The 110,730-nt window shown below is 72.8% G+C and carries 91 protein-coding genes, 1 tRNA gene and 3 pseudogenes; 45 read left to right on the top strand and 50 right to left on the bottom strand.

Going from position 1 to position 110,730, the window contains the following annotated elements:
- Positions 1–172 precede the first annotated feature (172 nt).
- From ACIA6C_RS01095 to ACIA6C_RS01065, 7 genes and pseudogenes are all read right to left on the bottom strand, one after another.
- The gene (locus ACIA6C_RS01095; protein ID WP_366082356.1) at positions 173–994 is read right to left on the bottom strand and encodes a CoA ester lyase; all 822 of its coding nucleotides are present in this window, start codon (positions 992–994) and stop codon (positions 173–175) included.
- Complete coding sequence (locus ACIA6C_RS01090; protein ID WP_366082355.1) at positions 991–2,190, bottom strand: CoA transferase; 1,200 nt, start codon at positions 2,188–2,190, stop codon at positions 991–993. Before ACIA6C_RS01090 ends, ACIA6C_RS01095 begins: the two co-directional genes overlap by 4 nt.
- Before the next feature lie 428 nt (positions 2,191–2,618).
- Entirely contained in the window at positions 2,619–3,578 is a 960-nt protein-coding gene (gene rbsK / locus ACIA6C_RS01085) for a ribokinase (RefSeq protein WP_399272028.1), read from the bottom strand.
- Positions 3,575–4,609: pseudogene (locus tag ACIA6C_RS01080) on the bottom strand (ADP-ribosylglycohydrolase family protein); the annotation flags it as partial. The gene rbsK and the pseudogene ACIA6C_RS01080, both read right to left, overlap by 4 nt.
- A gap of 1,085 nt (positions 4,610–5,694) precedes the next feature.
- The gene (locus ACIA6C_RS01075) at positions 5,695–6,849 is read right to left on the bottom strand and encodes an ADP-ribosylglycohydrolase family protein (RefSeq protein WP_399272026.1); all 1,155 of its coding nucleotides are present in this window, start codon (positions 6,847–6,849) and stop codon (positions 5,695–5,697) included.
- Positions 6,850–6,890: 41 nt separating this feature from the next.
- Positions 6,891–8,165 (bottom strand): annotated as a pseudogene (locus ACIA6C_RS01070) (ADP-ribosylglycohydrolase family protein); the annotation flags it as partial.
- Positions 8,166–8,737: 572 nt separating this feature from the next.
- Positions 8,738–9,724: an ADP-ribosylglycohydrolase family protein gene (locus tag ACIA6C_RS01065; RefSeq protein WP_366082351.1), complete on the bottom strand. Its 987-nt coding sequence runs from the start codon at positions 9,722–9,724 to the stop codon at positions 8,738–8,740.
- 360 nt (positions 9,725–10,084) lie between these two features.
- On the opposite strand from ACIA6C_RS01065, the gene ACIA6C_RS01060 reads away from it, so the two are divergent.
- The 3 genes from ACIA6C_RS01060 (at position 10,085) to ACIA6C_RS01050 (ending at position 17,206) form a co-directional block, all read left to right on the top strand.
- Positions 10,085–10,816: a VIT1/CCC1 transporter family protein gene (locus tag ACIA6C_RS01060; protein WP_366082350.1), complete on the top strand. Its 732-nt coding sequence runs from the start codon at positions 10,085–10,087 to the stop codon at positions 10,814–10,816.
- 380 nt (positions 10,817–11,196) lie between these two features.
- The gene (gltB, locus tag ACIA6C_RS01055; RefSeq protein ID WP_399274415.1) at positions 11,197–15,753 is read left to right on the top strand and encodes a glutamate synthase large subunit; all 4,557 of its coding nucleotides are present in this window, start codon (positions 11,197–11,199) and stop codon (positions 15,751–15,753) included.
- Entirely contained in the window at positions 15,746–17,206 is a 1,461-nt protein-coding gene (locus ACIA6C_RS01050; protein ID WP_361135953.1) for a glutamate synthase subunit beta, read from the top strand. The genes gltB and ACIA6C_RS01050 overlap by 8 nt, the downstream gene beginning before the upstream one ends.
- Before the next feature lie 114 nt (positions 17,207–17,320).
- Here the strand turns inward: ACIA6C_RS01050 and ACIA6C_RS01045 are convergent, their stop codons facing one another.
- The 4 genes from ACIA6C_RS01045 to ACIA6C_RS01030 are packed head-to-tail and all read right to left on the bottom strand — an operon-like array spanning position 17,321 to position 20,201.
- Positions 17,321–17,833: a hypothetical protein gene (locus tag ACIA6C_RS01045; RefSeq protein ID WP_399272023.1), complete on the bottom strand. Its 513-nt coding sequence runs from the start codon at positions 17,831–17,833 to the stop codon at positions 17,321–17,323.
- 2 nt (positions 17,834–17,835) lie between these two features.
- Entirely contained in the window at positions 17,836–18,345 is a 510-nt protein-coding gene (locus ACIA6C_RS01040) for a hypothetical protein (RefSeq protein WP_399272021.1), read from the bottom strand.
- A 35-nt stretch (positions 18,346–18,380) separates the two neighbouring features.
- Positions 18,381–19,724 (bottom strand): hypothetical protein, encoded by a 1,344-nt coding sequence (locus tag ACIA6C_RS01035; RefSeq protein WP_399272019.1) that lies wholly within the window; start codon positions 19,722–19,724, stop codon positions 18,381–18,383.
- Positions 19,725–19,733: 9 nt separating this feature from the next.
- A complete protein-coding gene (locus ACIA6C_RS01030; protein ID WP_399272017.1) occupies positions 19,734–20,201 on the bottom strand; it encodes a hypothetical protein in 468 nt (155 codons plus the stop codon).
- Between the two features lie 347 nt (positions 20,202–20,548).
- On the opposite strand from ACIA6C_RS01030, the gene ACIA6C_RS01025 reads away from it, so the two are divergent.
- Positions 20,549–21,844 (top strand): glycoside hydrolase domain-containing protein, encoded by a 1,296-nt coding sequence (locus tag ACIA6C_RS01025; RefSeq protein WP_399272015.1) that lies wholly within the window; start codon positions 20,549–20,551, stop codon positions 21,842–21,844.
- Between the two features lie 22 nt (positions 21,845–21,866).
- On the opposite strand, the gene ACIA6C_RS01020 is transcribed toward ACIA6C_RS01025, so the two are convergent.
- Together ACIA6C_RS01020 and ACIA6C_RS01015 are read right to left on the bottom strand one after the other, a co-directional pair.
- Positions 21,867–22,367: a pyridoxamine 5'-phosphate oxidase family protein gene (locus tag ACIA6C_RS01020; RefSeq protein WP_361135970.1), complete on the bottom strand. Its 501-nt coding sequence runs from the start codon at positions 22,365–22,367 to the stop codon at positions 21,867–21,869.
- 55 nt (positions 22,368–22,422) lie between these two features.
- Entirely contained in the window at positions 22,423–23,016 is a 594-nt protein-coding gene (locus tag ACIA6C_RS01015; protein WP_399272013.1) for a PadR family transcriptional regulator, read from the bottom strand.
- Between the two features lie 117 nt (positions 23,017–23,133).
- Between ACIA6C_RS01015 and ACIA6C_RS01010 the strand changes: the two genes are divergently transcribed.
- Genes ACIA6C_RS01010 through ACIA6C_RS01000 form a run of 3 tightly spaced genes read left to right on the top strand, consistent with a single transcriptional unit; the run spans position 23,134 to position 25,564 of the window.
- Complete coding sequence (locus ACIA6C_RS01010) at positions 23,134–23,862, top strand: SDR family NAD(P)-dependent oxidoreductase (RefSeq protein WP_399272011.1); 729 nt, start codon at positions 23,134–23,136, stop codon at positions 23,860–23,862.
- Complete coding sequence (locus ACIA6C_RS01005; protein ID WP_399272009.1) at positions 23,859–24,830, top strand: alpha/beta hydrolase; 972 nt, start codon at positions 23,859–23,861, stop codon at positions 24,828–24,830. The genes ACIA6C_RS01010 and ACIA6C_RS01005 overlap by 4 nt, the downstream gene beginning before the upstream one ends.
- Complete coding sequence (locus ACIA6C_RS01000) at positions 24,827–25,564, top strand: class I SAM-dependent methyltransferase (protein WP_399272007.1); 738 nt, start codon at positions 24,827–24,829, stop codon at positions 25,562–25,564. The genes ACIA6C_RS01005 and ACIA6C_RS01000 overlap by 4 nt, the downstream gene beginning before the upstream one ends.
- Here ACIA6C_RS01000 and ACIA6C_RS00995 read toward each other — a convergent pair.
- Together ACIA6C_RS00995 and ACIA6C_RS00990 are read right to left on the bottom strand one after the other, a co-directional pair.
- A complete protein-coding gene (locus ACIA6C_RS00995; protein ID WP_399272005.1) occupies positions 25,551–26,549 on the bottom strand; it encodes an acyl-CoA dehydrogenase family protein in 999 nt (332 codons plus the stop codon). The two genes, ACIA6C_RS01000 and ACIA6C_RS00995, sit on opposite strands and share 14 nt — an antisense overlap.
- Positions 26,549–27,694 (bottom strand): acyl-CoA dehydrogenase family protein, encoded by a 1,146-nt coding sequence (locus ACIA6C_RS00990; RefSeq protein ID WP_399272003.1) that lies wholly within the window; start codon positions 27,692–27,694, stop codon positions 26,549–26,551. The genes ACIA6C_RS00995 and ACIA6C_RS00990 overlap by 1 nt, the downstream gene beginning before the upstream one ends.
- A 55-nt stretch (positions 27,695–27,749) precedes the next feature.
- Between ACIA6C_RS00990 and ACIA6C_RS00985 the strand changes: the two genes are divergently transcribed.
- The 5 genes from ACIA6C_RS00985 (at position 27,750) to ACIA6C_RS00965 (ending at position 32,593) form a co-directional block, all read left to right on the top strand.
- Positions 27,750–28,613: an SDR family oxidoreductase gene (locus tag ACIA6C_RS00985; RefSeq protein WP_399272001.1), complete on the top strand. Its 864-nt coding sequence runs from the start codon at positions 27,750–27,752 to the stop codon at positions 28,611–28,613.
- A gap of 26 nt (positions 28,614–28,639) precedes the next feature.
- Complete coding sequence (locus tag ACIA6C_RS00980; protein ID WP_361135994.1) at positions 28,640–29,254, top strand: TetR/AcrR family transcriptional regulator; 615 nt, start codon at positions 28,640–28,642, stop codon at positions 29,252–29,254.
- A 20-nt stretch (positions 29,255–29,274) separates the two neighbouring features.
- Entirely contained in the window at positions 29,275–30,432 is a 1,158-nt protein-coding gene (locus ACIA6C_RS00975) for an acetyl-CoA C-acetyltransferase (RefSeq protein ID WP_399271998.1), read from the top strand.
- 197 nt (positions 30,433–30,629) lie between these two features.
- On the top strand, positions 30,630–30,833 hold the full coding sequence (locus ACIA6C_RS00970) for a cold-shock protein (protein WP_008743912.1): 204 nt from the start codon (positions 30,630–30,632) through the stop codon (positions 30,831–30,833).
- 101 nt (positions 30,834–30,934) lie between these two features.
- The gene (locus tag ACIA6C_RS00965; RefSeq protein WP_399271996.1) at positions 30,935–32,593 is read left to right on the top strand and encodes a DEAD/DEAH box helicase; all 1,659 of its coding nucleotides are present in this window, start codon (positions 30,935–30,937) and stop codon (positions 32,591–32,593) included.
- Positions 32,594–32,659: 66 nt separating this feature from the next.
- Here ACIA6C_RS00965 and ACIA6C_RS00960 read toward each other — a convergent pair whose 3' ends face one another.
- Genes ACIA6C_RS00960 through ACIA6C_RS00940 form a run of 5 tightly spaced genes read right to left on the bottom strand, consistent with a single transcriptional unit; the run spans position 32,660 to position 37,038 of the window.
- Positions 32,660–33,589, bottom strand: a complete 930-nt coding sequence (locus ACIA6C_RS00960; RefSeq protein WP_399271994.1) for a tyrosine-protein phosphatase — start codon at positions 33,587–33,589, stop codon at positions 32,660–32,662.
- Positions 33,590–33,637: 48 nt separating this feature from the next.
- Positions 33,638–34,705, bottom strand: coding sequence for an NAD(P)H-dependent flavin oxidoreductase (locus ACIA6C_RS00955; protein ID WP_399271992.1), 1,068 nt, complete (start codon positions 34,703–34,705; stop codon positions 33,638–33,640).
- Between the two features lie 4 nt (positions 34,706–34,709).
- Positions 34,710–35,441 carry a CoA-transferase gene (locus tag ACIA6C_RS00950; RefSeq protein ID WP_361136009.1) on the bottom strand — a complete coding sequence of 244 codons (732 nt, stop codon included), beginning with the start codon at positions 35,439–35,441 and terminating at the stop codon, positions 34,710–34,712.
- Positions 35,438–36,292, bottom strand: coding sequence for a CoA transferase subunit A (locus tag ACIA6C_RS00945; protein WP_399271990.1), 855 nt, complete (start codon positions 36,290–36,292; stop codon positions 35,438–35,440). The genes ACIA6C_RS00950 and ACIA6C_RS00945 overlap by 4 nt, the downstream gene beginning before the upstream one ends.
- A complete protein-coding gene (locus ACIA6C_RS00940) occupies positions 36,289–37,038 on the bottom strand; it encodes an enoyl-CoA hydratase family protein (RefSeq protein ID WP_399271988.1) in 750 nt (249 codons plus the stop codon). Before ACIA6C_RS00940 ends, ACIA6C_RS00945 begins: the two co-directional genes overlap by 4 nt.
- Positions 37,039–37,094: 56 nt before the next feature.
- Between ACIA6C_RS00940 and ACIA6C_RS00935 the strand changes: the two genes are divergently transcribed.
- Positions 37,095–37,859: an SDR family oxidoreductase gene (locus ACIA6C_RS00935; RefSeq protein WP_399271986.1), complete on the top strand. Its 765-nt coding sequence runs from the start codon at positions 37,095–37,097 to the stop codon at positions 37,857–37,859.
- 1 nt (position 37,860) lies between these two features.
- Positions 37,861–38,772, top strand: coding sequence for an SDR family oxidoreductase (locus ACIA6C_RS00930; RefSeq protein WP_399271984.1), 912 nt, complete (start codon positions 37,861–37,863; stop codon positions 38,770–38,772).
- 423 nt (positions 38,773–39,195) lie between these two features.
- On the opposite strand, the gene ACIA6C_RS00925 is transcribed toward ACIA6C_RS00930, so the two are convergent.
- Positions 39,196–40,086, bottom strand: a complete 891-nt coding sequence (locus tag ACIA6C_RS00925; RefSeq protein WP_399271982.1) for a hypothetical protein — start codon at positions 40,084–40,086, stop codon at positions 39,196–39,198.
- Positions 40,087–40,239: 153 nt separating this feature from the next.
- Here ACIA6C_RS00925 and ACIA6C_RS00920 point away from each other — a divergent pair, with 153 nt between their 5' ends.
- The 5 genes from ACIA6C_RS00920 (at position 40,240) to ACIA6C_RS00900 (ending at position 47,184) form a co-directional block, all read left to right on the top strand.
- The gene (locus tag ACIA6C_RS00920) at positions 40,240–41,022 is read left to right on the top strand and encodes a serine protease (RefSeq protein WP_399271980.1); all 783 of its coding nucleotides are present in this window, start codon (positions 40,240–40,242) and stop codon (positions 41,020–41,022) included.
- A gap of 265 nt (positions 41,023–41,287) precedes the next feature.
- Complete coding sequence (locus tag ACIA6C_RS00915) at positions 41,288–41,632, top strand: chorismate mutase (RefSeq protein WP_361136029.1); 345 nt, start codon at positions 41,288–41,290, stop codon at positions 41,630–41,632.
- A 32-nt stretch (positions 41,633–41,664) separates the two neighbouring features.
- Positions 41,665–44,178 carry an aminopeptidase N gene (gene pepN / locus ACIA6C_RS00910; RefSeq protein ID WP_399271977.1) on the top strand — a complete coding sequence of 838 codons (2,514 nt, stop codon included), beginning with the start codon at positions 41,665–41,667 and terminating at the stop codon, positions 44,176–44,178.
- 185 nt (positions 44,179–44,363) lie between these two features.
- Entirely contained in the window at positions 44,364–45,803 is a 1,440-nt protein-coding gene (locus tag ACIA6C_RS00905) for a pyridoxal phosphate-dependent decarboxylase family protein (RefSeq protein WP_399271975.1), read from the top strand.
- Positions 45,775–47,184, top strand: coding sequence for a lysine N(6)-hydroxylase/L-ornithine N(5)-oxygenase family protein (locus ACIA6C_RS00900; protein ID WP_399271973.1), 1,410 nt, complete (start codon positions 45,775–45,777; stop codon positions 47,182–47,184). The genes ACIA6C_RS00905 and ACIA6C_RS00900 overlap by 29 nt, the downstream gene beginning before the upstream one ends.
- A 21-nt stretch (positions 47,185–47,205) precedes the next feature.
- On the opposite strand, the gene ACIA6C_RS00895 is transcribed toward ACIA6C_RS00900, so the two are convergent.
- Positions 47,206–49,020: a bifunctional metallophosphatase/5'-nucleotidase gene (locus tag ACIA6C_RS00895; RefSeq protein WP_399271971.1), complete on the bottom strand. Its 1,815-nt coding sequence runs from the start codon at positions 49,018–49,020 to the stop codon at positions 47,206–47,208.
- Between the two features lie 129 nt (positions 49,021–49,149).
- Between ACIA6C_RS00895 and ACIA6C_RS00890 the strand changes: the two genes are divergently transcribed.
- The 3 genes from ACIA6C_RS00890 to ACIA6C_RS00880 all read left to right on the top strand — a co-directional run bounded on the left by ACIA6C_RS00890 (position 49,150) and on the right by ACIA6C_RS00880 (position 52,321).
- The gene (locus ACIA6C_RS00890; RefSeq protein WP_361136043.1) at positions 49,150–49,854 is read left to right on the top strand and encodes an SIMPL domain-containing protein; all 705 of its coding nucleotides are present in this window, start codon (positions 49,150–49,152) and stop codon (positions 49,852–49,854) included.
- A gap of 145 nt (positions 49,855–49,999) precedes the next feature.
- Positions 50,000–51,427, top strand: coding sequence for a pyruvate kinase (gene pyk, locus ACIA6C_RS00885; RefSeq protein ID WP_361136046.1), 1,428 nt, complete (start codon positions 50,000–50,002; stop codon positions 51,425–51,427).
- Between the two features lie 174 nt (positions 51,428–51,601).
- Positions 51,602–52,321 (top strand): hypothetical protein, encoded by a 720-nt coding sequence (locus ACIA6C_RS00880; RefSeq protein ID WP_399271968.1) that lies wholly within the window; start codon positions 51,602–51,604, stop codon positions 52,319–52,321.
- Between the two features lie 119 nt (positions 52,322–52,440).
- On the opposite strand, the gene ACIA6C_RS00875 is transcribed toward ACIA6C_RS00880, so the two are convergent.
- The 3 genes and pseudogenes from ACIA6C_RS00875 to ACIA6C_RS00865 form a co-directional block, all read right to left on the bottom strand.
- On the bottom strand, positions 52,441–52,866 hold the full coding sequence (locus tag ACIA6C_RS00875) for an ester cyclase (RefSeq protein WP_399271966.1): 426 nt from the start codon (positions 52,864–52,866) through the stop codon (positions 52,441–52,443).
- A 227-nt stretch (positions 52,867–53,093) separates the two neighbouring features.
- Positions 53,094–53,702 (bottom strand): annotated as a pseudogene (locus ACIA6C_RS00870) (transcriptional regulator).
- A 110-nt stretch (positions 53,703–53,812) separates the two neighbouring features.
- Positions 53,813–53,887 (bottom strand) — tRNA-Leu (locus tag ACIA6C_RS00865).
- 75 nt (positions 53,888–53,962) lie between these two features.
- Between ACIA6C_RS00865 and ACIA6C_RS00860 the strand changes: the two genes are divergently transcribed.
- On the top strand, positions 53,963–54,640 hold the full coding sequence (locus ACIA6C_RS00860; protein ID WP_366080362.1) for a response regulator: 678 nt from the start codon (positions 53,963–53,965) through the stop codon (positions 54,638–54,640).
- Positions 54,641–54,712: 72 nt separating this feature from the next.
- On the opposite strand, the gene ACIA6C_RS00855 is transcribed toward ACIA6C_RS00860, so the two are convergent.
- The 8 genes from ACIA6C_RS00855 to ACIA6C_RS00820 form a co-directional block, all read right to left on the bottom strand.
- A complete protein-coding gene (locus ACIA6C_RS00855) occupies positions 54,713–55,429 on the bottom strand; it encodes an ABC transporter ATP-binding protein (protein ID WP_399271964.1) in 717 nt (238 codons plus the stop codon).
- Entirely contained in the window at positions 55,426–56,412 is a 987-nt protein-coding gene (locus tag ACIA6C_RS00850; RefSeq protein WP_399271962.1) for an ABC transporter ATP-binding protein, read from the bottom strand. Before ACIA6C_RS00850 ends, ACIA6C_RS00855 begins: the two co-directional genes overlap by 4 nt.
- 4 nt (positions 56,413–56,416) lie before the next feature.
- Positions 56,417–58,147 (bottom strand): branched-chain amino acid ABC transporter permease, encoded by a 1,731-nt coding sequence (locus ACIA6C_RS00845; RefSeq protein WP_399271960.1) that lies wholly within the window; start codon positions 58,145–58,147, stop codon positions 56,417–56,419.
- Between the two features lie 5 nt (positions 58,148–58,152).
- Positions 58,153–59,085, bottom strand: coding sequence for a branched-chain amino acid ABC transporter permease (locus ACIA6C_RS00840; RefSeq protein ID WP_399271958.1), 933 nt, complete (start codon positions 59,083–59,085; stop codon positions 58,153–58,155).
- 109 nt (positions 59,086–59,194) lie between these two features.
- Positions 59,195–60,430 (bottom strand): branched-chain amino acid ABC transporter substrate-binding protein, encoded by a 1,236-nt coding sequence (locus ACIA6C_RS00835; RefSeq protein ID WP_399271956.1) that lies wholly within the window; start codon positions 60,428–60,430, stop codon positions 59,195–59,197.
- Between the two features lie 531 nt (positions 60,431–60,961).
- Positions 60,962–61,378 (bottom strand): hypothetical protein, encoded by a 417-nt coding sequence (locus ACIA6C_RS00830; RefSeq protein WP_399271954.1) that lies wholly within the window; start codon positions 61,376–61,378, stop codon positions 60,962–60,964.
- Between the two features lie 235 nt (positions 61,379–61,613).
- Positions 61,614–62,099 carry a PaaI family thioesterase gene (locus ACIA6C_RS00825; RefSeq protein WP_399271953.1) on the bottom strand — a complete coding sequence of 162 codons (486 nt, stop codon included), beginning with the start codon at positions 62,097–62,099 and terminating at the stop codon, positions 61,614–61,616.
- Positions 62,100–62,157: 58 nt separating this feature from the next.
- The gene (locus ACIA6C_RS00820) at positions 62,158–64,428 is read right to left on the bottom strand and encodes an FdhF/YdeP family oxidoreductase (protein ID WP_399271951.1); all 2,271 of its coding nucleotides are present in this window, start codon (positions 64,426–64,428) and stop codon (positions 62,158–62,160) included.
- A gap of 146 nt (positions 64,429–64,574) precedes the next feature.
- On the opposite strand from ACIA6C_RS00820, the gene polA reads away from it, so the two are divergent.
- On the top strand, positions 64,575–67,295 hold the full coding sequence (gene polA / locus ACIA6C_RS00815; protein ID WP_399271949.1) for a DNA polymerase I: 2,721 nt from the start codon (positions 64,575–64,577) through the stop codon (positions 67,293–67,295).
- A 33-nt stretch (positions 67,296–67,328) separates the two neighbouring features.
- Here polA and ACIA6C_RS00810 read toward each other — a convergent pair whose 3' ends face one another.
- Positions 67,329–68,291 carry a DUF4184 family protein gene (locus ACIA6C_RS00810; RefSeq protein WP_399271947.1) on the bottom strand — a complete coding sequence of 321 codons (963 nt, stop codon included), beginning with the start codon at positions 68,289–68,291 and terminating at the stop codon, positions 67,329–67,331.
- Between the two features lie 149 nt (positions 68,292–68,440).
- Here ACIA6C_RS00810 and ACIA6C_RS00805 point away from each other — a divergent pair, with 149 nt between their 5' ends.
- The 3 genes from ACIA6C_RS00805 (at position 68,441) to ACIA6C_RS00795 (ending at position 70,851) form a co-directional block, all read left to right on the top strand.
- Positions 68,441–69,649 carry a lytic transglycosylase domain-containing protein gene (locus ACIA6C_RS00805; protein ID WP_399271944.1) on the top strand — a complete coding sequence of 403 codons (1,209 nt, stop codon included), beginning with the start codon at positions 68,441–68,443 and terminating at the stop codon, positions 69,647–69,649.
- A gap of 76 nt (positions 69,650–69,725) precedes the next feature.
- Positions 69,726–69,866, top strand: coding sequence for an SPW_0924 family protein (locus tag ACIA6C_RS00800; protein WP_361136085.1), 141 nt, complete (start codon positions 69,726–69,728; stop codon positions 69,864–69,866).
- A gap of 13 nt (positions 69,867–69,879) precedes the next feature.
- Positions 69,880–70,851, top strand: a complete 972-nt coding sequence (locus tag ACIA6C_RS00795; protein WP_399271942.1) for a DUF3068 domain-containing protein — start codon at positions 69,880–69,882, stop codon at positions 70,849–70,851.
- On the opposite strand, the gene ACIA6C_RS00790 is transcribed toward ACIA6C_RS00795, so the two are convergent.
- On the bottom strand, positions 70,841–73,465 hold the full coding sequence (locus tag ACIA6C_RS00790) for an ATP-dependent RNA helicase (protein ID WP_399271940.1): 2,625 nt from the start codon (positions 73,463–73,465) through the stop codon (positions 70,841–70,843). The genes ACIA6C_RS00795 and ACIA6C_RS00790 overlap by 11 nt on opposite strands.
- Positions 73,466–73,469: 4 nt before the next feature.
- Entirely contained in the window at positions 73,470–74,342 is an 873-nt protein-coding gene (locus tag ACIA6C_RS00785) for a class I SAM-dependent methyltransferase (protein ID WP_399271938.1), read from the bottom strand.
- A 346-nt stretch (positions 74,343–74,688) separates the two neighbouring features.
- On the opposite strand from ACIA6C_RS00785, the gene rpsA reads away from it, so the two are divergent.
- The 4 genes from rpsA (at position 74,689) to ACIA6C_RS00765 (ending at position 78,615) form a co-directional block, all read left to right on the top strand.
- Positions 74,689–76,206, top strand: a complete 1,518-nt coding sequence (rpsA, locus tag ACIA6C_RS00780; RefSeq protein ID WP_361136097.1) for a 30S ribosomal protein S1 — start codon at positions 74,689–74,691, stop codon at positions 76,204–76,206.
- A 231-nt stretch (positions 76,207–76,437) separates the two neighbouring features.
- Positions 76,438–77,376, top strand: coding sequence for a PAC2 family protein (locus ACIA6C_RS00775; protein WP_190182027.1), 939 nt, complete (start codon positions 76,438–76,440; stop codon positions 77,374–77,376).
- A 97-nt stretch (positions 77,377–77,473) separates the two neighbouring features.
- Positions 77,474–78,082 (top strand): dephospho-CoA kinase, encoded by a 609-nt coding sequence (coaE, locus tag ACIA6C_RS00770; RefSeq protein WP_399271935.1) that lies wholly within the window; start codon positions 77,474–77,476, stop codon positions 78,080–78,082.
- 200 nt (positions 78,083–78,282) lie between these two features.
- Positions 78,283–78,615 (top strand): tetratricopeptide repeat protein, encoded by a 333-nt coding sequence (locus ACIA6C_RS00765; protein WP_329202110.1) that lies wholly within the window; start codon positions 78,283–78,285, stop codon positions 78,613–78,615.
- A 257-nt stretch (positions 78,616–78,872) separates the two neighbouring features.
- Here the strand turns inward: ACIA6C_RS00765 and ACIA6C_RS00760 are convergent, their stop codons facing one another.
- A complete protein-coding gene (locus ACIA6C_RS00760; RefSeq protein WP_399271933.1) occupies positions 78,873–79,133 on the bottom strand; it encodes a DUF6343 family protein in 261 nt (86 codons plus the stop codon).
- Positions 79,134–79,406: 273 nt separating this feature from the next.
- A complete protein-coding gene (locus ACIA6C_RS00755; RefSeq protein ID WP_399271931.1) occupies positions 79,407–80,015 on the bottom strand; it encodes a hypothetical protein in 609 nt (202 codons plus the stop codon).
- A gap of 391 nt (positions 80,016–80,406) precedes the next feature.
- On the opposite strand from ACIA6C_RS00755, the gene ACIA6C_RS00750 reads away from it, so the two are divergent.
- From ACIA6C_RS00750 to ACIA6C_RS00740, 3 genes are all read left to right on the top strand, one after another.
- Positions 80,407–83,319, top strand: a complete 2,913-nt coding sequence (locus tag ACIA6C_RS00750; protein ID WP_399274413.1) for a DEAD/DEAH box helicase — start codon at positions 80,407–80,409, stop codon at positions 83,317–83,319.
- The gene (locus ACIA6C_RS00745) at positions 83,316–84,521 is read left to right on the top strand and encodes an SWIM zinc finger family protein (protein WP_399271929.1); all 1,206 of its coding nucleotides are present in this window, start codon (positions 83,316–83,318) and stop codon (positions 84,519–84,521) included. Before ACIA6C_RS00750 ends, ACIA6C_RS00745 begins: the two co-directional genes overlap by 4 nt.
- 167 nt (positions 84,522–84,688) lie before the next feature.
- Positions 84,689–85,393 carry a chaplin gene (locus ACIA6C_RS00740; protein ID WP_399271927.1) on the top strand — a complete coding sequence of 235 codons (705 nt, stop codon included), beginning with the start codon at positions 84,689–84,691 and terminating at the stop codon, positions 85,391–85,393.
- A gap of 35 nt (positions 85,394–85,428) precedes the next feature.
- Here the strand turns inward: ACIA6C_RS00740 and ACIA6C_RS00735 are convergent, their stop codons facing one another.
- Positions 85,429–86,121, bottom strand: coding sequence for a DUF2293 domain-containing protein (locus ACIA6C_RS00735; RefSeq protein WP_399271925.1), 693 nt, complete (start codon positions 86,119–86,121; stop codon positions 85,429–85,431).
- Between the two features lie 138 nt (positions 86,122–86,259).
- Here ACIA6C_RS00735 and ACIA6C_RS00730 point away from each other — a divergent pair, with 138 nt between their 5' ends.
- Positions 86,260–86,646, top strand: coding sequence for a cupin domain-containing protein (locus ACIA6C_RS00730; protein WP_361136118.1), 387 nt, complete (start codon positions 86,260–86,262; stop codon positions 86,644–86,646).
- A 97-nt stretch (positions 86,647–86,743) separates the two neighbouring features.
- On the opposite strand, the gene ACIA6C_RS00725 is transcribed toward ACIA6C_RS00730, so the two are convergent.
- Positions 86,744–88,189: a WGR domain-containing protein gene (locus tag ACIA6C_RS00725; protein WP_399271923.1), complete on the bottom strand. Its 1,446-nt coding sequence runs from the start codon at positions 88,187–88,189 to the stop codon at positions 86,744–86,746.
- Positions 88,190–88,282: 93 nt separating this feature from the next.
- On the opposite strand from ACIA6C_RS00725, the gene ACIA6C_RS00720 reads away from it, so the two are divergent.
- Positions 88,283–88,975 (top strand): uridine kinase, encoded by a 693-nt coding sequence (locus ACIA6C_RS00720; protein WP_399271921.1) that lies wholly within the window; start codon positions 88,283–88,285, stop codon positions 88,973–88,975.
- 180 nt (positions 88,976–89,155) lie between these two features.
- Entirely contained in the window at positions 89,156–89,788 is a 633-nt protein-coding gene (locus ACIA6C_RS00715; protein ID WP_399271919.1) for a hypothetical protein, read from the top strand.
- 3 nt (positions 89,789–89,791) lie between these two features.
- On the opposite strand, the gene ACIA6C_RS00710 is transcribed toward ACIA6C_RS00715, so the two are convergent.
- Together ACIA6C_RS00710 and ACIA6C_RS00705 are read right to left on the bottom strand one after the other, a co-directional pair.
- Complete coding sequence (locus tag ACIA6C_RS00710) at positions 89,792–90,706, bottom strand: carbohydrate kinase family protein (RefSeq protein WP_399271917.1); 915 nt, start codon at positions 90,704–90,706, stop codon at positions 89,792–89,794.
- A complete protein-coding gene (locus tag ACIA6C_RS00705) occupies positions 90,703–91,644 on the bottom strand; it encodes a pseudouridine-5'-phosphate glycosidase (protein WP_399271915.1) in 942 nt (313 codons plus the stop codon). The genes ACIA6C_RS00710 and ACIA6C_RS00705 overlap by 4 nt, the downstream gene beginning before the upstream one ends.
- A 149-nt stretch (positions 91,645–91,793) precedes the next feature.
- Here ACIA6C_RS00705 and ACIA6C_RS00700 point away from each other — a divergent pair, with 149 nt between their 5' ends.
- Positions 91,794–92,171 (top strand): cupin domain-containing protein, encoded by a 378-nt coding sequence (locus ACIA6C_RS00700; protein ID WP_399271913.1) that lies wholly within the window; start codon positions 91,794–91,796, stop codon positions 92,169–92,171.
- Positions 92,172–92,192: 21 nt separating this feature from the next.
- Here the strand turns inward: ACIA6C_RS00700 and ACIA6C_RS00695 are convergent, their stop codons facing one another.
- The 3 genes from ACIA6C_RS00695 to ACIA6C_RS00685 all read right to left on the bottom strand — a co-directional run bounded on the left by ACIA6C_RS00695 (position 92,193) and on the right by ACIA6C_RS00685 (position 95,351).
- The gene (locus tag ACIA6C_RS00695; protein WP_399271911.1) at positions 92,193–93,506 is read right to left on the bottom strand and encodes an MFS transporter; all 1,314 of its coding nucleotides are present in this window, start codon (positions 93,504–93,506) and stop codon (positions 92,193–92,195) included.
- A 234-nt stretch (positions 93,507–93,740) separates the two neighbouring features.
- Positions 93,741–94,304, bottom strand: a complete 564-nt coding sequence (locus tag ACIA6C_RS00690) for a methylated-DNA--[protein]-cysteine S-methyltransferase (RefSeq protein WP_399271909.1) — start codon at positions 94,302–94,304, stop codon at positions 93,741–93,743.
- A 129-nt stretch (positions 94,305–94,433) separates the two neighbouring features.
- Positions 94,434–95,351 carry a glycerophosphodiester phosphodiesterase family protein gene (locus tag ACIA6C_RS00685; RefSeq protein ID WP_366081232.1) on the bottom strand — a complete coding sequence of 306 codons (918 nt, stop codon included), beginning with the start codon at positions 95,349–95,351 and terminating at the stop codon, positions 94,434–94,436.
- A gap of 303 nt (positions 95,352–95,654) precedes the next feature.
- Here ACIA6C_RS00685 and uvrB point away from each other — a divergent pair, with 303 nt between their 5' ends.
- The 4 genes from uvrB (at position 95,655) to ACIA6C_RS00665 (ending at position 101,680) form a co-directional block, all read left to right on the top strand.
- Positions 95,655–97,811 (top strand): excinuclease ABC subunit UvrB, encoded by a 2,157-nt coding sequence (gene uvrB, locus ACIA6C_RS00680; protein WP_399271907.1) that lies wholly within the window; start codon positions 95,655–95,657, stop codon positions 97,809–97,811.
- Positions 97,812–97,902: 91 nt separating this feature from the next.
- Positions 97,903–98,481 (top strand): TerD family protein, encoded by a 579-nt coding sequence (locus ACIA6C_RS00675; protein ID WP_361136150.1) that lies wholly within the window; start codon positions 97,903–97,905, stop codon positions 98,479–98,481.
- Positions 98,482–98,558: 77 nt separating this feature from the next.
- Complete coding sequence (locus tag ACIA6C_RS00670) at positions 98,559–100,412, top strand: TerD family protein (protein ID WP_399271904.1); 1,854 nt, start codon at positions 98,559–98,561, stop codon at positions 100,410–100,412.
- Positions 100,413–100,696: 284 nt separating this feature from the next.
- Positions 100,697–101,680, top strand: coding sequence for a TerC/Alx family metal homeostasis membrane protein (locus ACIA6C_RS00665; protein ID WP_399271902.1), 984 nt, complete (start codon positions 100,697–100,699; stop codon positions 101,678–101,680).
- A gap of 10 nt (positions 101,681–101,690) precedes the next feature.
- Here the strand turns inward: ACIA6C_RS00665 and ACIA6C_RS00660 are convergent, their stop codons facing one another.
- From ACIA6C_RS00660 to ACIA6C_RS00650, 3 genes are all read right to left on the bottom strand, one after another.
- Positions 101,691–103,007 carry an MFS transporter gene (locus ACIA6C_RS00660; protein WP_399274411.1) on the bottom strand — a complete coding sequence of 439 codons (1,317 nt, stop codon included), beginning with the start codon at positions 103,005–103,007 and terminating at the stop codon, positions 101,691–101,693.
- Positions 103,008–103,196: 189 nt separating this feature from the next.
- A complete protein-coding gene (locus tag ACIA6C_RS00655; RefSeq protein ID WP_366081237.1) occupies positions 103,197–103,853 on the bottom strand; it encodes an MBL fold metallo-hydrolase in 657 nt (218 codons plus the stop codon).
- Positions 103,854–103,862: 9 nt separating this feature from the next.
- Positions 103,863–104,555: a maleylpyruvate isomerase family mycothiol-dependent enzyme gene (locus ACIA6C_RS00650; protein ID WP_399271900.1), complete on the bottom strand. Its 693-nt coding sequence runs from the start codon at positions 104,553–104,555 to the stop codon at positions 103,863–103,865.
- Positions 104,556–104,741: 186 nt separating this feature from the next.
- Between ACIA6C_RS00650 and uvrA the strand changes: the two genes are divergently transcribed.
- Positions 104,742–107,711, top strand: coding sequence for an excinuclease ABC subunit UvrA (uvrA, locus tag ACIA6C_RS00645; protein WP_399271898.1), 2,970 nt, complete (start codon positions 104,742–104,744; stop codon positions 107,709–107,711).
- 116 nt (positions 107,712–107,827) lie between these two features.
- Here uvrA and ACIA6C_RS00640 read toward each other — a convergent pair whose 3' ends face one another.
- Entirely contained in the window at positions 107,828–108,478 is a 651-nt protein-coding gene (locus ACIA6C_RS00640) for an NAD(P)-dependent oxidoreductase (protein ID WP_399271896.1), read from the bottom strand.
- Positions 108,479–108,547: 69 nt separating this feature from the next.
- Between ACIA6C_RS00640 and ACIA6C_RS00635 the strand changes: the two genes are divergently transcribed.
- Entirely contained in the window at positions 108,548–109,153 is a 606-nt protein-coding gene (locus ACIA6C_RS00635) for a TetR/AcrR family transcriptional regulator (protein ID WP_399271894.1), read from the top strand.
- On the opposite strand, the gene ACIA6C_RS00630 is transcribed toward ACIA6C_RS00635, so the two are convergent.
- A complete protein-coding gene (locus ACIA6C_RS00630) occupies positions 109,143–110,114 on the bottom strand; it encodes a carbohydrate kinase (protein ID WP_399274409.1) in 972 nt (323 codons plus the stop codon). The genes ACIA6C_RS00635 and ACIA6C_RS00630 overlap by 11 nt on opposite strands.
- An 88-nt stretch (positions 110,115–110,202) precedes the next feature.
- Between ACIA6C_RS00630 and ACIA6C_RS00625 the strand changes: the two genes are divergently transcribed.
- Positions 110,203–110,634, top strand: coding sequence for a Rieske (2Fe-2S) protein (locus ACIA6C_RS00625; RefSeq protein ID WP_399271892.1), 432 nt, complete (start codon positions 110,203–110,205; stop codon positions 110,632–110,634).
- The last annotated feature ends 96 nt before the right edge of the window (positions 110,635–110,730 follow it).

Genomic DNA, 110,730 nt, shown 5'->3' with positions numbered 1-110,730 from the left:
CTCGACCCCCCCCCGCCGCGCCCCGCCGCCCCGCCGCGGGGGCGGGCTGGGGGTACGGCCCCGGGGCTCACTCCGCTGCGCCCGGGGCGGCCGGGGGGCCGGGGGGGCGCCCGCCGCGGGCGCGGCGCCCCCTTGACGTTGCGGGTTGCGGGTGGACGCCCGGACGGCGGGGTCAGGAGGGGACCGGGGAGTCGCGGCGGGCGAGGGCGACCACGCGTTCCGCGCCGGCCAGGACCGCCGGGTCGACGAAACGGCCGTCGGGCAGGGCCACCGCGCCCGGGGTGAGCCGGGCCGCCGCCATGATCTGCTCGGCGGCCGCGACCTCCTCCGGGCCGGGGAGGTAGGCCCGTTCGATCACGGGGAGCTGGCGGGGGTGGATCGCCGCCCGGCCCAGGAAACCCAGCGAACGGCCCCGGGCGCAGGAGACGGCCAGCGCCTCCAGGTCCCGGATGTCGGGGAACACCGACTGCGCGGGCGGGGCAAGACCTGCTGCCCGGGCCGCGACCACCACCCGTGAGCGCGGCCAGTCCAGGCCCGCCTCGGCGCTGACGCCCAGGTCGGCCCTGAGGTCCGCCTCGCCCAGGGCCAGCCCGCGAAGGGCGGGGTGGGCGCGCGCGATCTCGTAGGCCCGCTCCACGCCCAGCGCGGACTCCAGCAGGGCGTACAGAGCCACCCCGCCGGTGCGGGCGGCGACCGCGGAGATCTGCTCGGGGGCGCAGATCTTGGGCAGGCGCAGGCCGGCCAGGCCCGGCAGCCCGGTCAGCGCGGTGAGGTCGGCGCCCGCCCAGGGGGAGTCCAGGGCGTTGACCCGGACGTGCACGGGTACCGGTTGTCGCTCGGTGAGCAGTTCGGCGGTCGCGGCGCGGGCGTACTCCTTGCGGGAGAGCGAGACCGCGTCCTCCAGGTCCACGATGACGGCGTCGGCCCCCGAGTGCAGGGCCTTCCAGACCACTTCGGGCCGGTCACCGGGTGCGTACAGCCAGCTAAGGATCATAGGGCCCCTTCCTTGCGCAGAGCGGTGATCTCGGCCCCGGTCAGGCCGAGTTCGGTGAGGACGGCGTCGGTGTCGGCGCCGTGCGGACGGCCCGCCCAGCGGATCGCGCCGGGCGTGCGGGAAAGCCGGAAGAGGACGTTCTGCATGCGGAGCGGTCCGAGCTCCGGGTCGTCGACCTCGGTGAGGGTGCCGAGCGCCGCGTACTGCGGATCGGCCATCACGTCCCGTACGTCGTACACCGGGGCGACCGCGGCCTGCGCGTCCTCGAAGGCGGCGACCACCTCGTCGGCCTTGCGCCGGGCGATCCAGCCGCCGACCGCCTCGTCGAGCAGCGGCGCGTGCGCGGCCCGGCCGGCGGCGGTCGCGAACCACGGCTCGGCGACCAACTCGGGCCGCCCGACCAGGCGCAGGACGCGTTCCGCGACGGACTGCGCCGAGGTGGACACCGCCAGCCAGCGCCCGTCCGCGCTGCGGTAGGTGTTGCGGGGCGCGTTGTTGGTGGAGCGGTTGCCGGTGCGGGGCTGGACGTAGCCGAGCTGGTCGTACCAGAGCGGGTGCGGGCCGAGCACCGTGAGGATCGGCTCGATGATGGCCAGGTCCACCACCTGGCCCTGGCCGGTACGGTCGCGGCCCGCGAGAGCCGCCATCACGGCGTACGCGGTGGTCAGCGCGGCGATCGAGTCCGCCAGTCCGAACGGCGGCAGCGCCGGCGGCCCCTCCGGCTCCCCGGTGATCGCGGCGAAGCCGCTCATGGCCTCCGCGAGGGTGCCGAAGCCGGGGCGGCGGGCGTACGGGCCGTGCTGGCCGAACGCCGTCACGCGGGCCAGGACCAGGCGCGGGTTCGCGGCGGACAGCTCCGGCCAGCCGAGGCCCCACCTCTCCAGGGTGCCGGGGCGGAAGTTCTCGATGACCACGTCGGCGGTGGCGGCCAGCCGCAGCAGGGTGTCGCGGCCGCCCGGGGTGGACAGGTCGAGGGTCATCGTGCGCTTGTTCCGCCCCAGCAGCTTCCACCAGAGCCCGACGCCGTCCTTGGCGGGGCCGTGACCGCGGGAGGGGTCGGGCCGCACGGGGTGCTCGACCTTGACGACCTCGGCGCCGAAGTCACCGAGCAGGGTGGCGGCGAGGGGCCCGGCGAACAGGGTGGCCAGGTCGAGCACGCGCAGACCGGCGAGGGGCCCGCCGGGATGGAAGTCCACCGCGGCCGCCCCGCTCGCGCCGGGACTCGTGAGATCGGGGCCCGCGGCGGCGGGGTCCGTCGCGTGCGGGCCTGCGGCGTCGGGATCCGTTGCGTCCGGGCCTGTGGCGGTGGGGCGGGTCGTGTGCGGGCCTGCGGGGTCGGGGCCTGCGGGGTCGGGGCCTGCGGGGTCGGGGCCTGCGGGGTCGGGGCCCGCTGTGTCGGGGCCTTGGGCGTCGAGGCCCGTCGTGTCCGGGGCCGTCGTGGCCGGGCCTGTGGCGGTGGGGCCGGTCGTGTGCGGGCCTGCGGGGTCGGGATCCGTTGCGTCCGGGCCTGTGGCGGTGGGGCGGGTCGTGTGCGGGCCTGCGGGGTCGGGGCCCGCTGTGTCGGGGCCTTGGGCGCCGAGGCGCGTGTCCGGGGCCGTCGTGGCCGGGCCTGTGGCGGCGGGGCTCATGCGGGGGCTCCGGGGGCGGCCGCGGCCCGGGCTCCGGAGGGCTGCCCGGGTCCCGCACTCCGCCCGGCCAGGGCAAAGGCCTCGGTCTCGGCGCGCGTCGGCATCGAGTCCTGGGCGCCGGACCGTTGCACGGACAGCGCGGCCGCCGCGGACGCCCACCGCAGGGCCTCGGGCATCGGGCGCCCCTCGCCGAGGGCCACGGCGAGGGCCCCGACGAAGGTGTCCCCGGCGGCCGTGGTGTCCACCGCCCGGACGCGGGGCGCGGGCACGGTCAGCGGCTCGCGGTCCCTGGCCGCGTAGAGGACTCCGGCCGCCCCGAGGGTGATGACCACCTCGGGGACGTCCTGGAGCAGGGCTCCGGCCGCCGCGTGCGGGTCGGTGAGCCCGGTGAGGGCGGCGGCCTCGTGCTCGTTGGGCACCAACAGGTCGATGAGACCGAGCAGGTCGGGTGGCAGCGGCCGGGCCGGGGCCGGAGTGAGGACGGTCCGCACGCCGTGGGCCCGGGCGGCACGGGCTCCCGCGAGCACGGCCTCCAGCGGCAGTTCGAGCTGGAGGAGCAGGCAGTCGGCGGCGCCGATCCGCGAGTCGTCGCCCGCCTCCAGGCCGGTGACCAGGCCGTTGGCACCCGGGATGACGACGATGCTGTTCGCGCCCTCCCCGTCGACGGTGATGTGGGCGGTGCCGCTGGCGCCCTCGACGGTGCGCAGGGCGGCCGTCTCGACCCCGGCCTCCGCGAGCGCGGACCGCAGCCTTACGCCGAATTCGTCGGCCCCCACCGCCCCGATCATCACCACCTCGCCACCGCAGCGGGCCGCTGCCACCGCCTGATTGGCGCCCTTGCCGCCCGGAACCGTACGGAAGGCGGTGCCGGTGACGGTCTCGCCGAGGCGGGGGGCCTTGGGGACGTAGGCGACGAGGTCCATGTTCGTACTGCCGAGCACGGCGATGGCCGTCATGAGCGTGCTGCCTCCTGTGCGGTGAGGTGGGCGAGGGTGTCGAAGCCGATGCCGTCGAAGCCGGCGACGGTGGTGGCGAGGCGGTTTTTGAGGGGCGCGGCCCAGCGGTGCGGGACCTCGCCCGCGACGAGGGCGGCGAGGGAGCCCGCGGTGGCGCCGTTGGAGTCGGTGTCCCAGCCGCCGGACACGGCGCGGCAGACGGAGTGGGTGAAGTCGCCGTCGGCGTGGGTGAGGGCGGCCGCGACGAGGGCGGTGTTGGGGACGGCGTGTACCCAGTGGTAGTGGCCGTGGCGGGCGTGCAGCACGTCCACGACACGGTCGAAGTCGGTGTGCCGGGCCGCGGTGTCGATGGCGTGGCGGACAGCGCCGGCGAGCCGGGAGCGGGGCGGTACGACGGCCAGTCCGGCGCGGAGCGCGGTGTGGACGTCGGCCCGGCCGGTGGCGGCCTCGGCGATGGCGGCGGCGCCGAACAGGGCCGCGTAGACGCCGTTGGCGGCGTGGGTGAGGACGGCGTCCCGGTAGGCCTGCGCCGCGGCGGCGGCCGGATCCCCCGGGTTGGTCCAGCCGTGGACGTCGGCGCGGATGAGGGCGCCGATCCATTCGCGGAAGGGGTTGTGGTGGGTGGCGGTGGCGGGGGGTTCCAGACCCTGGAGCAGGTTGCGGTACGCGATGCGCTCGGCGGTGAAGGTGCGGCCGGCCGGGAGCTCGTCGAGCCAGAGGCGGCCGACGTCGGCGGTGGTGAAACCCTTGCCGTGGCGCTGGAGGAGGAGCAGGCCGAGGAGGGGGTAGTTGAGGTCGTCGTCCTCGGGGGTGCCGTCGATGTTCTCGGCGAGGGAGGTGGGGGCGGAGCGGCGGTTCCAGGGGTACGCGGCCAGCAGCGCGGCGGGGACGCCGCGGGCGGTGAACCAGTCGTCCAGGGGCCAGTTGCCCGCGGCGCGGGCGAGGCGGCGGATGCCGTCCAGCGGGAGCTTCTCCACGGGCTTGCCGAGCACGCACCCGACGGCCCGCCCCACCCAAGCGGCCTCCAGCCGCCGGACGAGCCCGGCCTCGACGTGGCTGTCCTCCGCCCCCGGGGCCGGATCGCGCGGGGCACCGGCGACTGCGGGCCGGGGCCGCGGCTGCGGCCCGGGGCGGGGGCCGGTGTACGAGTCGGGGTGCGGGTCCGGGTGGGGGTCGGGGTGCCGGTCGGGCCGGGGGGCCGGGTCGGCCAGCGGGTGCGGGTGGGGGTGGGCGTGCGGCGGCGCGTCGGGGTGCGGCGCCGGGCGGGGGTCGAGGTGCCGGTCGGGCCGGGGGGCCGGGTCGGCCAGCGGGTGCGAGTGGAGGTGGGCGTGCGGCGGCGCGTCGGGGTGCGGGTCCGGGTGGGGGTCGAGGTGCCGGTCGGGCCGGGGGGCCGGGTCGGCCAGCGGGTCCGGGTGGAGGCGGGCGTGCGGCGGCGCGTCGGGGTGCGGGTCCGGGCGGGGGTCGGGGTGCCGGTCGGGCCGGGGGGCCGGATCGGCCAGCGGGTCGGGGTGCGGATGGGGGTTGGCGTGCGGCTGCGGCCCGGAGCGCGGCTCGGGCTGCGGCGCCGGGTGGGCCTGCGGGTGCGGGTCGGGGTGTGGTTCCGGGTGGGCCTGCGGGCCGGGCTCCCGCGTCGGGTGGGCCTGCGGGTGCGGGTCGGGCCGGGGGGTCGGGGGTTTTCCCGGCAGCTGTGGGGCGGGCTTGGGGGCGGGTCGGCCACGGGGGCGGTCCGGCTGTGGGGCCCGGGGTCGTGCCGATCCGGGGGCCGGGTCGGCTGCGGGGGTGCGGGGCCAGGTGGCGGTGATGGCCCGCCAGGACTCCGGTTCGTCGGGGGCCGAGGGGGAGGGGAGCGCCGCGAGTTCGGTCAGGAGGCGGCCCGCCAGGGCGCGCAGCCCGGGGTCGGCGGGGGCCGGGGAGGCCCCGGCCCGGTCCGGGGCCGGGTGCCCGCCAGCCGCGAGCCAGACCCGCAGCAGCGGCTCCGCGTCCCGCCCGTCCTGCGCCGCCTGCCGCAGCTCGTGCCCGACCAGGTCCTCCGGCTGGACCCACGTCAGCCGTACGGATCCCGCCAGGGCGGCCCCGTGCTCGCCATCCCGTGCGGGCGCCTCCGGGGTAGGGGGTGTCATCGGAGGGCCGCGATCGCGGTGAACGCCGACTCGTGGGCGCGGCGGCGGGCCCGGTCCCGGGTGAAGACCTCGCGGGCCACCGCCGTCAGCGCCGCCGCCGGGGCGTGCAGGTCGAGCCGGCTCGCCTCCGCGACCTGCTTCGCCCACACCTCCGGTACGGCCGCGAGACCGTTCAGGGCACCCGACAGCGCCCCCGCCATCGTGGCCGTCGAGTCGCAGTCCCGCCCGTAGTTGACCGCTCCGAGGACCGAGTCCTCGTACGCCCCGTCCGCGATCAGCAGCATGCCGAGGGCGATCGGCAGCTCCTCGATCGAGTGCAGCCGTGACGGCCGCCGGGCGCCCAGCGACGGCCGGCGGTAGTCCGGCCCGACCGAGTCGTACGGCGCGACCGCCTCCCGTAGCGGAACCAGCGCCGACTCGATGTCCCGGCAGCCGCGCGCGACGTCCCGGACCGCCTCGATGGCCGCCCGGGTGCCGTCCTTGGCCAGGGACACGGCCGTGTCGACCACCGAGCCCGCCGTCGCCCCCGGCACGCAGGCCGCGGCCACCGCCGCCGCGAACACGCCCGCCGCCTCCCGCCCGTAGGAGGACTGGTGGGCCCCGGCCACGTCCAGCGCCTCCGCGTAAGCGCCCTCAGGATTACCCGCGTTGACGAGCCCGACGGGCGCCATGTACATCGCCGCCCCGCAGTTGACGATGTTGCCGTTGCCCGCCTCGCGCGGGTCCGCGTGCGCGTAGTGCAGCCGGGTCACGATCCACTTCTCCGCGAGGAAGATCCGCTGGAGGGGCAGGGCCTCGGCTTCGAGCTCCGGGATCCAGCGGGGGTTCGTCATCAGGTCCGGGACGAGGTGCTCGGCGATCGCGTAGGCGTCGAGGTGGTCGCGTACGGCCTCGTAGACCCGTACCAGGGCGTGGGTCATCAGGGTGTCGTCGGTGACGTGGCCGTCGCCCTTGTGGTACGGCGCGATGGGGCGGGCGGTGCGCCAGTCCTCGTACCAGGGGCCGACGACGCCGCGCACGCGGCCGCCGTGCCGCTCGACGATCCGGTCCGGGGACCAGCCCTCCACCGGGCCGCCGAGGGCGTCGCCGACGGCCGCGCCGACCAGGCAGCCGGCCGCGCGGTCGTCGAGGGTGAGGGGGGTGAACGTCATGTCCGAATCATCCCTTGGGGTGCGGGCGTTGCGCGGGCTTTGGGTGAGGTGAGTTCCGTACGGGCGAGCAGCGCGGCGAGTTCGACCAGGTCGGTGCCGGCGAGGCGGGGCAGGGCGCAGCCGGAGAGGGTGCGGCAGGCCTCGCGCCAGGCGGCGGGCAGGCAGTCGCCGCCGCCCAGCGCGCCGGTGAGGGCCCCGGCGAGCGCGGGGGCGGAGTCCGCGACGCGGGACAGGCAGGCGGCGGCGGGTACGGCCCGGGCGACGTCGCCGCGGGCGGCGGTGACCAGGGCGAGCGCGACGGGGACGGTTTCGGCGGCGGCGATCCCGTAGCTGTAGACGTGGTCGACGATCTGGTGCTCCAGGAGCGGGACGAGGGCGAAGGCGCCGCCGCCCTCGTCGGTCCGGGCGAGCTTGACGGCGTGGCGGGCGTTGCGGCCGATCTCGGTGGCTTCGGGGAGCTGCTCCAGGGCGGCGTCGACGGCGGCGTCGGTGTCCGCGCCGGCGAGGGCGGTGGCGATGGCGGCGGCCATGGCGCGGGCGCCGTGGACGCCGTCGCCGTCCTGGGTGTAGCGGGCGTCGAACTCGGCGAGGTCCGCCGCGGCCAGGGGGTCCCCGGGGTGGACGACGGCCAGGACGCAGGCGCGGACGCAGGCGGCGTCGTCGAAGTAGTGGGGGTTGTCGTGACCGGTGGCGGGCGGGCGCAGGCCGGCGGCGAGGTTGCCGAGGCCGGCGCGGACGGAGATGCGGGCGCGCAGGGGCAGGACGGCCGACTCGACTTCCGGGGCCCGCTCGGCCGCGGCCGCCACCTCGCTGGCCAGGGCGTTCCAGGCGAGGTCGATGGCGGCCCGCATCCGGCGCGAGCGGGAGAGGTCGCTGAGCAGGACCCCGGCGGCGGTGAGCACCGACTCGGCGGCGAAGGCGGCCCATTCGGCGTCGTCGGAAGGGCCGAGGCGCAGGGGCTCGGGGGGCTGGTTGAGGGCGATGGGGACGGGGAGGGTGGTGGTCGCGTTCTGCTCGGCGAAGGTGTCGAGCTCACGGGTGAGGCGGCGGGTCCACTCGGGCATCCGGCTGGCCCGGTGCCGAGCGGCGGGCCACCCGGCCGCGTCGCCAGCGGCGAGCCCGAGCAGCAACCCCTCGATCCGCCGGGGGCCGGCGGGGGAGCCGGCACCGTTCTGCGCGGGGGCGGCCGTCCGGGTGGCGGTACGGACCTCAGCGCGCGCGGGGCCGGCGGGGCCCTCCCCGCCCTCCCCGCCCGCGCCGGACCCCGCGGGCTGCGGCGCGGCCCCCCGCCCGAAGGCCGGCCCGCTCTGCCGCACCCACCCCCCGCCGACCACCTCCGCCGGCCCGGCGCACGACGCACCCGCCTGCTCCGGCCCGCGGCCTCCGGGCCGGTCGCCCGTCGGCGTGCGCAGGCGCCCGGACGCGCCCGCCACGGCGCACCACGCACCTGCCGGCTCCGGGACGTCGGGCCGGCCGCCCGTCCGGTCGCGGGCGGCGTCGGGCTGGTCCCCTGCTGGTCCGGGTTCGGTGTGCTGCTCGGCCGCCGGCTCCGGGGCGTCGGGCCGGTCGCCCGTCCGGGTGGGGGACGGGTCGGGCTGGTGTCCGGCCGGGCCTGGCGGGGTGTGCGGCTCGGGCGCAGGCTCCGGGGCAGGGGTTCCCGGCCGGTCACCCGTCGGGCTCGCGACGGGGCCGGGCTGCTGCCCGGCCGGGCCCGGTCCGGTGTGCCCCGCGCATGCCGGCTCCGGGCCGGTCTGTTCCGCGGCTGCCGCCGGTCCGGTGTGCCGCTCGGCCGCCGGCTCCGGGGCGTCGGGCTGGTCGGCCGTCAGGGGGCGCGTGGGGGCACGGTGGTTTACGGGCGGGGGCGGGGTGGGGTCGTAAGGGGGAGGGGTCATCGGGCGGGCTCGGATTCGGGGGTGAGGAGGTCCGCGATGTCCAGGACGTGGTAGCCGCGCATCGAGGGCAGGCAGCTGCCCCGGACCGGGCCGATCACCGACGACCAGGCGCCCGGGATCGCCGCGGCCCCCGACAGCGCCCCGGCCAGCGCCCCCGCCACCGCCGCGGTGGTGTCCGCGTCCCGCCCCATGTTCACCGCCGTGAGGACGGACTCGGCGAAGTCACCCCGCGCCGCCGCGAACGCCCCGAAGGCCAGGCCCACCGCCTCCGGAGCCAGGTCCGTCCAGGGGTAGCCGCCGATCACCACCGCCGACCGCACCGCCCGCTCGCCGCGCGGGGCCGCCGTCACCGCCCTGCGCAGTGACCGCGCCGTCCAGGAGTCCGAGGGGATCACCGACAGCGCCGCCGAGACCACCGACGCCGGGGAGCCGCCCGCCATCGCCGCCGCGACGCCGGCCGCGACCGCCTGGCCGCCGTAGATGCCCTCCCCGTCGTGGCTGACCGAGCCGTCGATCGCCACCAGCCGCGCGGCCTCCGCCGGCCGCCCCGCCGCGAACACCCCGAACGGCGCCGCCCGCATGGCCAGCCCGTCCGACCACGCGTGGCGGTGCTGCGCGGAGATGGGCGCCGCCAGGCCCCGGCGGAGGTTCTCCAGCGTGCCGCGTTCCGAGAAGCCCGCGCCGCGGAAGGGTCCGACGTCCAGGTCGGCGATCCAGTGGTGCCAGGCGCGTTCCACGTGGCTGACCGCGAGCGCCGACCCGTGGCGGGCCAGCAGCAGCCCGGAGAAGATCGCGTACTCCGTGTCGTCGGTGCCCGCCGGATCGTCGGAGACGAAGCCCTCGATCCGGCCCCACTTCGCCCGGATCTGCGACGGCTTCATGTTCTCCGCGGGGGCGCCCAGCGCGTCACCCACCGCCAGTCCCAGAAGCGCGCCCCTGGCCCGTTCGAGGAGGATCTGCGGATCGCATGCAATCAGCTCCATCGCGCGCCTCTCCACTTGATGGGACTCATCATGAGCCCTTGGGGGATTTGTGCCATGGGATGACGTTTGTCGCGAGCCGCGAAACACCCCCCGAAGGCCGCCGTCACCCGGTCGCCGACCCGCGAAACCCCAGGTAAGTACGGCCTTCCTTGCTGGCGGACGAAGGAAATCGTGCGTAGTTTCGAGGTGTTCAGGGGGAGTGGCCGTCTGCGCGTCGCCTTCGCGTACCCGCTCGCAAGCAGGGGCCCGGCCGAGTAGCGGAAGAGGCTCGGACGACTCCCGGAAGAGGCTCCGAAAAGGCTCGGAAAAGGCGTCGGAAAGACAGCTCGGCAAAGGCTCGAAAAAGGGGAGATACGGCGCATGTCCATCATCGACACCGAAGCACCACTGCACACCGCCCACCGCGACAACCACACCCACCGTGACGTCAACGGCGGATGGCTGCGACCGGCCGTTTTCGGTGCCATGGACGGGCTCGTCTCCAACCTCGCCCTCATGACCGGTGTGGCGGGCGGCGCGGTCGCCCCGCAGACCATCGTCATCACCGGCCTGGCCGGGCTGGCCGCCGGCGCCTTCTCGATGGCCGCCGGCGAGTACACCTCGGTCGCCTCGCAGCGCGAGCTCGTCCTCGCCGAACTCGACGTCGAACGCCAGCAGTTGCGCAAGCACCCGGTCGACGAGATGGAGGAGCTGGCGGAGCTGTACGTATCGCGGGGCGTCGAGCCCGCCCTCGCCCGTGAGGTCGCCATGCAGCTCTCCCGGGACCCGGAGCAGGCGCTGGAGATACACGCCCGCGAGGAGCTGGGCATCGACCCGGACGACCTGCCGTCGCCCCTGGTCGCCGCCGTCTCGTCCTTCGGCTCGTTCGCGCTGGGCGCGCTGCTGCCCGTACTTCCCTACCTGCTGGGCGCGACCGCCCTGTGGCCGGCCGTACTGCTGGCCCTGGTGGGCCTCTTCGCCTGCGGAGCGGTCGTCGCCCGGGTCACCGCGCGCTCCTGGTGGTTCAGCGGTGTGCGGCAGCTGGTCCTGGGCGGTGCGGCCGCCGGTGTGACGTACGTCCTGGGCACGTGGATCGGCGGCGCCCTAGGCTGACCGGCGCAGGAGTGAGACACTATGCAGAGCGCCGCATAAATTAATGATTACCCGGCGGTTTCGAGCACATCACCGCCGGGCATCACACCAGGGCTCCCCATGGCTGCCGCGGGGAGCTTCCGGGCAATGAAGCCCCACGCATCACCCTCCCGGCTCCGGGATCCCTTTTCTGCTTGCGTTTACGCCTCGCGCAGTGTCCGCATGCTGGAACGAGATATCCGCCACGCGGGATCACGGTCATCATGTAACCTGCACGAAATTTCGCAGAGGGCCAACGTCGTCCCTCGGCACGCACCTTTGCCACGACGACGACGGGAGAGCCGATGCGTTCCGCATCCACGCACTCCGCGACCGGGCCCAGCACCACCGCCTGGTCGCCCATGGACGGTCGCCCCGCCCCCCAGGGCATGTACGACCCGCGCAACGAGCACGACGCCTGCGGCGTCGGCTTTGTGGCCAACCTCAGCGGCGAGGCCGGCCACACGCTGGTCGAGCAGGCGCTGACCGTACTGCGGAACCTCGAACACCGCGGCGCCACCGGATCCGAGCCGGACTCGGGCGACGGCGCCGGAATCCTCTCCCAGGTCCCCGACGCGTTCCTGCGCGAGGTGGCCGGTTTCGACCTCCCCGAGCCCGGCGCCTACGCCGTCGGCATCGCCTTCCTCCCCGCCGACGGCTCCGCACAGGCCGTCGCCGTGGAGCAGATCGAGGCGATCGCCGCCGAGGAGAATTTGACGGTCCTCGGCTGGCGCGAGGTCCCGGTCACCCCCGACCTGCTCGGCAACGGCGCCCGCGCCACCATGCCGGCCTTCTCGCAGCTCTTCGTCAGCGGGAGCACTCCCTCAGCGGAGGCGCTCAGCGGCATCGAGCTCGACCGCAAGGCGTTCGTCCTGCGCAAGCGCGCCGAGCGCGAGGCCGGGGTCTACTTCCCCTCGCTCTCCGCCCGCACCATCGTCTACAAGGGCATGCTGACCACCGGCCAGCTGGAGCCCTTCTTCCCGGACCTCTCCGACCGCCGCTTCGCCTCGGCGCTCGCCCTGGTCCACTCCCGGTTCTCGACGAACACCTTCCCGTCCTGGCCACTCGCCCACCCGTACCGCTTCGTCGCGCACAACGGCGAGATCAACACGGTCAAGGGCAACCGGAACTGGATGAAGGCCCGCGAGTCCCAGCTGGCCTCCGACGTCTTCGGAGACGGCGCCCTGGACCGGATCTTCCCGATCTGTACGCCCGACGCCTCCGACTCCGCCTCTTTCGACGAGGTCCTGGAGCTGCTCCACCTCGGCGGCCGCTCCCTGCCGCACAGCGTGCTGATGATGATCCCGGAGGCGTGGGAGAACCACACCTCCATGGACCCGGCCCTGCGCGCCTTCTACCAGTACCACTCCACGATGATGGAGCCCTGGGACGGCCCGGCCTGCGTCACCTTCACCGACGGTACCCAGGTCGGCGCGGTCCTCGACCGCAACGGTCTGCGCCCCGGGCGCTACTGGGTCACCGACGAGGGCCTGGTCGTACTGTCCTCCGAGGTCGGCGTCCTCGACATCGACCCCTCGAAGGTGGTCCGCAAGGGCCGCCTCCAGCCCGGCAAGATGTTCCTCGTCGACACCGCCCAGCACCGCATCGTCGAAGACGACGAGATCAAGGCCGAGCTCGCCGCCGCCGCCCCGTACGGGGAGTGGCTGGAGACCGGTGAGATCGAGCTGACGGACCTGCCCGAGCGCGAGCACATCGTGCACACCCACGCCTCGGTCACCCGCCGCCAGCAGACCTTCGGCTACACCGAGGAAGAGCTGCGCGTCATCCTCGCGCCGATGGCCCGCACCGGCGGCGAGCCGCTCGGCTCCATGGGCACGGACTCCCCGATCGCGGCCCTGTCCGAGCGCCCCCGGCTGCTCTTCGACTACTTCACGCAGCTGTTCGCGCAGGTCACCAACCCGCCGCTGGACGCCATCCGCGAGGAGCTCGTCACCTCGCTGCTCTCCTCGCTGGGCCCGCAGGGCAACCTGCTGGAGCCGACCGCCGCGTCCTGCCGCAGCGTGACCCTGCCCTTCCCGGTGATCGACAACGACGAGCTGGCCAAGCTCATCCACGTCAACGCCGACGGCGACATGCCGGGCATGAAGGCCGCCACCCTCTCGGGCCTGTACCGGGTCTCCGGCGGCGGCGAGGCACTGGCCGCCCGCCTGGAGGAGATCCGCGGCGAGGTCGACGCCGCCATCGCCGGCGGCGCCCACCTCATCGTCCTCTCCGACCGGCACTCCGACGCCGAGCACGCACCGGTCCCGTCGCTGCTGCTCACCTCCGCGGTGCACCACCACCTCATCGCCACCAAGCAGCGCACCCAGGTGGGCCTGCTGGTCGAGGCCGGTGACGTCCGCGAGGTCCACCACGTCGCGCTCCTGATCGGCTACGGCGCGGCCGCCGTCAACCCGTACCTCGCCATGGAGTCCGTGGAGGACCTGCTGCGCGCCGGTACCTTCCTGTCCGGCCTGGAGCCGGAGCAGGCGATCAAGAACCTGATCTACGCGCTCGGCAAGGGCGTCTTGAAGGTCATGTCGAAGATGGGCATCTCCACCGTCGCCTCCTACCGCGGAGCCCAGGTCTTCGAGGCCGTCGGCCTGAACGAGGAGTTCGTCGGCACGTACTTCAACGGCACCGCCACCAAGATCGGCGGCGCCGGCCTCGACGTCATCGCCAAGGAGGTGGCCGCGCGCCACGCCAAGGCGTACCCGGCCACCGGCATCGCCGCCACGCACCGCGCGCTGGAGATCGGCGGTGAGTACCAGTGGCGCCGCGAGGGCGAACCGCACCTCTTCGACCCGGAGACGGTCTTCCGCCTCCAGCACGCCACCCGCAACCGCCGCTACGACATCTTCAAGCAGTACACCGATCGGGTGAACGAGCAGTCCGAGCGGCTGATGACGCTGCGCGGTCTGTTCGGCTTCAAGTCCGACCGGCCCTCGATCCCCGTCGAGGAGGTCGAGTCCGTCGCCGACATCGTCAAGCGCTTCTCCACGGGCGCGATGTCGTACGGCTCCATCTCCAAGGAGGCGCACGAGACCCTCGCCGTCGCCATGAACCAGTTGGGCGCCAAGTCCAACACCGGTGAGGGCGGCGAGGACCCGGACCGCCTGTACGACCCGGCGCGCCGCTCCTCCATCAAGCAGGTCGCCTCCGGCCGCTTCGGAGTCACCAGCGAGTACCTCGTCAACGCGGACGACATCCAGATCAAGATGGCGCAGGGCGCCAAGCCCGGCGAGGGCGGCCAGCTGCCCGGCCACAAGGTGTACCCGTGGGTCGCCAAGACCCGGCACTCCACCCCGGGCGTCGGTCTGATCTCCCCGCCGCCGCACCACGACATCTACTCCATCGAGGACCTGGCGCAGCTGATCCACGACCTCAAGAACGCCAACCCGGCCGCCCGCATCCACGTGAAGCTGGTCTCCGAGGTCGGCGTGGGCACGGTCGCGGCCGGCGTCTCCAAGGCCCACGCGGACGTCGTCCTCATCTCCGGCCACGACGGCGGTACGGGCGCCTCCCCGCTCACCTCGCTCAAGCACGCGGGCGGCCCCTGGGAGCTCGGTCTCGCCGAGACCCAGCAGACCCTGCTGCTCAACGGGCTGCGCGACCGCATCGTGGTCCAGACGGACGGCCAGCTCAAGACCGGACGCGACGTGATCATCGCCGCGCTGCTGGGCGCCGAGGAGTTCGGTTTCGCGACCGCCCCCCTCGTCGTCTCCGGCTGCGTCATGATGCGCGTCTGCCACCTGGACACCTGCCCCGTCGGCATCGCCACCCAGAACCCGGTCCTGCGCGACCGCTTCTCCGGCAAGCCGGAATTCGTCGTCAACTTCTTCGAGTTCATCGCGCAGGAGGTGCGCGAGCTCCTCGCCGAGCTCGGCTTCCGCTCGATCGAGGAGGCCGTCGGCCACGCCGAGCTGCTCGACACCAGCAAGGCCGTCACGCACTGGAAGGCGCAGGGTCTGGACCTGGAGCCGCTCTTCCACGTGCCCGAGCTGCCCGAGGGCGCGGTCCGCCACGCCGTGATCGAGCAGGACCACGGACTGGAGAAGGCCCTCGACAACGAGCTGATCGAGCTCGCGGCGGAGGCGCTGAACGCGCCGACCGCCGAAGAGGCGCAGCCGGTTCGCGCGCAGGTCGCCATCCGCAACATCAACCGGACCGTCGGCACCATGCTCGGCCACGAGGTCACCAAGAAGTTCGGTGGCGCGGGCCTGCCCGACGACACCATCGACCTGACCTTCACCGGCAGCGCCGGCCAGTCCTTCGGCGCCTTCCTGCCCAAGGGCATCACCCTCCGCCTGGAGGGCGACGCCAACGACTACGTCGGCAAGGGCCTGTCGGGCGGCCGGATCGTCGTCCGCCCCGACCGCGGCGCCGACCACCTCGCCGAGTACTCGACCATCGCCGGCAACACCATCGGCTACGGAGCCACCGGCGGCGAGATGTTCCTGCGCGGCCGCACCGGCGAGCGCTTCTGCGTCCGCAACTCCGGCGCCCTGGTGGTCTCGGAGGGCGTGGGCGACCACGGCTGCGAGTACATGACCGGCGGCACGGCCGTCGTCCTCGGCGGGACGGGCCGCAACTTCGCGGCCGGCATGTCGGGCGGCGTCGCGTACGTCGTCGACCTCGACCCGCGCAACGTCAACGCCGGCAACACCGAGGCCGTCGAGGCCCTCTCGGACGCCGACAAGCAGTGGCTGCACGATGTGGTGCGCCGCCACGAGGAGGAGACCGGCTCGACCGTGGCCGCGAAGCTCCTCGCCGACTGGTCCGTGAACGCGGACCGGTTCAGCAAGATCATCCCGACCACGTACAAGGCAGTGCTCGCCGCCAAGGACGCCGCTGAGCGGGCCGGACTCTCCGAGTCCGAGACCACTGAGAAGATGATGGAGGCGGCGACCAATGGCTGACCCGAAGGGCTTCCTCACCACCCCCCGCGAGACCGCCTGTACCCGTCCCGTCGCCGAACGCGTCAAGGACTGGAACGAGGTCTACGTCCCCGGCTCCCTGCTGCCGATCATCAGCAAGCAGGCCGGCCGCTGCATGGACTGCGGCATCCCGTTCTGCCACAACGGCTGCCCGCTCGGGAACCTGATCCCCGAGTGGAACGACTTCGCCTACCGCGAGGACTGGACGGCCGCCTCCGAGCGCCTGCACGCCACGAACAACTTCCCGGAGTTCACGGGACGGCTGTGCCCGGCGCCCTGCGAGTCGGCGTGCGTGCTCGGCATCAACCAGCCGGCCGTCACCATCAAGAACGTCGAAGTCTCGATCATCGACCAGGCGTGGGACAACGGCGACGTCACGCCGCAGGCCCCCGAGCGCCTCTCCGGCAAGACCGTCGCCGTCATCGGCTCCGGCCCGGCCGGTCTGGCCGCCGCCCAGCAGCTGACGCGGGCCGGCCACACCGTGGCGGTGTACGAGCGCGCGGACCGCATCGGCGGCCTGCTGCGCTACGGCATCCCCGAGTTCAAGATGGAGAAGGTGCACATCAACCGCCGCATCGAGCAGATGCGCGCGGAGGGCACCAAGTTCCGCACGGGCGTGGAGGTCGGCCGCGACATCGACGCCGCGAAGCTGCGCAAGCGCTACGACGCGGTCGTCATCGCGGCGGGGGCCACGGTCTCCCGCGACCTGCCGGTGCCGGGGCGCGAACTCAAGGGCATCCACTTCGCGATGGAGTACCTGCCGCTCGCCAACAAGGTGCAGGAGGGCGACTTCATGGCGCCCCCCATCACCGCCGAGGGCAAGCACGTCGTCGTCATCGGCGGCGGCGACACGGGCGCGGACTGCGTGGGTACCGCCCACCGCCAGGGTGCCCTGTCGGTCACCCAGCTGGAGATCATGCCGAAGCCGTCCGAGGACCGCCCCGCCGGGCAGCCCTGGCCGACGTTCCCCATGCTCTACAAGGTCACCTCGGCGCACGAGGAGGGCGGCGAGCGGATCTACTCCGTCTCCACCACCCACTTCGAGGGCGACGAGGACGGCAACGTCCAGGCGCTGCACCTGATCGAGGTGGAGTTCGTGGACGGCAAGCTGGTCCAGAAGGAGGGCACCGAGCGCGTCCTCCCGGCGCAGCTGGTCACCCTCGCGATGGGCTTCACGGGCACCGACCAGGCCAACGGTCTGGTGGACCAGTTCGGCCTGGAGCTGGACGCCCGGGGCAACATCGCCCGGGACGCCTCGTACGCGACCAACGTGGACGGCGTCTTCGTCGCCGGCGACGCGGGCCGCGGGCAGTCGCTGATCGTCTGGGCCATCGCGGAAGGCCGCTCCGCCGCCCGCGGCGTGGACCGCTTCCTGACCGGCGCCAGCACCCTCCCGTACCCGGTCAAGCCGACCGACCGCTCGCTGATGGTGTAGCGGAGACCGGCAGGACCCCTCGTACGGTCCGTACAACGGTGTGCGGCACTCGACACAGCGCCCGCCATGTCCCCGACCGGGATGGCGGGCGCTGTGGCGTGCGCGGGCGGCGGGTCAGAGCTTGAACAGGGCGCCGCGCCAGGTCCAGCCCGCGCCCAGGACCGCCTTCTGCAGGGGGGTCTTCATCTGCCGGGTGTCGAAGGAGAACTCCTCGACGATGCGGCGGCGGCCGTCGGGGCCCCGTTCGAACGTCCACTGCTTGGACACCGTCGTCACCTGCCCGCGGCCGTACTCGGCCGACTTGGCCAGCTTGGGCGTGTCCCCGATCCAGGTGATCTCCAGCTGTTCGTCCAGGGCCCGCACCTCGTGCTTCCCGGGGACCAGACGCATCTTCGTCTTGAGGGTCCGGTCCAGCCGGGTCTGCAGGAAGAAGGAGCGCCAGGCCGGCTCCAGGACCCGCCACTCCGCGACCAGGTCCGCCTTCTCCGCGGGCCGCGCGTTCCGTACGACGTACGGCTTGTCCGGGCCGTTGACCGCGAGCAGCGCCTCCCGGACCTCCGCGGCGGACAGCGGCGCCGCACTGCCGTCCGGGTGCAGGGTGCCGGTGAACCTGTCCAGCAGACCCATCCTCAGGCCTCCGCCCCGGCAGCCGGCCCGGGGTCCGGGCGTACCGTGCGCAGGAACGCCTGGAAGTCGGGGAGGACATCGTCGTGCTGGGCGGCGGTGGCGGTCAGGATCAGCCGGACCAGCGCCCGCTTGTGCGGGTCGGTGACGTCCGTGAGAACCATGTAGACCTGGGACTGGACGAGGTCGCGCCGCACGCCGGAGACGACCGCCGTCAGGTGCAGCCGCTGGGTCAGCCCCGGCGAGTCCGCGGAGCCGATCCCGCGGCGGGCGGCCACTGTCACGGACTCGGCGGCCCCGAGTACCTGCTGCACCGACGAGTCGGCGAGCTCCTCCAACGTCGTCTCGTCCCGAAGGAAGCCGCCGTCGATGGTGATGTTGGCGGTGAACCCTTCGTCCGGCTGCGGGTGCAGCGCGATGAAGGCCACCTCCGGAGCGCCGACCTCGTCCGGCGGCGCCGCCTGCCAGCCCTCCGGCAGGCTGAATTCGATCGGCACGGGCAGTGTGGTGGGCATCGGTGGCCTTCTTTCCGTGGAACGGGAAACGTACATCAGTCGAACCAGCCGCCGACGGTGTGCTTGACCGACCCGGCGGTGTCACCGATCGCGTCGGCGGCGTCGCCGAAGGCGTTGCTCACCTTGTGGGGGTCGACCGTGAACTCCCCGCCCACGGCGCCGCCGACTCCGAGGGCGATACCCACCTTGCCGCCGATGTGCCACTTGCCGTCGTCACCCTTGCCGAAGGTCGCCTTGGCCTCCGCGCCCGCGCCGTACCAGCCCTCGGCCGTACCGCCGGCTCCGAGGCCGGCGACCTCGCCGCCCCCCGCGACGCTGACCTTCCCGCCGGCGAACGCCTTCGCGCCGGCGTTCAGGCCCTCCTTGCCCACCCCGGCACTGACTCCGGCCTCGCCGCCGGCGAAGACCTCCGTCCGCCCGTAGGCGCCGAAGATGCCCTTCTCGGCCTTGCCCCCCACCAGTTCGCGGATGCCGACGGACGCCTCGGCCTTGCCGGAGAAGCCCTTGTTGGTGAACCCGTAGTTCGCGGTGCTCCTGGCTCCGCCGTAGACGTCGTAGACCCCGGACCAGTTGACCCCGCCCTTGGTCGAGGTGCCCTCCGCGTTCAGGTGGAAGAGGTCGGCGTACGCCTTGACCGAGCCCTCCTTGCCGTTCTTGACGCCGGAGACCTTGAAGCCCACGTCGGGTCCGGTCACCTTGAGGACGCCGTCGGGCTTCGTCTTGGCGTCGGCCTCCTCGGCCTTCTTCGTTTCCTGCGCGGCCTTCACGGCCTTCGTCAGATCGCCCTCGGCGCCCGCGTTGAACCCGGTGAGCGACATGTCGGCGCCCTTGCCCAGGGCGTCCTTGTTGCTGTCGACGACGGCGGCCTCAAGGGCCAGCTTGACGTTCTGGTCGAGCTCGGAGACGGCCTTGACCCGGTCGTCGATGTGCTGCTGCCACTTGGTGACGGCCGTGCCGATGGAGGCCGCGCCGTCGGGGTCGTGGTGGTAGGCGTTGCGCTCGGAGGGGGTGAGCTTGTCCCAGTCGAAGGCGACACGGCCCTGTTCGGAGACGCTCATGCCGGCGGCTATCGCATCGGCGCGGGCGCTCTCGACCTTCTTCTTGAGGTCGGTGAACTTCTCGTGCGCGTCCCGCAGCAGGCTCCCGATCGCCTTGGCCTGGATCTGCGCGGCCGAGTACTCGTAGCGGGTGCCCGCGAACCCCGACTGTGCGGTCCCGGCGCTGACACCGTTCCAGCTGTCGCCCATGGTGATCTTCTGTACGGAGTCGCCGTAGCGGGTCTCGACCTTGCCGAGCTCGCCCGCCATCTCCTCCCACTTGCTCGCGGCCGTCGTCAGCAGGCCCAGGTTCGTGGACATGACCTCGTGGTACTTCAGCACGGCAGCCCCCTACAGACCGTTCAGCTTCGACTGCGCCGCGAACTGGTTGCGGATCCCGGTGTCGTTGCCCACGAAGAGCCCCGACGCCCCGCGCAGCGCGCCCTTCTCCGCGTCCAGACGAGCCATCAGGTTCTTCACCTGCTGGTCCCAGGTGTCCGCCACCTTCTTGAGGGCCGAGGCGGTCTCCCACCCGTCGAAGCCCTTGTGGGCGGCGGTGGTGGCGGCGTCCGCGTGCACCGCGGCCTTCTTCGTGTTCGGCTGCAGCTCGGTCTCGATCGTGCCCGCCGCCGCCTTCTTGTCCGCCGGCGACGAGGCGAAGTCGGCGGGCCCCTTGCCCGGGGCGAACGGCCCGTACACGGGTGGGGACGACGGCCCCGGACCCGATGGTTCCGGCGGCACGTGGTTCAGCCTCATGCCCACCTGCTGGTCCGCGCCACTCGTGGCCGAACCCGACTCCTGATCGATGTCCCCTGCCATTTTTTGGCCTCCCCGTCGGCAAGAACCCGATCATATGCACGGTGCCTGTGTGTGCGAACAAGCCACCCGGGTATCCAACTCGCGCCAGCGCGGGGAAAAGTGGCGCCCCGGGGGTGGCGGGCTCGCCGACGCGGGTAGCTCGTGCGGGTGACCGCCGCCGGGGCCGGCGGCGGGCGCCGCCGGACTGCGGCGCGGGCGGGCCGCGCCGTACCGGGGGAGCGGCGGGGGACTCGCGCCCGACCGGGCCGAGCGCCGCGCGCCACCCGGCCCCGCTGTAGGCCGGACGGACCAACTGCGCCGGATGACGCTCCAGTTCAAGGATGCGGCTTCTGGTAACTGTGGGCCCCATGCCGTCCCGAATGATGCTGGCCACTCTGCTGGGTGCCGCCCTGCTCGCGCCCGCCCCGCCCGCCACCGCCGACGGGCGGACCGTCGAGTACCACGGGATGCGCCTCACCGTCCCCTCGGACTGGCGCGTCGTCGACCTCGATCGGAACCCCGACGCCTGCCTGCGCCTCGACCTCCCCACCCTCTACCTCGGGCACGCCGGCGGCCAGGGCGAGTGCACCGGCCGCGCCGTCCGCAGCCGCGCCGACACCCTGCACCTGGAACCCCTCGACGGCGCCCCCGAACGCGCCGACATCCCCACCCTGCGCACCGACGGGACCGGGCTGCCGCCGACCCCGCCCGGCGACAGCCGTGAGGTGCGCTACGCCCTGAGGTCCCCGGGGCTGATGGCCACCCTGTCGTACGGGAACAGCCCCGACGCCGTACGGGAACTCCTGGCCCGGGCCCGCACGATCACCCCCGCCACCGCGGGGCCCCCGGCGGCCGACACCGTCAGCCCCGCCGTGGCCACACGCCCCCTCACCGGCCAGCCGGCCTTCACGGGCACCGGCTTCGACGCCTGCACCGCCCCCACCCAGAGCGACATGGACACCTGGCGGGCCGACTCCCCCTTCCGCGCGGTCGGCATCTACATCGGCGGCCGCGCCCGGGCCTGCGCCCAGCCCCGGCTGACCTCGGGCTGGATCCGCCGCCAGGCCGAGGCGGGCTGGCACCTGATGCCGATCTGGGTCGGCCCGCAGCCCTGGAACAGCTCCAGCACCGGCCTGTCCACCGACCCCTCCGAAGCCACCGACGAGGGCGTCGAAGCCGCCGAGGGCGCGGTCGAGGCGGCGCGCTCGCTGGGCCTGGGCGCGAACACGGTGCTCTACAACGACCTGGAGCACTACACCGACCGCGACACCTGGGACGCCCCGGTCGTCGCCTACCTCACCGCCTGGACGGCGCGGCTGCACGCGCTGGGCTACCGCTCGGCGGCCTACGTGCACGCCGCGTCCGGGGTCCCGGCGCTGAGCGCCCACTATCGCCAGGCCCCGCAGGACATGCCGGACGTGCTGTGGGTGGCCCGCTGGAACCTCTCCGCCTCGGTCACGGACGCCGACATGGGCCTGCCCGCCGGGGGCGGCCAGTGGCCCGGCCGGCGCCGCGCCCACCAGTTCCGCGGCGGCCACGACGCCACGTACGGCGACGTCACCATCAACATCGACCGCAGCCGGCTCGACATCGACCCGGCTGCCTTCCCCCCGCTGCGGCGCGGCCGGGACCTGATCCCGTTCCTCACGAAGGGCGCCGCCTGAGAAGCCGGCGCCTGACGAGAAGTCACCCCTCGCGCGGCGGCTCGTCGTCGTTGCCGCGGCGCAGCGTGCGCACGGGGTGGCCCGGGGTCCAGGTGCGGATCACCAGGTCGTCGCCCTCAACGGTGATGTGGACGACCTCCGTCAGGTCGGCGTGGAAGAGGTGGAAGGGGTGGGGGGTCTGCGTCTCCTCCGCGTACCGGTGCAGCTCCGGCGGGTCCAGCAGCTCCAGCGCGCGCCCGGAGACCCGTACGTCCCCGCCGGGCATCGTCTCGTCCTCGCCCGGGTTGGAGTGCAGGGCGAAACGCGGGTCGCGCCGCAGGTCCATGGCCTTCATCGAGCCGGGCATCATGCCGAGCCACAACTCGCCGCCGCGGATGTCGACATTGAGCCCGCTCAGTCGCGGGGAGCCGTCCCGGCGCAGGGTGGCGAGGACGTGGTGGGGCCGCTGAGCGAAGCGGGCCCGCACGGCCTCGGCGAAGTCCGGATCCGCCTTCTCGAACGCTGCCCAGTTGTTCGTCGTCATACGTCCATCAAAGCGCGGCCCACAGGCGGACGCCGCTCAGGCGCACCGCCCTGTGTCAGGTGCCCGCGGGTCCGCGCTCCGCTGCGAGCGCCTCGATGTCGGCGAGCATCGCGGCGGCCAGGTCGCGCTCGCCGGCGTAGTACCGCTCGGCCCACTTGAGGGTGAGCGTCGGGTACGCCCAGGCCTCCTCGCCCCCGGCCGCCGCCGCGTCCGCTTCCGCGCGGCGGCGCATCTCCTCCGCGAACTCCTGGTGGCGCCGCAGCACTTCGCGCATCTGCGTCGGCTCCATCAGGTGGCCCAGCCACAGCCGCAGCATCGGCCCGTGCTTGAGCACCGGCGGGTCGACCGGCGCCTCGCGCGCCCATTCCCGTACGGCCGCCAGACCGGCTTCGGTGATCTCGTACACCCGCTTGTCGCGGGCGCCGCCGTCCTCCTGGCCGATCCGGCGCGAGGAGGCGTAACCGGCCTCCTCCAGGCGCCTCAGCTCGCTGTAGACCTGGCTGAAGGACGGGCTCCAGTAGAAGAAGCGCAACGAGCGGTCGGCCCACTTCTTCACGTCGTAACCGGAAAGCTCCTTGCCGAAGGAGAGCAGCCCGAGCACCGCCCATCCGGTCGCGGGCAGTGCGCGCTTGTTCGTCTCGTCTGGCACGCAGCGCAGTCTATGGCCGGTACGCGTCATGGCCTCTCCCCCCGTGTCACGACCCTTCCGCCCGCCGTGACATGACTGCTAGAAGTATGCCTATTAGAAACGAACGAGGGGGTTTCCGTGGTCACGCTGGACGGAAAGGTCGTCGTCATCACCGGCGCCGCACGCGGCCAGGGCGCGGCCGAGGCCCGTATGTGCGCGGAAGCCGGCGCCCGGGTCGTCGTCACCGACGTACGGCAGGACGAGGGCCACGAGGTCGCGAAGGCGCTCGGCGACCAAGGGCTGTACGTACGGCACGACGTCACCGACCCGGACGGCTGGGCGACGGTCGTGCACGAGGCGGTCACGGCCTACGGCACGGTCTCGGCGCTGGTCAACAACGCGGCGCTGTGGCGCACCGCCCACGTCGAGCAGCAGGGCCTCGCCGACTTCGAGGAACTGCTGCGGGTCAACCTGCTCGGCCCGTTCCTCGGCATCCAGGCGGTGGCGCCGCTGCTGCGCGCCGCGGGAGGCGGCTCGATCGTCAACGTCTCCTCCACCGCCGGGCTCGTGGGCATACCCGGCCACGCGGCGTACGGCTCCACCAAGTTCGCCCTGCGCGGCCTGACCCGGTCGGCGGCGCTGGACTTGGCCGGCGACGGGATACGCGTCAACTCCGTGCACCCCGGGGCCGTCGACACCCCGATGGTCGCCCGGGCCGTCGAGGGCCGGGACTGGTCGCACGTGCCGCTGGGTCGGATGGGGCGGGCGCAGGAGGTGGGGGAGCTCGTGCGCTTCCTCTGCTCGGACGCCTCGTCCTACGTGACCGGCGCCGAGTTCGCGGTGGACGGCGGGATGACGGCCGGATGACCGGCGACCCCCTATCCCCGGCGGCGCGGGCGCTGTGCGACGCGCTGACGGCGGGCTTCCCCGGCCCGGGAGACGCCGCGGCCCTGCGGGCGGCGGCCGCCGGGGGACGTACCCGCCCCGAAGGCTTGGCGGTTGCCCGCGTCCACGACACGGACGCCCGGGGTGTCCCCGTACGGATCTACGACCCCGAGCCGGGCGCGGCCGGGCGGCCGCTGGTCGTCTACTTCCACGGGGGCGGCTGGGTGATGTGCGGCCTCGACAGCCACGACCCCGTGTGCCGGGCGCTGGCGGCGGCCTCCGGCGCGGTGGTCGTCTCCGCCGACTACCGCCTGGCCCCCGAACACCCCTGGCCGGCGGCGGTGGACGACGCGCTGACGGTGCTGCTGTGGGCCCGCGCGCAGGCGGTGCACCTGGGCTGCGACCCGGGCCGGGTGACGGTGGCGGGCGACTCCAGCGGCGGCAACCTGGCGGCGGTGACCGCGCTGCGGGCCCCGGGAGCGGTTGCCGGACAACTGCTCGTCTATCCGCCGCTGGACGCCTCGATGCGCTCCGCATCCGTCGACCGCTACGCGCAGGGCTACTTCCACACCGCCGCGCACATGGCCTGGTACTGGGAGCAGTACAGAGGCGACCCGCACCACCCGCACGTCTCCCCGTCGGCGGCCGCCGACGTCTCGCGGCTGCCGCGCACCCTCATGGTCCTCGCGGACTGCGACGTCCTGCGCGACGAGGGCCTGGCCTACGCCCGCCGCCTCGCGGCGGCCGGCGTCGACTGCGCCGTCCACCTCTACCCGGGCGTCTTCCACGGCTTCCTGGGCCTGCCCCTGCCCGCCGCCTCCTCGGCCCTCAGGGCCGCCGCGGCCTGGCTCGCGCACCAGGGGGCGGCAGAGGGGAGCGGGAGCCGCGCTGACGGGGTGTCGGACCCCCGGGGCCGGTCCCGGAACGGGGGCGGGACAATGGGGGGATGACGACGAAACCCCGTACCCGGGCGCGGTCCTTCGACGGAGCCGCCTCGCTGTACGCCGCGCACCGGCCCGGGTACCCCGGTGAGCTGTTCGACGCCCTGGAGGAGCTCTGCGGGCGACCCCTGGCGGGGGCGACGGTGGCCGACGTCGGGGCCGGGACCGGGATCGCCTCGGGGGCGCTGGACGCGCGCGGAGCCGGCGTCGTCGCCGTCGAGCCCGGCGACGGGATGGCCGCGGAGTTCCGCCGCGCGCACCCCCGTATCCCGCTCGTGCGCGGTGACGGTGACCGGCTGCCCCTGGCCACCTCCGGGTTCGACCTGGTCACCTACGCGCAGGCCTGGCACTGGACCGACCCCGCGCGTTCCCTCCCCGAGGCCCGCCGCGTGCTGCGCCCCGGCGGAGCGCTCGCGCTGTGGTGGAACGACCTGGACTTCACCGTCCCCTGGATCGCCGAGCAGGACGCCCGGATCGCGGCCTTCCTCGACGCCTCCCCGGGCGTCGCCCCCCGCGCGCTGCCGGCCGAGCCGGTCTTCACCACCCGCGAGGTCCGCTGGTCGCGGCGCGTCCCCCTGGACTCCCACCTCGCCAACCACGCCAGCCACTCCGTGTTCCTGATGCTGGGCGACGGCCGTACCCGGGAGTTCCTGGACGCCGAACGGCCGCGCCTGGAGGCGGTGTTCCCCGACGGCGTCGTCGAGGAGCGGTACGTCGTCACGCTCGCCGTCAGCGTCCTGTGAGCGGCGGCCGCGCCTCCAGCACCGCCGTGCGGCACTGCGACGGCGTGCCCCACGCGCCCCGCAACGGGCGCGCCTTGCGCAGCCACAGCGAGAGGTCGAGTTCCTCCGTGTAGCCGACCGCGCCGTGGACCTGGAGCGCGGTCATGGCCGCCGCGTACGCCGCCTCGCCCGCGGTGAGCTTCGCCGCCGCGACCTCGCCCCGCTCCAGCGACAGGGCCCCCGCCCACAGCAACGGCCGGGCGAACTCCAGGGCCAGGAGCGTGTCCGCCAGCCGGTGCTTGACCGCCTGGAAGCCGCCGATCGGCGTACCGAACTGCGTGCGCTGCTTCGCGTACTCCACCGTGCGGGCCAGCAGGGCCTCGCCGACGCCCAGGCACTGGGCCGCCGTCAGCAGGCGGGCCCAGTCCAGCGCGGCCGCCGCTGCCGCGACCACCCCGGGGCCGGCCGCCAGCGGCTCCTCCTCGGCGACGGCCGGCCGGAACAGGCGCCGCGCAGGATCCGTGGACGCCAGCGGTTCCCCGGGCGCCGTCGCCAGCCACAGCCCGCCCCCCTGCGACACCCGGAACCGGTACGCCGCCGCGTCCGCGTCCAGGGCGTAGGGGCCCGCGCCCGGCAGCGTCAGCGTGGCGAGCACCTCACCGGCCAGCAGCCCCGGCAGGAAACGTTTCGCCAGCGTCCCGTCACCCAGCCGGGACAGCAGCACCGCCACCGCCGCCGTCTCCACCGCCGGGCCCGGCATCCCCGACCGGCCCCACTCCACGAAGCCGAACGCCGTCTCCACCGGCAGCGGCCCCAGCCCGTGGTGTGCCTCGTCGGCGGCGAGCGCGAACAGCCCCGTGCCGGCGGCCTGGGCCCACACCCTCCGACCGGGCCCGTGATCGCCCGCGCCCCAGGCCCGTACCGCGGCCGGCACGTCCGCCGCCCCGAACAGGGCGCGCAGCGTACGGGCGAAATCGCGCTGCTCGTCGGTCGGCAGGAAGCGCATCAGCGGCGGCCCTTCGGGAGGCCGAGCAGCCGCTCGGCGATGATGTCGCGCTGGATCTCGTTCGTGCCCGCGTAGATCGGCCCGGCCAGGGAGAACACCCACGGCTCGGCCCACGCGCCGTCCGCCAGCTCCGCGTCGGGGCCCAGCAGGTCCAGCGCGGTCTCGTGGACCGCGATGTCGTACTGGGACCAGAACACCTTGTTCAGGCTGGACTCGGCGCCGATCGACTCGCCCGCCGCGAACCGGGCGGCGTTCGCCCAGGTGAACAGCTCGTACGCGCGCGCCCCGACCACCGCGTCCGCGACCCGGTCCCGCACCGCCGTGTCGCCGGGATCGCCGGCGGTCTCCCACAGCGACACCAGCCGGTCGGCCGCCGCCAGGAAGCGGCCCGGGGAGCGCAGGGTGAGCCCGCGTTCGTTGCCGGTCGTGGACATCGCGATCCGCCAGCCCTGTCCCGGCTCGCCGATCACGTCCTCGTCCGGGACGAACACCCGGTCGAGGAAGAGCTCCGCGAAGGCCGGCTTGCCATCGAGCCGGCCGATGGGCCGCACCGTCACCCCGGGCGCCCGCAGGTCGAACATCAGGTACGTCAGGCCCTGGTGCGGCTTGGCCGCGCCCGCCTCCGAACGGAAGATCCCGAACGCCCGGTCCGCGAACGCCGCCCGCGAGGACCAGGTCTTCTGCCCGGACAGCAGCCAGCCGCCCTCGGTGCGCTCGGCCCGCGAGGTCAGCGAGGCCAGGTCCGATCCCGCCTCCGGCTCCGACCACGCCTGCGCCCAGATCACCTCGCCGCTCGCCATCGGCGGCAGCACCCTGGCCCGCTGCTGCCGCGTCCCGTGGGCCAGGAGGGTGGGGGCGAGCAGGCTGACGCCGTTCTGGGAGACGCGTCCAGGGGCGCCCGCGGCCCAGTACTCCTCTTCGAACACCAGCCAGTGCTCCAGGTCCACCCCGCGGCCCCCGTACTCCTCGGGCCAGGACACCGCCGCCCAGCGGCCGGAGTGCAGCTCCGCCTCCCACGCGCGGTGCGCGGCGAAGCCCTCCGCCGTCTCCAGGGACGGCAGGGGTGAGGCGGGCACGTGCGCGGCGAGCCAGTCCCGGGCCTCGGACCGGAAGGCCCGGACCACGGCGGTGTGCGTCAGCTCCATCAGGCGTCGGCCTCCTCGCTTCCCTAACAAGTGTTAGGTAGGTTAACGTACGGGCATGAGCAGCGTCGAGGAGTCCGACCGCACACCCCGCGACCGCACACCGCAGGACCCCGCACCGCAGGACCCCGCACCGCAGGACCGCAGCCCCCGGTACACGCCCGGGCACGGACTGCTGGAAGGCCGCGCCGCCGTCATCACCGCGGCGGCCGGCGCCGGCATCGGCGGCGCCACCGCCCGCCGCTTCCTGGAGGAGGGCGCCCGCGTCGTCATCGGCGACGCGCACGCCCGCCGGCTCAAGGAGACCGAGACCGCCCTCGCCGCCGAATTCGGGGCGGACCGGGTCACCTCCCTGCCCTGCGACGTCACCGACGAGGATCAGGTGCGCTCCCTGTTCGCCCACGCCGAGCACGCCCACGGCGGCCTCGACATCGTCGTCAACAACGCCGGCCTCGGCGGCACGGCCGACCTCGTCGACATGAGCGACGAGCAGTGGAGCCGCGTCCAGGACGTCACCCTGAACGGCACCTTCCGCTGCACCCGCACCGCCCTGCGGTCCCTCAAGGCGGCCGGGAACGGCGGCGTCATCGTCAACAACGCCTCCGTCGTCGGCTGGCGCGCCCAGCGCGGCCAAGCCCACTACGCCGCCGCCAAGGCCGGGGTGATGGCCCTGACCCGCTGCGCCGCACTGGAGGCCGCGGAGTTCGGTGTACGGGTCAACGCGGTCGCCCCGAGCCTGGCCATGCACCCGCACCTGGTGAAGGTCGCCAGCGAGGAACTGCTCACGGAGCTCACCGCCCGCGAGGCGTTCGGCCGCTACGCCGAGCCCTGGGAGGTCGCCAACGTCATCGTCTTCCTGGCCAGCGGCTACTCCTCCTACATGACGGGCGAGACCGTCTCCGTCAGCAGCCAGCACGCCTAGACCACGCCTGGACCGACAATGGGCGCGTGCCAACGAACAAGAAGAAGACCCAGGTGACCGCATCGCCCGAGCGGCGCCGTGAACTCCTCGACACCGCCGCGGAGGTCTTCGCCGCGCAGGGCTACAACGCCACCACCGTCCGCAAGATCGCCGACGCCGCCGGGATGCTCGCCGGCAGCCTCTACTACCACTTCGATTCCAAGGAATCGATGGTGGACGAGATCCTCTCGGCGTTCCTGAACGAGCTGTGGCAGGGCTACGACACCGTCCTCGCCGCCGGCCTCGGGCCCCGGGAGACCATCGAGGCCCTCGTCACCGAATCCTTCCGCGAGATCGACCGGCACCGCGCCGCCGTCGCGATCTACCAGAAGGAGTCCCGCCACCTCTCGGCGCAGCCCCGCTTCCACTACCTGTCCGACTCCCAGCGCAAGTTCGAGGAGGCCTGGCTGGGCACGCTGGAGCGCGGGGTCGCCGACGGGGTCTTCCGCGCCGACCTGGACATCCGCCTGACCTACCGCTTCGTGCGCGACACGGTGTGGGTCGCGGCCTCCTGGTACCGGCCCGGCGGACAGCACAGCCCCGAGGAGATCGCCCGCCAGTACCTGTCGATGGTGCTGGACGGGATCGCCCTGCGAACCTGACCCGACCCCGAGGAGTCCCGATGCCCGAGGCCTACATAGTCGACGCGGTACGCACGCCCGTGGGGCGGCGCGGGGGAGGCCTGTCGGCCGTCCACCCCGCCGACCTCGGCGCGCACGTCCTGCGGGCCCTGATGGAACGGTCCGGGGTGGACCCGGCGGCGGTCGAGGACGTGGTCTTCGGCTGCCTCGACACGGTCGGCCCCCAGGCGGGCGACATCGCCCGGACGGCGTGGCTCGCGGCAGGCCTGCCCGAGGAGGTCCCCGGAGTCACCGTCGACCGGCAGTGCGGCTCCTCGCAGCAGGCGGTGCACTTCGCGGCCCAGGGAGTGCTCTCCGGAACCCAGGACCTGGTCGTCGCGGGCGGCACGCAGAACATGTCGATGATCCCGATCGCCTTCGCCTCCCGGCAGGCGGCGGAACCGCTCGGCCTCACCGAGGGCCCCTTCGCCGGCTCGGCGGGCTGGCGCGCGCGGTACGGGGACGCCCCGGTCAACCAGTTCCACGGCGCCGAGCTCATCGCCGCCGAATGGGGCATCTCACGCCGCGACATGGAGGAGTTCGCCCTCCGCTCCCACCAGCGGGCCGTGCGCGCCGCGGACGAGGGCCGCTTCGACCGGGAGATCGTCGCCTACGGCGACGTGAGCGCCGACGAGGGGCCGCGCCGCGACACCACCTCGGAGAAGATGGCGGCCCTCAGGCCCGTCGTGGAGGGCGGCACCATCACCGCGGCCGTCTCCTCCCAGGTCTCCGACGGCGCCGCCGCGATGCTGCTCGCCTCCGAGCGGGCGGTATCCGAACACGGGCTGCGCCCGCGGGCCCGCATCCACCACCTGTCGGCGCGGGGTGAGGACCCCATCCGCATGCTGTCCGCGCCGATCCCCGCGACCGCGTACGCGCTGGGGAAGACCGGGCTGTCACTGGACGACATCGACCTGGTGGAGATCAACGAGGCGTTCGCCCCCGTGGTCCTCGCCTGGCTCAAGGAGACGGGGGCCGACCCCGGCCGGGTCAACGTCAACGGGGGCGCCATCGCCCTCGGCCATCCGCTCGGGGCGACGGGCGTGCGGCTCATGACCACCCTCCTGCACGAGCTGGAGCGCACCGGCGGCCGCTACGGCCTCCAGACCATGTGCGAGGGCGGCGGCCAGGCCAACGTCACCGTCATCGAGCGCCTGTAGGGGCGCCCGGGACGCCGGGGACACGGCTCACATCATGGTGTTGACCGTCCCCGGCCCCCGTGTGCTAGCTTTGGACGCGTTGCAGTTGTGGTACCCATGAAACTTATGTGCGCCTGACGGGAATGCTCCGACAGGCGCTTTTGTTTTTTACCGGGATCTCCGGATGGGGCCCTTGCCGCCTATTCAGGAGATTCAAAATGGCACTTGGCACCGTGAAGTGGTTCAACTCGGAAAAGGGCTTCGGCTTCATCGAGCAGGACGGTGGCGGCCCGGACGTCTTCGCCCACTACTCGAACATCGCCACCCAGGGCTTCCGTGAGCTCACCGAGGGCCAGCGCGTGTCCTTCGACGTCACCCAGGGCCAGAAGGGCCCCCAGGCGGAGAACATCCTCCCCGCCTAATTTTCTCAGCATGCCGGGGTCCGCACCGCGAGGTGCGGGCCCCGGCTTGTCTGCTGTTTCGACCTTTGTTTTACCTGCCGGTTTCAGGAGGGCTTTCTCGCATGACCAGCTCCAGCTCCGCACGCCCCAGCCGCCGTCCCGCCCGGGGCCGAGGAGCGGCCCAGGGACGTCCGAAGGCTGGTGCGGGACGGCAGAAGTCCGCCCCCGCCGCCAGGCCCCAAGAATTCACCATGCCCGAACCGCTGACGCCGGCGCTGCCGCCGGTCGCCGCGTTCGAGGACATGGACATGCCTGAGGCGCTGCTGAAGACCCTCGCCGCCCAGGGCGTCACCGAACCCTTCCCGATCCAGGCCGCGACCCTGCCGAACTCCCTCGCCGGACGCGACCTGCTCGGCCGGGGCCGCACCGGCTCGGGCAAGACGCTGGCCTTCGGCCTGGCGCTGCTCGCCCGCACCGCCGGCCGCCGCGCGCAGCCCAAGGCGCCGCTCGCGCTGGTCCTCGTACCGACCCGTGAGCTGGCGCAGCAGGTCACCGACGCGCTGGCGCCGTACGCCACCGCCGTCAACCTGCGCATCGCCACCGTCGTCGGCGGCATGTCGATCAACCGGCAGTCCGGCGCCCTGCGGCGCGGCGCCGAGGTGCTCGTCGCCACCCCCGGCCGGCTCAAGGACCTCATCGAGCGGGGCGACGCGATCCTCGACGATGTCGCGATCACGGTCCTCGACGAGGCCGACCAGATGACCGACATGGGCTTCATGCCGCAGGTGACCGCGCTGCTCAAGCAGGTCCGCCCCGACGGCCAGACCATGCTGTTCTCCGCGACGCTGGACAAGAACATCGACAAGCTCGTCAAGATGTTCCTGACCGATCCGGTCGGCCACTCCGTCGACCCGTCGGCCGGCGCCGTCACCACGATGGAACACCACGTCCTGTACGTCATGGACGAAACCGACAAGAAGGCCGTGGCGACGCGCATAGCCGCCCGCGACGGCCGGGTGATCATGTTCGTGGACACCAAGCGGGGTGTCGACCGCATGGTCAAGAAGCTGCTGGCCGACGGCGTCCGCGCCTCCGGCCTGCACGGCGGCCGCTCCCAGCCGCAGCGCAACCGGACCCTGGACTGGTTCAAGACGGGCGAGGTCACCGCGCTCGTCGCCACCAACGTGGCCGCGCGCGGCATCCACATCGACGACCTGGACCTCGTCGTCAACGTGGACCCGCCCACCGACCACAAGGACTACCTGCACCGCGGCGGCCGTACCGCCCGCGCCGGTGAGTCCGGCAGCGTCGTCACCCTGGTCCTGCCCGACCAGAAGCGCGACATGACCCGCCTGATGTCGGACGCCGGGATCTCCCCGCGCACGGCGCAGATCAAGTCCTCCGACGAGGAACTGTCCCGCCTGACCGGCGCCAAGACGCCGTCCGGCGTCCCCGTGGTGCTGGAGGTGCCGCAGCCCGCGCAGCCCAAGGCGCGCTCCGGCTCGGGCCGCCGCTCGGGCGGGCCGCGCACGGGTTCCGCCGCGGGCGCCGCTGCGTCCGCCGGTGGCGGCCGCGGCCGCCGCTCCGGTGGGGCCGGAGCCGGGCAGGCCCCCGCCGCCGGTACGGGCCAGGCCCGCCGTGGCCAGGCGGCCGGTCAGGGCTCCGGCTCGGGCGAGCGCGGCCGGCGGACCGGTGGCGGCGGCGCCTCCGGCGGTGCGGCGGCGGCTTCGGCGCGCAGCCGCGTCGGTGGCGCGGGCCAGGGCCGGCGCCGGTCGGCCTGACCCGGGCGGAAGTACCCCGCTACGCCGGGCGGCGCGCAGTGTGCGCGCCGCCCGGCGTAGTCGTTCCTACGACCGGACCAGCCTCGCCTGCAGCTTCGCCAGGGTCCGCAGGTCCAGGCCGAGGCCGTCGGTGAGGTAGCCGTAGAAGCCGCCGTAGTCCGCCTCCATCCGGGCGGTCGCGGCGTCCAGGTAGTCCTGCCGGACCTCCTGGAGCGGGATCAGCAGGTCCGGGTCCTGCATCCGGCCCGACTGCTTGAGGGCCGCCCGCACCTGCGCGTCGTAGGCCGCCCGGAAGGTGTTCGAGGCCAGGTAGTCCTGCCCGGCGCCGGTCTCGGGGACGCCGAGCGCGCGCAGCAGCACGTAACTCACCCATCCCGTCCGGTCCTTGCCGGACGTGCAGTGGTACAGCAGCGGTCCGCTTCCGTCCGCGATCTCCCGCAGCGTCGTCGCGAACTGCGCCCGGTTCTCGGGGCTGGTCACGAAGGTGCGGTAGATGTCGCGCATGTAGGCCTCGGCGCGGCCGCCGCCGAGCATCCGCTCCTGTTCGGCGGGGTCGCCGCTGGAGATGGCGGTGAGCAGGGTCGCGTACAGGCCGAGGTCGCTCACCGGGCGCGAGGTGGGGGTGAGCCCCGCGGGCAGCCGGTCGGCGCCGTCGTACCGGACCTCCAGCGGGATGCGGAAGTCGACGGCCTTGGTGAGGCCGAGGCCGGAGACGGTGGTGAGGTCCGCGGCGGTGAGCTTGTTGAGCGCGTCGGAGCGGTAGACCAGCCCCTGGCGGACCCGGCCGCCGGTGTAGGTGCGGTAGCCGCCGAGGTCACGGAAGTCGACCGCGCCCTGGAGGGGTATCTGACGGATCGTTTCGGCCGCCGTCCGGTGCTGCGCGGCGCGGACGGGCACCTGCGGAGCGGCGGACGCGGTGGTGAGGGCGCACGCCGTGGTGACGGCGAGGGCGGCGGCGAGCACCGCCGTCACCCGGCGGATACGGACACGACTCATCTGGGCGGCTCCCTGAAGGAGGAGGAAGGCGGAGACCCTGGTGGGGGGTCACCCTGGAGGGGGCAGGGCTGCGGACGCGTGCAGTCGTACGAGTACGGCCTGTGCCTCGGCCATGACCCGGCCGACGAGTTCCGCGCAGGAGGGGAGGTCCTCGATCACCCCCGCGACCTGCCCGGACGCCATGACGCCGAGGTCCGTGCGGCCCTCGACCATGGACGCCTTGAGGAGCATCGGGGTGTTCGCGGCGAGCAGGACCTGGCTCCAGGACAGGTCCTTGCCGTGCTTCATCGCCAGCCCGTCCCGCAGCATCCGCGACCACGACAGCCCCGACAGCTTGCGGAATCCGGCCGCGTGCCGCACCGCCCGGGCCAGCGCCCGGGCGCGGCCGGCCCGCTCCAGCGCATCGACCAGCTCGCTGCGCAGCATCCGGTGCGGCAGCCCGTCGACGGCCGTGGTGACGGTGACGTCCTTGACGCTCGCCTTGAGGTACTCGGCCTTGACGGCGTCGGGGACGGTGGAATCGGAGGTGAGCAGGAAGCGGGTGCCCATCGCGATGCCCGCCGCCCCGTACGCGAGGGCCGCGACCAGGCCCCGGCCGTCGTGGAAGCCGCCCGCCGCGACCACCGGGACGTCCACGGCGTCGACCACCTGCGGCAGCAGCACGGTCGTGGCCACCTCGCCGGTGTGCCCGCCTCCCTCGCCGCCCTGCACGATCACCGCGTCCGCCCCCCACGCCGCGACCTTCTCCGCGTGCCGACGGGCCCCGACCGAGGGGATGACGACCACCCCCGCGTCCTTGAGCCGGACGATCAGCTCCCGGGACGGCGCGAGTGCGAAGGACGCGACCCGCACCCCCTCGTCGATGATCAGCCGCGCCCGCTCGGCGGCGTCACCGGCGTCCGCGCGCAGATTGACCCCGAACGGCGCGTCCGTACGGGACTTCACCTCGCGGACCGCCGCCCGCAGCTGCTCCAGCGTCATCGTCGCCGACGCCAGGATCCCCAGCGCGCCCGCGTTCGCCGCCGCCGACACCAGCCGGGGGCCGGCCACCCACCCCATCCCGGTCTGCACGATCGGGTACCGGACCCCGACCAGCGCGGTCAATGCCGTATCCATCGCCTCAGACCCGCACTTCCCGGTCGCGCAGGCCCGCGGGATCGATCACCTCGCGGATCAGGCGCAGCTCCTCGGCGCTCGGCTCCCGCGTGTACGGGACGTCGTCCGGCACCGCCAGCGCGAAACCGGTGGCGTCCCGGACCTGGTCGACGGTGACCCCGGGGTGGAGGGAGGCCAGGCGCATCGAGCGGTCGGGGGTCTGGAAGTCGAAGACGCCGAGATCGCTGACGACGCGGGGCAGACGGTGGAAACGCGTCACCCCGGCCGCCTCGGCCCGGTCGTGGCCGACGCCGCTGACCATGTCGACGCGCTCCACGAAGACCCGCGCCGAGTGCCGCGGGATCCAGTAGCTGACCGGATTGTTCAGGGTGTTGACGGGCGCGCCGCGCACCCCCAGGAGCTGGCGGGCGGGCCGCTCCCAGTCCCCGATGCAGGAGATGTTCTGGTTGCCGTACCGGTCGATCTGGCCGGCGCCCATCATCACGTGCCGCTTGCCGCCGGTGACCATGGCGAGGTGGCGGCGGTACGGGAGCCAGCCCTCGACCGTGCCGTCGAGGCCGACGAGCATCGCCTCGCCGTCGGTGAGGAGCAGGTCGGGGCTGAAGGTCCGCTTCGCGAGGCGCGCGCCGACGGAAGGCACGAGGCCCATGGGGCTGGCGAGGACCTCACCGTCACCGCGCCAGGCCTCGGCGCAGGCGATCACGCAGTACTCGGCGCGGGTCGGCTCACTGGTCACCGCTGCTGCTCCTCGTGCCAGGCCTGGACGGCCGACTGGTAGGCGGACTCGTCCGGCCCCGACAGGAAGCGGGCCGCGAACTCGGGCCAGGGGGTGGACGCGTACAGCTTCTGGAAGGGCTCGTCGCGGCCGTAGTCGGGTACGCAGGAGGTGAAGTGCGCCCCGCTCGGGGCCTCCACGACGCCGGTGACGCTGTGTCGGCTGACGAGCAGCGACTGCGGGGGCCCCGACTTCGCGAGGTCGGCGCTCTCCACGAGCCGCTCGCAGGAGACGTACGCCGCGTCGGCCGCCTCGCAGAACAGGTCGTCGAAGTACGGGTCGGGACCCAGGTACTGGGCGTTGCCCGAACGGTCGGCGCGGTCCAGGTGGACCAGGGCGGCGTCCATGCGCAGGGCGGGGACGGCGACGAACTCCTCGCCGTCGGCGTACGGGGAGGTGACGGTCCGCAGCTCGGGGTTGACGCGCATCACGTCGGAGCCGAGGCCGGCGCGCACGGGCAGGAACGGCAGCCGGTTCGCCGCGGCGTGCAGGCCCCACATGAACATCGCCTCGTCCAGCTCGGTCAGCGCGAACGCACCGCCCTCGCGGGCGGCCCGGAAGTGCGGCTCCAGCGGGATCGAGTCGAGCGTGGCGAAGGGGGCCACGAGCCGCCGGATCCGCCCGGCCGCGGCCAGCAGCCCGACGTCCGGGCCGCCGTACGAGACGACGGTGAGACCGGTGATCCCGGAGCGGAGCAGTGCCCGCACCAGCGCCATGGGCTTGCGCCGCGAGCCCCAGCCGCCGATGCCGATCGTCATCCCGCTGCGCAGCCGCCCCACCACGTCCTCGGGGGTCATCGACTTGTCGGTCATGCGTCCCGCTCCTTCCCGAAGGAGTCGCGGACCCGGTCGGCGACCCCGCTGAGATTGGCCTCGAAGGTGAACCCCTGCTCGAAGCGGTAGCTGCGCCGCACGTCGACGGGGTCGATGCCGTTGATGGCCGCCTTGGCCAGCCGGATCAAGTAGCCGTCCTTGCGGGCGATCTCCGCCGCCAGCTCCAGAGCGGCGCCGCGGACCTCCGCGCGCGGGACCACCTTCCACACCGAGCCGTGGGCGTGCAGTTCGGCCGCGGTCGCGGCGCGGGAGGTGTAGTACAGGGCCCGCATCAGGTGCTGGGGGACCAGGCGGGCCAGATGGGTGGCGGCGCCGAGCGCCCCCCGGTCCAGCTCGGGCAGGCCGAAAGTGGCGTCGTCGGAGGCGACGATCGCGTCCGCGTTCCCGGCCAGGCCGATCCCGCCGCCCAGGCAGAAGCCGTGCACGGCGGCCACCACCGGCACCTCGCACTCGTAGACGGCGGCGAAGGCCTCGTAGCAGCCGCGGTTCGCGCCGATGAGGGAGCCGTGGCCGCTGTCGCGCTGCATCTCCTTGATGTCGACGCCGGCGTTGAAGCCGCGGCCTTCGGCGGCGAGGACGACGCAGCGGACGGCGGGGTCGCGGCCGGCCGCGCGCAGGCCGTCGGCGAGCTCGTACCAGCCGCTCACGGGGAGGGCGTTGACCGGCGGGAAGTCGACGGTGACCAGTGCGATGCCCTTGTCGGGGCTGGAGGTGGAGACACCCATGGGCGGATCAGCTACCTTTCCACCAAACATTTGTTAGGTGAGGAAGGTAGCAGCCGATGGAGCTCAAGGGGAGGGTGGTCGTCGTCACCGGCGGAACCCGGGGCGTCGGCGCGGGCATCGCGCGTTCGTTCCTCGCGGCGGGCGCGCAGGTGGTCGTCTGCGCGCGCCGGCCACCGCGGCAGCCGGTCGGGGAGGACGGTCGGCAGGCCGTCTTCACCGCCGTCGACCTGCGCGAACCCGCCGCCGTCCAGGAGCTGTTCGAGGCGGTCGCCCAGCGGTACGGGCGCCTGGACTGCCTGGTCAACAACGCGGGCGGAACCCCGTACCGGCTGCTGGGGGAGGGGGAGGCGCAGCGCCACGCCCGGGTCGTCGAGCTGAACCTCCTCGGCCCCATGACGGCTTCGCTCACCGCCTACCCGTGGCTGCGCGAGTCCCGCGGGTCGGTCGTGATGATCGGCAGCGTCAGCGGTACCCGGCCCTCGCCGGGCACGGCCGCCTACGGGGCGGCGAAGGCGGGGCTGGAGAACCTGGCCCGCTCCATGGCCGTCGAATGGGCGCCCGAGGTACGGGTCAACTCGCTGGTCCCCGGCATGGTGCGGACCGAGCTCGCCCACCTGCACTACGGGGACGAGGCGGGCGTCCGGGCGGTCGCCGCGACCGTTCCGCTCGGGCGGCTGGCGGAACCCTCCGACATCGGGGCGGCGGCGGTGTTCCTGGCCTCCGACCGGGCGGCGTACGTGAGCGGGGCGAGCCTGCTGGTGCACGGAGGCGGGGAGCGGCCCGCCTTTCTCGACGCGGCAACTGTCAACAAGGAGGACTGAGATGGGGCTTGCCGAAGGACGCGTGGTCATCGTGACGGGCGCGGGCCGGGGGCTGGGCCGCGCCCACGCGCTGGCCTTCGCGCAGGAAGGGGCTCGGGTCGTCGTCAACGACCTCGGCGTGGGACTCGACGGGCTCCCCGGCCCCGACAGCCCGGCCGCCCGAGTGGCGGCGGAGATCGAGGCGGCGGGAGGACGGGCCGTCGCGCACGGCGGGGACATCGCCACGGGCGAGGGCGCGGCGTCCCTGGTCGAGTGCGCACTCGAGGCGTTCGGCCGCCTGGACACGCTGGTCAACAACGCCGGGTTCCTGCGCGACCGGATGCTGGTGAACCTGGACGAGGACGACTGGGACGCGGTGGTCCGGGTCCACCTGAAAGGCCACTTCCTGCCGCTCAAGCACGCGGCGGCGCACTGGCGGGCCGAGGCGAAGGCGGGACGGGCGGTCGCGGCGCGGGTGGTCAACACCTCCTCGGGCGCGGGGCTGCTGGGCTCGGTCGGCCAGGGGAACTACAGCGCCGCCAAGGCGGGGATCCTGGCGCTGACCCTGGTCGCGGCGGCGGAGATGGGCCGCTACGGGGTCCAGGTCAACGCGATCGCGCCGGCCGCGCGGACCCGGATGACGGAACGGACCTTCGCCGATGCCATGGCGGCGCCCGGCGAGGGCGGCTTCGACGCGATGGCCCCGGAGAACGTGTCGCCGCTGGTGGTGTGGCTGGGCTCGGGAGCCTCGGAGGGGGTGACGGGGCGCGTCTTCGAGGCGGAGGGCGGCCGGATCACCGTGATGGAGGGCTGGCGGCCCGGCCCGACGGCCGAGCGCGCCGCGCGCTGGACCCCGGCGGAGGCGGGCGAGGCGGCGGCGAAGCTCCTGGCGCGGTCCCGGGCGCCGGGCGCGGTCTACGGGGCGGGGCAGTAGCGGCCCCGGGAGTCGGGGCCGCCGGGTGCTCCCGGTGGGCGGACCGGCCGGCAGGGGGCCGGCGCGTCAGGGCGGGGGATTCGGGGCCGGGGATGCGGGGGCCGGGAGCGCCGGCTCCCCGGGCCTCTCGCAGGGCCGGGGCGGCTCCCCGGGCCTCTCGCGGGGCCGGGGCGGTGGACGCGCCCCGGGCCCGGCCCCCTGGCGAGGGGTCGGGTCCGGAGGCTTCGCGCGTGCGTTGCGGTATGACTACCCGCTCCGCACGCGCGCTGAACCATCCCGGGCCCGACTTCCCGTCCGCGACGCTGTGATGACGTCGATTCACCTGTACGAGACCCCCCCCGCACCTTCGCGGCCGGCTGGTGCGGTTCGAGGCCGCATCCTCCCTCCTGACGGCCCGGCCCGGCCGTACCGGCCCTCGCCCGCTCAGGTGTCGACATCGAGCTCCGTGCGGCACAGTCCGCACCGCGCGGTGAGCCGGCCGCGCCCGGCCGGGAGCCGGAGCCGCTGGGCACAGACCGGGCAGGGGAAGTCGACCCGCAGGGCGCCGCCCCGGCCCTCGAAGCGGTAGGCGGCCCCCGGCGCGGCCCCCCCGGTCCGGCGACGGTGGGCGTAACGGCGGCGCTCCGCCCAGGGAGCGGCCGCCAGCGGGGGCAGGCGGTGGTCCCGGTCGGCGAGCGCGCGGCCGCGCACGTAGGCCTCGTAGGCCTGGGGACTGGTGAACCAGGTGGACAGGTCCTCGCCGAGCAGGCGGCCGCGCTTGGCGAGGACATAGCCGAACTCCTCGGGGGTGAGGTAGCCGAGCTTCTGGTGGGTGAGGGCGTCCTCGCGGTAGGCGTCGAGCAGCAGCCAGCCCGCCCCGAGGTAGGCGGCCGCGGTGTCGGTGAGGATCTCGTTCTCGGCGGTGGTGGGGAAGGCCAGGTCCAGGCGGTGCAGCAGGACGTGGGCGGCCTCGTGGGCGAGGGCGGCCGCCAGGTCGCGGCGATGGGTGCGAAAGCGCTCGTTCACCTCGACGAAGTACTCGGGTCCGGCCGTCAGCTCGACGGAGGCCGCCTCCGTCATCGCCCGGAAGGCGACCACCATCCGGGCGTCGGGCAGCCGAAGGGCGCGCACCACGGCGGAGGCCACGCGGTGCGCCCCGAGGTAGAGGTCTTCGTCGTCGGCGAAGGCCGCCTCGGCGGGGGCGAGGCTCGCCCCGTACGCGAGGATCCCCTCGTAGGAGAGGCGCCGGAACAGCGCCGTGATCGCCTTGCGCACCGTATCCAGATGGGGGAATCCGTGCGCGACGGGGCTGTTGTGCCTGCCGTTCTGCGTCATGGCGCCCTCCTGGCCGCAATCACGGCAGCACCTCGCGGACGTTGTCCGAAAACGCCTTCTTGTTGCCCGGGCGTCGGCGTTGTGTCATGACGGGGTGTCATGAACGCGTCATCACCCGTGACGCGTACGGCCCAACCCCCCACGAAAGGCAGTGTGTCGACTGTGTCCACCCTTGCCACCCTCCTCAAGCGCGCCCTGGCCGTCGGCGCCGTCGCCCTCGCGGCCGTCAGCCTCCAGCCTGGCTCCGCCACCGCCTCACCGGCCCCCGTCGTCGGTGGAACGCGGGCCGCACAGGGCGAGTTCCCGTTCATGGTCCGCCTCTCCATGGGCTGCGGCGGCGCCCTCTACACCCGGCAGATCGTCCTCACCGCGGCCCACTGCGTGAACGGCTCCGGCAACAACACCTCCATCACCGCCACCGCCGGGGTCGTCGACCTCAACAGCTCCAGCGCCATCAAGGTCAAGTCCACCAAGGTCCTCCAGGCCCCCGGCTACAACGGCTCCGGCAAGGACTGGGCGCTCATCAAGCTCGCCAAGCTCATCGACCTGCCCACCCTCAAGATCGCCGACACGAAGGCCTACGACAACGGCACCTTCACCATCGCCGGCTGGGGCGCGGCCCGCGAAGGCGGCGGCCAGCAGCGGTACCTGCTCAAGGCCACCGTCCCCTTCGTCTCCGACGCCGCCTGCCAGAGCGCGTACGGCAGCGACCTCGTGCCCGGCGACGAGATCTGCGCCGGCTACGACCAGGGCGGCGTCGACACCTGCCAGGGCGACTCCGGCGGCCCGATGTTCCGCCGCGACGACACCAACGCATGGATCCAGGTCGGCATAGTCAGCTGGGGCGAGGGCTGCGCCCGGCCCGGCTACCCCGGCGTCTACTCGGAGGTCTCCACCTTCGCCGCCGACATCAGGGCCGCGGCCGCCGGCCTCTGACCACCCCCGCCCCGGCCTCCACGGCCCCCGGGCCCGGAAGGCTGGGGCGACCCGCCCGCACCGTGACCGACCGCCCCCCCATGCCGTGACCGCCCGCGCCGCAACCGCCCGCCGTACCGTCGCCGCCGACACGGGCACCCGGTCACCGCCCGTACCCGGACCGTCACGACGCCCGGCCCGCCGCTGCCCGGCCGCCCCTCCCGGGTCGTCTCACTGTCCGGCCGACCAGGCCGCAGGCCTTCCGCGCCACGTATTCTCGGGGACCATGAACACCAGCTACCCCGACGAGCCCGACGTCACCGCCGGCGCGGCGACCGGCGAGGACGTCACCGCCGAACTGGCCCGCCTCAGGGACAGCATCGACAACATCGACGCGGCCGTGGTCCACATGCTCGCCGAGCGCTTCAAGTGCACCCAGCAGGTCGGCCACCTCAAGGCCCGCCACCAGCTGCCCCCCGCGGACCCGAGCCGCGAGGCCCGCCAGATCGCCCGCCTGCGCCAGCTCGCCGAGAACGCGAAACTCGACCCGGCCTTCGCGGAGAAACTCCTCAACTTCATCATCGCCGAGGTCATCCGCCACCACGAGACGATCGCTGCGGGCGAAGAGTAGACCCCTGGGGCCCGGCCGCCGCATCCGGCAGCATGGGCCCCATGTCCTCCGCACTGACGCGCGACGAAGCGCAGCTCCGAGCCCAGCTCCTCGACGTCCACCACTACGCCGTCACCCTCGACCTCACCACCGGCGACGAGACCTTCGACTCCGCGACCGTCATCCGGTTCAGCGCCCGCACCCCCGGTGACACGTTCCTGGAACTGAAACCGGAGGAACTGCGCTCCGTCGAGCTCGACGGCCGGCCCCTCGACCCCGCCGCCCTCGACGGCAGCCGCCTCCCGCTGACCGGCCTCGCCGAAGGCCCCCACGAACTGCGCGTCGAGGCCCGCATGCGCTACTCCCGCACCGGCGAGGGCCTGCACCGCTTCACCGACCCCGAGGACGGGGAGACGTACGTCTACACCCAGATGTTCATGGACGACGTCCAGCGCGTCTTCCCGGCCTTCGACCAGCCCGACCTCAAGGCCGTCTTCGAGTTCACCGTCACCGCGCCCTCCCACTGGTACGTCCTCGCCAACGGCGTCACCACCCGCACCGGCGACCGCGACCGCGACGGCGCCGGCATCTGGACCTCCGCCCCCACCCCCGTCATCTCCACCTACCTCGCCGCCGTCGCCGCCGGTCCCTGGCACAGCGTCCGCACCGACCATGCCGGACTGCCCTTCGCCATCCACTGCCGGCGCTCCCTGGCCCCCCACCTCGACGCGGACGCCGAGGAGATCCTCTCCGTCACCAAGGACTGCTTCGACCGCTACCACGAGAAGTTCGCCGAACCGTACCCCTTCGACTCCTACGACCAGGCCTTCGTCCCCGAATTCAACGCGGGCGCCATGGAGAACCCCGGCCTCGTCACCTTCCGCGACGAATTCATCTTCCGCTCCGCCGTCACCGACACCGAACGCCAGCGCCGCGCCATGGTCATCGCGCACGAGATGGCCCACATGTGGTTCGGCGACCTCGTCACCCTGCGCTGGTGGGACGACATCTGGCTGAACGAGTCCTTCGCCGAGTACATGGGCTACCAGACCCTCGTCGAAGCCACCCGCTTCACCGGCACCTGGACCGAGTTCGGCATGGAACGCAAGCCCTGGGGCTACGACGCCGACCAGCGGCCCTCCACCCACCCCGTCGCCCCCGACGCCGTCCCCGACACCGCCTCCGCCCTTCTCAACTTCGACGGCATCTCCTACGCCAAGGGCGCCTCCGCACTGCGCCAGCTCGTCGCCTGGCTCGGCGAGAAGGACTTCCTCGCCGGCATCAACACCCACTTCACCCGCCACAAGTTCGCCAACGCCTCCCTCGCAGACTTCGTCGACTCCCTCGCCGCCCACACCGAACGCGACGTCCACGCCTGGGCCGACGTGTGGCTGCGCACCACCGGCGTCGACACCCTCAGCCCCCGCATCGAGGAGAACGCCTCCGGCTGGACCCTCACCGTCGACCACCACGGCAGCCGCCCCCACCACATCGGCGTCGGCCTCTACGACCGCGTACCGGGCCGCCGCGCACTCGAACCGCGCGAGCGCCTCCACATCGACGTCCCCACCGACGAGGTCCTCTCCGTCAGCGGCCCCCGCCCCGCCCTGCTCCTCCTCAACGACGGCGACCTCGGCTACGCCAAGATCCGCCTCGACGCCACCTCCGTCGAAACGGCCCTGCGCGGCCTGTCCGCCCTCCCCGACCCGCTCACCCGCGCCGTCGTGTGGAACTCCCTGCGCGACATGGTCCGCGACGGCGAACTCGAACCGGCCGCATACCTGGAGACCGCCCGCGCACACCTGCCCGACGAGCAGGACCTCGCCGTCGTCCAGGGCGTACTCGCCTTCGCCCGCACCCACATCGCCGCCCGCTACGTCGCCCCCGCGCAACGCCCCGCCGCCCTCGCCACCATCACCGACACCGCCCGCGCCCTGCTGCGCCGCACCGAGGACGGCTCCGACCCCGGCCTGCGCCTGGCCGCCGTACGCGTCCACATCGACAGCGCCACCCAGCCCGACACCCTCGCCGGCTGGCTCGCCGACGGCACCGTGCCCGGCGGACCCGAACTCGACCCCGAACTGCGCTGGCGCATCCTGGCCCGGCTCGCCGTGCTCGGCGCCATCGGCGAGGGCGACATCGCCGCCGCCCTCTCCGCCGACCCCACCGCAACCGGCGAGGAAGGCGCCGCCCGCTGCCGCGCCGCACTGCCGTACCCCGAAGCCAAGGAAGCCGCCTGGAACCGGCTCTTCCACGACGACACCCTGTCCAACTACCTGTTCAGCGCCACCGCCCAGGGCTTCTGGCAGCCCGAACAGGCCGACCTCGTCCAGGACTACGTCCCGCGCTACTACCCCGCGGCGATGGCCGTCGCCGCCCGCCGCGGACCGGCCATCGGCGACGCCGCCGGCCGCTGGGCCTTCCCCGCCCACGCCGTCGACGAGGACAACCTGCGCGCCGGGCGCGCCTGCCTGGAAGACCCCGAACTCATCCCCCTGCTGCGGCGCAGGCTCGTCGACCAGCTCGACGACCTCGCCCGCGCCCTGCGCGTACGCACCGCGGGCTGACGCACCACCGCCACCGCCGCCGCCACCGCCCCGCGCGGCAGGGCCGCCGGTCGAACACCCGGCCGTACACCCCACCCGTGCGGGGCAATCCGACGCACCCCGGCGGTTACCCCATTCGGGGCTGATCGTTGTGCTGGGCGGGGACGAGGCTGTCCCCGCCCAGCCACGGTTCGAAGGACAACCCGATGACCAGCCCGCCCGGCACCCCGCCGCCCCCGCCCCCGCTCGCCGGCGGTCCCGGCGGCGCCGACGCCCTGCGGCCCCTCCTCGACACCGTCCTCGACGCCCTGCGCACCGGAGCAGAAGAACGCGGCGGACCCCTGCCCGCCGGCGGCCCCGCCGCCGTCACCGCCCGCGTCCGAGCCGCACTCGGCGACGTACTGCCCGCCCACGGCACCGGCGACCACGAAGCCCTGCGCACCCTCGTCCACACCCTCACCGCCGGCGCCGCGGACCCCGCCGACCCCCTGTGCGCCGCGCACCTGCACTGCCCGCCGCTGGCCGTCGCCGCAGCCGCCGACCTCGCCGCGAGCGCCCTCAACCCCTCCCTCGACTCCTGGGACCAGGCCCCCGCCGCCTCCGCCGTCGAAGCGCTCCTCACCCGCACCCTCGCCACCGAGTTCTACGACACCCCCCACGCCGACGCCCTCGTCACCACCGGCGGCACCGAAGCCAACCAGCTCGCCCTCCTCCTGGCCCGCGAACGCCACGGACCCCGCCTCACCGTCCTGCACGGAACCAACGCCCACCACTCCGTCCCCCGCTCCGCATGGCTCCTCGGCCTGCCCCCCGCCATCGCCCTGCCCACCCCCACCGGGACGCTCGACCCCGACCGCGTCGCCGAGGCCCTCCACCGCACCACCGGGCCCGTCCTCGTCGCCGCCACCGCCGGCACCACCGACGCCGGCCTCATCGACCCCCTCGGCCCCCTCGCCGACCTCTGCCACCAGCACGGCGCCGACCTCCACATCGACGCCGCCTACGGGGGCCTCCTCGCCCTCAGCCCCCGACACCGCGCCAAGGTCGAAGGCCTCTCCCGCGCCCACTCCCTCACCCTCGACCTGCACAAACTCGGCTGGCAACCCGTCGCCGCAGGACTCCTCGCCGTCCCCGACACCGCCCTGCTGGCCCCCCTCGCCCACCAGGCCGACTACCTCAACGCCACCGACGACACCGAAGCCGGCCTGCCCGACCTCCTCGGCCGCTCCCTGCGCACCACCCGCCGCCCCGACGCCCTCAAGATCGCCACCACCCTGCGCTCACTCGGCCGCGACGGACTCGCCCACCTCATCGACCTCACCTGCGCCGCAGCCCACCGGCTCGCCGAACTCCTCGACGCCCACCCCGGCTTCGAACTCCACGCGCACCCCACCATCAGCACGGTCCTCTTCCGCCCCACCCCCACGGACGACGACCAGCTCGCGGCGCTACGCCGCACCCTCCTCCTCGACGGCAGCGCCGTACTCGGCCGCGCCACCGCCGACGGCCGCCTCTGGCTCAAAGCCACCCTCCTCAACCCCCACACCACGCAGCGGGACCTGCAAGCCCTCGTCACCCTCCTGGCCCCGACCACCTCCCGGAAGGCAGCACCCACCGATGACCGCGCAGCCCGAAGCACCCCATGACCTCGTAGGAATCGGCATCGGCCCCTTCAACCTCTCCCTCGCCGCCCTCGCCCAGGGCCTGCCCCGGCAGGGAACCGGCGAACTCGCCACCGCCTTCTACGACCAGCGCCGCGACTTCCGCTGGCACCCCGGACTCCTCATCGACGGAGCCACCCTTCAAGTCCCCTTCCTCGCCGACCTCGTCACCCTCGCCGACCCCACCAGCCCCTGGAGCTTCCTCAACTACCTCCGGCACAAGGAACGCATGTTCCCGTTCTACTTCGCCGAGCGGTTCCACATCCAACGCGCCGAATACGACGCCTACTGCCGCTGGGTAGCCGGCCGCCTCCCCGGCCTCCACTTCGGCCACCAGGTCGACGCCGTCCGCTGGAACCCCGAACGCGACCTCTTCGAAGTCGACTTCACCCAACTCGACGCCGACGGAGAAGCCGAGGCCCTCGGCCGCACCTACACCCGAAACCTCGCCCTCGGCATCGGCACCGCCCCCCACGTCCCCGAACCCCTGCGCCCCCTCGCCCAAGCCCCCACCGTCCCCGTCATCCACTCCTGCGACTACCTCGACAACCGCGAACGCATCCTCGGCGCCGAACACGTCACCGTCATCGGATCAGGCCAGTCCGGAGCCGAGGTCTTCCTCGACCTGCTCCGCGCCCGCCCCGCCGGCCGCGAACGCCTCACCTGGCTCGCCCGCACCCCGTCCTTCGCGCCCATGGAGTACTCCAAGCTCGGCCTGGAACACTTCACCCCCGACTACACCCGCTACTTCCACGCCCTGCCCGAACCCGTCCGCGACCGGCTCGTCCCCGCCCAATGGCAACTCCACAAGGGCATCGACGCCGACACCATCGCCGCCATCCACGAAGAGCTCTACCGCCGCACCCTCGACGGCGGCTGGCCCGACGCCGTCCTCACCCCCGGAGTCAGCGTCCGCACGGCCGGCCGCGTCGCCACCACCAAGGTCGAACTCCACCTCGAACACACCCAGCAGGGCACCCGCTCACGCATCACCACCGACGCCGTCGTCCTCGCCACCGGCTACCGCGAACGCCCCCTCACCAGCCTCCTCGCCGGCCTCGACCCGTACCTGCGCAAGGACTCCTCCGGCCGCCCCCGCATCGACGACCGCTACCGGATGCTCCTCGACCCCAGCATCACCGGCAGCGTCTACATCCAGAACGGCGAACGCCACACCCACGGCGTCGGAGCCCCCGACCTCGGCCTCGCGGCCTGGCGCAGCGCCGCCATCCTGAACACCCTCACCGGCAAAGAGGCCTACCCGCAGCCCGCCCGCACCGCCTTCACCACCTTCGGCCTCGAACAGCGGGAACACGCCCGTCCGCACCCCGCGAGCGAACTGCTCCCGCTGGTCGAGCACCCCTGACGGCGGCCGAGGCCACACCGGCTACGCGAAGACCGGCACCCCGGCCCGCGTCAGCCGCCAGTCCACCGACGCGAACTGCGCCGGGTCGATCGTCCCCTTCGCCTTCACCCACTGGATGATCGTGTTGCGTATCTCCTCCGAGTTCGACCACAGCTGCCCGGCCTGCGGGACGTGCGGGAAGTTCCCCCCGCCCGAGGCCCGGTAGTTGTTCACCGCGAACACGAACCGCGCCGCAGGATCCAGCGGCTTGCCCTGGAACGACAAGCCCGTGATCCGCGACCCCACCGGCTGCGCGATGTCGATGTCGTACGTCAGCCCGTACACCGCGTCGTAGTTGTAGTCCGGAACGTTCTCGGAGTTCGTCAGCTTCGCCGGATCCACCACATCACCCGGAGCGGTCCGCACGTAGTACCGCGCCGAGTACTCGAGGTAGTCCTTCACCTGCGCACCCGTCAGCAGCCGCGCCTCCAGCGTGTTCTCGAACGGGTACAGCCCCGCCGCGTCCTTGATCGTCACCTGGCCGGCCGGGATCGACGCCGTCCGCGAGAAACACGACGCCTGGGACAGCACCGGCAGCGCCGCCCACTGCGTACCCGCCAGCGCCGCCTTCACCGTCTCCGCCTGCACGTGGTTGATCAGATCGATGATCGGGACGTCCTTCACCGGACCCTCCGCCGAGGACATCGCCTGCACCGACGTACCGATCACCTGGTTCACGTACGCGACGACCTTGCGGTGCTCGTCCGACAACAACCGCGTGATCTTCGGATCCTCCACCGCCGTGTTCGAGTCCAGCACCTGCGCCCCGACCTTCGCCACCGACCAGCGGCCCCGCTCCCACACCAGCTCGAAGTCGAACAGCGTCAGCCGCTGCCCCCACTTCAACGGCTCGGACAGCACCACGTCCTTGCCGGTCGCCTTGTTCTTCACCCGGTACTCGGGGATCTCCGTGTGCGCGTGACCCACCAGGATCGCGTCGATCCCCGGCACCTGCTCCGCCACCAGCCCGGCCGCGTTCTCGATGTACGGCAGCTGGTCCCCGTAGCTCGACGTACCGCTCGAACCCGAGTGCGCCGCCACGATCACGACATCGGCGCCCATCGAACGCAGCCGCGGCACGAACTTCGCCGCCTGCTCCTCCAGCCCGGGGAACGTCATCTTCCCCTGCACGTTCGCCTTGTCCCAGATCGCGATACCCGGATTCGTCAGCCCCAGGACCGCCACCTTCACATCCCGCCCGTGCGGGGTCCGCAACCGGTGCATGCTGTACGGCGGGAACGCCGGCTGCAACGTCTTCGCGTCCAGCGCGTTCGCCCCCAGCAACGGGAAACGGCACTGCTCCTGGAACTTGCGCAGCACCGGAATGCCGTAGTTGAACTCGTGGTTGCCCAGCGCCGCCGCGTCGTACCCGATCGCGTTCATCGCCTGCGCCATCGGATGCACCGGGCCCCGGCGCGCGGTGATCGGATCCACCTTCGCGTAGTAGTACGCGAGCTGCGTGCCCTGGATCGTGTCACCCGCGTCGATCAGCAGCGTGTTGCGACGGCCCTTCTGCGCCCGCACCCGCTCCACCAGCGTGGAGATCTTCGCGAGACCGACGTCGTTGTGGGCCTTGTCGTCGAACTCCTTGTCGGTGAAGTAGTCCCAGTTGAAGACGTTCCCGTGCAGATCGGTCGTCCCCATCACCGTGAACGTGTACGTACGCGGCCCGGGCTCGTTCCCCGGCTGCTGCGAGCTCACCGCGGCCGCGGCCGGGGTGCCCGCGGCCCCCGCCAGCGCCACGGCCGCACCCGTCGCAGCCGAAGTACCCAGAAATGTCCTGCGGTCGAACGCCATGCCATCTCCCCTGTCTGAGGCGTATACAACGCGCGTAGATTCTGACCCACGGGTAACAAGGCACAACACCCCCACCAGGTTTCGATCCGATGACCACACCCGTACGGGCGACAGTGCGAGAGTGAAACCATGACTCAGGACGCCACGCACCAGCCCTACGGAACCCCCGAAGTCCCGCGCGTCGCGGTCCGCGGCGAAGCCCGACTCGAAGTCGACCCCGAAATCGCCCGTATCGGCATCACCGTCGGCGCCCGCGGCACCGACCGCCGCACCGCGCTCGAAGACCTCACCCGCCGCAACAACGCCGTACTCGACCTCATCAAGAGCTACGGCGACCCCGTCGAAAAACTCGAAACGGGCTCCTTCTCCATCACCCCCGAACTCACCCGCCACGGCCGCGCCGACCGCGTCCGCGCCTACCACGGCCGCGTCAACATCACCGCCGAACTCAGCGACTTCACCACCCTCGGCGAACTCACCACCCGCCTCGCCGACCTCGAGCTCACCCGCGTCGACGGCCCCTGGTGGGCCCTGCGCCCCACCTCACCCGCCCACGGCCAGGCCCGCCGCCAGGCCGTACTCGAAGCCGTCCAGCGCGCCCGCGAATACGCCGAAGCCCTCGGCGCACGACTCGCCGCCCTCGTCGAACTCGCCGACCTCGGCGCCGAAGACGCCACCCCCTACGGCCTCCCCCCGGGTGCCGGCATGCGCACCATGGCCTACGGCGCCGCCGCCGAAGACGCCGGCGCGCCCCCTCTCGACCTCGAACCCCAGCGCCAGACCGTCTACGCCCAGGTGAACGCCCGCTTCACCATGACCCCGCCCCAGCTCTGAAACCCGCCCCACCGGTGTTCCGGGGGTGCTCATCAGAGCACCCCCACGCACATTCAACAAATGTCAACAACCTTTTGCCCAAAGGTTGTTGAGTGGACACCCGGAACCAATTTCCTACTCTCTGGTAGGGGCATACGCTCGCCTCATGCGCCGAGCAAAAATCGTTTGTACCCTGGGACCCGCCACCGACTCATACGACCAGATCAAAGCCCTGGTCGAAGCCGGAATGGACATCGCCCGATTCAACCTCAGCCACGGCACCTACGCCGAACACGAGGAGCGCTACCAGCGGGTGCGCAAGGCCTCCGACGAGACCGGCCGCAGCGTCGGCATCCTCGCCGACCTTCAAGGCCCGAAGATCCGACTCGGCCGCTTCCACGAAGGACCCGTACTCCTTGAACGCGGTGACGAATTCACCATCACCGTCGAAGACCACGAAGGCGACCGCCACACCTGCGGCACCACCTACAAGGGCCTCGCCGCGGACGTCACCACCGGCGAACGCATCCTCGTCGACGACGGCCGCGTCACCCTCCAGGTCACCGGCGTCGACGGACCCCGCGTCCACACCCTCGTCATCGAAGGCGGCATGGTCTCCGACCACAAGGGACTCAACCTCCCCGGCGTCGCGGTCTCCGTCCCCGCCCTCTCCGGGAAGGACATCGACGACCTCCGCTGGGCCCTGCGCGCAGGTGCCGACATCATCGCCCTCTCCTTCGTCCGCAGCGGCCGCGACATCGAGGACGTCCACCGCATCATGGACGAAGAAGGCCGCCGGCTCCCCGTCATCGCGAAGATCGAAAAGCCGCAGGCGGTGGAGAACATCGACGACATCGTCGCCGCCTTCGACGGCATCATGGTCGCCCGCGGCGACCTCGGCGTCGAAATGCCACTCGAACAAGTCCCGATCGTCCAAAAGCGCGCCGTCAAACTCGCCAAGCGCAACGCCAAGCCGGTCATCGTCGCCACCCAAATGCTCGACTCGATGATCGAAAACTCCCGGCCCACCCGCGCCGAGGCCTCCGACGTCGCCAACGCCATCATCGACGGAACCGACGCCGTCATGCTCTCCGGCGAAACCAGCGTCGGCAAACACCCCGTCGAAACCGTACGCACCATGGCCCGCATCGTCGAAGCCGCCGAAGAGGACATCCTCGCCAAGGGCCTCCCCCCGCTCACCGAACGCAACAAACCCCGCACCCAAGGCGGTGCCGTCGCCCGCGCCGCCGCCGAAATGGGCGACTTCCTCGGCGCCAAATTCCTCGTCGCCTTCACCCAGAGCGGCGACACCGTCCGCCGCCTCTCCCGCTACCGCTCACCCATCCCCCTCCTCGCCTTCACCCCCGACCCCGCCACCCGCTCCCAGCTCAACCTCACCTGGGGCGTCGAGACCTTCCTCGGACCGCACGTCGACTCCACCGACGCCATGGTCGACCAGGTCGAAGAAGAACTCCTGCGGATCGGACGCTGCGTACCCGGCGACATCGTCGTCATCACCGCCGGCTCACCCCCCGGCGTCACCGGCTCCACCAACCTCGTCCGCGTCCACCACATCGGCGACGCCGTCCGCTGACCCCGACCCACCGCGTCGGGCCCGTCCCGCCCGACGCGGCCGCGCCCCCCTGCCCCCCTCGGACCGCGAGCGGCGCCGCGGTCCTACCGTCGCCGGCACGGCGATCAAGGACCACCTCTAGGACGAGGCACAGACGACTCCACCTACGCCACCACCAGCAACACCCTCCGCCGCATGATCGCCAACCTGGACGGCAACAGCGGCCTCCCCTGGCCACCCGCCGCCCCGAACCCCGCTGTCAGACCCGGTCGCTACCGTCACACCATGGGCTTCACCAGCGCATGGGCCATCACCACCCACACCGACGACACCATCGCCGAACTCGCCCCACGGCTACTGCCCGCCATGCGAGCCGACAGCATCCACCCCGAAACCCGACGCCGCTGGCGGCGATGGCAGCGAACCCCGCTCCCCGACCACCACACCTGGTACGCCCCAGCCGGCAGCCCACAGGACACCGCGGTCGACTCGTTCCGCGAACTCACCGCCCCCGGCCGCCACGTCGATGCCGTCTGTGACGGCACCACCGACCCGGCGTTCTATGTCGTCGACGACGTCTGGGAAGGGCAAGACCACGCGGACATCTTCATCTCGGTCCACTCCAAGCAGTACCCGGTCGCCTCCCTCTTCCACGCCATCGGCCCCGCCCGCGCGGCCCTGCTTCCCGGCTGGTGCGGAAACTTCCTCCTCACCTCCACCCAGACCCGCCAGTTCCTCCCCGACGTGGAACGTGCCCTGTCCTTCAGCCCGGCCGAGCGGGCCCTCGCCGACACCCAGGACTGGCTGGACTACGCGGACCGCGAGGAGTCCGTCCTCGACGGCCCGCTCCGCGTCTGGCGCACGGCCGCCCGGACCGGCCGCGGCCTGTGCGGCGTGGCGGTCCACCTCGGCTAGGCCCTCTCCGCGCCGGGCCGGAAGGCGGCCCCCATCAGGGCCAGGCCCGGCGCCGGGCGCTCGGCGACGCACCGCATCCGCCGCCGGGGGCGGATCCTCCAGCAACGCCCGGATCGGCCCTAGTCGGTCTGCGGCCACTCCCAGCCGAGCTGCAAGAAGAGGCCGAGCCGATCGCTCACGGCGCGGATCTCGGAGATCTTGCCGTCCCGCACGCAGAGGACCCAGATCGCCTCGTTCTCGAAAGACCGGCCGGTCGGCTCGGGCATGCGGGGGTGTGCGCCGCCATTGACACCGCGCTGGGTGAGGCGGGCAACGACCCTCTCGCCGGCGGAGATCACTTCCTCCACGCGGATGGTGAGCGGATCGAACGCGGCGAGTTGCTGACGCAGACCCTCGAAGGCCGCCCCCGGCGAGTCGGCCTCACCATGGATGATCTTGTTGTGGTCCACGACGTCGTGCGCCATGAACTGAGGCAGGTCTTCGAGCCGACGCTCGCTCACCGCCTCGAAGAACCCCCGGACCACTTTCTCGTTGTCGCCCACCACGCCGGCCTCCCCCTGTTGATCATGGACTGGTGGCCGAAATCCTACCGCCATGACACGCCCACTCGGATAGCGCCCAACTGGCTACGTCTGCACGCTGATTGGCGAAACAGCCGACGGTCCGCGACCGTCTGCGAGGGGGTCCCGAAGCCGCAATCTGAACGAGCCGGCCCCGGTCTCGGCTGGGGTGCCACTTGCGCCGCACGGCCGCTTCGCGGCGTACGACACGATCACCATGCCTGGTACTTGGGCCCGATGTGCGCGTCCATCAGGGCCACGGAGGCCCTGCGGGCGACCGAGACGTTGAAGGGGTCACTGCCCCGGGCCAGGACGGTGTACCGCACGCCGACCTGGGTGAGGGTGTCCGTGCAGAGCCGACGGATGTCGTCGGACTTGTTGGTGAAGAAGTACCGCGGGTACTCGTACCGCTTGCCGTTGCGCAGGGTCCAGTTGGTGACCCGGCATCCGTCGGAGTGGATCAGCCCCCGGACGAACTCCCAGGGGTGGGCGTCGACGATCTCCTGCTGCCAGCCTTTCAGGAGGATCCGCCGCTCGTGCTTCTTGCCGGGCCCGTGCTGGGGGAACAGGCACGGCCAGTGCCGCCCGTAGCTGGTGACGGACACGTGCCCTTGCCGTTGCAGGAGGTAGGTCCCTGTCGCCGGGGCGGACGGCCGCGATCGCCGACCGGCACTGCTCTATGAGGCCCGGCCACGCATCCGCACAGGCGATCCGGAGGTGGTACCCGCCCCGCGGGTGGGGGCTGCCTTGCTGACGGAATTCAGACTGCGTCCGTCGGCGAGCAAGGAGAGGGCCCGCTCCCTCGTCATCAAGTCGTACATGTGACCGACGCTGACGTGCGCGTCCGGCCCGTGGGGGGTACTTTTGCGGACTTCGCCGATACGAGTGAAGGTCACGCGATTCTCGCGTGACCTTCGAAAGAAAGGAAAAGTGCCCCGGGTCGGACTCGAACCGACACTGAATGGGTTTTGAATCCATCGCCTGCTGCCAATTGGGCTACCGGGGCCCGACGAATCGAAGGTTATCCCCGACCCGCTGCGCCACCACCTTACCGCAGCTCGGTAGGCTCATGGGAGCTGTAATGCCCCGCAACGAGGAGCCACCCGTGACCGCCGAGCACGAGTCGACGCCCACGCCCGACGCCGACCAGTCGCACGTTCCGCCGCTGACGACCCGCGTCGTCATCGCCGAGGACGAGGCGCTCATCCGTCTCGACCTGAAAGAGATGCTCGAAGAGGAGGGGTACTCCGTCGTCGGTGAGGCCGGGGACGGGGCCGCGGCCGTCGAGCTGGCCCGGGAGCACCGGCCCGACCTGGTGATCCTCGACGTGAAGATGCCGGTCCTCGACGGGATCTCCGCGGCCGAGAAGATCGCGGAGGAGTCCATCGCGCCGGTCCTGATGCTGACCGCCTTCTCGCAGCGCGACCTCGTGGAGCGGGCCCGCGACGCCGGGGCGATGGCGTACCTGGTGAAGCCGTTCAGCAAGAGCGACGTCGTCCCGGCCATCGAGATGGCCGTCTCCCGTTTCGCCGAGTTGAAGGCGCTGGAGAAGGAGGTCGCGGACCTTTCGCTGCGCCTGGAGACCCGCAAGCTGGTGGACCGGGCGAAGAGCATCCTGCAGACCCAGTACGGGCTGAGCGAGCCGGCCGCGTTCCGGTGGATCCAGAAGACGTCCATGGACCGTCGCATGTCCATGCAGCAGGTCGCCGAGGCGGTCATCGAGGACGCCGAGGAGAAGAAGCAGAACGCCGCCAAGTAGGGGCGTGGAACGCGCGTGAGGCCCGCCACCGGGTGACGGTGGCGGGCCTCACGGCGTTGTAAGGCGGAGGGGTCAGTCCTCGCCGAGGTAGGCCTTGCGGACGTCCTCGTTGTGCAGGAGTTCCTGGCCGGTGCCGGACAGCACGATCTTGCCGACCTCCATCACATGGGCCTGGTCGGCCAGTGAGAGGGCGGCCTGGGCGTTCTGCTCGACGAGCAGGATCGTGGTGCCTGTGGCCTTGAGTTCGACGATCGTGGCCATGATCTTCTGCATCATGAGCGGGGACAGGCCCATGGACGGCTCGTCCAGCATGAGCAGCTTGGGCTGGCACATGAGGGCGCGGCCCATGGCGAGCATTTGCTGTTCGCCGCCCGAGAGGGTGCCGGCGGCCTGCTTGCGGCGCTCTCCCAGGATGGGGAAGAGGTCGTAGGCGCGCTGGATGTCCTTTTCGATGCCCTCCTTGTCGGTGCGGAGGAACGCGCCGAGTTGAAGGTTTTCGGTGATCGTCAGCCGGGGGAAGATGTGGCGTCCCTCGGGGGAGTGGGCCAGCTTCATGGCGACGATCTTGTGGGCGGGGACGTTGGCGAGGGGCTTGCCGTCGAAGGTGATGTTTCCTGCGGCGGGCTTGAGCAGCCCAGAGAGGGTGCGCAGGGTGGTGGTCTTGCCGGCGCCGTTGGTGCCGACGAGGCAGACGATCTCACCTTCGTTGACTTCGAAGGAGATGCCCTTGACGGCTTCGATCTTGCCGTAGGCGACTTTGAGGTCTTCGACCTTGAGCAGCGCGGTCACTTGGCCTCTCCGTCCGTGCTGGTGGTGCTGGTGTCGGCGGGCGTGTCGGCGGTGGCTTCCGCGTCGGCCGCATCGGCGGTCGCTCCGTTGGCGGAGGCCGTGTGTGCTTCCTCGGCTTCCGCGTGGGCTTCGGCAGCCTCTACTTCGGCGGCTTCGGCTGCGCCGGGGTCGCCTTCGAAGGGTTCGCCGAGGTATGCGGCGATGACGCGCTCGTCTCCCTGCACTTCGGCTGCGGTGCCTTCGATGAGCTTTTCGCCTTGTACGAGGCAGGCGACGCGGTCGCAGAGGTTGAAGATGAAGCGCATGTCGTGCTCGATGACGAGGACGGCGATGCCCATGTCGCGGATGGCGAAGATGAGCTCTTCGGCGGCGCGGGTTTCCTGGGGGTTCATGCCGGCCGTGGGCTCGTCCAGGAGCAGGAGGCCGGGGTCGCTGGCGAGGGCGCGGGCGATTTCGAGCTTGCGCTGTTCGCCGTAGGGGAGGTTTTTCGCCAGGTGCTGGGCCTTGTGTTCGAGGCCGATGAATTCCAGGAGTTCCATGGCGCGGGCTTCACTGGCGGCTTCGGCCTTCTTGAAGCCGGGGCCGCGGACGAGGGCCGACCAGAGGCCTTCCTTCGTGCGGGTGTGGCGTCCGACGAGGACGTTCTCCATGACGGTCATGTTGGAGAAGAGTCGGATGTTCTGGAAGGTGCGGGCGATGCCGGCTTTGGTGACGAGGTGGGGCTTGGGCGGCAGGACGGTGCCCTTGTAGCTGACGGTGCCCTCGGTGGGGACGTACAGCCCGGTGAGGCAGTTGAAGAAGGTGGTTTTGCCTGCGCCGTTGGGGCCGATGAGGCCGACGATTTCACCCGCGTTGACTTTGAGGTCGACGGAGCGGACGGCGGTGAGGCCGCCGAAGCGCATGGTGACGCCGCTGGCTTCGAGGACGGTTTCGCCGGCCGGGGTGGCGGCGTCGGGGGTGGTGTTTTCGGTGGTGGTTGTCATGGTGTTACGCCCCCGCCTTGGCGGTGGCCAGGTCCGTGGGGGCCTGGTCAGCGGTGTCGTCGTGGTACTCGAGTTGCGCGCGCTTGTTGGCGATGAGGCCTTCGGGGCGGAAGCGCATGAGGATGATGAGGGCGATGCCGAAGCCGAGGAGCTGGTAGTCCTGGAGGAAGGACAGCTTGGCCGGGATCAGGAAGAGGAGAGAGGCGCCGAGGATGGGGCCTCGGATGGTTCCCATGCCGCCGAGGATGACGGCGGCGAGGAGGAACGCGCTGTTCGGGGGCACGGGGCCGGCGAACTGGTACATCTCGGGGACCACGGTGTGCTGGACGTGGGCCTGCACGGTGCCGGCGAGGCCGGCGAGGGTGGCGCCGAGGGCGAAGGCGATGAGCTTGACGCGGAAGCCGTTGATGCCCATGGCGGTGGCGGCGGTCTCGTCTTCGCGGATGGCGACCCAGGCGCGTCCGATGCGGCTGCTGCCTGCCCGGCTGAAGACGACGACCACGAGGACCATCACGAGCAGCATGAGCAGGTAGTAGTTGGCGTAGGCGCCGAGTTCGATGCCGAAGACGGTGTGGGCTTCGCCGAAGTTCCAGCCGAACAGTTCGAGGTCGGGGATGTTGGTGATGCCGTTCGGCCCGTTGGTGATCTTGGGGCCGGAGACGCCGTCGAGGTTGCCCATGGCTATGCGGAAGATTTCTCCGAAGCCGAGGGTGACGATGGCGAGGTAGTCGCCGCGCAGGCGGAGGGTGGGTGCTCCGATGATGACGCCGAACACCAGGGAGGCGAGGGCGCCGGTGAGGACGGCGGCCCAGAAGGGGAACTGGATGTGGAAGGCGGAGGAGGCGCTTCCGGAGACCAGGGCCGCGGTGTAGGCGCCGACGCCGAGGAAGGCGACGTAGCCGAGGTCGAGGAGGCCGGCGAGGCCGACGACGACGTTGAGGCCGAGGGCGACGGTCGCGAAGATCAGGATGTTGACCGCGATCAGCGTGTAGGTGTCGCCGCCCTGTTGGGTGAGGGGGAAGGCGATGGCGGCGACGAAGGCGGCGATGACGGTGATCTGCCGGTTGTTCGCTGTGATCGCGGAGAGTCGGGCGTTGAGGCCGGACTTGGTGAGGGCGAAGGCGGCGGAGGCGACGAGGATGAGGTACGCCGTGAAGAGCTGCGGTTCCTTGTCGTCGGTGCCGATGCCGAAAGTGATCACGTAGAGGCCGACGGCGAAGACGGCGACGATGATCAGGATCTCGGCCCAGGAAGGCAGCTTCCGGGCCGGGGCCGGCTTCCGTGTGTCGTCGGGGAGCTTGTACGCGGCGAGGGCCGGGACGAGGGTTGCGATGACGGCGACGTAGGCGCCGGGTTCCAGGTGGACGAGGCCGCCGAGGACCCACGCGATGGCGAGGACGGTGTAGAGCGCGGTCGCGAAGGTGCCGAGGGTGAGGATCGACAGGGCCTTGCGGGAACCGGCGGGGGTGAGCCAGCCGAGGCCCTTGACGCCGAGGGCGGAGAGGGCGTGCAGGGCGGTCAGGACGGCGCCGACAAGGGTGAGGATCTGGAGGGGGGCGGGATTGCCGTAGATCGTCAGGTCACCGGGGAACTGGGTGGTCCACGTCCAGGCGAGGAAGGTGGAGACGATCGCGACCAGGCTGCCGCCGATGATGGCGTAGAGCAGGGCGGTGCGGGAGGTTACGGCGGCGTTGCCGGCCGCGGTGGTGTCCAGGGTGGTGGCTTCGTTGGTCATGGTTCTCACGCCCGATCCGCGACGCGTTCGCCGAGCAGGCCTTGTGGCCGCACGAGGAGGACGACGATGAGGAGCACGAAGGCCCAGACGTTGGACCAGGCGCCACCGCCGAGCTGCTGCATGCCGGGGATGTGTTCGATGTAGGCGATGGAGAGGGCTTCGGCGAGGCCGAGGACGATGCCGCCGACCATGGCGCCGTAGATGTTGCCGATGCCGCCGAGGACGGCTGCGGTGAAGGCCTTGAGGCCGAGGATGAAGCCCATCTCGAAGTTGATCTGGCCCTTGTCGAGGCCGTAGGCGACGGCTGCGACGGCGGCGAACGCGGCACCGATGGCGAAGGCCATGACGATGATGCGGTCGGTGTTGATGCCCATCAGCTTGGCGGTGTCCGGGTCCTGGGCAGTGGCCTGCATGGCGCGGCCGCTGCGGCTCTTCTGGACGAAGACACCGAGGGCGAGCATGCAGAGCGGGGCGAGGATCAGGACGAACGCGTCGGAGCGCTGGATGGAGAGGTTCGAGGTGATCTTGAAGGCCGCGCCGGTGAACTCGGGGAAGCTGACGGCCTTCTTGGCGTCGGGGTAGAAGCCCCAGACGAGCTGCTGGAGGACGATGGACAGGCCGATCGCGGTGATGAGCGGGGCCAGTCGGGGTGCGTTGCGGAGGGGGCGGTACGCGAACCGCTCCGCGGCGGTGGCAACGGCTACGGAGGCGAGGGCGCCTCCGACGATCATGATCGGTATCGCCACCAGCAACGAGGTCCCGCTCGGGAGGGCGGTGTAGATGGTGACGGCACCGAAGCCGCCGATCATGAAGATCTCGCCGTGGGCGAAGTTGATGAGCTGGACGATGCCGTAGACCATGGTGTACCCGATGGCTATGAGGCCATAAAGGGCACCGAGGGCAAGGCCGTTGGCCAGCTGTTGCGGCAGTTCGTGCACCGCAGGGCCTCCGATGAGCGTGTCGGATATGACTCCGCGCGAGGGCGCTGTTTGCGCCCTCGCGCGGGCTGGTTCATTTGGTGTGGGTCAGGCGGTCGGAGCGCGGGTGTTACTGGTTGAAGGTGTCGCTCTTGACGTCGACCCACTTGCCGCCCTCGACCTTGTAGACCGTGAGCTGCTTGTTGGTGGTGTCGCCGTACTGGTCGAAGGCGACCTTGCCGGTCACGCCGTCGAAGGAGACCTTCGCGAGGGCGTCGACGACCTTGGCGCGGGCGTCGGTGGGCAGCTTGCCGCCGTTGGCGGCGACAACGGCCTTGACGGCCTGGATGACGGACCAGCCGGCGTCGTAGGAGTAGCCGCCGTAGGCCGCGTACGGGTCCTTGTAGCCGGCCGCCTTGTAGTCGGCGATGAAGGTCTTGGCCGTGTCCAGCTTCTCCACCGGGTAGCCGATGGAGGTGGAGAGGTCACCTTCGTTGGCTTCGCCGGAAGCGGTGATGAAGGCGGGGTCCTGGATGCCGTCGCCGCCCATGAGCGGGATGTTGGCTCCGGTCTTCTTGACCTGGTCGGCGAGCAGGCCGCCTTCGGGGTACTGGCCGCCGAAGTAGACGGAGTCGGCGCCGGAGCTCTTGACCTTGTCGGCGGTGGAGGAGAAGTCGGTCTCCTTCACGGTGACGTGGTCGGTGCCGACGACCTCGCCGCCGAGCTTCTTGAACTCGTCGGAGAAGATCGCGGCGAGACCGGCGCCGTAGGTCTGCTTGTCGTCGACGACGAAGACCTTCTTCTTGCCGGCGTCCTTGAAGAGGTACTGGGCGGCGAACTTGCCCTGGACCACGTCGGTGGCGGCGGTGCGGAAGTACGTCTTGAAGGGGCGCTTGAACTCGCCCTTGCCCCAGTTGTCGCCCTGGCTGAGCGAGGGGTTGGTGTTGGCGGGGGAGACCTGCGCCAGGTTGGCGGCGGCGAAGACGCCCTGCATGGACTGGGAGACGCCGGAGTTCAGGGGGCCGACGACGCCGATGACGTCCTTGTTGCCTACGAGCTTGGTGGCGTTGGCCTGGCCGGAGGCGGGAACTGCCTGGTCGTCGAGGGCTTCGACCTTGAATTCGATGCCGGGGACTTCGTTGTTCTTGTTGGCCGTCTTGGCCGCGAGGTCAACGGAGTTCTTGATTCCCTGGCCGAGTGCGGAGAGCGAGCCGGTGAGGGGCGCGTCCACGCCGATAACGACGACGGTCTTGGAGCCGTCGGCCTTGTCCCCGCCCTTCGCCTCGTCGCGCGATCCGCAAGCGGTGAGGGTCAGTGCTCCCGTGGTGATCACGGTGGTGAGGACGAGCAGAGAACGGTGTCGCACGATTCTTCCTTTCCCTGGCGCGGCCCCCTCAGATGAGGTGCCGTTGGGTCGCCGGGCCGCACTGGGATGTCCACGGCCGTGCTGGTCGCGCCCTGCGGCGCGGTGACTGGCCGTGACTCTAGGCGGGGGTGGCGAGCGCGGGGAGCGGAGAAAGGAGGATGTGACTGTCTTGTTATGCCAAGGCCAAGAATGTGTGGTGAGAGTGTGGACAGATCGGACGTTTAGTCACCTGCGAGAACGTCCGCATGCTGAGAATTGGCAGTGCATCTAAGGCGCTTGAGGGGCTCATGCTCCTGTCACCGGCGCTGTCGCGGTAAATGTCGCAGCGTGTGTCCGCAGGAATCCGCGCGGTGCCATTCCGGCAGGGAAAAAGGGGATTCTGTGGGGCGTGCGCATTACTGAAGGTAATTGCAGTTCTTGATCCACTTCGCTCCGGTCGATCTTCGGGGTCGGTGCGCACCGGACGTGACCTGCGGTTCCGTCTTCGGCACGACGGTGCCCGGAAGCCGGACAGCACGCACGGGATTCCGGTCACTCCGGGGAGCGGGTGCCCGCGCTCGGGGGTCGCCAGTTCTCGGAGCTCCACGTCGCCCCGTTCTGGGCCGCGCAGCGTTGCGCGACGACGCGGTCGGCGGCCTCAAGTGCCTTGTTCAGTCCGGCTGTTCGTTCTTCGGCCCGGCCGGCCGCGACGGCGTCCTCGTGGATCGCGTACTGCTCGTTGGACAAGCCCTTCTGCTCCCAGTCGAGTCCGGCCCACTTGCCGCCCTTGAGCGTCTCTTCGACCCAGTACGAGACCAGGCTCGCGCAGATCTGCGCAGGTGAGCTGGGGCTCGGGTCCGCTGGGGCGGGTGTGGGGCGGGGGGCGGAGGTGGTGCAACCGGAAAGGGTGAGAGTCCACAGGAGGGCGGCGGCGCAGTACCGGGCGGCTGTGCGTGGCGGGATGCCCATGGGAGGGACGGTAAGCGGTCACCTTCGGTGACACAACAGCCGCGGGCGCAACGGGGGCGGACTGGCGGATTCCGGGCGGCCGGCGGCGGTGGTGCGGGTGGCGTGGGTGGTGCGGGAGGGGACTGGGCGCGGTGCGGCGCGGGCCGGATACCGTCGGGCGGGAGTGCCGCGGGCCCGGGGCCGCCTTCGAGGAGGCGGGGCCCGGGCCCGAGGGCGGGTCATGACGGGGTCGGGGTCAGGAGCCGGTTCCCGCGGCCTCGCCGGCGGGGGCGGTGTCGCGCAGGAGGCAGGTGAGGCGGGCCGTGCAGACGCGCTTGTCCTGGTCGTCGGTGATGACGATCTCGAAGGTGGCGGTGGAGCGGCCCTTGTGTACGGGAGTGGCGACGCCGGTGACCAGGCCGGAGCGGGCGCCGCGGTGGTGGGTGCAGTTCAGGTCGACACCGACGGCGATCTTGTTGATGCCGCCGTGCATCATCGCGCCGACCGAGCCGAGGGTTTCCGCGAGGACGGCGGAGGCGCCGCCGTGCAGGAGTCCGTAGGGCTGGGTGTTGCCCTTGACGGGCATGGTGCCCACCACGCGGTCGGCCGAGGCCTCCAGGATGCGGATGTCCATGCGCTCGCCGAGGTCGCCCGCCGAGAACAGGGCGGGCAGGTCGACGCCCAGGGCCGCGTACTCGTCGAGGACCTCCTGCGGGAACTTCACTGCGTGCTGCTCGCCCATGGGCCGGCTCCGTTCGTGTGTCAACGTTCGTTAACCATCTTGTCCTGGGGTCGTTCTATCAGGCCGGTTCGAAGCGCACGACGACGGACTTGCTCGCGGGGGTGTTGCTGGTGTCGGCGGTGGAGTCCAGCGGGACCAGCACGTTGGTCTCGGGGTAGTACGCGGCGGCGCAGCCGCGGGCCGTCGGGTAGTGCACCACGCGGAAGCCCGGGGCGCGCCGCTCCACGCCGTCGGCCCATTCGCCGACGAGGTCGGTGTAGGAGCCGTCGGCGAGCCCCAGCTCGGCCGCGTCATCGGGGTGGACCATGACGACGCGGCGGCCGCCGGTGATGCCGCGGTAGCGGTCGTCGAGGCCGTAGATGGTGGTGTTGTACTGGTCGTGGCTGCGCAGGGTCTGCAGCAGCAGCCGCCCCGCCGGGACCTCGGGGTACTCCACGGGCGCGGCGGTGAAGTTGGCCTTGCCGGTCTTGGTGGGGAAACGGCGCTCGTCGCGCGGCGCGTGGGGGAGGCGGAACCCGCCGGGGCGGGCGGCGCGGGCGTTGAAGTCCTCGAAGCCGGGGATGACGCGCGAGATCCGGTCGCGGATGGCGGCGTAGTCCTTCTCGAACTCCTCCCACGGGGTGCGCGAGGCCTCGCCGAGCACCGCGCGGGCCAGGCGGGCGACGATCGCGGGTTCGGAGAGCAGGTGGGGGGAGGCGGGGGCGAGGTTGCCGCGGGAGGCGTGGACCATGCCCATGGAGTCCTCGACCGTGACGAACTGCTTGCCGCTCGCCTGGACGTCCTTGTCGGTGCGGCCGAGGGTGGGCAGGATCAGGGCGCGCCTGCCGGTGACGGCATGGGAGCGGTTGAGTTTGGTGGAGACGTGGACGGTCAGGGCGGCGCGGCGGATCGCGGCTTCGGTGACCTCGGTGTCGGGGGTGGCGCCGACGAAGTTGCCGCCCATGGCGAAGAGCACCTTGGCCTTGCCGTCGCGCAGGGCCTCGATGGAGCGGACCACGTCGTAGCCGTGGTGGCGGGGCGAGGTGATGCCGAATTCCGCGTCGAGGGCGTCGAGGAAGGCGGGTGCGGGCCGTTCGAAGATGCCCATGGTGCGGTCGCCCTGGACGTTGGAGTGGCCGCGGACGGGGCAGACGCCCGCGCCGGGCCGGCCGATGTTGCCGCGCAGCAGCAGCAGGTTCACCACCTCGCGGATGGTGGCGACGGCGTGCTTGTGCTGGGTGAGGCCCATGGCCCAGCAGACGATGGTGCGCTCCGAGGCGAGGATCATGGCCAGGGCGCGTTCGATGTCGGGGCGGGTCAGGCCCGTGGCGGTGAGGGTCTCCTGCCAGTCGGCTTCCTTGGCGGCGGCCGCGAACTCCTCGTAGCCGTGGGTGTGCTCGCGGATGAAGGCTTCGTCGGTGGCGCCGCCGGCTTCGATGACGAGCTTGTTCAGGAGGCGGAAGAGGGCCTGGTCGCCGCCGATGCGGATCTGGAGGAACAGGTCGTTCAGCGCGGTGCCCTTGAGCATGCCCAGCGGGGTCTGGGGGTTCTTGAACCGCTCCATGCCGGCCTCGGGCAGCGGGTTCACCGAGATGATCTTCGCGCCGGAGGACTTGGCCTGTTCCAGGGCGGAGAGCATGCGCGGGTGGTTGGTGCCCGGGTTCTGCCCGGCGACGATGATCAGGTCGGCCTGGTGGAGGTCTTCGAGGGAGACGCTGCCCTTGCCGATGCCGATGGTCTCGTTCAGTGCGGAGCCCGAGGACTCGTGGCACATGTTGGAGCAGTCCGGCAGGTTGTTGGTGCCGAACTCGCGCGCGAAGAGCTGGAAGAGGAAGGCCGCCTCGTTGCTGGTGCGGCCGGAGGTGTAGAAGAGGGCTTCGTCGGGGGAGCCGAGCGCGTGCAGCTCCTGCGCGATGATCTCGAAGGCGCGCTGCCAGGGAACCGCCTCGTAGTGGTCGGACCCCTCCGCCAGGTACATCGGCTGGGTGATGCGGCCCTGCTGGCCGAGCCAGTAGCCGCTGCGGGCGGCGAGCTCGGACACCGGGTGCTCGGCGAAGAAGTCCGGGGTCACCCGGCGCAGCGTCGCCTCCTCGGCGACGGCCTTCGCGCCGTTCTCGCAGAACTCGGCGGTGTGGCGCTTGTCGCCCTCGGGCCAGGCGCAGCCGGGGCAGTCGAAGCCGTCCTTCTGGTTGACCTTGAGCAGGGTGCGGGCGGTGCGGGCCAGGCCCATCTGCTGCCCGGCGATCTTGAGGGTGTGCCCGATCGCGGGCAGGCCGGCCGCGGCGTGCTTGGGGGGCGCGACCTGCGGCGCGTCCTGTACGGGATCACCTGCGGGCGGCTTGGTGGCCATGTCGCTCCCCTTTGAGCAGTCGGGCATCGCGTCGGCGGGGCCGCGCGTATTCGCGTATCCATGCGATCCTGCCACGCCCCGCCGACATCCCGGACGGCGAGAGCTGCCGTCGGGGATTGTCACAGGGGACGCCTAGGATCGGAGGCGTGGCAGATTCAGCATCGAAGAAGACCGACCAGCCGACCGCAGCGGACCGCCCCCGCCTGATGCTCATGGACGGGCACTCCCTGGCGTACCGGGCGTTCTTCGCGCTGCCCGCGGAGAACTTCACGACCGCGACGGGCCAGCCGACCAACGCCATCTACGGCTTCGCGTCGATGCTGGCGAACACGCTGCGCGACGAGGCGCCCACGCACTTCGCGGTGGCGTTCGACGTGTCCCGCAAGACGTGGCGGGCGACGGAGTTCCCCGAGTACAAGGCGAACCGCTCCAAGACGCCCGACGAGTTCAAGGGGCAGGTCGAGCTGATCGGCGAGCTCCTGGACGCGATGAACGTGCCCCGGTTCGCGGTCGACGGCTTCGAGGCCGACGACGTGATCGCGACGCTGGCCACGCAGGCCGAGGCCGAGGGCTTCGAGGTGCTGATCGTCACGGGCGACCGGGACTCCTTCCAGCTCGTCTCCGAGCACACCACCGTGCTCTACCCGACCAAGGGCGTCTCCGAGCTGACCCGCTTCACCCCGGAGAAGGTCGAGGAGAAGTACGGGCTCACCCCGCAGCAGTACCCGGACTTCGCGGCGCTGCGCGGCGACCCGTCCGACAACCTGCCGGGCATCCCGGGCGTCGGCGAGAAGACCGCAGCCAAGTGGATCACCCAGTTCGGGTCGTTCAAGGAGCTGGTGGAGCGCGCCGAGGAGGTCAAGGGCAAGGCCGGGCAGAACTTCCGCGACCACCTGGAGTCGGTGAAGCTCAACCGCGTCCTGACGGAGATGGTCAAGGACGTCGAGCTGACCAAGGCCCCCGCGGACCTGGCGCGCGTCCCCTACGACCGCGCCGCGGTCACCGGGGTGCTGGACGTGCTGGAGATCCGCAACGCCTCGCTGCGCGAGCGGCTGCTGGCGATGGACCCGGGCGCCGCCGAGGCGCAGGCACCCGCCCCGGCCGCCGGGGTGGAGCTGGACGGGTCCGTGCTGGATGCGGGCGAGCTCGGCCCCTGGCTGGAGCGCCACGCCGGTGAGGCGCTCGGCGTGTCGACCGTCGACAGCTGGGGCCTGGGCCAGGGCAACATCAGCGAGATCGCGCTGGCGTCGGCCGGCGGGCCCGCCGCCTGGTTCGAGCCGGCCGAGCTGGACGAGGCGGACGAGCGTGCCTTCGCCGCCTGGGCCGCCGACCCTGCCCAGCCCAAGGTCGTGCACAACGCCAAGGGCCTGATGCGGGTCTTCCCCGAACACGGCTGGAGCCTCGCGGGCGTCACCATGGACACCGCGCTCGCCGCCTACCTGGTCAAGCCCGGCCGCCGCTCCTTCGCGCTGGACGCCCTGTCCAACGAGTACCTGCACCGGGAACTCGCCCCGGCCGCCGCCGACGGCCAGCTCGCCTTCGGCGCCGACGAGACCGCGGAGGCGGAGGCCCTGATGGCGCAGGCCCGCGCCGTCCTGGACCTGGGCGAGGCCTTCACCGGCAAGCTCGCCGAGGTGGGCGCCGCCCGGCTGCTCCACGACATGGAACTGCCGACCTCCGAACTGCTGGCCCGCATGGAACGCGCCGGCATCGCCGCCGACCGCGACCACCTCGAAGGCATGGAGCAGCAGTTCGCCGGGGCCGTGCAGCAGGCGGTGAAGGAAGCGCACGCGGCCGTCGGCCACGAATTCAACCTCGGCTCGCCCAAGCAGCTCCAGGAAGTGTTCTTCGGCGAGCTGGACCTGCCCAAGACGAAGAAGACCAAGACCGGCTACACCACCGACGCGGACGCCCTGGCCTGGCTCGCGACCCAGACCGACCACGAACTCCCGGTGATCATGCTCCGGCACCGGGAGCAGGCCAAGCTGCGCGTCACCGTCGAGGGCCTGGTCAAGTCGATCGCCGCCGACGGCCGCGTGCACACCAGTTTCAGCCAGACCGTCGCCGCGACCGGGCGCCTGTCCTCCACCGACCCGAACCTGCAGAACGTGCCGGTGCGGACCGACGAGGGCCGGGCCATCCGCCGGGGCTTCGTCGTCGGCGAGGGCTACGAGTCCCTGATGACCGCCGACTACAGCCAGATCGAGCTGCGCGTCATGGCCCACCTCTCCGAAGACGAGGGCCTGATCGAGGCGTTCCTGTCGGGCGAGGACCTCCACACCACCGTCGCCTCCCAGGTGTTCGCGGTGGAGCGCGACCGCGTCGACCCGGAGATGCGCCGCAAGATCAAGGCCATGTCGTACGGCCTGGCCTACGGGCTGTCCGCCTTCGGCCTCTCGCAGCAGCTCAACATCGAACCCGCCGAGGCGCGGGGCCTGATGGAGACGTTCTTCGAGCGGTTCGGCGGGGTCCGCGACTACCTCCAGCGCGTCGTGGAGGAAGCCCGCGCCACCGGCTACACCGAGACGGTTCTGGGCCGCCGCCGCTACCTGCCCGACCTCAACAGCGACAACCGGCTGCGCCGCGAGGCCGCCGAGCGGATGGCGCTCAACGCCCCCATCCAGGGCACCGCCGCCGACATCGTCAAGGTCGCGATGCTGCGCGTCGACCGGGCCCTCACCGAGGCCGGGCTCACCTCGCGCATGCTGCTCCAGGTCCACGACGAAATCGTGCTGGAGATCGCCCCCGGGGAGCGCAAGAAGGTGGAGGCGCTGGTGCGCCGCGAGATGGCCGCCGCCGTCGAACTGCGCGCCCCGCTCGACGTGTCCGTGGGCGTCGGCCCCGACTGGGAGTCCGCCGCGCACTGATCGCGGCCACCGCCGCCCCGGCGCCCGTCCCCGCTACGCGGTGGGGACGGGCGTCCGCGTCTCCTCCTCGCTTCCCCGGCCGTCTCCGGCCGGTGCGTCACTGCCCCGGCCGTCGCCGTCCCGCCCGTCGCCGTCCCGTCGGTCAATGTCCCGCTCGTCACTGTCCCGCCCGTCACCGCCCCGCCGCCCGCCGCCGCGGTGGCGCAGCCGCACCAGGGCCCCGTAGAGCAGCAGCGCCACCAGCAGGCCGCCGCCCGCGCCGAAACAGACGGTCGGGATGATGTCGAGGGGCGTACGGACGCGGTCGAAGAACGTGAAGTAGCGCAGCACTCGCATCGTGACCCCCACCCCGACGCACACCGCCAGCAGCCCGGCCGCGCACCACGCCTCCGCCCGCCCCAGCGACGGCACGGACCGCGGAGCGGGCACGACCGGCAGGCGGCGCAGGGCCGTCACCGTGAACCACAGCAGGACGCAGGCGGCCAGCGCCGAACTGCCGTACTGGAGGTAGGAGTAGAGGGGCAGGCCGAAGGCGAGCGGCTCGCCCAGCCGGGGCAGCGCGTCGGTCCCCCACCGGTCGAGGTGCGTGAAGCTGTCCCACACCACGTGCGTCAAGGAGCCGAGCACCGCCGAAAGGCAGAACCAGAGCGCGAGCGCGGCCGGCCGGCGGCTCGCGCGCCAGTCCTCACCCCGCAGCAAGGAGTACGCCCTGCCCCGCCAGGCCGCCGGCAGCAGGGCGATCAGAGGCTCGCGCACGAGCACCCAGCAGGCGGCCAGTGCGGCGGTCAGCGCGGCGTCGACCGTCACCACCCCGAGGAGGGAGTGGGTGAAGTCGCCGTAGCCCATCACGCCCTCCACCACCGCGTCCAGGAAGTAGAACGTGTCCGGGGCGAACGAACCCAGGACCAGCGCGGAGGCGACCAGCGGACCGCGGGCCCGCCCGGTCCGTCGTACGGCCGGGAGTACGGCCGCCGCATGGCTGAGGGTGAACGGCATGGTGCCCCTTCTCGTGCGCGGACGGTCCGGGACAGTATGCGGGACCTGCACAGGAGGTGGGGGAATGGTGAAGTCCCGCCTCCTGTACGTGCCTTGTGCAGGCAGTTGACGTAGGGTCACGCGGACGTCGACGGGGAGGAGTCGGGCTGATGCGGGGACGAATACCGGCCGGGTTCGGTCGGCTGCGCAGGGGCGGGGCCGCCGCATTGGTCTGCGCTCTGGTGGTGGCCGCGGTGACCGCCTCCCAGGGACCGGCCTCCGGCAGCGAGGAACGGCCGCCCGTCACCGCCGGGGAGGGCCCCGGCAGCTCCTCGGCCGCGGGCCAGGGCGGGGACTCCGCCTACTCCACCGAACTCCCGCCGCCCGCCGGGCCGCAGCAGCCCGAGGCGCAGCCGGCCGCCGGCGTCCCCGCACCGCCTGCGCCCACGGGGCAGGCCGGGGAGGTGCACACCGGGACGGTGGCCATGGGCGGGGCCGAGGGCGCGCGGGGGATCCCGGCGAGCGTGCTCGCGGCGTACCGGCGCGCCGAACGGAGGATCGCGGACACCGACCCCGGGTGCGGACTGCCCTGGCAGCTGCTCGCGGCGATCGGCAAGGTCGAATCGGGTCAGGCGGGGGGAGGCCGGGTGGACGCCGAAGGCACCACCCTGCGACCGATCCTCGGCCCCGTGCTCGACGGCAACGGCTTCGCGAGCATCAATGACACCGACGGGGGCGCGTACGACGGCGACGCACGCTACGACCGGGCCGTCGGGCCGATGCAGTTCATCCCCTCGACGTGGGCGGTGTGGGGCCAGGACGGCAACGGCGACGGCCGGCGGGACCCGAACAACGTGTACGACGCGGCGCTGGCCGCCGGGCGCTACCTGTGCGCGGGCAGCCGTGACCTGCGGGTGGGCGCCGACCTGGACCGTGCGGTGCTGTCGTACAACCAGTCAGGGGAGTACCTGAGGACGGTGCGGTCCTGGTTCGCGTACTACCTGGACGGGACGCGAGAGGTCCCGGACGAGGGCGGCACGGGCCCGGGGACGCCCGCGACGCCGGAACCCAAGCCGACGCCCACGCCCACCCCCACCCCGACGCCGACCCCCACCCCGACCCCCAGCCCGACTCCCACGCCGACCCCCACCCCGACCCCCAGCCCGACTCCCACGCCGACCCCCACCCCGACTCCCACGCCGACCCCCACCCCGACGCCGACCCCCACGCCCAGCCCGAAGCCCACCCCGACGCCGACCCCCACGCCCAGCCCGAAGCCCACCCCGACCCCGAAGACGTCCACCACCCCGAAGGCGTCCCCCACCCCCACCGCGAAGGCCGGCTCCACCCCCACCCCGAGCCGCTCCGAAAGCCCCTAGTCGAACGGTTCTCATCTCCGCCCGGCGTTGCTACGGTGCCCCCTCCCTGACACCCCATCAGATCCGGAGGCCCCGTATGCGCGCACTCCTCGCCGCCGCCATCGGGCTGGCCGCCGCGCTGGCCCTCGTCTTCGCCGTCACGGCGCTCGGGGTGCCCGAAGGCACGACCTCTCCCAAACCCCTGCTCACCACCGCGCCCCCCGCGCCCGGAAAGTAGAGGAGGGCCGGCCGTGCGACGCAGAGCGAGCCTCGTCCTGCTTGCCGTAGCCGTGTTCTGCGCAGCCCTCGCACCGCTGCTGCGCTGGTACGCGTACCCCCGACTCGCCAAGATCCCGCCGAACCAGTACCAGGAGATGGTCCTGGAGGCGAAGGACGCGACCCTGCTCGACTACACCGCCGGCATGCAGCCCGCGAAGGTCGACAAGGTCACGATCGTCCAGACCCTCAAGGGCAACGTCGAGGCGTCGAAGCAGATCGAGGCGAGCGCCGGCAAGGACGTCGTCGTCTGGGACACGCTCTCCTACATCATGGGCCCCGACGGCAAGATGGTCTCCCAGATCCCCGAGCGGTACGTCTTCGACGCCCACACCCAGGACCCGGTGCACGCCACCGGCGAGATGGTCGACGGGGACCCGGTCAGGCGCGAGGGCATCGAGTTCAAGTGGCCGTTCTTCACCGAGCCGCGCGACTACCTCTACTTTGACGCCCAGACGCGCAGCTCCTCACCCATCCACTACGTCGGCCCGCGCACGTTCAAGGGCATGGACGTCTACTACTTCGAGCAGACCGTCCCCTGGACGAAGGTCCCGCTGCCGAAGAAGATGCCGATCGAGGGCATCGACCCCAAGACGTTCGAGGAGAGCACCGGCACCAGCCTCTGGTACACGGTCAAGGCCATGTTCTGGGTGGACCCGGTGACCGGCGCGCCCGTCAACGCCGAGCAGCAGATCCGGCAGGAGATGCGCGGCGGGATCGCGGCCGGCGCCCCCGACGGCAGGCTGACCGTCTTCGCCGGGGACGTGAAGATCCGCCCGGACTACTCCGCGTACACCGTGGACCTGGTGCGGTCGAACCGCGTGAAGGTCCTCGCCCTGCACACCTACGCCCCCCTCGGGCTGGCGGTCGGCGCGCTCGCCTTCCTCGCGCTCGCCCTGTGGCTGGAGGCGCGCGGCCGGCGCCGCGACGCGGAACTCACCGCCTGAGCCGGGCGTTGGTGTGCCGGGTCGGCTCGGCGGTCGCGGGATCCTCCGGCCAGGGGTGCTTCGGGTAGCGGCCGCGCAGCTCGGCGCGGACGGCGCGGTAGCCGCCCTGCCAGAAGGAGGCGAGGTCGGCCGTGACGGCGGCGGGCCGCCCGGCCGGCGACAGGAGGTGGACGAGCACGGGAACCCCCGCGACCCGCGGGGTCTCGCCCAGCCCGAACAGCTCCTGGAGCTTCACGGCGAGCACGGGCTGCCCGTGCTCCGCGGTGTAGTCGAGGCGGATCCGCGAACCGCTGGGCACCTCCAGGCGCTCCGGGGCCAGTTCGTCGAGCCGGGCCGCCTCACCGGTGGCCCACGGCAGCAGCCGGTTCAGGGCCTGGCCCGCGTCGATCCGGCCCAGGTCGGCGCGGCGCCGGGCGCGCGACAGCTCCGGCTCCAGCCAGTCGTCGGCCCGCTCCAGCAGCGCCGCGTCGTCCGTCACGTCGGGCCACGCGCCGCCCAGCGTGTGGTGCAGGAAGCCCAGCCGGGCCCGTAGCGCCCGCGCGTCCTGGGACCAGCGCAGCAGGCCGACGCCCTCGGTGCGCAGCCCGTCGAGGAGGGCGTCCCGGACCAGAGCGGGGTCGGGGTCGCGCAGGGGCCGGGTGACCAGCTCGATCGCCCCGAGCCGCTGCGCCGCCCGGGCCACCACGTCGCCGTCCTCCCATCGGACCTCCTCCCCGGAGGTCAGCAGGTGTGCGGCGGCGGCCCGGGCCGTGTCCTCGTCGAGGACCGCGGCGAGGCGGACCCGTGCGGAAGCGGAGTGCGAGGACCGGTCGGCGACGGCCACCGCCAGCCAGGGCGCGCCGTGCAGCGGCGAGCCGTCCCCGACCTCGGCCGCCGTGCCGCCGGCCATGAGGAAGGCTCCGCCGCCCTTGGCCTTCGCCACCCGCTCCGGGAACGCGAGGGCGGCGACGAGCCCGGCGGCGGCGTGGTCGGGGAGGGGGCCGGGGCTCCGCCCCGGACCCGGAGCCCCGGACGCGCCGGGGTTCGAGGCGCGAGGGTCGCGGGGCGGAGCCCCGGAAGCGGTCCCGGGCGCCGTCCCGGTTTCGGGCAGGAGCGGGGCGGAAGGGCCCGCGGGGTCGCCCAGAGCGCGTTCCAGACGCCTGGCCTCCGTCCGCCAGCGGGGCGCGTAGCCGTCCGAGCCGTGGCGCGCGGCCCGCCAGGCGGCCGCCAGATCGTCCCCGTACTCCCGCGGAGGCTCCTCGCTCAGCAGGGCCACCAGCTGCGCGGCCCGCCGGGCGCCCAGCGCCGCCGCGCCGTCCAGCAGGGCCCGGGCCAGGCGCGGGTGCAGCCCCAGCCCGGCCATCCGCCGCCCGCGCGGGGTCGGCCGCCCGGCGCCGTCCACCGCGCCGACCGCCGCCAGGACCTCCCGCGCGGCGGCCATCGCCCCGGCGGGCGGCGGGTCCAGCAACGCCAGCCCGGACGCGTCGGGATCACCCCAGCAGGCGGCCTGGAGCGCGAACGCCGCCAGGTCCGCGATGCGGATCTCCGCCGACGGGTACGCCGTCAGCCGGGAGTCCTCCGCCTCCGACCAGCAGCGGTACACCGCCCCGGGCGCCTCGCGCCCGGCCCGCCCGGCCCGCTGACGGCCCGCCGCGCGGGACGCCCGTACGGTCACCAGCGCGCCCAGACCCCGCGCGTGGTCCATCCGGGGTTCGCGGGCCAGTCCCGAGTCCACGACCACCCGTACGCCCGGCACCGTCAGGCTCGACTCCGCGACCGCCGTCGCCAGGATCACCCGGCGGTGCGCCGCGGCCGTCAGTACCGCGTCCTGCACGGCGGCCGGCGCCCGGCCGTGGACCTGGAGCACCTGCGCGTCCACGCCGCCCAGCTGCCCGGCGACCCGGGCCATCTCACCGACGCCGGGCAGGAAGCAGAGCACGTCGCCGGAACGTTCCGCCAGCGCCCGCCGCACCACCGAGGCCACGTGCGCCAGCTGCGCCGGGTCCACCCGCATGCCCTGCGGCGGCCGCACCGGGCGGGCCGGAGGCGCCCACACCACTTCCACCGGGTACGAGACGCCCCGCGCCTGCACCACCGGCGCGTCGCCCAGCAGCCGCGCCCAGCCGGCCGCGTCGGTCGTCGCGGAGGCCGCCACCAGGCGCAGCTCCGGGCGCAGGGTCTCGCGGACGTCCAGGAGGAAGGCGGCGACGGTGTCCGCGTCGAGGTGCCGCTCGTGGCACTCGTCCAGGACCACCACGTCCACGCCGGCCAGCTCCTGGTCCCGCTGGAGCCGCTGGAGCAGCACGCCGGTGGTCACCACCTCCACCGCCGTGCGGGGGCCGGCCACCCGCTCCCCGCGCACCGTGAAGCTGACCGACTCGCCGACGGCTTCGCCCAGCAGCCACGCCATCCGCCGCGCCGCCGCCCGGGCGGCGATCCGCCGGGGCTCGGCCACCACGACCCGGCGCCGCTCACCGACCCCCAGCAGCCCCGCCAGCACCAGCGGCACCAGCGTGGTCTTGCCGGTCCCGGGCGGGGCGCACAGCACGGCGGCGCCGTGCGCGTCCAGCGCCGAGACGAGGGCGGGCACGGCCTCCCGCACGGGGAGGGCGTCGAGGTCGGCGGTGCGGATCAAGGGCTCAGTCCCTCTCGCACACGAAGATCGCGGTGCCGGGGATCAGGTTGCCGCGCAGCGGGGACCAGCCGCCCCATTCCTGGCTGTTCCAGGCGGGCCACTCCGGCTCGACCAGGTCCACCAGGCGGAACCCGCCCGCGACCACGTCCCGGACGCGGTCCCCGAGGGTGCGGTGGTGCTCGACGTACACGGCGCGGCCCTGCTCGTCCTGCTCGACGTACGGGGTCCGGTCGAAGTAGGAGGCGGCGACGGACAGCCCCTCCGGGCCCGGCTCGTCGGGGAACGCCCAGCGGATGGGGTGGGTGACGGAGAACACCCAGCGCCCGCCGGGGCGCAGCACGCGGTGGACCTCGCGCATGACGTTCACGGGGTCGGCGACGAAGGGGACGGCGCCGTAGGCGGAGCAGGCCAGGTCGAAGGAGGCGTCGCGGAAGGGCAGCCGGCCGGCGTCGGCCTCCACGAGCGGAACGTCATCGCCGATGCGCAGGGCGTGCTGGAGCTGGCGGTGCGAGAGGTCGAGGGCGACCGGACGGGCGCCCCTGGCGGCCAGCCAGCGCGAGCACTGGGCGGCGCCGGCGCCGATCTCCAGGACGTCCTTGCCGGCGAGGGAGGCGGCGGGGCCCAGGAGGGCCGCCTCCGCCTCGTCCAGGCCCTCGGGTCCCCAGACGAAGCGGTCGTCGCCGAGGAACGCGCCGTGCTCGCTCTGGTACTCGTCGGCGTTGCGGTCCCACCAGCCCCGGCTCGCCCGGCTGCTCTCGGCTTCGCCGGCCTCGCGCCGGGTGGCCTCGGCGTCGTCGCCGTCGTCGGCCCCGCCGGTGTCACCGCCCGGCTCGGGGATTTCGAACGCGTCTTCGGGGAGGTAGTCCTCTTGGTTCATGGGGCCCGTCGTCGTAGTCTGCGAGAAGTCGGGGGCGGAAGCCACCAGGCCTTCCCCGCCCGTGATTTGTGCCGGTAATGCGGCGATCCGCCCGGGGTGTGCGCCTTCGCGCATTGACCGTGTCCGGCTGCCCCCGTATGCTACAAGTTGCGCTGCGAGCCTGTGCTCCTCAGACCTAGCAGGCTGCGCTTGCATCTGTTGATGTCCCCTCGGTTTTCGAGGCTCCTCCCCGCTTCTGCGGATCAGGGGCTTCCTTGGCTGTCCGGCTTCTTCGGCAGATGCCGATAAGGGCTCCCGGCGTAGCAGTACCTACGACTTTCTGTCCGTAACCGGAGCCCTTTCCCACATGACGAGCAGCACCGAGACCACCGCCACCACCCCTCCGCAGGTAGCGGTCAACGACATCGGTAACGCGGAAGCCTTCCTGGCCGCGATCGACGAGACGATCAAGTACTTCAACGACGGCGACATCGTCGACGGCGTCATCGTGAAGGTCGACCGGGACGAGGTCCTGCTCGACATCGGTTACAAGACCGAAGGCGTGATCCCGAGCCGCGAGCTCTCGATCAAGCACGACGTCGACCCGAACGAGGTCGTCAAGGTCGGCGACGAGATCGAGGCCCTGGTTCTCCAGAAGGAGGACAAGGAAGGCCGTCTGATCCTGTCCAAGAAGCGCGCTCAGTACGAGCGTGCCTGGGGCACGATCGAGAAGATCAAGGAAGAAGACGGCATCGTCACCGGTACCGTCATCGAGGTCGTCAAGGGTGGTCTCATCCTCGACATCGGCCTCCGCGGCTTCCTGCCGGCCTCTCTCGTCGAGATGCGTCGCGTCCGCGACCTCCAGCCCTACGTGGGCAAGGAGCTCGAGGCGAAGATCATCGAGCTGGACAAGAACCGCAACAACGTGGTCCTGTCCCGCCGTGCCTGGCTCGAGCAGACCCAGTCCGAGGTTCGCCAGACGTTCCTCACCACCCTGCAGAAGGGTCAGGTCCGCTCCGGCGTCGTTTCCTCGATCGTCAACTTCGGTGCCTTCGTGGACCTGGGTGGCGTCGACGGTCTCGTCCACGTCTCCGAGCTGTCCTGGAAGCACATCGACCACCCCTCCGAGGTTGTCGAGGTCGGCCAGGAAGTCACCGTCGAGGTCCTCGACGTCGACATGGACCGCGAGCGCGTCTCCCTGTCGCTGAAGGCGACGCAGGAAGACCCGTGGCAGCAGTTCGCCCGGACCCACCAGATCGGCCAGGTCGTCCCGGGTAAGGTCACCAAGCTGGTTCCGTTCGGTGCGTTCGTCCGCGTGGACGAGGGCATCGAGGGTCTGGTCCACATCTCCGAGCTGGCCGAGCGCCACGTGGAGATCCCGGAGCAGGTCGTCCAGGTCAACGACGAGATCTTCGTCAAGGTCATCGACATCGACCTCGAGCGTCGCCGGATCTCGCTGTCCCTCAAGCAGGCCAACGAGTCCTTCGGTGCCGACCCGGCGTCGGTCGAGTTCGACCCGACCCTGTACGGCATGGCCGCGTCCTACGACGACCAGGGCAACTACATCTACCCCGAGGGCTTCGACCCCGAGACCAACGACTGGCTCGAGGGCTACGAGACCCAGCGCGAGACGTGGGAGCGCCAGTACGCCGAGGCGCAGGTCCGCTTCGAGCAGCACCAGGCGCAGGTCATCAAGAGCCGCGAGGCCGACGAGGCCGCTGCTGCCGAGGGCGCTGCCGCCCCGGCCGCCGGTGGCAACGCCGGTGCGGGCAACATCTCGGGTGGCTCCTACTCCTCCGAGGGCTCGGACGAGACCTCCGGCGCCCTGGCGTCGGACGAGGCCCTCGCCGCGCTCCGCGAGAAGCTGGCCGGCGGCCAGAGCTGATCGCAGCAGCGCGTCACGCTCCGCGCCCCGGCGCGGGAGTGAGCTGAGCTGAACGGTAAGGCCCGTCCCCTTCGGGGGGCGGGCCTTACCGCGTTCGGGGGCCCGCCGCCCGCCCCGGCCGGACCGCCGCCCGCCCCGGCCGGACCGATCACCGGGAAAGCCGTCAACTGGGGAATGGTGGCGCCACCTTGGGCGTTCTTGAGGAGAACGCGGCGAGGAGGAGTGGTGGCGGTGCTTGATCCACAGGGTTTGTACGAATGGGACGCCAAGGGCCTGGCGGTGGCCGACCTGGCGCTTGCCCAGGATTCGGCCGGGCTGGTCATGCTCTACCACCTCGAGGGGTACATCGACGCCGGCGAGGCCGGTGAGCAGATCGTCGAGCGGCTCCTGGACACCCTGCCCCACCAGGTCGTCGCCCGCTTCGACGCGGACCGGCTCGTGGACTACCGGGCCCGGCGCCCGCTGCTGACGTTCCAGCGCGACCACTGGACGGACTTCGAGGAGCCGAAGCTGGAGGTGCGCCTCGTACAGGACGCCACCGGCGCGCCGTTCCTGCTGCTGTCCGGCCCCGAGCCCGATGTCGAGTGGGAGCGCTTCGCCATCGCCGTACGGCAGATCGTCGAGCGCCTGGGCGTGCGGCTCTCGGTCAACTTCCATGGCATCCCGATGGGCGTCCCGCACACCCGTCCCGTCGGCATCACCCCGCACGGCAACCGGACCGACCTGATGCCGGGGCACCGCAGCCCGTTCGACGAGGCGCAGGTGCCGGGCAGCGCGGAGTCGCTGGTCGAGTTCAGGCTGGGCCAGGCCGGGCACGACGTGCTCGGCGTCGCGGCGCACGTCCCGCACTACGTGGCCCGCTCCCCGTACCCGGACGCGGCGCTGACGGTCCTGGAGGCGATCACCGCGGCGACGGGCCTCGTCCTGCCGGCCGTGGCGCACGCCCTGCGCACCGAGGCGCACCGCACGCAGACGGAGATCGACCGGCAGATCCGGGAGGGCGACGAGGAACTGGTCGCGCTGGTCCAGGGGCTGGAGCACCAGTACGACGCGGCTGCCGGGGCCGAGAGCCGCGGCAACATGATCGCGGAGCCCGCAGAGATCCCCTCGGCGGAGGAGCTCGGGCGCGAGTTCGAGCGGTTCCTCGCGGAGCGCGAGGGCGAGGGCTGAGCCGTCGCCGCCCGCGGCCGCGCCCCGGTCCGGAGCCCGTCGTCGAAGTGGCGGCGGGCCGGGCGGGAAGCCGACGCCAGGCCCTAGGCTGCCGGACATGCTGAAAGTGGGCCTGACGGGCGGAATCGGAGCCGGCAAGAGCGAAGTGTCGCGGCTGCTGGCGGGGTACGGGGCGGTCATCGTGGACGCCGATCGCATCGCGCGGGAGGTCGTGGAGCCGGGGACGCCCGGGCTCGCGGCCGTCGTGGCGGCGTTCGGGGAATCGGTGCTGACCGAGGGCGGGGCGCTGGACCGGCCGAAGCTGGGGGCGATCGTCTTCTCCGACCCGGAGAAACTGCGGATACTGAACTCGATCGTGCATCCCCTGGTCGGGGCGCGGTCCGTGGAGCTGGAGAGCGCGGCGGGCGCCGACGCGATCGTGGTGCACGACGTGCCGCTGCTGGCGGAGAACGGCCTCGCGCCGCTGTACGACCTGGTCGTGGTGGTGGACGCGGCGCCGCAGACGCAGCTGGCGCGGCTGACGGGGCTGCGGGGGATGGCCGAGGCGGAAGCGCGGGCCCGGATGGCGGCGCAGGCCACGCGGGAGCAGCGGTTGGCGGTGGCGACCTTGGTGATCGACAACGACGGGCCGCTGGAGGCTCTGGAACCGCAGGTCCGCAAGGTCTGGGAGACCCTGACCGACCGGGCCGCCCGGGCCGGCGCCTGAGGCGGGCGGGGCCGGGCGGCATCGGCAAGGGGCGTGAAGGCGCCCGGAGAGGGAAGGAAAGCAACGTGTCCGCCACCACGCCTCCGTCGCAGCCGCCGTCGTCCTCGGGGCCGCCCGGCCAGTCGGGCCCTCCCGGCTCCCCGGGAGCTCCGGGTCCGGGGTCCGGCGCCTCCGGCGCCGCCAGCCCGGAGACGCACGTCATCGACTTCCGGGCCGCCGAGCAGCTCCTGGCCGCCCGTGACCCGCGGGGCGCCGTCAAGCTGCTCGACTCGGTGATAGCCGCCCACCCCGAGAACACGGCGGCCCGGCTGCTGCGGGCCCGGGCCTTCTTCGCGGCCGCGCAACTGCGCCCGGCGGCGCTGGAGTTCGAGCTGGTGCTGGAGCGCGAACCGGACAACGCCTACGCGCACTTCGCGCTCGCCCGGACCCACGAGCGGTCCGGGCGGCGCGCGCAGGCCCGCAAGCACTTCCGGCTCGCCGCCGCGCTCGACCCGCAGCCCGAGTACCTGGCCGCCGCGCGCTTCGAGGACTGAGACCGGGCGCGACGGTGGCCCGCGCTCGACCCGCAGCCCGAGTACCTGGCCGCCGCGCGCTTCGAGGACTGAGACCGGGCGCGACGGTGGCCACGCCTGAGGCGGCGGCCTCCGCTGAGCCGGCGGCTGCGCCGGCCTCGGCGCACGTGCGGCGGCTCGTACGGCGCTCTGTGGCCTTCAGCGCACGTGCGGCGGCTCGTACGGGGCTCCGTGGGCCTCAGCGCACGTGCGGCGGCTCGTACGGGGCTCCGTGGGCCTCAGCGCACGTGCGGCGGCTCGTACGGCGGCACGTCCCGGCCGGGCTGGTAGTGCGGGCCCTGGCGGATGTGGTGGACGTCCACGAGGGAGTCCACCGCCGCGAGCACCGCGACCACGGCGCAGGCGGCCGCCCACCCCGGGCGCTCACCCAGCGAGAACAGGGCCGCCCCGCCGGCGGCCCAGATCAGGCCCCACACACTGAGCCACAACCGCAGCCGCAGCGGACTGCGGGCGGTCACCGGCTCGTTTCCGGTACGCATGGCCATCGCCTCTGATCACCGTAGTCCTCAGCTCCATGGTCCCACCGACGGTCGCGTCGGCGGGAGGCGGAACCGGCGGCCCGGGGCGGACAGGTCCGGAAGAGACGGCCTAAGGGCTGTCCCGTAATCCGCGGCGGATCAGCGCGCGGCGTCAGATGCGGCGCATCGCAAGGCGGAGGGTCGTCCTCATACTGGGCGTATTCGGGTGATCCCGACAACGCGGCGAGGTGCCGTAGCTGGCGCCGCGCGCCCGCGGGGGATTGCGGGACAGCCCTAGGGGTCCAGCTTGTCCACGGCCGTCGCGGTCGTCTTCTTGAAGGCGGCCACGGGCGCGTCGGAAAGGGTGCCCATCTGCCCCCACGCCACGACGGTGACGGTCGCGCCGTCCCGGCCGATGCCGAAGAGGTGCACGCCGGGTTCGGAGTCCGGGATCGCGGTGTGGACCCCGTAGACGTGGGCTCCCTCCTCGACGGGCAGCTTGCCGTAGTCCTGCCAGGAGGCGGTGCCACCGGGCGTCGTACGCAGCCACTCGGCGGCGCAGGCGGCGACCTCGCGTTCCAGGGACGCGGCCAGGGTGGCGGCCGCGGAGCCGGAGGAGGCGCGGACGGAGAGCTGTGTGGCGCCGGTGTCGTGGTCGGTGCCGAAGACGCGGTGCCAGCTGCCCTTGGCGGGGAGGCCCTCCTCCAGACAGAACGGCGCGCTCTCGGGCAGGCCCTTGGTCACCTTTCCGGCGTGCCACGGCGAGGAGGGGTGCGCAGGCAGGTCGGTGCCGTCGAGGAAGCCGGGCGCGGAGGCTGCCGAGGCGGTGGCCGGGCCGGCGAGCAGGAGGGCGGCGGCCGCGGTGGCGGCGGCCGCGAGGACGGTGGTGAAGCGTCGGAGCATGGTCGGCTGGTCCCCGTTTCCGGTCGGTGGGCGGTCGCGGGGTTCCTACCCCGGTGAGGACGGCGGGGCGCGGACCGGGACGGAATCGGGACACGGGAGCGTGAAGGCGGGCGGCGACGGCCCCGGCCGGATCGGTAAAGGCGCAGGTCGGGGGCGTTGTCAGTGGGCCCACCTAGACTCGGCGGCAGAGGAGAACCGTCCGACCGCCCGCCATCAGATCGCCAAGCATCCGATCGTCAAGCATCCGACCAGCAGGTATCCGATCGCCAACCGTCCGGCCACCGGGGAAGGGAGGGCCACCGTGGGCACCGCGACGTCCCGGCCGTACGCGCCGAAGCAGCCGCCGGCACATCCGCACGCGCCGACACCGTCGCCCGGAGCGCCGGACGCGCTGCTGCGCCATGCCGCCGTGTTCCTGCCCGCGGCCGTCCCGCGCCAGGGGCGGGTGGCCTTCTGGAGTCCAGAGGGGGACCCGCTGCCCGAGGCCGGGAGGGCGGCCCCGCTCGATGTGGTCCGGCCGCACGGCGAAGGCGTGCGCACCCGCGGCGTCCCCTGCGTCAGCCTGTCGGTCAGCGCCGCGCTGCCGCTGCTGCTGCGGGCGGCCCGCAGCCCGGCCGCCCACCCCGCCACCCGCGCCTGGGGCACCGCCGCCGCGCAGGCGCTCGCCCTGGTCGCGCGCGGGCGGCTGCTGCCGGGGGTCACCCCCGACGGGGTCGACGCCTGGCGGGCCGGACCGCTCGACGCCGACGACGTGGCCCACCTGCGCGCGATCGCCTCCGCCCTGCCCTACGAGGCGTACGCCACCCCGCTCGCCGGTCGCCGCCCGCTCCAGCTGCCCGAACCGGAAGCCCTGGTCCGGGCCTTCCTCGACGCCGCCGCCGACAGCCTGCCCCGCACCCCGGCCGCGCCGGTGGCCGCCGGGCGGCCGTTCGCGGCGCGGGAACCGCAGCAGGTGCCCGGGATACGGGAATGGGCCGCCCAGGTGGCGGCCGGGGCGGACACCGGGGTCGGGATCTCCCTGCGGCTCGACCTGTCCTCCTTCCGCCTCTTCGACGAGGCCGAGCCCGAGGACACCCGCCGCGCCGGCGCCGCCGTGGTCCAGGTGCACAGCCTCGCCGATCCGACGCTGGTCACGGATGCCGAGCAGCTCTGGGCGGGGGCGGCGGCCGCCGGGTTCGGGCCGCGCGCCCGCATCGATGCCGTGCTCGCGCTGCGCCGGGCCGCGCGGGTGTGGCCGCCGCTGCTGCGCCTGCTGGACCAGCCCGTCCCCGATGTGCTGTCCCTCTCCGACCCGGAGCTGGAAGACCTGCTGGGGGTGGCCGCGGCCCGGCTGGCGGAGGCCGGGGTCACGGTCCACTGGCCGCGCGAGCTGGCCCGTACGCTGTCCGCGACCGCCGTCGTACGGTCGGCGGCGCCCGGCTCCGCGATCGAAGGCACCGCGTTCTTCGACGCGGAGAACCTCTTCGCCTTCTCCTGGGAGCTGGCGCTGGGCGGGGACCGGCTCACCCCGGGGGAGATGGACGCGCTGGCGCAGGCCCACCGGCCCGTGGTGCGGCTGCGCGACCAGTGGGTGCGCGTGGATCCGGGCCTGGTGCGCAAGGCCCGCAAGCGGCAGTTGGGGCTGCTGGACCCGGTCGACGCGCTGGCCACCGTACTGACGGGGACGGCCGAGGTCGACGGCGAGCCGGTCGAAGCGGTCCCGGTGGGGGCGCTGGCCGCGCTGCGGGACCGGCTGACCGGGGAACCGGCGGCCCTGCCCCAACCCGCCGCGTTGAAGGCGACCTTGCGCGACTACCAGGCCCGGGGCCTGGCATGGCTGGACCTGATGACCTCCCTCGGCCTCGGCGCCTGTCTCGCCGACGACATGGGCCTGGGCAAGACCGTCACGCTGATCGCGCTGCACCTGCACCGGGACCGCCCCGAACCGACCCTGGTCGTGTGCCCGGCGTCGCTGCTGGGGAACTGGCAGCGGGAGATCGAGAAGTTCGCCCCGGGCACCCCGGTGCGCCGCTTCCACGGCGGTGGCCGCAGCCTGGAGGGCCTGGACGGCGGTTTCGTCCTGACCACCTACGGGACGATGCGCGCCAGCGCCGCCAAGCTGGCGGAGCAGAGCTGGGGCATGGTCGTCGCGGACGAGGCGCAGCACGTCAAGAACCCGCACTCGGCGACGGCGAAGGCGCTGCGCACGATCCCGGCCCCGGCCAGGGTGGCGCTGACCGGCACCCCGGTGGAGAACAACCTGTCCGAGCTGTGGGCACTGCTCGACTGGACCACGCCGGGCCTGCTGGGCCCGCTGACCACGTTCCGGGCCCGCCACGCCCGTCCGGTGGAGCACCAGAACGAGGAGGACGGCGGCAACGAGGAGGCCGTCGCCCGACTGGCGGCCCTGGTCCGCCCGTTCCTGCTGCGCCGCAAGAAGTCCGACCCGGGCATCGCCCCGGAGCTGCCGCCGAAGACCGAGACCGACCATCCGGTGTCCCTCACGCGCGAGCAGGCCTCGCTGTACCAGGCCGCGGTGGACGAGGCGATGGCGGTGATCGCGTCGAGCGAGGGCATCCGACGACGCGGCATGATCATGAAGCTGCTGATGTCGCTCAAGCAGATCTGCAACCACCCTGCGCAGTATTTGAACGAGCACGGCCCGAACGAGCACGGCCCGAACGGGCACATCTTGAGCAGGCCCGGCTTGAGCAGGCCCGGCTTGAGCGGGCCCAACCCGAACGAGCACGGCCCGCACGAGCACCGCACGCCCACCCCGCAGCCCCGCCTCGCGCACCGCTCCGGGAAGCTGGCCCTGCTCGACGAGCTGCTCGACACGATCCTGGCCGAGGGCGGCTCGGTGCTGGTGTTCACCCAGTACGTGACGATGGCCCGCATCATCGAGCGGCACCTCGCCGCGCGGGGGATCTCCCACCAGCTGCTGCACGGAGGGACCCCCGTCGCCACCCGCGAGCAGTTGGTCGATCGGTTCCAGGCGGGCGAGGTCCCCGTCTTCCTGCTCTCCTTGAAGGCGGCGGGCACCGGGCTGAACCTGACCCGGGCCGGGCACGTCATCCACTACGACCGCTGGTGGAACCCGGCCGTCGAGGAGCAGGCCACCGATCGTGCCTACCGGATCGGGCAGACCCAGCCGGTGCAAGTGCACCGGATCATCGCCGAGGGCACCGTGGAGGACCGGATCGCCGAGATGCTGGAGGCGAAGCGGGCGCTGGCCGACGCCGTCCTCGGCTCGGGGGAGTCGGCGCTCACCGAGCTGACCGACCGCGAACTGGCCGACCTCGTTTCGCTGCGGAGGCCGATGTGATCACCGCACGGGACGACCGCCGCCGTACCTTCGAGACGGTGCCGCCCGGCGCCGAGGCACAGACCTGGTGGGGACGCGCCTGGGTGGCCGCGCTGGAGGAGCGCTCGCAGGACGCGGCCCGGCTGGGGCGCGGGCGGGCGTACGCGGCCGAAGGCCATGTCGACGCGGTGACGATCACCCCGGGCCGGATCGTGGCGTACGTCCGGGGCAGCCGGGTCCGCCCGTACCGCACCGAGCTGGCGCTGCCGGCCTTCGAGGACCCCGAGTGGCGTGAGGTGCTGGAGGGTGTGGCGGCCTATCCGGCGGCGCTGGCCGGGCTGCTGGAGGGCGAGGTCCCGCAGTCCCTGGCGGACACGGTCCTGCCGGGCGCGGGGGAGCTCGTCCCGCGCTGCTCCTGCCCTGATGTGGGCCGACCGCCCTGCAAGCACGCCGCCGCACTCTGCTACCGGGCGGCCCGGCTCCTGGACGAGGACCCGTTCGTACTGCTGCTCCTGCGCGGGCGGGGCGAGCGGGAACTGCTGGCGGAGCTGGCCCGGCGCAGTGCCGCCCATGCCGCGCGCGAACGGCCCGATGCCGCGCCCGCCTTCCCCGGGGTCCCGGCCCGCGCGGCGCTGGCCCGGACCGTCCTGTCCCCGCTGCCGGCCCCGCAGCGGGCGCCCGGGGCCGTGGGCCTGCCGCCCGCGTACCCGTCGGACCCCGCGGCACCGGATCCGCTGGCGCTGGACCAGCTCGCCTCGGACGCCGCAGCGCGGGCGCTGGCCCTGCTGCGGACCGGTGAGGACCCCCTCGCCGGATTCACGGTGTGGCAGGACGCCGTCCGGCTGGCCTCCGCGCACGCGACGGCCGGACTGACCGGCGCCGCCCGCGCCCTCTACCGCGACCTGGCCCGGGCCACCGGCCGCACCACCACCGATCTCGCCCGGGGCGCGGCGGCCTGGCGTCAGGGGGGTCTGGCCGCCCTGGTCGTCCTCGAAGAGGCCTGGGACCCGCCGGCCGGCCCCTTCGACCGGGCCCGGCCCGCCCTCGTCGCCGCGGGCTGCGGCTCCTTCCGGCCCGACCGCAACCGCCTCAGCACCCGCAGCCGGCAGCTCCGGCTGGGCCGCCAGGGCCTCTGGTACGCGTACGAGTCCAGGTCGGACGAGGAGGACTGGTGGCCGACCGGCACGCCCTCCACGGATCCGGTCGCCGCGTTGCGCGGCTGAACCCCCGTTATCGAGGCCGAGGTCAGCCATGCCGCGATCATTCAATGCGTGTTACCCAGTACACGATGGAGTGAAATTCGTACCGGCTCTATAACTCGTATGGGCTCACGGCGTTGTTTCCGGTGCGGGCGGGTTGCCCGTGAACTCCTCCGGAAGGCAGGGAACTCATGCGTCACAGTCGTCGGAACGGCTTGATCGCGGCGGTGGTCGCGGGAGGTGGAGTGGCGGTCGCGGGGGTGAGCGGCTTCGCCTACGCCGATGCGGACGCGGGCGGCGCCGCCCAGCAGTCGCCGGGGCTGCTCTCGGGCAACCTGGTGCAGCTGCCCGTGCACACGCCGGTCAACGTGTGCGGCAACACCGTGAGTGTCGTCGGAGTACTCGACTCGGCCACGGGGAACCGCTGCGTCAACGACGGGCACGCAGGCGGCGGTAGCCATCAGGGGTCCGGGGCGTCCCAGTCCGGGCCGTCGTCGCACACCTCGAAACCCGGAGCCGGAAACGGTACGGGAGCGGTCGCCCAGGGGCGCGGAAAGGATTCTCCGGGGGTGCTGTCCGGCAACGGCGTCCAGCTTCCCGTCGACCTGCCACTGAACATCAGCGGCAACTCCGTGAGCGCGGTCGGCGTCGGCAACGGAGCCGTCGGCAACACCTCCGTCAACGGCGGCTCCCACGAGCCCGTCCAGCCGCCCGTCGTCGAGCAGCCCGCCGTCCAGCCGCCGGTCACCCCGCGGCCGATCATCACACCGGCCCCGCAGCAGCCCGCCGGCGCGCTGGCCCACACCGGCGCCGACGCCGTCGGCTACCTGCTGCCCGGCGGTGGCGCGCTCCTGCTCGGCGGGGTACTCCTCTACCGCCGCTTCCGCGTCGGCTAGCACGGGACGGAGCCCTGCCGGGCGCCGTCGGGCGCTCAGCCGGTCTGCTCCGGCAGGAGCGGCCCGGCCGCGGACTGCGGCCGAGCGCGCCAGCCGTCCAGGATCGCGTCGATCCGCGGCGCCAGCCGGGCCCGCGCCGTGAAGCGGGGGACCCCCGCCATCAGCAGCGCGTCGTACTCGGTGTCGGTGTGGCGCACGGCCGCCCGGACCGCCACCGACACCGCCTGCTCGTCGAGGGCGCGGCCGGCCGCCGTGCGGCCGACCCTGCCGCTTCCCCGCAGGGAGGCGTGCGCGGCGATCGCCCGCGCGCGGTCCACGGGGATCCCGGGGAACAGCCGCAGGATCTCCGCGCCGAAGGCCGCCGTGAACCGGGTGTCCTCGGCCGCGCGGCGCAGCCGGTCGCGTTCCCGGCGGCGGGCCCGCGCGTCGGCGTCGGCCAGACAGGCCCGCTCGGCGCGCGCCAGGGCCTCCTCCTCCACCAGCAGCCCCTGGCGTTCGTAGCGGTGGCGCCGCCTGTGGAGGCGGACCACGACGGCCGACAGCGAACTGGCCTCCCTGGCCCGCCGGGTGAGCGCCGCGTCGCCCCGCGGCAGGTACACCAGGTGCCCCAGGTCGGCGCAGTCCAGACAACGGGGTACACCCGCCTCGCGGACGAGGTGCCGCAGCGGCCCCCGTCGGCACTCGGCGCAATGGATGAGCTTCTGCGACTCGAAGACGACGAGACTCATGACGGAGTGATACCGCCGTCCGGCGCGTATATCACCTTACGGATATGGGTTGTTGGCTTTTCATTAATTCGGTCTGGATCTCATCAGGTCCGCCTAACGTGACCCGGATGGGCCGCTCGGTCCATGGAGGAGGGGCACATGGGTGGGTGGCAGGCGACGGCACGGCGTCCCAGACGGACCGAGGCCTCGGACCTCGTGGGCCGGGAGATCGTCATAGCGCCCGGGGAGTGCACGGGGTGGCACTACCACGACGTGCCGCTGATGGCGGTCGTCAAGTCCGGCACGCTGACCCGGATCCTGCACGACGACACGGTCGAGGTGCACCCGGCCGGGACCACCTTCGTGGAACCCGCGGGAATCGACCACATCCACCTGGGGCGCAACCTCGGCACCGAACCGGTCGTGCTCCAGGTGACATGCTCGCTCGCCGAGGACGCCCCCTGGTCGGTGGCGACCCCGGCCCCGCCCGCGGCCACCCCCTGCGGCTGCCCGGGCCACGCCGGAGTGAGCAGCCCCGTGGGGTGAGGGGCCAAGCCGGAAAGGGCGACGCCGGGTGAGGGATCAGCCGGGGTGAGGAGCCGTCCGGGGTGGGGTGCCCAGCCGCGCAGAGCCGCCCGGTCGGTCACACCAGCCGGCGTATCTCCCCGCGCACCCGGTAGAAGCCCCCGGGCGAGGCGTGCAGCCCGTCCACCACGTACCGGGCGCCGGCCTCCCGTATCCCGCGAGGGAACTGCACGTTCCACGAGGGGTCGAAGCCGCCGGACACCACCTGGACCCGCACGCGGCTCCCCTGGCGCACGCACTCCACCACCACGCCGTCCGCCGGCGCGGAGGCCACCGAGACCGTCGCCACCGCCGCGGGCGACGCGGCCGGCGCGAACACGGGCAGAGCAGCTGCGGACTTCACATCCACCGCGGTCGGGACCGACCCCTGCTCGGCCGCCGCGATCGCCGCCTCGCTCGCGTCCACGCACACCAGCGAACCGTCCGTGGTCACCAGGTACAGCCGCTCGTCCAGGTACTGCATGGACAGCGCGGCACCGCTGCCCGTGCCCAGCTTCCACAGCCGCCGCCCCGACGCGTCGAAGCAGTAGACGGAGGAGGAGAGGTCGCCGGCGAACACGTGGCGGCCGTCCGGGGAGGTCGCGCACGAGTACACCGCCGCGTCACACCGGTAGGAGGCCTCCACCGCGCCCGTCGCCTTCGACAGCCGCTGCACGGTCTTGCGGCCGGTGCCCGCGTACACCGCGGTGTCCTCCTGCCAGCCGAACAGCACCGATCCGTCGGTCGTGGTGTGCCACAACTCGCCCCCGCCGTCGGCGGCATAAGCCGTGACGCCGCCGGTGTGGCCGTGGTACACCGCCCGCTCGTCCGCCCGGACCATCCAGGCGTTGGACCCGGCCGACCGGCGCGACCACTGGAACTCCTCCTCGTGGTCGATGACGGTCAGCCCGCCACTGCGGTCCGAGACGTTCAGGACGCCCTCACGGATGTCCAGCCAGAAGATGTCCACATCGGCGGCTATGTCGTACGCCCCGAACGGCACCTTCGAGGACAGGTCGTACACCGTGCCGTCATCGCAACCCGCGTATATCCAGAACTCGTCCGCCACCAGGCACTTCACGCCGTCCGGTAGCGAGTACCGGGCCAGTACCTCACCGCCGTGGCTCAGCGTGTAGACGTCTCCCGCCTGATTGCCCACCCAGCAGCGGTCCTCGTCCACATGGATCCCGAAGGCGGAGGAACCCGTACGGAAGCGCCACACGACGGGAGCCACCGCGCGCGCCGTCGACGGAGCCGAGGTCACCTGCCGGCGGGTCACCGACCGCGCCGCGCGGGCTCCCCGCACCGCAGGGGCGTAGCCCTTGCGGATCTTCTCGCCTATCTTCTTCGCGGCGGCCGCCCGGGCCTTCTCCGCCGTCGGGAAGGAGGAGTTCTGGAGCTGGCCGTCCGCGCCGATGCGGCCGTAACGCACGGAGACGGCCGTGCCGTCCACAGTCACCTCGTAGAACTTGTGCGCCCCCGCGCCGTCCTGGGACAACTCCAGGTACGTCGTCTCCCGCGTCATGACAGACCCCTCCCCAAGGCCGGGCCGACGGCTTCGGTTCGCGTCGGTGATCCCTCGTGAAAAACGCTACGGCCCACCACTGACAATGGGCTCGTGCAGCTGGAACCGATCACCTGGCAGCGGTTGGCCGAGCGGCTCGCCGACCATCTCGACGAACGCGAACGCGAACGCGAACGCGAACGCGGACCCGAACGCGAACGCGGACCCGAAGACGAAGGGGGCGGGGCGGGTTGGCAGCGGGTCGGCATCGACGGCGCGCCCGCCGCCGGCACCGGGATGGCGGCGGACCACCTCGCCGAGGCGCTGCGCTCGCGCGGCCGCCCTGCCCTCGTGGTGGCCGCCGACGGCTTCCTGCGGCCGGCCTCCCTGCGCTTCGAGTTCGGCCGCGAGGACGTCGACGCGTACCTCGGCGCCTGGTACGACACGGCCGCGCTGTGGCGCGAGGTGTTCGGACCCACCGACCCGGGCGGTACCGGGCGGGTGCTGCCCGACCTGTGGGACCCCGTGACCGACAGGGCCACGCGCAGCCCGTACACCGAACTCCCGCCGGGCGGCGTACTGATCGTGCACGGCCCGCTGCTGCTGGGCCACTGGTTCCCCTTCGACCTCAGCGTGCACATCAGGCTCTCCCCGGGGGCGCTGGCCCGCCGCACCGAGGAGTCCGCGCGCTGGACCCTGCCGGCCTTCGCCCGCTACGAGGCCGAGACCGACCCGGCAGAGCAGGCCGATGCCGTCGTCCGGGCCGACGACCCCCGCCACCCCGCCTGGACCGGCCTCGACGGATGACCGCGCCGTCCCGTACGTCCGGGATCCGCAACAGCGCGATCGCGGCTCGGGAACGAACGACGTGCGGACATCACCGCGGCCGGTTCCGCTCGCTACGGTGACGGCACGTTCGGACGGCGCGTTCGGACGGCGCGTTCGGACGGCGCCCGTGGGAGGGCGCCTTGGCAGAGGGGGACGGCAATGCGCGGACACGGCAGGACGCTTCGGGGCACCAGACGGTTCACGGGAACGGCGTTCGGCGCCCTCACCCTGTGCGCCGCATTCGCCCTCACCGGCTGCAACGGCAACAGTGACGACGGCGCCGACGCCACCGGCCCGGCTCCGGCCACCACCGCTCCCGTGGCCGCGCCGCCGGCCGCCCCCTCGGCCGCCGCGCCGTCCGTCGCGGCGGTCAGCAAGGCCCCCACGAAGCCCTCGGCTTCGGCGACCGCCCCCGGCAAGCCGAAGCCGCCGGCTCCCGGCCCGGCCTGTAGCCACAAGCCGGTCTCCGCGGACGAGATCGCCGTCGACCGCTACACCCCGGAAGGCGGCTTCACCAGCCTCATCGTCAAGCACGGGGCGTGGGGCTGCCCCGGGGCCGGGGGCAAGACGTCCTTCGAGACGGTCGGCGAGGAAACCTTCATCCCGATCGCCGAGGACGCCAAGATCACCGCCGTCAGCCCGATCCTCCCGAGTGCGGTGAGCAAGCCGATCACCCTCCTCGAACTCACCTCGTGGCTGGAGAGCCACCCGGACAAGGGCCTGGTGTTCCACTACCACCTCGGCGCCAAGGGCGAGATCGACACCCTCGGTCAGGAGGAGTACCTGCCGTAGCGGTCATGGCCTTCCGCCCAGCCGGGTGACCGCCAGCGCAGCCGCCCGGCAGCCGGCGCGGGCCGCGTCCGCGGGGCCCGCGCCCGCCATCCGGGCCGCGAGGAAGCCGCCCGTGAAGGCGTCCCCGGCGCCGGTGGAGTCCACCGCCTCCGCGAGGTCCGCGGCGACCTCCGCGGTGATCCGGCCCCCCTCGGCGACCAGCGCCCCCGCCGCCCCCCGCGTGACCACCACGAGCGGTATCCGCCGACTCAGTTCCGCCGCCGCGCACGCCACACCGGCCCGCTCCGGCAGCCCGGCCAGCAGTACGGCCTCGTCCTCGTTGGGCAGCAGGACGCCCGCCCCGTCCACGGCGGCCATGAAGCGCTCCGGGCCCAGCGCGGCCAGGAACCCCGCCGAGGCCGGATCCACGCTCACCGGCACGCCCCGGGTGCGCGCCGCCCGCAGCGCGACCAGGGCCAGGTCCCGGCTGGACTCGGCGAAGAAGAGGTACCCCGACAGGTGCAGGTGCGCGGCCCCGTCGAGCAGGGCGGGCGCCCAGTCGGCGGGGGACAGACGCAGCGAAGCACCGCTGTCCGTCAGGAACGTGCGCTCCGCGTCCTTGCCGACCAGCGCCACCACCGTGCCCGTCGGTTCCTCCCGGTCGATCACCAGCTTCGGCCGCACCCCGGCGTCGACCAGGGCCCGCTCGTGCCAGCGCGCCGATTCCGCCCCGACCCGCGCGAGGAGGCGTACCTCCGCCGTTCGGGTGCGCGCCGCCCAGCAGGCCGCGTTCGCACCGGCGCCGCCGGGCAGGGTCCGGATCCGGGCCGCGGTGTCGGTGGCCGGCGCCAGCGGGTGCGGATGCACCGCGACCACGTCCGTCACCACGTCCCCGACGACCAGCAGCGCCCCGCCCCGGTCCGGCCGTCCGCCGGTCACGCCCGGGCCGCCCAGGCCCGGGCGATGCGGGCCCCGAGCCGGACGTTGCCGCGTACCGCCGCCAGGTTCGCCTCCAGCGAGGCCCCGCCCGTCGCCCGTACCAGGAACTGCAGGAGGAACGGTGTCACCGCCTGCCCCGTGAGCCCCCGCTTCCGGCATTCCGCGAGGGCCTCGGCCAGCACCCGGTCGTGGAGCTCCGGATCCAACTGCTCCGCCTCGGCGACCGGATTGGCCACCAGCAGCGCGGACTCCGGGCCCCCGAGGGCGTCCTGTGCGGCCATCACCTCCGCCACCTCCTCCGGGCGGTGCACCGTCCAGTCCACCGGCTCGCCGGAGCTGGCGAGGTAGAAGCCGGGGAACCGGTCCGTCCCGTAGCCGAGCACCCCGACGCCGAGCGTCTCCAGCCGTTCCAGGGTCGCCGGGACGTCCAGGACCGATTTCACCCCGGCGCACACCACCGTCACGCGCGTGCGGGCCAGCAGCGAGAGGTCCGCCGACTCGTCCTGGCTCTGCGTCCACTGCCGGTGTACGCCGCCCAGCCCGCCCGTGGCGAAGACCCGCAGCCCCGCCCGCGCGGCCAGGAACGCCGTCGCGGACACCGTCGTCGCCCCTGTGGCGCCCGTCGCGAGAGCCGGTGCCAGGTCCCGGTGGCCGAGCTTGCGCACGCCGTCACCGCTCGCGATCCGCTCCAGCCCGGCCTTGTCGAGGCCCGCGTACGCCACTCCGTCCAGGACCGCGACCGTCGCCGGAACCGCGCCCTCGGCGCGGACCAGCGCCTCCAGTTCCAGCCCCACCGCCAGATTGCCGGGCCGGGGCAGACCGTGGGCGATGATCGTCGACTCCAGCGCGAGGACGGGCCGTCCCGCGCCGAGCGCTTCGCGTACCTCTTCGGACAGGACGGGTACCCCGGACGGCGCGGCTGCTGTGTGCTGTGACATGTCCCCATCCATGGCACGGGATCACCGCCCGCAAACGCGGGTCCCCGCGCCCGCACCCGCACCCTGGACAGGATGACGCGTTCCGTACGCCCGCGCTGGACGCTCTGGCCACCCCGCGGGTCCTCGCACCGGCCTTACGCTTGCGCCCCATGAGCACCAGTGACCACAGCGCCCGTCCCGCCTCCTTCGCCGTCTCCCTGCCGGACGTCCCGGACGCCGAACTGGAGGTGGAGGAGCTGGACCCCGCCCGGATCGTCTCCGGCGACCCGGTCGTGACCGGCAAGGTGCTGTGGGAGTCCGAGGACGGCTCGCAGATCCGCGGGATCTGGCAGATCACCCCGGGAGTGGTCGCCGACACCGAGGCCGATGAGCTGTTCGTGGTCGTCAGCGGCCGCGCCACCATCGAGGTCGAGGGCGGGGCGACCTTCGAGGTCGGGCCCGGCTCCGCCTGCGTGCTCCGCGAGGGCGACGAGACGACCTGGACCGTCCACGAGACGCTGCGCAAGGCCTACCACATCAACTGCTGAGCGCCGCCGCACGGCCTTGCCCTACGCGTCCGCCCGCGCCCCCGCCTTCGCCGGCCCGGGGTGTCGGCGGGCCGTGAGCAGACCGAGCGCCGCCACCGGCAGCAGCAGCGCGGCGCCGATGGCGTTGAGCCAGCCGTAGCCGGCCTGGGACATGACGAGGCCGGCCGCCGCGCCGCCCACCCCCGCGGCGGTGTTCATCGTCAGGTCGCTCAGGCCCTGTACGGCGGCACGCGCGCCCTGCGGAACGGAGTCGGTCAGCAGCGCCGAGCCGGACACCATCCCGGCGGACCAGCCGAGCCCGAGGACGAACAGACCCAGCGCGCTCTGGCCGTGGCGGTCGCCCGCCGTCCCCGCGAGCAGCGCCGCCAGCGAGAGCAGCCCGGCCCCGAGCCCGATGACCGAGAGCCGGCCGAGCCGGTCCGCGAGCCACCCCATGAGCGGCGAGAAGGCGAACATGCCCGCGATGTGGCCACTGATCACCAGGCCCACCATTTTGAGGCCGGCGCCGTGGTGGCCGAGGTCCATCGGGGTCATCACCATGATCGACACCATGGTGGTGTGGGACACGGCGACGGCGAGCAGGCCCAGACGGGCCCGCGGCGAGGCCTTGACGGCGGCGAACCCGGCGCGCAGCGAGCGGCCCGAGGCGGGAAGGGCCGCCGGCGCCGACAGCGCACGCGCCGTCAGCAGCGGGTCGGGCCGCAGGAAGACGGCGAGCAGCGTGCCGGTGAGGACGAAGACGACGGCGGCCCCCAGGAAGGGGCCCGCCGTCTGGGGTATGGAGGTGCCTGCGAAGGCGGCGCTGGCCGGGGCGGAGAGGTTCGGTCCGGCCACGGCCCCGATGGTGGAGGCCCACACGACGACGGAGATCGCCCGCGCACGGCGGTCGGGGGCGGCGAGGTCGGCGGCGGCGAAGCGGGCCTGGAGGTTGGCCGAGGAGGCCGCGCCGAAGGCGGCCATGCCCAGCATCAGCAGCGGGAAGCTCTTGACCGATGCGGCCAGCACCACGAGGAGCGCGCCGCAGGCGCCGATGCCATAGGCCAGCACCAGCCCGGGCCGGCGCCCGCGCGCGGTCATGAACGCGGCGAGCGGCAGCGAGACCAGGGCGGTGCCGATCACGGCGGCGGTGGAGGCGAAGCCGGACAGGGACTCCGTGCCGCCGACCTCGGTGGCCAGAACAGGGGCCAGGGCGATGCTGATGGGCACGCCCAGGCCGCCCAGCATCTGACTGGCGATCAGCACACCGGTGATCCGCCGCCGCAGCCGGGGCAGCTCCGCGGCCGTGACCGGCGCGGTGGCGCGCTCCGTACCGATGGACGCCGTCACGAGCGACAACCCCCTCGCGGCAGCGGGACGCGAACGGCAGGGGCGAGCCCACCGCGAGGGGCAGGGGCGAGCCCACCGCGAACGGCGGGCGCGGGGCCACCGCGGGCGGTGGAAGGAGGGGCGAGGTCACCGCGTGCGGCGGCGGAAGTAGTCACCGCCGCAGTTTCCCACCCCTTACCGGATGGCGGAACCCGGCGGGAACCAGGCGCGCCCCCGGCCCTGGTCACCGGCTCGGGACACCCGTCAGAACAGCGGCTCGGGCAGCACGCCCTCCAGCGCGAGCAGGATCCGCTTGGCCTCCACCCCGCCCCCGAAGCCCCCGATGCCGCCGTCGTTCTCCACGACCCGGTGGCAGGGGACCACCACCGGCAGCGGGTTCGACCCCATGGCGTTGCCCACCGCCTGGGCCGCGCCCGGCTGCCCGACCCGGGCGGCCAGCTCCCCGTACCCGACGACCTGGCCGTAGGGCACCGACCGGTCGAGCTCCAGCAGCACCTGGCGGTTGAACCCGGAGCTGAGCCGCCAGTCCAGCGGCAGCTCGAAGCGCCGCAGGGAACCGGCGAAGTACGCCTCGACCTGGCGTACCGGCTCCGCGAGCAGCACTTCCCGGCCCGGCCGGGGCCGCCAGGGGTCCGCGCCGAGCCGGGAGACCAGCGAGCCGATCATCCGGTCCATCCGGTCCGGCCCGGCATGGAACCCGACCCGGACCAGGCCCTCCGGGGTCGCGGCAAGGAGCAGGGGGCCGACGCCGCCGGCGACGACCGTCCATTCGAGGTGCGGCCCGCGGGGCCGCTCGGAGCTGTCCACCCGTCCACCGTACGGCCCGCCACCGACAGCCCGGGTGCCGTCGACACCCGGTGCCCTCGACTGCCCGGGGGCACGGACGGTCCGGGTGTCACCGACGGCCCGGACCCCGCGCAGCCCGGGGCCCGCCGATCAGAACCAGCCCACCGCGTCCCGCACGACGTCGGGCGCGTTGGTGATGATCCCGTCCACGCCCATGCCCTGGACCTTGCGGGCCGTCGCCGCGTCGTCCACGATCCAGGTGTCCACCTCCATCGCCCTGCCGTGGGCGCCCCGCAGCCGGTGCACCGCCGCGACCCAGTCGGCCGAGATGGTGGTGTGCCAGGGGTTGATCCGGTCGGTGAAGGCGGCGTAACGGGGCAGGTCGGCGACCTTCGGGGTGCCCAGGAAGGCCGTCACGATGTCCGGGCGCATGCCGTGCACGACGCGGATGGAGTCGGCGCTGAAGCTCTGCACCACCAGCCGGCGTCCGACGTGCGCCTCGTCGAGCCAGCCGAGCCGGTCCAGCAGGTCGAGGGTCTGCCGCTCGATGCCCGGGTAGAGCTCCGGCTTCTTGATCTCCAGCAGCAGCCGCTGCCGGTTGCGCTGGACCCGGTTCATGTAGTCCTTGAGGGTCGGAACGCGGGCGCCCGCGTACTCCTCGCTGAACCAGCTGCCCGCGTCCAGCCGGGCGATCTCCGCCGCCGTGAAGTCCTTCACCAGCCACGGCTTGCGGTCGGGGAAGACCTGCTCGACATTGGTGGTGCGGGCCAGGCTGTCGTCGTGGATCACCACGAGTACGCCGTCCTTGGTGCGCTGGACGTCGTTCTCGACCCAGCCGACGCCCAGCCGCATGGCGAGGTCGATCGACTCCAGGGTGTTCTCCGGGGCGTACGCCGAAGCCCCCCGGTGGGCGTACACGACGGGGGCGGACAGGCCGAGCGGGCCGCCGCCCCCGGCGGGGCGGGGCGCGGGACCGGCGGCGGCGGACGCGGCCGTCGTGCCGAGCACGGTGAGGGTCAGGCCCAAGAAGGCGGCTGCGGCCGCGGCGGCGGGTCGGACGACGTACATGCGTTCTCCTCGGGTCGTGAGCCCCTGCCCCTGCCTCAAACAGGCGCGAAGCGACAGACGTTGCGGCGATGCACTTCACGGCTATGCAGTTGACGGCGATGCACTTCACGGAGATCTGCCCCATGGAGATCCGCTGTATGGCGATCATGGGCGTGAAGATCACCGGGCCGCCACCGAACTACGACAAACGGACCAGGGCGCAGGGGTCCGGACGAGTACGGCGGACGGCCGCGCCGCCCCCGCCGGGCCCCCGCCCGCAGGCGGGAATGCGTGAGTGTCAGTGCGGGGTCGTACGGTGGAGTCATGCGGCCCGTATCGAAGATCGAACGCACGGTGGCGCCTTTCGAGGTCGTCAGCCCCTACCAGCCCAGCGGCGACCAGCCGGCGGCCATCGCCGAGCTGGAGAAGCGCATCCGTGCGGGTGAGAAGGACGTCGTACTCCTGGGTGCGACCGGCACCGGCAAGTCGGCGACCACCGCCTGGATGATCGAGCGCCTCCAGCGCCCCACCCTGGTGATGGCCCCGAACAAGACCCTCGCCGCGCAGCTGGCGAACGAGTTCCGCGAGCTGCTGCCCAACAACGCCGTCGAGTACTTCGTCTCGTACTACGACTACTACCAGCCCGAGGCGTACGTACCGCAGTCGGACACCTACATCGAGAAGGACTCCTCGATCAACGAGGAGGTGGAGCGGCTGCGCCACTCCGCGACCAACTCGCTGCTGACCCGGCGCGACGTCGTCGTGGTCGCGTCCGTGTCCTGCATCTACGGCCTCGGCACCCCGCAGGAGTACGTCGACCGGATGGTCGCGCTCAAGGTCGGCGAGGAGATCGACCGGGACCAGCTGCTGCGCCGCTTCGTCGACATCCAGTACACGCGCAACGACCTGGCCTTCACCCGCGGCACCTTCCGGGTGCGCGGCGACACCATCGAGATCTTCCCGGTCTACGAGGAACTGGCCGTCCGCATCGAAATGTTCGGCGACGAGATCGAGGCGCTGTCCACCCTGCACCCGCTGACCGGCGAGGTCATCAGCGAGGACCGCGAGCTGTACGTGTTCCCCGCCAGCCACTACGTCGCCGGCCCCGAGCGCATGGAGAAGGCGATCGCCGGCATCGAGGCCGAGCTGACCGAGCGCCTCGCCGAGCTGGAGAAGCAGGGCAAGCTGCTGGAGGCGCAGCGGCTGCGCATGCGCACCACCTACGACCTGGAGATGATGCGCCAGATCGGGTCCTGCTCCGGCATCGAGAACTACTCGCTGCACATGGACGACCGCGCCCCCGGCTCCGCCCCCAACACCCTCATCGACTACTTCCCCGAGGACTTCCTCCTCGTCATCGACGAGTCCCACGTCACCGTGCCGCAGATCGGCGCGATGTACGAGGGTGACGCCTCGCGCAAGCGGACCCTGGTCGACCACGGCTTCCGGCTGCCGTCGGCGCTGGACAACCGGCCGCTCAAGTGGGAGGAGTTCCAGGAGCGGATCGGCCAGACGGTGTACCTGTCGGCCACCCCCGGGAAGTACGAGCTCTCGCGCGGCGACGGTTTCGTCGAGCAGATCATCCGCCCCACCGGCCTCATCGACCCCGAAGTGGTGGTCAAGCCGACCGAGGGCCAGATCGACGACCTGGTGCACGAGATCCGGCAGCGGACGGAGAAGGACGAACGCGTCCTGGTCACCACCCTCACCAAGAAGATGGCCGAGGACCTCACCGACTACTTCCTGGAGCTCGGCATCCAGGTCCGCTACCTGCACAGCGACGTCGACACCCTGCGCCGCATCGAGCTGCTGCGCGAGCTGCGCGCCGGCGAGTACGACGTGCTGGTCGGCATCAACCTGCTGCGCGAGGGACTCGACCTGCCCGAGGTGTCCCTCGTGGCGATCCTCGACGCCGACAAGGAGGGCTTCCTGCGCTCGGGGACCTCCCTGATCCAGACCATCGGCCGTGCGGCGCGCAACGTCTCCGGCCAGGTCCACATGTACGCGGACAAGATGACCCCGGCGATGGAGAAGGCCATCGACGAGACGAACCGGCGCCGCGAGAAGCAGATCGCCTACAACACGGCCAACGGCATCGACCCCCAGCCGCTGCGCAAGAAGATCAACGACATCGTCGCCACGATCGCCCGCGAGGAGCTCGACACCGAGCAGCTGCTCGGGACCGGCTACCGCCAGGCGCGGGACGGCAAGGGCGCGAAGACGCCGGTACCCGCCCTGGGCGGAGCGGCGTCCGTCGCGGGCGGCAAGGGGACCAAGGCCAAGGGCGCCAAGGGTGCGAAGAGCGCCGAGGTGCTGACCGACCGTCCGGCGGCGGAACTGGCCGCGCTCATCGAGGAGATGACGCGGCGGATGCGGGCCGCAGCGGCCGAGCTCCAGTTCGAGGTGGCGGCCCGGATCCGGGACGAGGTCGGCGAGCTCAAGAAGGAGCTTCGCCAGATGAAGGAAGCGGGCCTCGCCTGACCCGGGACCGGTCAGTAGGGTTGGGCCGAGGGCGGCCGCGGGTGCGTTCCGCGGGCCCTGTCGGGGTGGGTAGAAGGAGAGGGGACAGCGCGTGACGGTCAACATGACCAAGGGTCAGGCCATCAGTCTGGAGAAGCGGGGCGGGGGCAGTCTGACCGCGGTCCGGATGGGCCTCGGCTGGCAGGCGGCCAAGCGCCGCGGCCTGTTCGGCTCGCGGACCCGCGAGATCGACCTGGACGCGTCGGCGGTGCTCTTCGCCGACAAGCAGCCGGTGGACGTGGTGTTCTTCCGGCACCTGCAGAGCGACGACGGCTCCGTGCGCCACACCGGCGACAACCTCGTCGGCGGCGTCGGCCAGGGCGGGGACGACGAGGCGATCCTCGTGGACCTCCAGCGCGTGCCGGTCCACATCGACCAGATCGTCTTCACGGTGAACTCCTTCACCGGGCAGACCTTCCAGGAGGTGCAGAACGCCTTCTGCCGCATCGTCGACGAGACCAACGGCCAGGAACTGGCCCGGTACACCCTCGACGGCGGCGGCGCGTACACCGCGCAGATCATGGCGAAGGTCTCGCGCGTCGGATCGGGCTGGCAGATGACGGCCCTGGGCAACCCGGCGAACGGCCGGACCTTCCAGGACCTGATGCCGGCGATCCTGCCGCACCTGTAAGGAGCAGCGCCCAGGGGGGCGCGGACGGCCAACAGCACAGAGCGCACGGGACAGAAGGCACGGGGGAGGGCTGCACGATGACGGCCGAATTGGTCCGGGGGCAGAACCACCCCCTGTCCCGGCACCAGGTGGAGATCAGGGTCACGGCGGGCACGCCCGTACTGGCCCTGGTCTCGGCCGGTGACGACGAGGGCCGGCTGCCCGGCCCCGAGGCACTGGCGCACCCCGGCTCCCGGGTCCTGCCCGGGCTGGAGGCACCGGGGGCGGCGGCCGAGCGGCACCGGTTCCCCCTGGACCTCGACGCCGTGGGGCCGGCCGTGCACCGGGTCCGCGTGGTGCTGGCACTGCCGCGCGGCGGACCGGCGCGCTTCGGCGCGGTCCCGGCGCCGCACCTGGCGGTGGCCGGACCCGACGGCGCCGAGGCCGCCGCCTACACCATGACGGGGCTGGACTCCGAGACCGCCGTCGTCGCCCTGGAGCTGTACCGCAGGCAGGGCGCCTGGAAGGTCCGCGCCGTCGGCCAGGGCTACGCCGGCGGTCTCGGCGCCCTGCTCGCCGACTCCGGACTGCCCGGCCCGGCCGCCACCGCACTGGCCACGGCGGCCTTGGCGGTGCACACCCCCCTCGCGACGGCCGCACCCGCCGTCCCGCGCGACCTGCCCGGCGCGGGCCCGGCCGGCGCCCCCGCTCAGACGGCCGTCGACTACGCGCACCCGCGCCGCCGCCGCACCACCACCGAGCCGCCCGAGCCGGCCCCGGCCCCCGAGGCACCCGAACAGCCCGGGACGCCGCCGCGCCCCGTCGCCGGGGACGCCGGCGGCTGGTCCATGGAGGAACGGCTCTACAACCAGGTCTGGGGCATGTTCGAGGACCTGGCCCGCACGGTGGCCGCCTACCGCGGCGCCGTCGACTTCGCCGACTCCCGGCTCGACCGGGAACTGGACGACGCCCTGTCCGACCCCCGCGCCCGCCTCGCCGGCAACGCCGCGCGGGACGCCGCCCGCGCCCGCCGTGACGAACTCGTCGCCCGGGCCCGGGCCGTGCTCGACCGCGACCTCGCCCAGCTGCGCGCCGAGTCCGAGGTCGTCGAACCCGCACTGCCCGCCGCGTACGCCCGCTGGGACAACCCCGTGTGGCACGGCGCTGGCGCGCCGGAGGAGAGCCCGCTCGCGCTGCGCCTGGGCGACCTGAGCCTGCCCGAGGCGCCCGGCCTGCGCGTGCCCATGCTGATGCGGCTCCCGCTGGAGCGCGGCCTGTGGATCGACAACGGCCGCACCGGCTCCGAGGCCGCCATGACCATGGACACCGACCGGCTCCGCCGCCTCGCCATGGACATGGCCGTGGCGCACGCGGTGCGGCTGCTCGCCGTCCACCCGGGCGGCCGGTTCCGCGTCCACGTCATCGACGCGGCCGGCGCCGGGGCCGCCGCCCTGGCGCCCCTCGTACGGTCGGGCGTGCTGGCAGGTCCGCCCGCCGCGGGGGCGGCGGGCGTCAGTGAGACCCTGGAGCGGCTGACCCGGCGGGTGGACCTCGTACAGATGGCGGTGCGGGCCGGGGCGACCGAGGAGCTGCCCCCGGACGTGGATCCGGCCGACCGGCTGCTGATCGTGCACGACTTCCCGCACGGATTCGACGACCGCGCCGTCACCCGGCTGCGCTACCTGGCCGACGAGGGGCCCGCGGTCGGCGTGCACCTGCTGATGGTGGCCGACCGCGACGAGGCCTCGGCGTACGGGCCGTTGCTCGATCCCCTGTGGCGGTCGCTGATGCGGCTGTCGCCCGTACCGGACCACCACCTGGCCGACCCGTGGGTCCACCACGCCTGGACCTTCGAACCGGACCTGCCGCCGCAGCACAGCGCGGTCCTGGACCGGGCGCTGGAACAGGTGGTCCGGCGGATGGGGGAGGTACGGCGCGGCGCCCGGCCATGAGGTCCGCCCGGTCCGCCCATGACCTCCAGGTGACCCTTCGCTGACCTTTTCTTGGTCTCCCCTTTACCTACACCCCTTTCGGCGGCTAACCTGGGAAGCGCGGAGGGGAGTATTCCTGCTTTCCTGCTACGGCGTGCCCGTCAATACGGACCCTGCCCGGTCGATGGACCGGGGCCGGTCCCGGGGCGTCGGCCCGCGGCCTCCAGGCCGCCCGGGTGGAAGAGACCTCCGGCAGCGATGACGCTGACGCAGTGCTGAGCCATCCCGCCGGAGGCGTGTAGACAATGGACGTTTCAACGACCCTCTGGGTGCTGACCATCTCGGGTCTCGGCATCCTCATCGGCGCCGACTTCCTCATCGGCCGCAAACCCCACGACGTGACGATCAAGGAAGCCGGTATCTGGACGGTCGTCTGGATCGTCCTCGCCGTGCTCTTCGGACTCGGCCTGCTGTTCTTCGGCAACGGCCAGGCCTCCCAGGAGTTCTTCGCGGGCTTCGTCACCGAGAAGTCCCTGAGCGTGGACAACCTCTTCGTCTTCGTCCTGATCATGGCGAAGTTCGCCGTACCGTCCCACCTCCAGCAGCGCGTCCTGCTGGTCGGCGTGCTCATCGCCCTGGTCCTGCGCGCCGTCTTCATCGCCGCGGGCGCCGCGATCATCGCCAGCTTCTCGTGGATCTTCTTCCTCTTCGGTGCCTTCCTGATCTACACCGCCTGGAAGCTGATCCAGGAGGCGCGCAAGGGCGAAGAGGAGGAGGAGTTCGAGGAGAACCGTCTCCTCAAGTCGGTCGAGAAGAAGTTCGGCGTCGCCGACAGGTACCACGGCACGAAGCTCTTCATCCGCAGCAACGGCAAGCGCGTCCTGACCCCCCTGATGGTCGTCATGCTCGCCATCGGCACCACCGACGTGCTGTTCGCCCTGGACTCGATCCCCGCGATCTTCGGCCTCACCCAGGACCCGTACATCGTCTTCACCGCCAACGCCTTCGCCCTGATGGGGCTGCGCCAGCTGTACTTCCTCATCGGCGGCCTGCTCAAGAAGCTGGTCCACCTCAGCTACGGCCTGTCCGTCATCCTCGGGTTCATCGGCGTCAAGCTGCTGCTGCACGCGCTGCACGAGTCCGGGGTGCACGTCCCGCAGATCTCCATCCCGGTCTCCCTGGGCGTCATCTGCGGTGTCCTGGCCGTCACCACCGTCACCAGCCTGATCGCCTCCAAGAAGCAGGCGGCCGCCGAGGAGGCCGCCCGCACGCAGAGCATCGACGCCTGATCCCCGGCGGCTACACGGGGGCGGCCGCTTCGGCCGCCCCCTTCCCCGTACCCGCGCCCGGTCCCGCCGCCGGCCCCGCGACGGCCGGGTTCGTCTCCGGCAGGAGCGCGAAGCAGGCCAGGCTGAACAGGGCCATTCCGCTCAGGTACAGGGCCACGCCCCACGGCGGACCGGCGCCGTCCGCCAGCGCCGTCGCCACGATCGGGGTCAGGGCCCCGCCCAGTACGCCACCCAGGTTGTAGCCGACGGCCGCGCCGGTGCACCGTACGCGCGGGGCGTACAGCTCGGGCAGGTACGCCCCCACCACCGCGAAGGTCGTCACCATGCCCAGCAGGCCGCCCAGGAAGCCCAGCGTCATCAGCAGCGGATCCGAAGTGCACAGCAGCGCGATGAAGGCCGGCATCCACAGCGCGCACATCGCGCAGCCGGTCAGGCACAGCGGCCTGCGGCCGTAGCGGTCGCCGAGCGCCGCCAGCAGCGGGGTCAGCAGGCCCTTGAAGACGACGGCCGTCATGATGCAGCCCAGCACCACCGTGCGGTCCACCCCGAGGTGTTCCGTCGCGTACGCCAGGGACCAGGTGGTGGTCGCGTAGAAGACGGCGTAACCCGAGGCGAGGGCGCCCCCGGTCAGCAGGAGCAGCCGCCAGTGGCCCCGGACCGCCTCGGACAGCGGGGCCTCGGAGCGCCGCCCGGTCTCCGCGAGCGCCCGGAACTGCGGGGTCTCCTCCACCGAGCGGCGCAGCCACAGCCCGGCCAGCGCCAGCAGCCCGGCGGCCCAGAACGGCACCCGCCAGCCCCAGGCGGTGAACTGCTCCCCGGTCAGGGCCGCCGACAGGGCCAGGACCATCCCGTTGGCCAGGACGAAACCCACCGGCGGCCCCATCTGCGGGAAGCTCGACCACAGCCCGCGCCGGTCCTGCGGGGCGTGCTCGGCGGTCAGCAGCACCGCGCCGCCCCACTCGCCGCCGAGCCCGAGACCCTGGAGGAAGCGCAGCAGGAGCAGCAGGACGGGCGCGGCCGCGCCGATGGAGGCGTAGGAGGGCACGCAGCCGACCGCCACCGTGGCCAGGCCGGTGAGCAGCAGCGAGCCGAGCAGCACCGGGCGGCGCCCGTAGCGGTCGCCGACGTGGCCGAAGAGGGCGGAGCCGAGGGGGCGGGCGAGGAAGCCGATGCCGAAGGTGCCGAAGGCGGCGAGGGTCCCGGCGAGGGGCGAGAAGGACGGGAAGAAGAGGGGGCCGAGCACCAGGGCGGCGGCCGTTCCGTAGACGAAGAAGTCGTAGAACTCGACGGCGGTCCCGGCGAGGGAGGCCAGGGCGAGCCGCGGCATGGAGGGGGAGAGGCCCGGGGAGGGGTCTTGTTGCATGGTGCAGCAATTACCCCGCCCCGGGGGCGTGGGGCGTGCGTTCGGCCGTGATCGACCGGAAGGAGTGCTCGCGCCCCCCGTGTTGACCCTCGTCGCGGGTGGGCCCGGTACCGGTCGGGGTGAACCCGGTTCCGGTCGCGGGTGGGCCCGGTACTACCAGCCGCGCTCGCGCCACTCGGCCAGGTGCGGCCGCTCGGCGCCGAGCGAGGTGTCGTTGCCGTGGCCCGGGTAGACCCAGGTCTCGTCCGGCAGGCGCGCGAAGAGCTTCTCCTCCACGTCGTCGAGCAGCCGGACGAAGGCCTTCGGGTCGCCCCAGGTGTTGCCGACGCCGCCCGGGAACAGGCAGTCGCCGGTGAACACGTGAGGGTGCCCGTGGGGGTCGTCGTAGACCAGCGCGATCGAGCCGGGGGTATGTCCGACCAGGTGGCGGGCGGTCAGCGTGACCCGCCCCACCGTGACCGTGTCGCCGTCCTCGACCAGGACGTCGGTCGGGACGGGGATCCCCTCGGCGTCGTGCGCGCCCGCGTACGTCCGCGCACCCGTCGCCTCGACCACGGCCGCGAGCGCGCCCCAGTGGTCGCCGTGGCGATGGGTGGTGACGACGGAGGCGATGCCGTCGTCCCCGATCAGGCCCAGCAGCGTGTCCGCCTCGGCGGCCGCGTCGATCAGCAGCTGCTCGCCGGTGGCCCGGCAGCGCAGCAGGTAGGCGTTGTTGTTCATCTCGCCCACCGCGACCTTGGAAATCATCAGGTCCGCGAGTTCGTGCACGTCGGCAGGACCGCCGACCTTGACCGCTCCGCTGTACGTCATGACCCGATCCTAGAGCGGGGGGAGGGCCGGGAGGGCCCCGCCGTCGACGGTCAGGCGGGCGCCCTTGGACTCGCGGCCCGCGAGCCAGCCCAGGAGCTCGGCCGGCGGCCCGGTCAGGGTCACGGCCTCACCCGAGGTGGAGCCGGTGTGCCAGACGCCGTCGTCCCGGGGCGTCCGCAGGGTGACCGGCGGTACGTCCGGGTTCCCGGCCCAGCGGTCGGCGAGGAAGGCGATCTCGCGCCGGGTGAACTCCTCGGGCAGGTCGGCGAGGCCGTAGCCGGCGTCCAGGTCCACGTGGTGCAGCTCCACCTCCACGAGCCGGCGGAACGGCACGTTGGAGGCGAGGTCGGTCACGCCGCCCCGCAGCTCCACGGTCGCCGACCAGTCCTGGACGGCGACCGCGGCGGCCTGGAAGCGGTCCGCGGAATTACGGACGTCCTCCAGCTGTTCCACCAGAGGCCGGCCCGAACCGCTCTCGATGTCCGCGTCCCGTGCCTCGGCGCTCGCGTACATCGGCCGGCCCTCGAAGACGTTGACGAGGGCGTCGGCGTTGCGGGCGAGGTGGGCCAGCACATGGCCACGGGTCCAGCCGGGCAGATGTGACTGCTCGGCGAGGGCGGCGTTGTCCAGTTTCGCGACCGCGGTCAGCAGTCGTTCCGTGGCTTCACGGACGGATCGCAGGTCGTGCACATGATCAGTCATAGGGCGGAGCCTAGTGCGCGCAGGGCGCCGGCCACACGATCGGGTGAAGCCGTCTTGCGCGTGCCGTAAATCGAATGCGCGTGCTATACGCTCGGAAGTCAAGCACCACCCCACTGCTAAGGCGCCCCCCATACCCTGGGACGGGGGCCCGTGCCCCCCGCTCTCTCAAGAAAGGTGCGGACCGGCGTGACCGACCGTCTCATCGTTCGTGGCGCTCGCGAGCACAACCTGAAGAACGTCTCGCTCGACCTGCCCCGCGACTCCCTCATCGTCTTCACCGGACTCTCCGGCTCGGGCAAGTCCTCCCTGGCCTTCGACACGATCTTCGCCGAGGGTCAGCGCCGCTACGTCGAGTCGCTCTCCTCGTACGCCCGTCAGTTCCTCGGGCAGATGGACAAGCCCGACGTCGACTTCATCGAGGGCCTCTCCCCGGCCGTCTCGATCGACCAGAAGTCCACCTCGCGCAACCCGCGGTCCACCGTGGGCACGATCACCGAGGTCTACGACTACCTGCGCCTGCTGTTCGCCCGCATCGGCAAGCCGCACTGCCCCGAGTGCCGCCGTCCGATCTCGCGCCAGTCGCCGCAGGCGATCGTCGACAAGGTGCTCGGGCTGCCCGAGGGCAGCCGCTTCCAGGTGCTCTCGCCGCTGGTGCGCGAGCGCAAGGGCGAGTTCGTCGACCTCTTCGCCGACCTCCAGACCAAGGGCTACAGCCGCGCCCGGGTGGACGGGGAGACGATCCAGCTCTCCGAGCCGCCCACGCTCAAGAAGCAGGAGAAGCACACCATCGAGGTGGTCGTCGACCGCCTCACCGTCAAGGACTCCGCCAAGCGCCGGCTCACCGACTCGGTGGAGACGGCCCTCGGCCTCTCCGGCGGCATGGTGATCCTGGACTTCGTCGACCTCGCCGAGGACGACCCCGAGCGCGAGCGGATGTTCTCCGAGCACCTCTACTGCCCCTACGACGACCTGTCCTTCGAGGAGCTGGAGCCGCGCTCCTTCTCCTTCAACTCCCCGTTCGGCGCCTGTCCCGAGTGCACGGGCATCGGCACGCGCATGGAAGTCGACCCGGATCTGATCGTTCCGGACGAGGACAAGTCCCTGGACGAGGGCGCGGTCTCCCCGTGGTCGCTCGGCCACACCAAGGACTACTTCCAGCGACTGATCGGCGCCCTCGCGGCCGAGCTGGGGTTCCGCACGGACATCCCGTGGGCCGGGCTGCCCCAGCGCGCCAAGAAGGCGCTGCTGTACGGCCACCGGACCCAGATCGAGGTCCGCTACCGCAACCGGTACGGGCGCGAGCGGGCGTACACGACCGCATTCGAGGGCGCCGTGCCGTTCGTCAAACGGCGGCACGCGGAATCCGAGAGCGACGCGAGCCGCGAGCGCTTCGAGGGCTACATGCGCGAGGTGCCCTGCCCGACCTGTGAGGGCACGCGGCTCAAGCCGATCGTGCTCGCGGTGACGGTGATGGAGAAGTCCATCGCCGAGGTCGCCGCGATGTCGATCAGCGAGTGCGCCGACTTCCTCGCCCAGCTGCGGCTGGACGCCCGCGACAAGAAGATCGCCGAGCGGGTCCTCAAGGAGGTCAACGAGCGGCTGCGCTTCCTCGTGGACGTGGGCCTGGACTACCTCTCGCTGAACCGCGCCGCCGGCACCCTCTCGGGCGGCGAGGCCCAGCGCATCCGGCTGGCCACGCAGATCGGCTCCGGTCTGGTCGGCGTGCTGTACGTACTGGACGAGCCCTCCATCGGCCTGCACCAGCGGGACAACCACCGGCTGATCGAGACCCTCGTGCGACTGCGCGACATGGGCAACACCCTGATCGTGGTCGAGCACGACGAGGACACCATCAAGGTGGCCGACTGGGTCGTGGACATCGGCCCGGGCGCGGGCGAGCACGGCGGCAAGGTGGTGCACAGCGGCTCCCTCAAGGACCTGTTGAAGAACAGCGAGTCGATGACGGGGCAGTACCTGTCGGGCAAGCGGTCCATCCCGCTGCCGGACGTCCGCCGTCCCGTGAACGGGGAGCGGAAGCTGACCGTCCACGGCGCGAAGGAGAACAACCTGCGGGACATCGACGTGTCCTTCCCGCTGGGCGTGCTCACGGCCGTGACCGGTGTGTCCGGCTCCGGCAAGTCGACGCTGGTCAACGACATCCTGTACACCCACCTGGCGCGCGAGCTGAACGGCGCCCGTTCCGTTCCCGGCCGGCACACCCGGGTCGAGGGAGACGACCTGGTCGACAAGGTCGTGCATGTCGACCAGTCGCCGATCGGCCGGACCCCGCGGTCCAACCCGGCGACGTACACCGGTGTCTTCGACCACGTGCGCAAGCTGTTCGCCGAGACCATGGAGGCGAAGGTGCGCGGCTACCTGCCGGGCCGCTTCTCCTTCAACGTCAAGGGCGGCCGGTGCGAGAACTGCTCCGGTGACGGCACGATCAAGATCGAGATGAACTTCCTGCCGGACGTGTACGTCCCGTGCGAGGTGTGCCACGGCGACCGGTACAACCGGGAGACGCTGGAGGTCCACTACAAGGGCAAGTCCATCGCCGAGGTCCTGAACATGCCGATCGAGGAGGCCCTGGGCTTCTTCGAGGCGGTGCCCACGATCGCGCGGCACCTGCGGACGCTGAACGAGGTGGGGCTGGGCTACGTGCGGCTCGGCCAGTCGGCGCCGACGCTGTCGGGTGGCGAGGCGCAGCGCGTGAAGCTGGCGTCGGAGCTGCAGAAGCGGTCGACGGGCCGGACGGTGTACGTGCTGGACGAGCCGACGACGGGTCTGCACTTCGAGGACATCTCGAAGCTGATCAAGGTGCTGTCGGGTCTGGTGGACAAGGGGAACTCGGTGATCGTCATCGAGCACAACCTCGACGTCATCAAGACGGCGGACTGGGTCGTCGACATGGGCCCGGAGGGCGGTTACGGCGGCGGCCTCGTCGTCGCCGAGGGCACGCCGGAGCAGGTCGCCTCGGTGGGAGCCAGCCACACCGGCAAGTTCCTCCGGGACATCCTGGGAGCGGACCGCATCTCGGACGCGGCCCCGCCGGCGACGCCGGCCCGCAAGCGGGCCCCGGCCAAGAAGGCGACGGTCGCGGCCAAGAAGGCGGCCGCCCCGGCGAAGAAGGCGACGGCCAGGGCCCGCAAGGCGTAGCCGCCGCGGGTACGGGTCCGTTCCCCGTGCCGGGTGCGGCGCCGTTGCGGGGGCGCCCCCGGCACGGGGACCCGCATACTCCGGCGGGGCCGGTTTCCTCCGGCCCCGCCGGGGTTTCAGGACGCCACGCCCACCGCGCGGTCGAAGGTGGCCGGGTCCGTGAGGGAGGCCAGCAGGGCGTCCGCGACGTCCGCGCGCGGGATCGTCCGGGCGCCCGGGACGTTGGCGCCGACGACCCGGCGGTAGCGCCCGGTCCGCGGCCGGTTCAGCAGGCGCGGCGGGCGGACCACCGTCCACCGCGTGCCGCTCGTACGGATCACCGTCTCCATGACGGCCAGGTCCGCGTACAGGTCCCGCAGCGCCCGCCGCAGCAGCGGGAGGAAGACCTTCCGGGCCAGCACCCCGTCCTCCGGCACGTCCGGCCCCACCGGCGCCGCGCTGACCGCCGCGAGGCGGCCCACCCCCGCCCGGTCCATGGCCGACACGATGGCCCGTAGCGCCGGGCCGGTGACCGGGTTCAGCCGCGCCTGCTTGTTGCTCGGGGAGCCCAGCGCCGAGATCACCGCCGACTGCCCGGTGAGGACGGGGACCAGCGCCTCCTCGTCCGTCAGGTCGGGCAGCACCGCCACCCGGAGCCGTTCGTGCGCCGGCACCGGCAGCCGGGCCGGGTCGCGGACCACCGCCGTCACCTCGTGACCGGCTTCGAGGGCCTGGCGGACGACCTCCAGGCCGACGCCGCCCGTGGCTCCGAACACCGTGAGTTTCATGACCGAGCTCCCGCCTCCCCGTGGGTGGGTGAGTATTCACTCACCTGTGGACGCCCTTAGAGTGAGTGAATGCTCACCTCTAAGTCAAGCCGTCCCACGCCCCAGCGGCTGCTCGACGCGGCGGAGACGCTCATGCGCACCGTCGGCCTGGCCAACACCACCACCAAGGCCATCGCCCGCGAGGCGGGCTGCTCGGAGGCCGCGCTCTACAAGCACTACGCCAACAAGGAGGAACTCTTCGTACGCGTCCTGATGGAGCGCACGCCCAACGCGGCGCCGCTCATGGCCGAGCTCGGGGCGGAGCACGACGAACGCCCGGTCGAGGAGGGCCTCGTCGCCATCGCCCGCCACGCCTCGCTCTTCTACGCCGACGCCATGCCCATGGCCGCTTCCCTCTTCGCCGAGCCCGCCCTGCTGACCCGGCACCGCGAGGGCGTCCAGCAGATCGGCACCGGGCCCCACGTCATCCGCGACGCCCTCGCCGGGCACCTGCGCCGCGAGCGCGAGCGCGGCCGGCTGCGCCCGGACGCCGATCCGGAAGCCGCCGCCGCGCTGCTGCTCGGCGCCTGCTTCCAGCGGGCGTTCTTCCTGCACTTCTCGGGCGAGGAAGTGGTGCGGCCCGTCCAGGAGTTCGCCTCCTCCGTGGCCGGCACCCTCTGGGCCGCTATCCGCTGAGCTCCGTCGCGTGCGGGGGTTCGGCGCCCGCGCGGGTGCAGGTCAGCGCCGCCGCACGGGCCGCGTAGGCCAGCACGTCCGGCCAGTCGACACCCTGCCAGTCGACACCCTGCCGGTCGACGCCCTGCCGGTCGACGCCCTGCCGGTCCACGTGCCGCCGGACCCCGTCCGGCCCGTGCGCCGGCCCGCCGGCGCCCGTCCCCGCCAGGCGGTGCAGCAGCGCCGCGTTGACGGTGTCGCCCGCGCCGATCGTGTCGGCGACGGTCACCGGACGGGCCGCCACCGTGTGCTCCGCGCCCTCCCGCGTCCACGCCGTGAGTCCGGCGGCGCCCCGGGTCAGCACGACCGCCGACGGCCCCGCCGCCAGCCAGTCGGAGATCCGGCCGCCGAGCCACGACGCGTCCTCCTCCGACAGCTTCAAGACGGAGACGTACGGGAGCATGCGCAGGAAGCGCTCGCGGTACGCGCCGGGGTCCGTGATCAGCGCCGGGCGGATGTTGGGGTCGAGCAAGGTCAGCAGTCCGCGCCCGGACTCCCGGCGCAGCAGGGCCTCGTACGCGCTCGCGCCCGGCTCCAGCACCAGTGAGCAGGTCCCGAGCGCGAGGGCCCGTACGCCCGGGGGGAGCGAGGGCGGCAGGCTGAACAGCCGGTCGGCCGTGCCCTCGACGTAGAAGCGGTACGCCGCCGAGCCGTCCGGTGCCAGCGAGGGCACGGCCAGCGTCGTCGGCTCCGGCCCGCGCTGCACCAGCGAGAGGTCCACCCCGGCGGCCCGCAGCCCGGCCAGCAGGCTCTCGCCGAACCCGTCGGCCGAGACCCTGGAGCAGAAGGCGACCCGTTCCCCGAGCCGCCCCAACGCCAGTGCGGTGTTGTACGGCCCGCCGCCCGGCCGGGGCACGAGGGCGCCCGGCGGCTCCGCGAGGGGCACCAGGTCGATCAGGGCTTCTCCGCCGACGACGATCACGCGGGGAAAGTACCCCATGGGGCGGCGGTATCGTCGGGTGGGCCCGGCCGGCCGCCGGCCCGCACGCCCCGACACCCAGGAGTACCGCATGTCCGCGTCCCAGCCAGCCGCCCGCCGCACCGTGCTCAAGGGCGCCGCCGCCCTCGCCGGGGCCGCCGGCACCGGACTGGCCCTCGCGGCCTGCTCCACCGAGGCGAGCGGCGCGGCGGGCTCCCCGGCGGTGCCGACCGAGCCGGTAGAACTCGGCGCGGCGGCGGACGTCCCGGTCGGGGGAGCGAAGCTCTACCGGGAACAGAAGCTCGTCGTCAGCTGCCCGGCCGAGGGCCAGTACAAGGCGTTCAGCGCCCAGTGCACGCACGCCGGCTGCATCCTGGACAAGATCGTCGAGGGGCAGGGCAACTGCCCCTGCCACGGCAGCCGCTTCGACGTGAGCACCGGCAAGGTGCTGCGCGGCCCGGCCGCCGACCCGCTGTCGCCGGTCCCGGTCAAGGCCGAGGGCGGCAAGCTGATCGCGGGCTGAGCGGGCTGAGCGGGCTGAGCGGGCTGAGCGGGCTGAGCGGGCTGAGCGGGCTGAGCGGGCTGAGCGGGCTGAGCGGGCTGAGCGGGCTGAGCGGGC

Source organism: Streptomyces sp. NPDC051578 (assembly GCF_044454045.1).
GTDB lineage: Bacteria > Actinomycetota > Actinomycetes > Streptomycetales > Streptomycetaceae > Streptomyces.
Note: the sequence above shows the minus strand (reverse complement) of the source record. Positions and strands in the feature narration are given on the sequence as shown.

Coding starts and splice junctions, on each gene's coding strand:
- ACIA6C_RS00705 (WP_399271915.1), bottom strand. CDS start 91,644: ATGTCACAGCACACAGCAGCCGCGCCGTCCGGGGTACCCGTCCTGTCC.
- ACIA6C_RS00965 (WP_399271996.1), top strand. CDS start 30,935: ATGACCAGCTCCAGCTCCGCACGCCCCAGCCGCCGTCCCGCCCGGGGC.
- rpsA (WP_361136097.1), top strand. CDS start 74,689: ATGACGAGCAGCACCGAGACCACCGCCACCACCCCTCCGCAGGTAGCG.
- pepN (WP_399271977.1), top strand. CDS start 41,665: ATGGGCCCCATGTCCTCCGCACTGACGCGCGACGAAGCGCAGCTCCGA.
- ACIA6C_RS00945 (WP_399271990.1), bottom strand. CDS start 36,292: ATGACCGACAAGTCGATGACCCCCGAGGACGTGGTGGGGCGGCTGCGC.
- ACIA6C_RS00850 (WP_399271962.1), bottom strand. CDS start 56,412: ATGACAACCACCACCGAAAACACCACCCCCGACGCCGCCACCCCGGCC.
- ACIA6C_RS00700 (WP_399271913.1), top strand. CDS start 91,794: ATGAGCACCAGTGACCACAGCGCCCGTCCCGCCTCCTTCGCCGTCTCC.
- ACIA6C_RS00895 (WP_399271971.1), bottom strand. CDS start 49,020: ATGGCGTTCGACCGCAGGACATTTCTGGGTACTTCGGCTGCGACGGGT.
- ACIA6C_RS01040 (WP_399272021.1), bottom strand. CDS start 18,345: ATGCCCACCACACTGCCCGTGCCGATCGAATTCAGCCTGCCGGAGGGC.
- ACIA6C_RS00845 (WP_399271960.1), bottom strand. CDS start 58,147: ATGACCAACGAAGCCACCACCCTGGACACCACCGCGGCCGGCAACGCC.
- ACIA6C_RS01020 (WP_361135970.1), bottom strand. CDS start 22,367: ATGACGACGAACAACTGGGCAGCGTTCGAGAAGGCGGATCCGGACTTC.
- ACIA6C_RS00655 (WP_366081237.1), bottom strand. CDS start 103,853: ATGACGTACAGCGGAGCGGTCAAGGTCGGCGGTCCTGCCGACGTGCAC.
- ACIA6C_RS00685 (WP_366081232.1), bottom strand. CDS start 95,351: ATGTACGTCGTCCGACCCGCCGCCGCGGCCGCAGCCGCCTTCTTGGGC.
- ACIA6C_RS01025 (WP_399272015.1), top strand. CDS start 20,549: ATGCCGTCCCGAATGATGCTGGCCACTCTGCTGGGTGCCGCCCTGCTC.
- ACIA6C_RS00660 (WP_399274411.1), bottom strand. CDS start 103,007: ATGCCGCGGCTCGCCCTGGCCTCCCTCGCCGGGACCGCCGTCGAGTTC.
- ACIA6C_RS01065 (WP_366082351.1), bottom strand. CDS start 9,724: ATGGAGCTGATTGCATGCGATCCGCAGATCCTCCTCGAACGGGCCAGG.
- ACIA6C_RS01045 (WP_399272023.1), bottom strand. CDS start 17,833: ATGGGTCTGCTGGACAGGTTCACCGGCACCCTGCACCCGGACGGCAGT.
- ACIA6C_RS00820 (WP_399271951.1), bottom strand. CDS start 64,428: ATGGCCACCAAGCCGCCCGCAGGTGATCCCGTACAGGACGCGCCGCAG.
- ACIA6C_RS00995 (WP_399272005.1), bottom strand. CDS start 26,549: ATGCGCTTCCTGCCGACCGACGAGCAGCGCGATTTCGCCCGTACGCTG.
- ACIA6C_RS00635 (WP_399271894.1), top strand. CDS start 108,548: ATGCTCACCTCTAAGTCAAGCCGTCCCACGCCCCAGCGGCTGCTCGAC.
- ACIA6C_RS00975 (WP_399271998.1), top strand. CDS start 29,275: ATGCCCGAGGCCTACATAGTCGACGCGGTACGCACGCCCGTGGGGCGG.
- ACIA6C_RS00905 (WP_399271975.1), top strand. CDS start 44,364: ATGACCAGCCCGCCCGGCACCCCGCCGCCCCCGCCCCCGCTCGCCGGC.
- coaE (WP_399271935.1), top strand. CDS start 77,474: ATGCTGAAAGTGGGCCTGACGGGCGGAATCGGAGCCGGCAAGAGCGAA.
- ACIA6C_RS00640 (WP_399271896.1), bottom strand. CDS start 108,478: ATGAAACTCACGGTGTTCGGAGCCACGGGCGGCGTCGGCCTGGAGGTC.
- pyk (WP_361136046.1), top strand. CDS start 50,000: ATGCGCCGAGCAAAAATCGTTTGTACCCTGGGACCCGCCACCGACTCA.
- ACIA6C_RS00890 (WP_361136043.1), top strand. CDS start 49,150: ATGACTCAGGACGCCACGCACCAGCCCTACGGAACCCCCGAAGTCCCG.
- ACIA6C_RS00940 (WP_399271988.1), bottom strand. CDS start 37,038: ATGGGTGTCTCCACCTCCAGCCCCGACAAGGGCATCGCACTGGTCACC.
- ACIA6C_RS00955 (WP_399271992.1), bottom strand. CDS start 34,705: ATGGATACGGCATTGACCGCGCTGGTCGGGGTCCGGTACCCGATCGTG.
- ACIA6C_RS00650 (WP_399271900.1), bottom strand. CDS start 104,555: ATGACTGATCATGTGCACGACCTGCGATCCGTCCGTGAAGCCACGGAA.
- ACIA6C_RS00925 (WP_399271982.1), bottom strand. CDS start 40,086: ATGACGCAGAACGGCAGGCACAACAGCCCCGTCGCGCACGGATTCCCC.
- ACIA6C_RS00785 (WP_399271938.1), bottom strand. CDS start 74,342: ATGAACCAAGAGGACTACCTCCCCGAAGACGCGTTCGAAATCCCCGAG.
- ACIA6C_RS01000 (WP_399272007.1), top strand. CDS start 24,827: ATGACGACGAAACCCCGTACCCGGGCGCGGTCCTTCGACGGAGCCGCC.
- ACIA6C_RS00735 (WP_399271925.1), bottom strand. CDS start 86,121: ATGAGTCTCGTCGTCTTCGAGTCGCAGAAGCTCATCCATTGCGCCGAG.
- ACIA6C_RS00740 (WP_399271927.1), top strand. CDS start 84,689: ATGCGTCACAGTCGTCGGAACGGCTTGATCGCGGCGGTGGTCGCGGGA.
- ACIA6C_RS00930 (WP_399271984.1), top strand. CDS start 37,861: ATGGGGCTTGCCGAAGGACGCGTGGTCATCGTGACGGGCGCGGGCCGG.
- ACIA6C_RS00805 (WP_399271944.1), top strand. CDS start 68,441: ATGCGGGGACGAATACCGGCCGGGTTCGGTCGGCTGCGCAGGGGCGGG.
- ACIA6C_RS00915 (WP_361136029.1), top strand. CDS start 41,288: ATGAACACCAGCTACCCCGACGAGCCCGACGTCACCGCCGGCGCGGCG.
- ACIA6C_RS00860 (WP_366080362.1), top strand. CDS start 53,963: ATGCCCCGCAACGAGGAGCCACCCGTGACCGCCGAGCACGAGTCGACG.
- gltB (WP_399274415.1), top strand. CDS start 11,197: ATGGACGGTCGCCCCGCCCCCCAGGGCATGTACGACCCGCGCAACGAG.
- ACIA6C_RS01030 (WP_399272017.1), bottom strand. CDS start 20,201: ATGGCAGGGGACATCGATCAGGAGTCGGGTTCGGCCACGAGTGGCGCG.
- ACIA6C_RS00755 (WP_399271931.1), bottom strand. CDS start 80,015: ATGCTCCGACGCTTCACCACCGTCCTCGCGGCCGCCGCCACCGCGGCC.
- ACIA6C_RS00900 (WP_399271973.1), top strand. CDS start 45,775: ATGACCGCGCAGCCCGAAGCACCCCATGACCTCGTAGGAATCGGCATC.
- ACIA6C_RS00730 (WP_361136118.1), top strand. CDS start 86,260: ATGGGTGGGTGGCAGGCGACGGCACGGCGTCCCAGACGGACCGAGGCC.
- ACIA6C_RS01095 (WP_366082356.1), bottom strand. CDS start 994: ATGATCCTTAGCTGGCTGTACGCACCCGGTGACCGGCCCGAAGTGGTC.
- ACIA6C_RS00960 (WP_399271994.1), bottom strand. CDS start 33,589: ATGAGTCGTGTCCGTATCCGCCGGGTGACGGCGGTGCTCGCCGCCGCC.
- ACIA6C_RS01050 (WP_361135953.1), top strand. CDS start 15,746: ATGGCTGACCCGAAGGGCTTCCTCACCACCCCCCGCGAGACCGCCTGT.
- ACIA6C_RS00985 (WP_399272001.1), top strand. CDS start 27,750: ATGAGCAGCGTCGAGGAGTCCGACCGCACACCCCGCGACCGCACACCG.
- ACIA6C_RS00970 (WP_008743912.1), top strand. CDS start 30,630: ATGGCACTTGGCACCGTGAAGTGGTTCAACTCGGAAAAGGGCTTCGGC.
- ACIA6C_RS01060 (WP_366082350.1), top strand. CDS start 10,085: ATGTCCATCATCGACACCGAAGCACCACTGCACACCGCCCACCGCGAC.
- ACIA6C_RS00935 (WP_399271986.1), top strand. CDS start 37,095: ATGGAGCTCAAGGGGAGGGTGGTCGTCGTCACCGGCGGAACCCGGGGC.
- ACIA6C_RS00825 (WP_399271953.1), bottom strand. CDS start 62,099: ATGGGCGAGCAGCACGCAGTGAAGTTCCCGCAGGAGGTCCTCGACGAG.
- ACIA6C_RS00725 (WP_399271923.1), bottom strand. CDS start 88,189: ATGACGCGGGAGACGACGTACCTGGAGTTGTCCCAGGACGGCGCGGGG.
- uvrB (WP_399271907.1), top strand. CDS start 95,655: ATGCGGCCCGTATCGAAGATCGAACGCACGGTGGCGCCTTTCGAGGTC.
- ACIA6C_RS00810 (WP_399271947.1), bottom strand. CDS start 68,291: ATGCCGTTCACCCTCAGCCATGCGGCGGCCGTACTCCCGGCCGTACGA.
- ACIA6C_RS01005 (WP_399272009.1), top strand. CDS start 23,859: ATGACCGGCGACCCCCTATCCCCGGCGGCGCGGGCGCTGTGCGACGCG.
- ACIA6C_RS00760 (WP_399271933.1), bottom strand. CDS start 79,133: ATGCGTACCGGAAACGAGCCGGTGACCGCCCGCAGTCCGCTGCGGCTG.
- ACIA6C_RS00800 (WP_361136085.1), top strand. CDS start 69,726: ATGCGCGCACTCCTCGCCGCCGCCATCGGGCTGGCCGCCGCGCTGGCC.
- ACIA6C_RS00880 (WP_399271968.1), top strand. CDS start 51,602: ATGATCGCCAACCTGGACGGCAACAGCGGCCTCCCCTGGCCACCCGCC.
- ACIA6C_RS00665 (WP_399271902.1), top strand. CDS start 100,697: ATGGACGTTTCAACGACCCTCTGGGTGCTGACCATCTCGGGTCTCGGC.
- ACIA6C_RS01075 (WP_399272026.1), bottom strand. CDS start 6,849: ATGACGTTCACCCCCCTCACCCTCGACGACCGCGCGGCCGGCTGCCTG.
- ACIA6C_RS00625 (WP_399271892.1), top strand. CDS start 110,203: ATGTCCGCGTCCCAGCCAGCCGCCCGCCGCACCGTGCTCAAGGGCGCC.
- ACIA6C_RS00670 (WP_399271904.1), top strand. CDS start 98,559: ATGACGGCCGAATTGGTCCGGGGGCAGAACCACCCCCTGTCCCGGCAC.
- rbsK (WP_399272028.1), bottom strand. CDS start 3,578: ATGACGGCCATCGCCGTGCTCGGCAGTACGAACATGGACCTCGTCGCC.
- ACIA6C_RS00715 (WP_399271919.1), top strand. CDS start 89,156: ATGCGCGGACACGGCAGGACGCTTCGGGGCACCAGACGGTTCACGGGA.
- ACIA6C_RS00990 (WP_399272003.1), bottom strand. CDS start 27,694: ATGGAGCTGACGCACACCGCCGTGGTCCGGGCCTTCCGGTCCGAGGCC.
- ACIA6C_RS00830 (WP_399271954.1), bottom strand. CDS start 61,378: ATGGGCATCCCGCCACGCACAGCCGCCCGGTACTGCGCCGCCGCCCTC.